Raw genomic sequence first — 115343 nt, forward strand, 5'->3', positions numbered from 1 at the left:
TCAAACCGAAAAACCTTTACAAAAAATAAAATTGAAAGCATTTCAAACTGTAATTTATGATAAACCAGATAGTTTAGCATTGGTAAAATTAACTTTAATTGAAGCACAGAATGTTAGCGTATTGGGTAACTTTGGCAATTATCATTTAATAAGTGATGGTAGCGAACAAGTTGGTTGGATAAAAAAATAAGATGAAGATTTTTCAGCAAGCATTAACATTAAGAGCAAGACAGCGTGGTTTTCACATCATAACTGATGAAGTGTTATCGGCTTTGCCACAAATCAGCCAAATAAATACTGGTATTTGTCAGGTTTTTATACAGCATACTTCGGCATCTTTAACCATAAATGAAAACGCCGACCCAACGGTTAGGATGGATTTTGAAATGTATTTTAATAAGGCCGTACCCGAAAACGACCCAAATTACAAACATGATTACGAAGGTTCGGATGATATGCCTGCGCATTTAAAAGCTGCACTTTTGAGCACTTCTTTAACCATCCCAATTCGTAACGGAAAACTAGCATTGGGTATTTGGCAAGGCATTTACCTTGGCGAACACCGAAATTATGGTGGCTCCAGAAATTTAATTATTACGGCTTGGGGCGAGTAATTGCTACTCCTTCGGAATCTCTTTCGTTAGCTCCGGATGATTATCCTGAATGGAATTACCTTCCGTTTCTACCTCAACCTCTTTAGTGGTTACCGCATAATGCGATGGATGAATTTCTGACCCATAGGCAATGGCATAAGCTTTTGTAAATTCTGCACCAAAGTATAAGATGATAGAGGAATAATAAGTCCACAAAAGTAAAATAACCAACGAGCCTGCCGCACCATAGGTACTGCCCACATTACTCTGACCAATGTAAATCGAGATGGCGAATTTACCAATCATAAATAAGATTGCGGTTACAACCGAGCCCAATATCACATCTCTCCATTTTATGATTGCATCAGGTAGCACTTTAAAAATTACGCCAAATATTAGAGAAATAACGGCAAGTGTAATCACCTGATTCAATATATAAAATACAATCACAGAAATATCTTCAAACCTGGCCTGCAAACGACTGCTAAAAGCATCCAAAACCGAAGTAACTGCTAATGAGACCAGCAATACAAAACCCAAACTAATAATTACTGAGAAGGATAAGAACCTGTTTTGAAGCATTTTCAACCACCTCTCTTAGGCTTTGGTTTTAAGCCCCAAATGGTATTTATAGAATCCTGAATATCTCCAAATACGGTTGTTGAACCAACAAGTAAAGTTGCTAAACCCACAATAAAAGCGACTGTACTTTTACCGTTTAAATAAGCCGTTTTTACAATTTGTTGCAATTGATAGGCGGTATCTTTTCCTAAAAATCCATCTAGCTGACGGTAGATTTGCCCTTCAGCAGCTTCTCTACCAAGAAAAATTCCACATAGTGATATAATAACAACTAATAGCGGAGCCATCGAAAATACAGTATAATAAGCTAATGAGCCACTTAATTTGGTTACTTTGTGGTTACCAAAACCTGTAAAGGCCGCCTTTAGTATTTCCCAAATTCCTTTTAGTGTTATCTTCTTCTTTTCCATGCTTGCTATCGGCTAATTATCATTTATAGAAAGAACCGAAGAAATTATGGTTTTGTTTGATTCAAATTAAAACACGTTTAAATTTCTGAACAATTGATACGGTTTATTAGAACAATTGATTTTAAGATTATGATGGAAGACAAAAAGCAAAAAGCCCAACCTGATAACAGATTGAGCTTTTTTGCTTTTGTTAATTCTTATATTATTTAATCTTTATCCAGGCTACAATATCATTAATCAGCGTTGCAGAAACACTTGTAAAAACCTGGTATTGCGCACCTGTTCCCTTTTCAAGTTGCTGACTTAACAAGTGATTTATCCCTGGATAAAACTTATATTCTATATTTTGTTTCCCGGTTAAACCAGTTTTCCATAAGTTAAAATCTTCTTCTGTAACCTGATAATCGTTACCACCCTGCAAAAATAAAATACGTTGCTTTGTGATGTTTTTAGTAGCCGCAACCTGATCGTAATTATTCAAATCAACCCAATAAGATACAGGTAAGCCCAGAATTACAGAATCTGGCTTCATCGTTCCGGCTTGTGTAATTCTACCTTTTGACAACTCATTTACTAGTAAATCGAATTGCTGTTTCGATTTTTGAGTGGTATCGTTCATTTTGCTAAATAAGTATTTATTCTGATCGATAATCATATCAGTAAGCTTACGTGCAGGTGCTGCAGCCATAATGATGCCGCTTAAATCTGGAAACGAAGCTGCAATTCTTGGTGCAAGCATTCCGCCTAAGCTATGACCGAATAAATAGATACCTTTTAAGTCGGCTCCCGGGATGGTTTTAGCCATTAGCAAAGCTTGGTTTGCATCATCCAAAACTTCTTCTTTTACGGTAAAAGCCTTTTGAAATTCATATGGATAAATTAATGTTCTTTTCACGTATCTGATTGACCCAATACCTTGCGCAGCCAAACCTGCCGCTAAATCTTTGAATGGTTTGTTCGGGCCAACTGTTTCATCCATATCATAAGGTCCGGAACCATGAACAAACACAACGACCGGGAAATTCTTGTTGTTTTTAGGCGTGGTTATAATTGCGGCAAGCTGATGGCCTGGCGTGGCGATATATGCAGTTTTTTCTGAATATAAGGTTGTATCAGCATAAGCTGGTGATAAGTATTTCGGGGAATTTACTTTTGGCGCCAGAAAAAAGCCTACAATTTTTTGTGCTTTGTTAAAGCCTAATATAAAATCTTGTGTGCCCCGTTCAAATTTACCCTCAACAGTTACGGCAAAAAGTTCTCCTTGAATTTTACTCTGAACAGCATCTATCGATTCTGTTTTGCCTAATGCGGCATGCATATCGGTCCAAAGCTTTTTAAGATTTTCTTCTGAAATTTTAGTTTTCACACTATCCTCAAAAAGACTATGAGCCTGGTTAAATTTTTGTTCTTCCATCAAGTCGAAGAAATTATTTGCATTGTTGAATAGCGTAACAACATTTTGTGAGAATGATGCAGTTGTAAACAACAAAGCAATTACTAGTAAAATACTTTTTTTCATGAATATTAGTAAGGTGTTCTGTTTGGTTAAAATTTTAACAGGCCTAAGATAATAATATTTAAATTGTATTATACCATTGCACAACTAAGTGATTAGTTTTTATTAGTCTTTTAGTCTCGCCAAACAAAGTACATCGTTTGTACCTTGATAAATTTCCAAGCAATAACCATTTGGATCTAAATCAGGATGCTTCAGCAATTCCTGAAATGTTGAGCCAATAACCGAAACATCATCCATAAAATTAGATACAAGCCTGGAGGTAAATTTCCCCTTTTTGATTAACATGGTGTCTAAACCTAAAATTTTTCCTTCGCCAGAATTAAGCTCTTCTGCCCCTGCCTTGTAAATTATTGCTCCATGCTTTGGTTGCGAATAACCGAAATACCTGCGGTTAACATCAAAGGCTACTAAACTGTGTAATTTTTTATGTGCTGCTTCTACACCATCAGGAAATGATGCTGCCTCAATATACATCAGCAATACATCCTCCTCAAGAAAATAATTTTCCATTGTATATATTTTTAAGATATCACAAACTTAAACATCCAACAATTAACAACGCGATACAAACACGACAAAATATATGGCTATATGCGACAATATTTTTTAAAAAAAAACACAGCTCACACAATAAATATTTATCTGAGCGTTTATATTACCGAGAGCGTTAATTTAGATGACGGGGATGCTGCTTAGGTGGTATCCCCGTTTCTTTTAATGATGATTTCGTTCTATCACCAATCCTGATAAACAGAAAAAGGAACACATTTAAATAAGTGTTCCTTTTTTGATATATGATGGAGTTAAGAATTTTAGTTTTTCATTTCATCCTGTTGGGCAGGATTTTGAAAATTGTTTAAAGGTTTATATTGTTTAGGCCTTAAAATAAACCACAAACCAAGTCCGATTAAAAGTAGTGCAACTGAGATTTTAGACATTTCGAAATCTAAGAAGGTAATGTCACGAAGTGTAAAAAATCCACCAATCAATGTAAATGCTAACCAGCCGCTTCCCTGAAAATTTTTACGGTATCCAATCCATAAACCTGCGCCAAGCATAATGGTGTGCCAACTTAAAACCCAATGTGGAATATCTATTCCGCTGTTTCTCAATAGCAGAACCGAACCAATTACAATGATTAAGATGCCCCAACCAATTTGTTTATCTGAGTGATTTTTTTTGATGTAATTTTCCATGACCTTTGTTTTTATATATCAAAAGTAGCCTAAAAATTAATGCTGATAAATGGTGTTTCTCCGAACAAATCCATTTTATCGGTGAGTGAAATAAAATTGTCGGTAAAAATATTTTAGTGTTTTGAGTCCAATCAAAAACCTCGGTGAATGGCTTGGTTTAGGCAGAAAATAAATTAAGCGAAAGTTATAATTTCATTACCTTTTGCCATAATAACTTTTTTGGTTAAACCGATAAATAAGCCATGTGCCAATAAACCATCAATTTGATTTAACTGTGCAGATAGTTGAGCAGGTTCTTTAATTAAGCCAAAATCCGCATCGATAATGTAATTTCTATTATCAGTGATAAATTTTTCAGCTTCTTTAAACCTGATTTTTGCTTTGCCCCCCAATTCTTCAATATTATTAAAAACATATTGAAAAGCTAAAGGAATAACTTCTATTGGAATCGTAAATGCACCTAGCAGATTTACTTTCTTAGATGAATCAGTGATGATGATGGCATTTTTACTCAACGATGCAATGATTTTCTCCCTAAACAAAGCACCACCACCGCCTTTTATTAAATCAAGTGATTCAGTAAATTCATCTGCGCCATCAATGCTGATGTCTATTGTGCTTAAATGTTCCAGAGGTAAGATTGGAATGCCAGCAGCAATGGCGAGCGCTTCGGTTTTGATGGAACTTGCGGCAGCTTGTATCTTTAAGCCTGTATTTATTCTTTTAGCTAATTCTTGAATGGCAAAGGTTGCTGTGGTTCCAGTACCTAAACCCACAACATCTCCATCTTTAATAAGCTTAACGGCTTCTACTGCCGCAGAAAGTTTTTCTGCGTTTTGCTGGTTTTTATCAAAGCTATCCATTTAGTAAAAATAATCAATTTAAGTCTGTGCAGCATTTAGATAAAGTAAAATATCTAAATAAAAAAATTACGGGTAACACAATAAATCCTATATATAGCGTTTATATATCTGAGAGCGTTAATTTAGATGATGGGGATTCTGCAAAAGCGGAATCTCCATTTCTTTTTTATGGATTATTTCTTTATGAGACGCTGAAATAATTTAGCATGACGATTTGATTAGTTATAGCGTTTGGTTAAACATGGCATTTTAGCTAAAACAAAAAAGACCAACATTTCTGTCGGTTTTTTCAATAATTATTATTCTTGAATTTTAAAACTTACCCGTTAAGGTTACACCATAAGTACGTGGATTACCTAAATGGGCTGCTCCAAAATCGTAAGCATAATCAATGTAGGTTTTATCGCCCAGGTTTCTTCCCCAAACAAATAAATCAAAATGCTTGCTGGTTACACCTAACTTTGCATTAAAAAGGTTGTATCCTTTTTGCTGAATTTGATTACCTAAATCATAGAACTGATTGCCTGTAAAAATCCATTCACCACGAGCAACAAGGTTTAAGTTTGCATTTTTATTTAATTCATAAGCATACTGCGGTGCAAACATCGAAGTTAATTCAGGTGTATATAATTGTCTGTTGCCATTTAAAGTTACGGTAGCCCCATCTTTTGGTAATTGCAATGAAGTGTATTTGGCATCTGTATAACCTAAATTATAATCAAAGCTTAAGCCTTTTACCGGCTTGGCAGATAATTCTAGTTCAACACCTTTACTGGTTAGCTTACCCGCATTTCGGGTAATGGTAACTGCATCAGGCAATACCAAAACTGGCACCTGTGCATCCGTTAGTTTAATATAAAAAGCGGAGAAGTTTACGCTTAACTTATTATCAAAAAATACATTCTTCGAACCAATTTCGATGTTATTGCTGTATTCAGGCTTGTAAGCTTCTAATGGTAAAACTGATGGATCAGAACCTAATTGCGTTAAACCGCCTGCACGATAACCTCTGTTGTAAGATGCATACACATTGTTTTTATCCGTTACCGCATAAGCTAAACTCACTTTTGGTGATAGTGCATTGAAGCTAGCTTTTGCAGAAATGTTTGGCTGGGTAATTACTGGCGCCTGTCCATCCATTAAAAGCTCACCTAAAGCGCTTTGCCTTTTATTTTCATAATCATATCTCAAACCCGCTGTTGCAGATAATTTTTCTGTTAGTGCATAAGTTATCTGACCATATGCAGCCAAACCATAGCTCTTACCTGTATTCGTATTTAAACTTGTGAAGAATGGAAACGGAGCGCCTACAAATGCTGCATCAGCACCAAAATATGTACCTTGCTTTACTGGATTTTTTTGGTAAAAACCATATAATCCTGCAACCCAATTAATTTTCGAGCTGTTTGTAGCCGGCGAACTTAACTTAAATTCTTGCGTATAAACCTGAACTTTGTTCCAATCTTTGCCATAATTATTTATAATGGCAACCCCATCAATCGGAGAAAAATCTCCATCAAGTGGTTGGTTGTAATATCTATAATTAGATTGATAAGCCGTTTGAGAACTGAAGTTTATCTCATCGCCAGAATAATTTGCAGATAATGATGTATTAAATAAATTATCAACCATTTGAGCCGTTGCATTCTGATTTAATATAAATGGGTTTGCTAGAGCATCATTAACTGAGCCAGCAAGTGGGAAAGTTCCGTTGTTGCGGTTCTCATTGTGTTTTACATTTAAGGTTAAGGCAAATTTATCACTTGCCAGAAACTTCAAATAATAATTTCCTAAAAAGCCATGAAGCTTATCGAATTTAGAATTGTTAAACTCATTTGTATAAAAACCATCGGCTTTATTGAATAATCCGGCTGCGCCGAAAAACAATTTGTCTTTTACCAAGGCTGAGCGAATGCCTGCGCTGTAACGTTGCTGACCGAAATTACCAAAATCGATACTTGCAAATCCGCTAGTGTTATTCGTTGGTTGTTTGGTAATGATGTTAATTACACCTCCCATTGCATTTCTACCATATAAAGTACCCTGCGGACCGCGTAAAACTTCTATTCTTTCTACATCAAATAATGATGCGATATAAGTATCCAAACCGAACTGATTTACGCCATCGATATAAGTTGCAACCGCCGGGTCGTAAGAGGTTGTTCCGATACCTCTGATTGAAGTTACGTTACGACCATCACCTGGGTTACTGCTGTAAAGATTTGGAATTATTGCCGATAAATCTCTAGTATTTAGTAAGCGATAATCTTGTACCTTTTGTGCAGAAAGAACTGAAATACTTAAAGGTAAATCTTTTACATTCTGCTCTGTTTTTTGCGCTGAAACCGTTACTTCATCTAATCGTTGATTCGTTTCATATAAAAACACACCAATGGTTTCACTTGCTCTAGCATAAACTACAACTGTAGCATAACCAACTGCACTAAATTTTAAAGCTACCTTTCCGGCAACCACATTATTGATTTCGAATTGTCCGTTCGCATTACTTACTGTACTCACATTTGAATTCAAAACCTGCACGGTAACCGCTGCAATTGGCGTATTTTTCGAGTCGGTAACCGTACCCAAAATTTTGTTATCTTGCTGTGCATTCACTGCAAAGCAAATTAAGAGGCATAAACCTATTAATGATAATATTCTTTTTACTTTCACTATATCCTTTTTTAACAACAAAACGGCCGGCATTTCTGCCAACCGTTTTTAACAACAAACTAACTATTTTTTATTTATCTAATGAATTAATATATGCCGCAATTTTTAACCCTTCGGCTTTGGTAACCTGAGGCATTGGCGGCATCTCTGTAGAATAACCCGGCCAGTTTTGTGGCTGTGGATTATGAATTAACTGAACAATCTTTTCGGGAGAATATTTACGCTTTGCGATTTCTATAAACGCAGGGCCAATTTGTCTTTTAGTTGGATTGTGGCAAGCTGTACAAGTTCTTCTTGTTAATAAACCTTCTACCTCTTTATAAGTTGGTGCTTTTGCCGCAACCGTTTTTTCGGTAGCTGTTGTTGCTTTAGCTTCAGGTTTTGCACCTGTACTTGTTTTAGGCTTAGCAGAACTTTTTACAGGCGTAGCCGATGCTTTTGGACCATTTTCAGAGTTTTTTGTGCTCACTTCACTCATTGATAGTTTATCACCATCAGCAATTTGATTTAAAGTGTAATAAGCTACCGGATGAATAAGTGAATAAAAACCTTCTTTATCGCGAACGCCATCCAAGGTTAAAGTATGAATATAATACTGACGAAGATTTGGAATGATTAATCTAACTTTCATACCATCTTCTGATACCTTAACACCATCGATTTTTAAAGTTTCGGTGTTTACCGGAGGAGAACCATAAACCGGGTGATATTTGTAAATAAAGCTTTCAGCTGCATAAGAAGCCAAATCTTCTGCCGATTTACGGTCTACAGGTTTAGTAAACTCAACTTCAAAACCATCAGGCATTGAACGTACCGCTTTCATCTCGAAAGGTATTTTTTCATTGTAAACCAAACGTTCTAAACCCTCATTTGCATCACCTGCTGAACCCCATCCACGATTGGTTTCACCAACAAATAACGAACCATCAGTTCCCCATGCTAATCTCAAAACACCCGAACGGAAACCTTTTCTAAATAAGAATGCAGCACCTTGTTCTTCGCCTTTAACTGTTTCCAGGAAAACCCTTGAAATGATGCTCATACCTTGGTCGCCAACTAAGATTTGTCCGGCGAAAGGGCCAAAAGTATTTTCAGGGATTTTTACAGGTTCTGCCGATGAAATACCCAAAATACCATAAGGTAACCATACCGAAGGTAATTTCAATTCAGAGAAAACCTTTTTCATATCGAAAAGTGTTTTAAATGTTTCGTTAACACGATTTTCAGGTTTGATGTATCGACCTTGCTCATTTTTTATTCTACGCTCATCAATACTTGAGTAGAAGAAATCAGAAGTTAATTTAACAGGAGAATCCGAACGGCCAGTCCATCTTAAACTTGCTGGATGCCCCATAAAATCGCCTTTGTTAACTTTCCATAGACCGCCTGAGCCCACCCAGTCGCCTTGGTTTTCGGTAAAATAGAATTGATTATCAATCATACCAATACCTGCAGGCGAACGGAAACCAGCTGCATAAGGTGTCATTTTACCATCTTCGGTAATGTTCATTGCCCAACCACGCATTGGTACTCGGCTTTCGCCTCTCCACCATTCTTCATCGCCAAAAGCAACGTTTGCAGTTACTAAAAATGTACCATCAGCAGCTATTTTTGGCCCGAAACTATATTCGTGGTAATGACCGCTTAAAGGCCATGCATAAACCGTTTCGTAAACATCGGCTTTGCCATCCATGTTTTTATCAACCAATTTTGTTAATTCGCCACGTTGTGCAACGTAAAGTGCGCCATTTTTATAAGCCAAACCTAATATTTCGTGTAAGCCGCTGGCAAATTTGCGGAAATATGGTTTTGTACTTGTTGGATTTTCAACAATATAAACTTCTCCCCTACGGGTAGAAATGCCTAAATCACCGTTGGGCAAAGTAACCAAACCACCAACTTCTAATATTGGTCCTTCAGGAACTCTAACTTTATTTATTCTGAAAAAATCTTCTTCCTTTGGTGTTTCCTGAGCAAAAAGCGTTGAGAAACTTAAGCTTAAGGCTAATGTTGCAAGTGTTTTAAATGTATATCTCATCGTTAGTCAGATTAAAATAAAATAGAATAATTTAATTTGCTTCCGATAGGAATAATCAGTTGTTTTTTGCCATTTGCATCTCTAACAATTGGTTTTTCGCCATTTGGAAATTGCAAATAATACGCTTTATCATCAACCAGATATAAACCTTTCGAAACTTCGTTAATATCTTTTACCTCACCTAAAAGGAGGTAAAGATCTTTTGCAGGCTGCTCTACAGTTACTTCACGGCTTAAACCTTGTCCGTTTTCCATAACTTTTACAGCATCTGTAACTTTAGTTCCGTATATGATATACTTAAATTCCGGGCGTTCCTGGTTATCCATTACATAACCTTTAGTGCGGAATCCAGTACCGGCTGTATCCGGTGTCCAGGCACTTTCTGGAGTTGCCAATTTAGAAATTGCTAAAACAGGTTTTGAAGTAAAACGGGTTACGCTACCTAAAGGGCGGGCTGTTCCATTTCCACGACCATCCCACATTGGAGTTGCATCTAAGAAACCACCATGCCATCCATGCAATAATGTTCCGTTATCCAAATCGTAGCTGTAAGCAGTTTGTTGAGGGCCGCCAACTGAAATGGCGTGTACCGATCGAACACCTGGTAAAACATCAACGAAACTACGAATCATTGTATTTGCTGGGGCATCAACATAAATTGGGTCGCCACCGCCACCACGACGATTATTTTGAGCCGTAGTTGCAGGAATATCGCTAATAGAAATATTACGGAAAGCCACAGAACCATGGTCGCCTTGTAAACGAATTGGCCCCATTGCTCTTTCAGTTCCGAAACCGCCTCTGGTTGCACCATTTAATTCTACATTTTCGTGTATGGTTACGCCGTTTAAATCAACACTTAGCAACCTTGCATTTTCGATTTTCTTTCCAGAAGCATCAAATTTAGGTGCCTGAAAAACAATTTTAATGTGCTGCCATAATCCTGGTGCTTTACTAGCATTTTGACGTGGCGCAATACCACCATAGCCTTTTTCGCCTTCGGGTTTATCATTATCCCAACGCTCATAAAGGCCTCCATTATTTGATGAAAGTGGGTTAGTAACAGCCCAGGAATCTTCTAACTGGATTTCATAATTATCTTGGAGATAAATACCTGAATTTGAACCTTTGGCCAATAAATAATCAAGTTCTAAAATGATGCTACCATATTCTTTAATGGTTTGCAAATCGAAGCCTGGTTTTTTTGGTAATGATGTGTTTAATAAAATGCCAGTACCTTTTGTTCCTTTTACGGCATTGGCAACATTCATGTCTACAGTTACATCGCCTACAAGAGACCAAGAATTGCCTGGTTCTTTAAAAGCTGAAAGATCTGTAAGCGGAATATTTGGCTGCTGACCAAATGCCAGACAAGTACCAACCAGCCAAACTAGGGCTGTTGAACCTGCTTTTAAGACGCTAATCTTCATAATGTGTGTTTGTTAGTTAGTTTATTTGGTTAAATCTTAATTAAAAATTAGGCTTGCCGCAGTTGAAATTTCTACGACAAGCTTAATTTTCGAATTTATTTTTCTGTTGATAATGAATAAGGGAAATCTACAGGATTTGAACCTCTGGTTTTGTTTGGCGTTGCAGACATACCGAAGTTTAATACTGCACCTTTTTGTAAGCCACTATGGCTAATCCAGTTTTTAGAGTATGGTTTTCCATTCATTTGTAGCGATTGCACATAACGATTATCTGCGTTGTTTGCAGGCGCATTAATAACAACCGTTTTACCATTTTCTAAAGTTAAGGTTACCTTTTTAAATAACGGAGCACCCAAAACATATTGGTCTGTTGCCGGAGTTACCGGATAGAAACCCATTGCCGAAAATACATACCAGGCAGAAGTTTGTCCGTTATCTTCATCACCGCAATAACCATCTGGCGTAGCTTTATACATTCTATCCATCGTTTCGCGAACCCAGTATTGCGTCTTATATGGCGCACCACCGTAGTTGTAAAGGTAAATCATGTGTTGAATTGGCTGATTTCCGTGAGCATATTGACCCATGTTAGCAATTTGCATTTCACGGATTTCGTGTATTACACCACCGTAAGCACTTTCGTCGAAAATTGGAGGCATAGAGAAAACTGAATCCAATTTAGTTACAAATTTATCATGTCCTCCCATCAATTTTGCCAAACCATCAACATCCTGGAAAACAGACCAGGTGTAGTGCCAGCTGTTACCTTCGGTAAATGCTCCACCCCATTTAAACGGACTAAAAGGACTTTGGAAAGTTCCATCCTGATTTTTTCCACGCATTAAGCCTGATGATGGATCGAAAAGATTTTTGTAATTCATCGCTCTTTTCTTGTAGATATCAATTTCAGAAGCTGGTTTGTTTAGCGCTCTTCCTAATTGATAAATGGTAAAATCATCATAAGAATATTCTAAAGTTTTTGCTGCGTTTTCATTCTTTTTGACATCGAAAGGCACATAACCCAATTCGTTATAATATTTCACACCATCGCGACCAACTGCAGCCATTGGGCCTTCATTGTTAGCACCATGTTTTACAGCTTCCCATAGCGTTTGGATATCGTAACCACGTAAACCTTTAATGTAGGCATCAGAAACTACAGAAGCAGAGTTGTTACCAACCATAATGTTTGCAAAACCTGGGCTGCTCCACTCAGGTAAGAAACCACCTTCTTTGTAATCATTGATTAATCCTTCTTGCATTTCTTTATTTATCGATGGATAAACAAGATTCAAGAAAGGATATAACGCTCTGAAAGTATCCCAAAAACCAGTTCCTGCGAACATATAACCCGGCTTAATATCGCCAGTGTAAGGACTCCAGTGTACAATTTTGTTCTGAGCATCTAATTCATACAATTTATTCGGGAAGAATAAAGTACGGTATAAACATGAATAAAAAGTACGCATTTGGTCGATGGTACCACCTTCAACAGCAATTTTGCTCAACGTTTTATTCCAGGTTGCCTTTGCCTTATTTTTAGTTGCATCAAAGTTATCGCTTGCCAACTCTCTCTTAAGGTTAAGTTCTGCTTGTTCAAAACTGATGAAAGAAGATGCAGTTCTAGCGTTAACTTTTTCGCCTTTGGCCGTTTTAAAACCAATCACGGCACCTGTATGGTCGCTGGTTAATTCTAAATCATCTTTTAAATCTTTACCGCTCCAGGTTTTAGCAATGCTGAAATCCTTATCGAAATAAATTACAAAGTAATTTTTGAAGTTTTTAGGAAGCGGACCACGAGCATATTTACTGGTGTAACCAATAATTTTGCGCTCTTTAGGGAAGATTTTGATGTAAGACCCTTTATTCTGCGCATCAACAACAACATAAGAACTATCCGTTTTAGGGAAAGTAAACCTGAATTGTGCTGCTCTTTCTGTTGGTGTAATCTCAGTTGTAACATCAGCATCAGCTAAATAAACGCTGTAATAATATGGTTTTGCAACCTCCGCTTTGTGGCTGAACCAACTTGCACGTTCATCATCTGTAAATTTTAGCTTACCTGTAACCGGCATAATTGCAAAAGCACCGTAATCGTTCATCCAGGGAGAAGGCTGGTGCGTTTGTTTGAAGCCGCGGATTTTGTCAGCATCGTATGTATATGCCCAACCATCGCCCATTTTACCGGTTTGTGGTGTCCACATGTTCATCCCCCAAGGTAAACCTATCGCAGGGTAGGTGTTACCATTTGATAAGCTCGGTTTAGATTGAGAACCCATTAAAGGGTTAATCCACTCAACCGGATCGCTAACTTTGCCCACTTGCTGTGCGAAACTTCCTGTTGCCGCAAAGCTTAATAAGGCGATAAATAGTTTTTTCATTTTTATTATTCAGTTTATGTGTTTACGCTTTTATCTGTTTTGTTTGTTGGAAAATTGCAATCTAAATTTGAGGATTTTTAACATAGTCTGCCCAAAGTGCATCTAAATCTTTACCTGTAAGTGTAGTCCAAATTGCATTTGTATAAGTATGGTCTCTTAGTGATGCATCAACAGCTTTAATTGTTCCTGCCTTTACGTTTTTCTCCATCCAGGCAAAAAATCTTGCGGTAATGCGGTAACTGTTTTTATAGCTGTGTTCTGGTTTCAAATCAGGCAAAGCCCATTTTGCACCTGCATTGTCTATTCCAAATTTATAACGTGCATAATCTGCAATACCCTCGGTTAACCAGCCCGGACCCACACTACGACCATAATCCTGAACGATGTGCATCACCTCATGGGTAACCACATCAATATCTTCAGGGTGTTTAACCATCCAAATTGAACTGTAGGTTACTTTTCCATTACTGGTTGCTGCAACGCCTTTGTAGTTGGTATCTACAGAAAATTTAACATCCTTTAAAGTATTTGGATTGTATTCTTTAGCCAGTTTTGGATAGACCACAAAAAATGTTTCGATTAAACGCTTTTTTAATTTTGGGTCTAGTTCAGCAAAGTTGCTTTCAAAAGTAAGTGTATAGCCTTTTTTCTTAATTACTTCTTGTGCCTGTAGTTTTGAAAAAGGTAAAATAGATAGTAAGAATAGGATGCTTAGTAATGTTAGTTTTTTCATATTAAGGATTATAATTTAATGCAGATTGTGGTAAGTTTTTAGTTCCCCAGGCTTTATTTGGTGAACTGCCCATAACCAAATTTAAAATGCCGCCTTCAGTAAGTTCTTTGTGCGTAAACCAAGAACGGTTTAGGGCTTTGCCATTTAACTCTGCACTTTGTATATATTTATTTTCTGCTGAATTATTCTTAGCATTTAAGGTAAAAGTTTTACCGTTTTCTAGTTTAATTGAAATATTATTGAAAACCGGACTTCCAATACTGTAAACCGGAATACCAGGTGTAACCGGAAAAAATCCCATCATAGAGAATACCACAAAAGCCGTCATACCACCGCCGTCTTCATCACCAGGAATACCGAATAAATTATCGGTGTACCAAGTATCCATTAACATACGAATTCGCTTTTGCGTCTTCCAGGGCGAACCAGTATAATTATAAATGTATGGTATGTGAAAGCTTGGTTCGTTACCCATTACAAACTGACCGACCAAACCCGTTGCATCAGGAAAGGTGTACCATAAATTATATTTACTGCGACCTAAACTTGTTCTGAAAAGCTCATCAAGTTTTTGCTCTGCTTTTTCAGTGCCGCCCATTAAGGTGAATAAACCACTTAAATCGTGTTTTACATCCCAGTTATAAGTATAAGCATTGTTCTCGGTAAAGAATTCTCTTCCGCCTTGCCCGCCAGAAAATTTTGGGTCAAAAGGTTCTATCCAATTTCCATCCACGTCTTTAGGCCAGACGAAACCCTTATCGGCTCTGAATACATTTTTATAATTCTCAGCTCTCTTCAAAAATAATTTGTGGTCGTCGGTTTTACCCATGTCTTTTGCAAACTGAGCGATACACCAATCGTCAAAACTATTCTCCAGGGTTACCGAAACACTTTGTCTTTTTTCGAAACCATGTACTTCTTTAACAAATTCCTTTTCACCAGTTTTAAGTGCAGGCATATATCCTTTTTGAGTATAAAAAGAATCTAAAGATGTTGCCGGACCATTTCTCCAAGGTAATAAAGTAGCTTCGAGTGAGTTTTTTCTAATACCTTCGTAAGCCTTTTTCAAATCGAAGTTTCGAACACCTTTATTATAAGAATCCAAAAACCAAGCAGCAGCATGGTTTCCAGTCATGCATGGATTATCGCCATAAACCAATGCAAAAGATGGCATCCAACCGCTTTGTTCGTACATTTGAACATAAGATTGTATTTTATCTCCTTCTGTTTTTGGATTTAAAATGGTTTGTAGTGGCTCTAATGCGATATAAGTATCCCAAAGCCAATTATCTACAAAGAAAGGTTTATCAGAAGTGTGGATTTTCTTGTCGTAAGCGCTGTAATATTTGCCATACTCATTAATATCAACCATACGCTCGTAGGACCGATATAAAGAAGTATAAAAAACACGCTTTTGTGCATCAGTACCACCATTAACATTAATTTGATTAAGCACTTTGTTCCATGCAACCGTAGCTTTTGACCGCAGTTTGGCAATATCCCAATCAGAAATCTCTTTCGTTAAGTTTTCTTTAGCTTGCTCTATGCTGATAAATGAAATTCCATATTTAAAAGAAACATTTTGAACGCCGTTTAAAACCTTTAGTAAACTTTTCTTTTTTGCCTGTCCATCTTGATAAATAATTTCTACAGGCGTATTGGTTTCAGCATAAAAATAAGCTTTCATGCCTTGGAATTCTTCAACACCGCTGATTTTTGTTTTACCATCAAGGTTGATTTCTCCCCTATTTAAAATATTTATACGGATGTAATTATCGTTCTTACCTGTGAAATTAAACTTGAAGAAACCTGCTTTTGCAGATGGTGCGAAGCTGATGCTTGTACCATTATCTTCCAAAACAGACGTATAAAAATCAGGTGTTATTTTTTCATTATCGTAGGTAAACTTCTGGCTCCAGCTTTGTTCTTCAACTTTACCTGTGAAAGGCATTAAACCGAACAACCAATTTTGGCGATGAGAAGAAATGGTTAAAGGGAAATAAGCAATCTGGTCGTCAATCTGGTCGGCACGAACAGGAAAGGTTCTAAGCATACTATTTGGTAAATGTACAGCTGGTCGGGTTGGTTCTAAAATTAACCCAACACTGCCAATTTTAACATCAACAAACTTTAAATAATTTACAGCTTGTTGCGCCTTAACATTTACCGCGGCAGATAAAACAGCAAAAGCCAATAAGCTGGTTTTTAGCTTACGGCGCAGCGTTAAGTTTTTAAGAGAAATGAATTGTTTTAAGTCTCTTTTTATCATTTTATTTTACTACTAAATGGTTTTACCAATGCTTATAAAAAAAAGCCTACGCTTTTTTTTAGTGAAACTTTTTATGTTCTACTTCTTCTGTATTCTCGTTCAAGAAATTAATATCACAGCAGCTTGCAGCACCAATTAACGCAGCGTTTTCTTTTAATTTGGTTACTTTAATGGTTGCATTTACATCGTTACCATTTAAAGTTGCAATTAATTCAGGAGAAAATGCACTGAAAGCTCTAGAGATATTGCCGCCAATAATGACCATATCAGACTTGTGTTTCTTAATTACTGGAATTAAAAACTGGGCTAAATTGTAACCAAACTCCATAAACACACGGGTTGCAGCATGATCGGTTGCTGCAATTGCAACTAATTCCTTTACCCCTGCAACAGTATTATTACTTAATTGATGATAACGTTTTACAAACCAACGGGTTGAGAGGTAATCTTCGGCAATACCATCAATAAATGGAGCATTCCATAAATCGGCATCTTTAGCAATACCACCAATCGAATAAGAAGAACCTAAACCCGTACCAAGCGTTAAACCAATTACATTTGCATTGCCCCTGGCTGCACCACCAAAAACTTCACCTTGTAAAAAACCCGCAGCATCATTTATGAAATGTATATTTTCTGTTTTGATGTTTAATCTGGTGGCTAATTCTTCTTTAATATTTATACCGTAAAGTGCCTTAAATTTATCCTGATCTTTAATTAATGAAATTCCATTTTCATAATCAAAGGGACCAGGCATTGCAATGCCAATAAGTTTAGTTTCTGTATTTGATTTTTTGAATGCTTTGTTAATCACATCACACCATGCTGCTAAAATAATTTCTTTGCTTTCTTGCGAATCGACTGCACTCCGCTTAACAGAATCCTGAATAATAGTTCTTGTCTCTAAATCTACTAAAGCCGCTGTAATGTGCGAACCGCCAATATCTACACCTAATGCAACAGGTTTTTCCATTCTATCTATATCTTTCTTAATAATTTACATCCTGTAAAAACGCCTCATCTTTAAAGCATTTTATTATTTACTTAACGAAAAAGGTTTATCTTCTTCTTTTAATCCTCTATTTAAATTCGGTTTGCTACCCATTTCGAGTTTAAATACACCGCCTTTTATAATATCACTATGTGATAAAAAATTACGTGTATAATTACGACCATTTAAGGTTGCAGATTGAATATAAATATTCTTATTATCGTTAGCCGGAGCCTCAATAATGAATTTTTTCGAGTCGCCTAAATTAATGGTTATTTTCTTAAACATTGGGCTTCCGACTACATATTCTCCACTTCCCGGTGTAACACTATAAATACCTAAAGCGCTTAAAACATACCAAGACGAAGTTTGACCTTGATCTTCATCGCCAGGATAACCATTTTCTGTCGCATCGTAAAGTTTGGTCATCACATTCCTGGCATGAAACTGTGCTTTCCAAGGTTCGTTAGCATAGTTATACAAGTAAACCATGTGCTGAATTGGTTGGTTGCCATGCGCATACTGGCCCAAATTTGCCATAACCATTTCGGTCATTTCGTGTATCATACCACCATAAGTACCCACCTTAACTTTATTGGGTTCTGAAAAAACCGAATCCAACTTAGCAACGAAGTTTTTATGACCGCCCATTAGGTTAATTAAGCCTTTGGTATCTTGAAAAGCCGACCATTGCCAATGCCAAGCGTTTCCTTCTGTAAAAGGTCCACCCCATTCAATTGGGTCGAAGTTTGGTGACCATTTACCATCAATATCCCTACCTCGCATAAATTTTGTTGAGGCATCGTAAACATTGCGGTAATTGTACATCTGGCGTTCGAAAATATCCATGTAAAACTTATTGCCTATCATTTTTGCAAGCTGATAAGCGCAATAATCATCGTATGCATATTCTAATGTTTTCGCTGTCGCTTCTCTGTATTTCGGATAGGGAACGTAGCCAAATTCATAATATTCTTTCCAACCATCGCGGCCATTCGCTGGTCCCCACGGACCTTTATTTGTTGCCTCATGCAAATATGCTTTTAAGGCTTCTTCTGGATTGAAGGTTCTGATTCCTTTTGCCCATGCATCAGCAAAGAGAGAAATTGCATGATTCCCAATCATACTTCCAGCTTCGCTTGGAAACGACCAGGAAGGTAGCCAACCACATTGTTTGTACGCATCAATCATAGCTTGCATATACTGACCATGCATTTCTGGCTGAACCAAAGTGTTTAATGGAAATTGCGCTCTAAATGTATCCCAAAAACCAGTGTCGGTAAACATATAACCCTCGTGGATTTTCCCATCGTAAGGACTAAAGTAATATGGTTTTCCGGCAGCATTTATTTCATAAAACTTCCTTGAAAATAAACTTGCTCTGAAGAAACAAGAGTAGAAAGTTTCCATATCGGCTTTAGAGCCGCCTTCTACTAAAATTTTGCTTAAAGATTTGTTCCAAACCGCTGATGCTTTTGCTTTAGTGGCTTCTAAATTTTTATCGGCCGATAATTCTCTTTTAAGATTAAGCTCGGCCTGGTCTAAACTTATGTAAGAAGATGCTGTTTTAACCTGAACTTTTGCTCCGGCTTCAAATTCAATAAATGCGCCTTTTCCCAATCCATTTGCTGTTAAGGAATCAGCATTTACAGTATTTGTTTTATTTTCCCAAGTACCAAAACTTTTAATTTTCTTATCAAACTGGATAACAAAATAGCTTTTCCAATCCTTATTAAAACCTTGCCCGTTACTTACGTATCCGGTTATTTTGTTTTCCTTCGGATAAATTTTAACCCCACTGGTGCGGATATAGCCATCTAGAACCAAGTAACTTTTTTTCCCTTTGGGATAAGCAAAACGAAGATGCGCACCACGTTCGGTTGGTGATATTTCGGTAGTAATTTGATTGTTGAATTTTACCTTGTAGTAATTCGGTTTTGCGATTTCGTTTTCGTGACTAAATTTTGCTTCACGCTTATTTTCATCGACAACCAGCTCATCAATCATTGGCATTAACGAAAAAACAGCATAATCTCTGGTCCACGAGCTGCATTGATGCGCTTGCTGAAAACCTCTGATTGCATCTTTAAAATGTTGATATTTCCAACCATCGCCATTTTTACCAGTTTGTGGTGTCCAAGTGTGCATCCCGAACGGTAAAGCGGTAGTTGGGTAGGTATTGCCTCGCGTTAATTCATGCTTAGAATTCGTGCCTTGAAGGGTATTTACATATTGTACCAAATCGGCTTGCTGTGCATATAACTGACCAGCCAAGCAGCATAAAACAAGAAGGATAGAAAGCCTAAATTTCATCTTGTTGATTAGTTTTTAATGCCCCATTTATCGGCAAGTAGTTTTATAAAATAACCACCTACAACACTTCTTGCCTGAAAGCCAACCTTATCACCGTTGGTTGTTTCGTGCCAATCGCTTAAAGGAACTTTCGTTTCGGTATCTGTAGCGTATTTATAAATTGGCTTAATGAATTTTTGAAAATCAGCCTGATTATCCGCCAAGGTCGCAGTCCACATTATCCAATCAGATTTGGTGTAAGTTTTACGACTATCCAACGGTAACCCAAAAGCGTTTTGTTTGGTTAAATAGAAATTGATTTCCTTTTTATATACAGATTCAGGAAATATATTCAAGCCCAATAATTTATCCCAAACCAAGTTATATTTCTGACTCCAGGTATTCTTATCGTTAAAAGTTAAGGCAAAATGATCGCCATCAGCAGCCATTTCCTGCCATTTTTTAGCCATATCAAAAGCAATTTTTTTATACTTAGTTGCTTCTTCGGTTTTACCCAGGGTTTGAGCCATTTGAGCATACGCACCTATTGCAACAATCGCTTTCACTGATAAATTTGCATTACGAGCTAAGTGACCCGCGAAATCATCTGTACAAAGTTGGTTAGCCGGGTCAAAACCTTCTTTTGAAAGGTAATCGGCCCAAATTGATAAAGTTGACCAATGTTTTTCAGCATATTTAGCATTGCCTTGAGCTTTCGCAATTGCTGCCGTAAGAATGACCATGTTTCCGGCTTCCTCTACCGGCATATCTTCGCCGTAAGTTTGTCCGTTAGCAAAAGGATATGTTCCTAAATCATGTGCGGGGTAAGGTTTCTTCCATTTTCCACTTTCAGAATAGTAAAAAATACCGTTTAACATTCCTGTTAGCAATTCAGGATTGTACAGTAAATATTGTGGTGCAGAAGGATAAGTTACATCAACCGTGTTAATAAAACCACCACTAAAATTTTCTTTTGATAAGAAAAGAATATCACCATTTGGTGCATAAACAATTTTATGTGCCGCTATACTTTGGCGATAGGCCAATTCGCACATTTTGGCATACTCTTTACCTCCAACTTTTTCAGCATCCGTATAAAGTTTTGTGTTAAAATCATTGCATTTAGCAATAATTGTTTTGTATTCAGATTCAGCCAAAGCTAATTGGTCTTCAAAATGAGCGCCTGGTTTTCTCCAGATTGGCAACAATTGCTCACCAAAATATTCTACCGATTTTAAATCATCATATCCAAGCATTAAATATCTTTCTGTTGAAGTATTGCCTACACTACCAAAAGAAATTACACTACTCAAGTTTAATTCTTTGGCATTTTTCACCTCCTTATTTGAAGGGTATTTGCCATTAATGAAACTGCTTAAACTTTCAGCTTGCTTATTGATGTATTGTGTGGCTTTAAATTTTTGAGGAAGAGCAACATACATACGCCCCCAATCAATTCGCAAATCATCGGCTTTTTTCTGTAAGATAGGCTGCTCTACCGTACCAGCGCTTAATATTGATAAATCTTTAACGATATTAGCAGAAGCATTAACAGGCTGATCTGGTGTATTGACCGCAATATTTGTTGATGCAGCAAAATACAAATCAACATTATGGGTTTTCCCGTCTGTTGCCTTTGCAGTGTAATTGATATAACTAACCGGACGTGCCGTTAGTGCAATATCGTTTAATAATAACGGAGAAATAAACTTAACTTCGAGATTTACTGCACCGCAAGTAAACGTATATCTCGTATCAGTTGCAGTAACGCGTACATCTGTTTGTTTAGCCAATTCTATAGCCGATTTCTGAGGGATTTCTTCAACTATCCCCGCATCAAGAAATCTTCCGCCAGCGGAGTTTTTAACATGAATCGCTAATAAGTTTTCACCTGCTTTGAGGATTCCGTCTTCAATTGGAATGTAGATATATTCGTGTACCCAACCATCCTTTTTATAGATTGTTTTACCGTTTAAGGTTACAGCTACATTATCATCGTGGTTTAATTTTAAGTATTTTTTTCCCGCCGTTAACTTGGCGATAGAGAATTTTCTTCTGTAGTATAAATCATCGGTAGTCCATTTGGTTTTAGCAACTTTATCATCTCCGAATGGTGCAGTGCCTTTTTGCCAGGATGAATCGTTAAAATTATTCGAGTTCCATCCACTTTGTTGTTGAGCGAATGAATAATTAGCTAGATAAGCTTTTTCATCTGCCGCAGGCAAAATTGCCTTGTATTCTTTAGATTCTGCACCTAAAAACCGGTAATATTTACCATCAACTTTTAAAACGCCTGATAGCGATTGGTTTTTACCTGTCCAGTGCTTAGTAACAGATTGGTTCAATTCACTTCCGAAAGACCATATGCTAAAGTAGGTATCATGTGTAATGAGTGGATAAGCTGGCGCTTTGTCCTGTGCATTAATTGATATAACACTAAAGAAATATAGTATTAAAAGGATAAATTTCTTCATAGTAGATTTGGTTAGGTTGTTTTTATAGGTAGATGCAGGGCCTTAATTTGAACGTATAGTTATTATAGTTTGGTTTGAATTATGTAGGTTAGATAGAAGCACAAGTAAAACGTTTTACCAGCATCAATATTAATGAAAAATTTGTCAATTATTTAGTGCTACTCTTGTAATATCTGAGTTACAAAATGTTTAGTAGAAATTTTTTGAACCAAAAAAAAGGTGCTCTTAGTTGAGCACCTTTTAGATTGATGGTTAATTAATAACCTGGGTTTTGTTTAATTGATGGGTTAATTGCAATTTGTGCATTAGGAATTGGGAATAGTGCTTTTGTAGCAGTGGTTGGTTTGTGATCCCACCATGTATTGGTTGTGAACTTTCCAAATCTCACCATATCTTCTCTTCGTTTTCCTTCGAATACAAATTCTCGACCTCTTTCGGCTAAAAATTCATCTGCAGTTAACGTTGTAATTGTATATCTATTTATCGCGTAATCAGCTGCTGAAAAACGTCTTATTATACATTTGTTAATTAAATCAACTGCATCTTGTGTTGCCACATTTCCATTCTTACGCATCAAGGCTTCTGCTTTATTATAATACATTTCAGTTACTCGATAAAGAACAAAATCATTTGCCCAATAATTTGCATCCGTTGGCAAACCAACCTGATACTTATTAAAACGTGCACCACTATTTTCTTCCCCTCTTGTCATTCCACCTTCTCCGGTTTCACCTTCACTGTTTCTTCTAATTTCTTTAACAAAAACAAGAGGTTTATTGTTATACTCTTCCGTACCTAACACCGGATCTGTTGTACTGCCGTATTTATATTGCGTACCTATTAAGAACCATTTCTGCTTTCTTAAATCGGTGTCTTTATAAGCATCAAATGCAGTTGGAACAACTACCACAGCATTATTACCATTTCTATCCGTTCCATTAATCTGTCTTTGATTATAGTGCCAGAATAAACCTTCAAAACCTAGTCTCCAATCAGCAGCTTTAAAATCATAAGCAATCTGAAATAAATTTTCTTTTGATTTATCATTGGAAACACCAAAAGGCGCATAAATATCAGGATCTAAATCTGCATTACCGTTCAAGCCACCAACCTGTCCACCAATAATTTTATCACTTGCAGCAATACAATCATCCCAACGAGGTGTACCTGTCCAAACTTCAGCATTAAGATAAAGCTCTGAAAGCATTGCATAACCCGCTGCTTTACTTACCCTACCTACCAAATTAGCTGATAGAGGTTTTAATAATTCAACATTATCTTTAATCTCCTTTTCGATAAATTCAAAAACTTCTTTTCTGGTTCTTGTTGGGGGATTTAAAGGCGTACCAACAGTTGTAACAATCGGAATATTTCCATAAATATCTATCAGTTTTAGATAGTGCCAAGCTCTTAGCACCTTAGTTTCTGCAATTATTGAAGTCTTTTCTTCTGCAGTCATCCCAATTTTAATGAAATCTACCTTTTCTAAATCTTGGATTGTATTGTTGCAAAATCCTATACCTTGCCAAATCAAATCCCAAGGGCCTTTAATAGTATTATCGGTTATAGTCCATTCATGATTGTGTAAGCGAATCCATTGTGCACCATCATAACCATGACGACCTTTTTGGGGCCAAGCAACTTGATCTGCAGTTAATTCATTAAGCCTCCAGTAATTATTGTTATCCACAAAACTTGCCCATGCATTGGCATGAGTGAAAGGTCTTAACACTGCCGCCATCACCTCTGTTCTATTATTGTAAAAATTATTTGAGATAATAGAATTGTATACATTTTCATCCAACTTAGTGCAAGATCCTAATGTAATCACACCTAATAAAGATGTATATAATATAAATTTTTTCATTTCTAAATTATTTAATGATTAGAATCCAACTTGTAATCCCAAAGTATAGGTTTTAGTTCTAGGATAGAAACCTCTGTTATCAATACCAACGGTTAAACCTGTATCTTGAAGTTCAGGATCTAAGCCAGAATAGTTTGTAAATGTTGCTATATTTCTACCCGAAGCATATACCCTTAAATTACGGATATAACTTGTTTTTAATTTAAAATTATAACCTAAAGTAATGTTATCTAATTTCACAAAATTCCCACTTTCTAAGTAATAATCCGAAAATTGAGGAGAATCTTTAAGTGAAGCATTTTTTTCGACAGCTGACCTTAGCACATTATTTGGTAACCAAGCCAAATTTCCGAAAAACATATCTTGTACGTTTAAAATATCGTAACCAAATTTACCTCTGAAAAATAAAGTTAAATCTAAATTTTTATATCTTAATGTATTCGACATTGATGCGTAATACTTTGGAATACCGTTACCGATTACTGTTAAATCCTCGTTGTTGATTCCAGCAGAATTTGTTACTGAACCATCCTTTTTGTAGAATTGCCACTTACCAGCTGCATCAATACCGGCGAATCTTCTACCATAGAAATTGCCCAATGGCTGACCTTCGACAGCTCTAATCGTATTACCCAAATTTCCTGGGGAAGGTAAACCTCCATACTCTAAGAAAGTTGCTTTGAAAACATCGTTAGATAGAGATGTTAAATTATTTTTGTTGGTACTAAATATAATGTCAGCACTCCATTGAAAATCTTTTGTTTGAACCGGAATTGCATTTATAGCTAATTCTAAACCTTTATTAGAAATACTTCCAACGTTAGTGAAAATTGTACTATTAACATATGACGGTACCTGTGCATTATAGTTTAAAAGTAAATCTGTAGTGTTACGTGTATAATAATCTACCGTACCACTTAAACGATTGTTTAGGAAACCAAATTCTAAACCAACGTTAAATTCTTTTTTTCTTTCCCATCTTAAGTCTGGATTAGGATTTCTCGAAGGCCCATAAGTTTGAACCCATCTTCCATCTTGTAAGTAAGGTCCACCGGTACTCAATGTGATTAGTGATTGATAATTTGGAATACCCTGATTACCTGTTACTCCGTATCCAGCTCTTACTTTTAAATTATTAACCCACTTAAATTGTTCCATGAAACTTTCTTTGGTAAGCACCCATCCAATCGACGCAGCAGGGAATGTTCCCCATTTATTATTCGCCCCGAATCTTGATGATCCCTCTCTTCTTGCAGAAACAGAAAGTAGATATTTACCTTGGTATGCATAATTTACACGACCTAATAACGAAATTAATGTATTATCTTCTTTAAAAGATCCAATTCCTGGTCTAGGTAAAGTTACGTTTGTAATGGCATTACCTGCACCAATATTCCAGTCTTTAAATGCATCGGTAATAAAACCTGAATTGTTTAAGTTAAAATCCTCCCTTGTAAAATACTGATAACTATAGCCTACCACTGCAGAAATTGAGTGGTCATTATTAATTACTTTATTATAATCTATCGTACTTTCAAAGGTATACGTTTTATCTTGTCGATTAGCCTTCGAAGCATAGCCAGTTCCTTGATAACTTTGAATTGATGAATAAGAAGCTCTTTCACGATAAGTTCTATCATTATATGTGTCTCTAATTAAAGCACCAAATGCAGAAATTTTTAAACCGTCAATAACTTCTAATGTTAGCTTTGTATCACCAGAAAAAGTTTGTTGGTCTCTTCTATTCAACTCTTGTGTAATTCTAGCAAGAGGGTTATAGTTATTGAAAGCAGTAGTCTGTGTAAATGAGCCATCTGCGTTATAAACCGGCGCAGTCGGATTTCTTTGTACCGACTGTTCAAAATCACCATCAGAACCACCTAAAAGATTTGCATTATTAAAATTAGCTGCCAAATTGGTTTGCATTGACAATCTATCTTTCAATCCTTTTTGATTGAAGTTTAATCTAGCACCATAATTTCTACGACCATTTTCTTTTGATATACCTTGTAAATCATTATAAAATAAACTAGCCCTGTAATTTGATTTTACAGTACCACCCGTTGCTGCAAAATTGTGATATTGCGTGATATTCTCCTTATTTAACAGCAAATCATACATATCTGTGTTTGCACCTAAATTGTTTGTAGGAGAACGCGATATAAACTCTTCAGCTGTTAAAAAGTCTGGCTTCTTTGCAACAAAATCTCTTGAGAAATACGTATTGTAATCATAAGTCGGATCGCCTCCCTTGCCTTTTTTGGTCGTAACTAAGATTACACCAGCATTAGCTCGAGTACCATAAATTGCAGCAGCAGAACCATCTTTTAAAACATCAAATGATTCGATATCATCTTGCTGAAGTAAATCTAGGTTACCACCTGGTATTCCATCTATTACAATTAATGGTGCTGCAGAACCTGAAATAGATACGATACCTCTTAACTGTACGGCAGCGCCCGCATTCGGATTATTACCCCCCGTACGTGTAATACTTAAACCAGCAACCTTACCCTGAATCAAATCTAATGGACTTCTAGAACCACCCTGATTAAAATCCTCGCTCTTAACTGTTGCAACTGAAGAGGTAATTTCCCCTCTCTTTTGTGTTCCATAACCAACAACTACAACTTCGTTTAATTTTGTTTCACTAGCTTCTTGTAATCTAATTCCGATTTGTTTTTGGTTACCTACAGTAACACTTTGACTTTGATAGCCAACATAAGAAAAAAGAAGCACCTCGGTAGCATTAGCCGCAATACTAAATTTTCCATTTGCATCTGTAACAGCAGTTTTGCCTGTAGTTTGATTCTTAACACCTACACCGGGGACAGGTTGTCCTTTTTCGTCTACTACCGTACCAGTGACAACATTTTGCTTTAGCACTGAACTGCTGAGCAAGTTCGTATTCAAGAATCCTCTCGCACCTCCCCACTCCGAATTCATTGAAAACGCAGGACTATTAAGCAATACTATTGCTGCAGATAACCCCGTAATTTTGAGTAAATTAATTTTCATTAGCGGTTTTGTTAAATTTAAAATTGATTAGTTATATTATTTTCCGGGTAGTTACTTATCTGAGGTAACTCCATTAATTATTTATGAGCAGCATATGTTCTACTTGCGCTCTGAATTATATTTTTTCTGAAATAAGATTAAAATTGAACGGCCAATCACAAATATTTACGAGAATGAAATAAGCAGTAAAAGCCGATAATCGACTGAAATAAAGCACTTTTGACGTACAGTTAGGGTTCTGTGAAAGTCTCATAAATACATTTGGTTATAGTAAATCGTTTTACTACATCAATTATAGAAATTTTTTTCAAGATAATAAAACGATTTAGTAGTAATATTTTAGTTACATTAAAACAAAATGAAATACTGTCTTAATTTCTAATGATTAGGTTAGCCGGAATAATAACTTGCTCGTCGGCTTGCTTATTTTTTGAAGATAATTGACTTAAAATCAATTTTATAACTGTTTCTGCAATTTCTTCTAATGGCTGTTGAACGGTAGAAATACCGGGTGTGTGTAATTCAAAAGCTTCGTGGTCATCGTAAGCGATAACTGAAAGACCTGTTCCTATTTTTTTGTTTAATTGTTTGAGTGCTTTTAAGCCACTTATTGCGAGATAGTTTGTTGCAAATAATACTGCATCTACATTTTGAGTTTCGAAAAGGTTCTTAATTTCCCCTAAAGTTGCCGCCTCATCTTGATTAAAATGAATTTTGACAACTAAATCATCGTTATACTTAAAACCATTATCCTCTAAGGCCTTTCTGTAACCATCAAACCGTTCAGTAATTTGTTGCACATCAATATCGGTAGTAACAAGGGCAATATTCTTTCTACCTTCCTGAATAAAATTTTCGATTGACTGATAAGAAGCACTAAAATGATCTGCGCCAACGTAATTTGTTTTCAAATCGGGCAAATTCCTATCAAAAAGTATTACGGGTTTATTCTCATTTACAAGCGCTTGAATATCTTCTTCCAAACCTTTAATTGGAGAAATAATATATGCATCAACCTTTCTAGATTTAAACATATTTATTAACTCCTGTGCTTTCTCTAAACTATTTTCTGTACTGGAGTAAATGATTTTATAACCTCGCTTATAAGCTTTATCTTCAATAAGCCTTGCAATTCTGGCAAAGAATGAATTCGAGATGTCTTCTACAATTAAACCTATGATGTTCGAATTACCGGTTCTTAAACTTCTGGCGATTTGATTAGGCTTGTAGCCGCTTTCTTCTATAATTTTTTCGACCTTTTCTATTACCGCTTCGCTGATTGATTTATCCTTTGCTTTTCCATTAATTATAAATGAAACAGTTGTAATTGATACGTTTGCTTTAACTGCGATATCTTTTATAGAAAGAGCTTTCATGGGCGAATAATAAGTTTATAGGTGGTTGTCCAAAACTAAATAAAAAACATGAGTTTTACTAAAACGATAAAGCAGGTTTAAAAATGCCTTATTTTGAAAATGAATCCGTTAAGGTTTAGCATATTTTACAATTAACATTGCTGTTTTCTCTGAAGCGCCCGGCGCTCCCATTAACTCGAGTAGTTTATCGTAATCATTCAACATTTCTGTTCTACCTGTACCAGAAATTATCAAACTCAATTCCTCGTTAACTTTTTGAGTATTGCAATCTTCCTGAATAAGCTCGGTAACTATTTTTTTATTTACGATTAAATTAACCAATGAGATAAATTTAATTTTCACCAACATGCGGGCAATGGCAATAGAAATTGTACCTCCTTTATAAACCACCACTTGCGGCACGTTGAATAAAGCGGTTTCTAAAGTTGCCGTACCCGATGCTACAATTGCAGCATGGGCATTATGTAGCAAATTATAAGTATTGTTAAAAATTAGTTTTACATTTTTATCGCCAATAAGCTGCTTATAATAATCTTCAGTAAAAGTTGGTGCGGCCGCAACGGCAAATTTATAGTCAGCAAATTGCTCTGTTATGCTTATCATTACAGGCAGCAAACGTTCAATTTCCTGTTTTCTACTGCCGGGCAACAACGCAATTATTTTATAGTCGCCTAAATCATAATCACTTCTAAAATCTGGATTGGGTTTAAATTGAGCCTTTTCATCTAAAAGTGGATTACCAACGTAATCTACTTTCATGCCCCATTCATTGTAAAAATCTACTTCGAAGGGTAAAATGCAAAACATATGGTCTACATCTCGTTTAATTTTTAGAACCCTCTTTTGGTTCCAGGCCCAAATTTTTGGCGAAATATAATAGCAAACCTTTATACCTTGCTTTTTAGCATATTCTGCAATTTTAAGATTGAAACCAGGAAAATCGATTAAAATTAAAACGTCAGGTTTCCAATCAATAATGTCTTTTTTGCAGGTTTTTAAGTTTTTAAAAATTGTACGCAGATTAAGCAGAACTTCTGTAAAACCCATAAAAGCCATATCTGAATAGTGTTTGACCAACTCGCCACCTTCAGCCTGCATTTTATCGCCACCGAAATATCTGAAAACTGAATCATCATCTTCAGCCTTTAAAGCCTTCATTAAATTTGCGCCATGTAAATCGCCCGATGCTTCGCCTGCAACTAAGTAGTATTTCATATGATTAAATATGTTCCATTTAAAGGGTAATTATTTTTTGAAAACGATTGGTTCGGCATTAATGGCTTATTCAGTCCCGCTATCACTAATAGTCCGTCCCCGATGAAACCTGTGAAACATGCAAGCACACCATTAAAAGCGACAATAATGTGTGCTTGAATCGGGATTGCGGGCTATTTTAGTTCTATCGGGTTTATTTTTGAATGTTGTGTACCCAGATAGCAAATTCGCTATTATTGACCACCCAAAACAAGCCTTTGTTTTTAAACCCGATTGCAGCGAAAATACTTTTTGTTTCTCTTTCATGCTTGAGTTAGATATCGTCCTTCGACAAGCTCAGGATGACAGCTATTAAAGGCGGTAACTAAAACAAAAAGATTGAAGCGTAAAGCGGGGCTGCAGCCTGCCAAAATTTACTGCCTTATATTTTCAAAAAACAATTTGCCCAATTCAGTTTTGTTAAAAAACTTTGTAGGCGAAAAATATAAATGCACACAAAAAAGTGGCTGCCAATATACCACGACCAATATTTTCTTTATTGTACTTAAAAAAGTATTGCATAAAATATGCATTTACCGCAATTGCCCCAATGTATAATAAATCTGCTTTTGAAAGGTAAACTACATGACTGATAATGTACCAGGCAAGGGCAGAAAGTATCGCGGGAATGAGCAAACCGATGCCCAAGCCAACCCAAACAGAATTATTTAAGTTTCTAATCCTATCGTTCATCCTAACCAAGGTTTAAGCCATCAGGGGCTGAAACTTTACTCGTTTTACCCTCGCTTTTTGATTGCTTTTCTGAATTGAAATTCCAGCTGTTAAGTGTTTGTATGGCGTGGTGTGCGGTTAAATCGAACTGCACAGGCACAACCGAAACATAACCATTTTCTAATGCCCAAACATCGGTATCCTCGCCTTTATCGAAGTTTTCGAAAACGCCGGTAAGCCAATAATATGGTCGGTTGTAAGGGTCTTTTCGCTCGTCGAACTCTTCCATCCATTTGGCATTTGCCTGACGGCAAACTTTAACTCCTTTTAAGGCATCGCCTTTTGGAAAATTAACATTAAGCAAAGTACCTTCTGGTAAACCGTTGGCTAAAACCTGCTCGCAAATGTTTTTAATGTATTTTTTGGTAAAACTGAAATCGGCATCAGCAGCGAAATCATCTAAAGAAAAACCAATTGAAGGAATTTTTTCAATTGCACCTTCTACTGCGGCCGACATCGTACCTGAGTACAACACATTAATGGAATTGTTTAAACCATGGTTAATTCCCGACACGCATAAATCTGGCTTTTTGCCTTTGAAAATTTTGTTCACACCTAATTTTACACAATCTACAGGTGTGCCGCTGCACTTGTACATTTCAACGCCTGGATACAAATCTACTTTGTCGAAACGAATGGGTTTGCCAATTGTAATGGCATGTCCCATTCCGCTTTGCGGACTATCTGGAGCAACCACAACTACATTTCCGATTTCCTGCATAACTTCCATCAGGTTTTTAATTCCTGTAGCTGTAATGCCATCATCATTTACAACTAAAATATTGGGTTTAGCGTTTTGCTTTGTCATGCGGTAAAAATACAGATTATAATTTTAAGCCGTAACAGCTCTTGCTGCTTTTGATTTATTATTTCAAAAGCATTTCATTCGGTGCTAGAAACCGATTATATTTGGTAGTAACTTATTAACCTACGATTTAGAAATTCTACTAACCTCAATTCGCTAAAAAAATTAATAAATCGTTATCATAAACCAAAATCAAATAAATGAAATTTAAACTATTTACGCTTGCTTGTTTTCTTGTAACAGGTTCGTTTGTAAAAGCACAAACCTATCAGTGGAAAACAGCAACGGCTGGCGGTTACACGTATAAATATGTAACAAACGACCCGTCGAACTCGAGATTTTACACGTTAAAAAATGGCTTAACTGTAATTTTATCTCCAAACAATAAAGAGCCTAATATACAATGGCGCATGAGCGTTAGAGCTGGTAGCAACACCGACCCTAAAAATGCAACGGGCCTGGCGCATTATCTTGAGCATCTTTTATTTAAAGGAACGGATAAATTTGGTACCAATAACTGGGCAAAAGAAAAACCACTTTTAGATAAAATAGACGCCCTTTACGAGAAATACAATAAAACTACTGACCCTGCTCAACGTAAAGAAATTTATAAGGAAATTGATAAAACTTCTGGTGAAGCCTCAAACTTTTCTATCGCAAATGAGTATGATAAAATGATGTCGGGTATTGGTGGAAATTCTTCAAATGCGCACACATGGTATGAAGAAACAGTTTATAACGAAGATTTCCCATCAAATGCAGTTGATAAATTTCTTGCGATTCAAAGCGAACGTTTCCGTAAGCCAATCTTCCGTATTTTCCATACGGAGCTTGAAGCGGTTTACGAAGAAAAAAACCGTGGTTTAGATAGCGACCCTAACAAATTGGATGAAGCGATGATGGAATTTCTTTTCCCTACGCACAATTACGGTCAACAAACCACTATAGGTACGATTGAGCATTTGAAAAACCCATCGCTGGTTGAAATCAGAAATTATTATAACAAATACTATGTTCCAAACAACATGGCGGCTGTTTTCACGGGTGATTTTAATCCTGATGAAATGATTAAGAAAGTGGATAAATCTTTCAGCTACATGGTTTCAAAACCGGTTACGCTTTATAATCCTGCTCCAGAAAAACCATTAACTAAAATTCAAAAAGTTGATGTTTATGGTCCAAGTGCAGAAATGGTAGAAATTTATTACCGTGGTTATGCAGAAAACACACAAAACAGCTTAATGCTTAACTTAATAAAAAGTATTTTATTTAATGGTAAAGCGGGTTTAATTGACATCAACTTAAACAAGCAACAAAAAACGCAAAGGTCAAGTGCAAGTTACCAGCAAATGAAAGATTATGGTGTGTTTAATTTATCGGCACAACCGCGTCAAGGGCAGACTTTAGAGCAAGCTTCGAAATTATTATTAGATCAGATTGAACTGTTAAAACAAGGCAAGTTTGATGATGATTTGATTAAGGCAATTGTTGCAAATCAAAAATTCAGTTTCTTACAGGCCTTTGATAGTAATAATAGTCGTGCTGAATATTTATCAAATGAATTTATCTTAAACAGAGGTACAAAATGGGATAAAAGTTTAGGCGATATTGAAGAAACTGCTAAAATTACCAAAGCTCAGGTTGTTGCTTTTGCCAACACTTACTTTAAAGATAATTATGTAATTGGCTTTAAACATAAAGGAGAAGACAAAAACACCATTAAGGTAGAAAAACCAACCATAACGCCAATTAATGCAAATGGTAATTTAACTTCTCCTTTTGTAAAAAGTGTTATCGATGCTCCGGTTAAACCTTTAGAGCCTAAATTCTTAGATTATAAAAAAGATATTATTGCCGGAAAAATTGGTATTGCTGAAGTATTAACCACCAAAAACAAAGACAATTCTATTTTTAGAATGACTTACAGATTTAACCACGGCACTAACAATTACAAGTTATTGCCTTATGCTGCAAGTTATTTACCCTTTTTAGGAACTGATAAATATACCGCTGAAGAAATTAGCAAAGCGTTTTACAACATCGCTTGTTCTTATAGTTTAAACGTTGGTACAGAAACCACAACGATTAACATTAGCGGTTTACAAGAAAATTTCGGCAAAGCTGTAAATCTTGTAGAACACATTTTGGCAAATGTAAAACCTGATGAAAAAGCATTGGCTGATTTGAAAAACACTATTCTAAAAAGCCGCGAAAACAATAAATTAAACAAAGGCCAGATAATGGTTGGCTTAACTTCTTACGCTCAATACGGAAGCGTTAACCCATATAACAACGTGCTATCTAACGAGGATGTTAAAAATATGAAAGCCGAAGACTTAATTTATTTATTGAAAAATTTAACCAACTATGAGCATGTAATTACATATTACGGTCCAAAAGATGTTGAGGCATTTTCTGCCGACATTAAAAAGGAACATGCTTTAGCTAAAGAATTTACACCAGCTGCACCTGCAAAGGTTTACAACTATACCGTTCAGGACAGCAATAAAGTATATTTCGCTAACTACGATATGGTTCAATCAGAAATTCGTTGGTTAAGAAACACAGGCTTATACAATAAAACAGACCGCCCGAACATCGAAGTGTTTAACAACTACTTTGGCGGCGGAATGGGATCAATTGTTTTCCAAACCATCAGAGAATCGAAAGCTTTGGCTTATTCTACTTACGCACTTTACCAAATGCCAGATAAAACTGACAGACAATACAGCATGATTGCTTATGTTGGTAGTCAGGCCGATAAAATGACGGATGCTGTAAATGGAATGAACGAGTTATTAAACGTTTTGCCACAAAGTGATAAATCATTTGAAGGCGCAAAATCGAACGTTTTATCTTCTCTTGAAACCAACCGAGTTACAAAAGATGGTATTTTCACGTACTATTTTGCAGATAAAAAATTAGGTTACGATTACGATTCGAGAATTGATTTGTACAAGGGTTTGAAGCCAATTACGTTTGCGGATATTAAAGGTTTCCACGACCAAAAAATTGCGAACAAGCCTTACAGTTATTTAATCGTCGCTTCTGATAAAAAAGTGAAATTAGAAGACATGCAAAAATTTGGAAATGTTACGACATTAACATTAGAGCAGATTTTTGGTTATTAAGCAATAAACGTTTTAACGTTGAAATTTACATAAAAAAGCGTTTCGGTTAAATTCGGAACGCTTTTTTTACTTAAAAATTTCGAGTTAGTTAATTATTGCTAATATTGTTTATTCACAATCATAATTAATATGTCCGTCATTGCGAGGCACGAAGCAAACTATTTAAGTATCGAAGATTGATTGTTAAATGATACTCTTAATTATCCAATTCAAGCAATTAATGATTTGGAAATTGACATTTAGTATTTCTTCGGAAACATCAGTCCCGCCATTCGCTATAGCCCTCGTGAAAAACTCGGGGCTACCGCTGCTGTCGGGTTTAGGAACAAAAATCCACCTTGTAAACAATAAAAAACAGACATGCTTTATAGCAACAATCTATTTCTTTTGATAATCGATTACGATACCATTCGCCAGTAATTTAGAATTTGAATTGGTTAATTTACTACCCGCAGGTACCTCAACTATTAATACTGAATTAACCTTATCGATTTCTAACTTTGCTGTTGCTGATACATTTTTGGCAATAAATTTTTGAGCAACTGCGTTGTACAAATCAACTTTGTTTTTAGCCTTAACTTTATAATTAATTGTTTTAGCTTGGTTGTAAGGATTGTAGATTAAATAAGTTGGATAAGCCTTGTCTTTGTAAAAATCGGTTGCCAAGACATCAAGTTTCAAAATACCTTCGATGTTGGTTTTTTCTACAATTGCACCGAAAATACCTACATGACCGCTTCCATAAACACTAAATTGAGAAACATCAGGGTTTTTACCAGGCACCCATTTTGGGCCATCACCTTGTGCAACTGGTCCTTTTTTATCCGTGTAAAGCGTATCAAAAGTAGAAACCTTTGCAAAACCCTCATAGGCAATTACCCCTTTGGTTACTGCAATTGCATCTGGAATGGTTTGCCTGTCAGCCGGCATATATTGCGGGTAAAAAAAGCGGGAAGCATTTACGGCATTTAACATCCATTTGCCAATTGCATTAGCGTAAGCAGTATTATAACGCACCGTCGGAACCAATGGCCAAGCAGCATCAAAAGTGTTCATTAAAAAGCCATAACCGCCATGGTCTACCGTACTGCCAACCACACCAGAAATATCGTAACCGTTCCATTTTCCTGTTAAAACACCCCAACCTTCACGGCAAACTGCCGTCCCGTCAAATGTCCAGCCCATAAGTTTATGCACATCGAACTTTGTTTCTTGTTCTACATTCATTCTAGCCGCCAGATAAGCGCCAAAAGGCATTAATAATTCGTATGTAGGATTTATCTTATTACTTTCGAGTGCAGTCATGGCGCTTATCGCACCTTCCAAATATCTTTTATCGCCAAATTTTTTATAGGCTGCATATAGCACCCATGCGTGTCCCGCAGCTGCATCGGCCTGTGCACAAATCTGGTTTTTCATTGGTTTCATTTGAGCATAATCGAAATACGAATAATTATAATCTCCTTTTAAAATCGAATCTGCTTTATAAAATTTTTCGGCTATACTTTTGGCAATCCAATCAAAATCTTTTTCATCAGGATATTGCTCGCAAATGGCATAAAACAAAACATTTGGGTAAACGTCATACCACCAATCTCTGCCATAACCACCACCCAATAAAGCAACTTCTGGGGCGGTGTTATTCATCATAATATTCCATTTAGTATCACGATTGAAATAATTTTTAAGCATCGCCACGTAGTTCTTTCCGTTCTGTTTGCTTTTATCAATGCCAATTAAGCCTGCGCCCATAACTGCACCCATGTTTGCTAAAGCTTCATGGAACATGCCTTTATTATTTTGTTGCCCCTGCCTTACATCGCCAACGGCGGTATAAATACCCATTACTGGCTGGTCGAAATTTTTGCGTGTATCATCCATCCAAACCATTGGCCAGTATTTGCCTTTTGCATTAAAATCGTAAATGGTTTTATCGAAGTTTTGCGCCATCAATTTCCAATCAATAATTTTTAATGGTTGAGGAATATCGGCCATCTCATTCACCCTGCTCAGCATCAATTGCTTGACTTGAGCTTTAACCTGGTTCCAACTTGATAAAAACAATAAAGCGATAAATATTTTTGTAATTCTCATATATATTTTAATCTATTAGTTAGTAATTACCGGAGCTACAAAATTAGGCGCTTCATTACTTATAATTGGAGCATCAACATTTTCAATTTTGCCTTGTTTAATAATCCCTTTGGCTACCCAATAAGATGCAAGTTGCAAAATAGCTACGATAACTATCGCGTAGCGCAAAGCTATTTCTACTGAAAAAACGTAAGCTAAAATTAAAAATGTGCCGGCACCAGTTAAGCGCCCGATGTATAAACCCGCTTCGTGATTTAAGATATAAGCAAATTCGCTGCGTTTTTCCTTTTTGGTTAAAATATCTATCACGCTAAATTGGATTGGAAAATAAGCCAAATCTAAAAGTGGTTTCGCGAGTAGTAAAAACAGCATAAATAAGATTACACCCAAACTGCTAAACAAAATACCATTGATAATAGCGGCAACAGCAAAGAGCACCAAACCTGCTCCAAAAACATACAAACGATGCTTTGGCGAAGTATTTCTGCCAATAATGTACATGGCTACCGCAGCGATTATTGCGCCAATTGATTGTGCAGTACCTAATGCGCCTTCCTTGCCAACCAAAAGCATAATTAACATAGCCGGAGCTGTTACCAAAAACCCTTGAACAAGTCCTTTTAAGGTAGCCAACCTTAATAATTTGTACCAATAGGGATCGAACTTAAAATAAACAAATTTTTTCTCTGTAGGATTTTGGAAATTGCCTCTAAAACACATTATCGAGGCTAGAATTGTAATCACGAAAACCATTCCGGTTACAATTTTGTAAGCTAAATTGGCATTTCCAGAACCGGCATTAAATTCGATAAACCAACCAATTAATACCGGAATAACTACGGCAATAATGGTATAAAAAAACGTTTCCAAACCATAGTAGTAATTCCTGTTTTCATCGTTGGTGATGGCTAGTGCAAGAAAATCTCTATTGGCCCAATAAAAACCAAACGACATGCCCATAATTAAACCTGCAATACCAATACCGGTATTATCCAATGTAGTCAGCGACATCATCACCATCATCGAAACGCCACTCAGCATCATGCCCAGAGAATATAGTGTTTTGATGGAAAATCTGCTCAAAAGAAATCCGTTAAGGAAAAAAGTAATTGGAATGCCAGTGTAAATAGTTAGCTGATAAATTACAACCTTAACCGGATCGTTAGAGCTGCGCATAACGTAAGCCGCAACAAAAATATCGATAACAGGCAATACAATGCTATATATTAAATTGGTTAGCGTAAGTACCCTAAAATTGTATGATTGATTTTTGAAATGCGTAATTTCTGATTTTAGTTTATTCAGCATGATTGTATTTCAGTTGAGATAAAATATCTTGAATAGAGAATTTAGCACCACAAACAAATTCGTCTGCTGCGCCGTAATAAATGGTTAGTTGGTCACCATTTATTATATGTCCATTTGTAAAAACCACCTGACCGAAAAAGCCACTTAACTCGTAATCGGCTATTGGTTTCATAATTGGCTCATCCGTTTGCGCCAAAACTTTCGATGGCTCGTTTAAATCCATTAAAAAAGCACCTAAACAATACTGATGTTCTGCATTGGCGCCGTGATAAATTTCAAGCCAACCTTTTTCAGTTTTAATTGGAGCTGCACCAGCACCTACACGTTTGCTATCCCAATTAGTTGCACGGGTTTTAATGATGCATTTATGATTTCCCCAATGCAAACCGTCTGGAGATTCGGCTAACCAAATGTAATTACCTCCTAGATCAACACTGCTCGGACGGTGAAGTGTATAGAATTTACCATTGATTTTTTCCTCAAAAATGGCGCAATCTTTATTATGCGGCGGAATAATTATACCATGTTTTTTAAAAGTTTTCCAGTCGGTTGTGGTCCTCATACCAACACTTACACCATGAGCAGAAACCGCAGTAAAGGTTAAATAGTAGGTACCATCAACCAATGCCACCCGACAATCTTCTATCCCAAATGCCTCATCTGGTCCTTCTCCTTGCAATAAAGGATAACCTTCCGGTTGATAAAAGTTAATGCCATCATCACTACAAACCAATCTTAAGTGCGATAAAGTGGTTAAGTAATCTGCGCCTTTGTAGTTTATAACCCGAGGATCTGTTGCAATTAATTCCGGATCATTTTCATTAATCTCAATGATTTCAATGCCACCATCTTTCAATACCGGGAAAGAAATTATACCAGGTTTTTGTTGGGGTCTTTCCGCTACGCGGATTAATAACCAGGTTTTGTTTTCGAAAGTAAAAACACCTGGATTAAGTAAACATGCTATTTCTAAACCCGGCCTACTTGGTTTTAAGTCTTTAGGAGATAATATCGGATTTTGAGTAAATCGCTTTGCACTGTCGCTCATAATTTTTTGAGAATAGTTTTCCAATACCACAAAAAATGGATAGAAAAATTGTTTAAGAAGTATTTAGTTAATGTATTGCTTGCGATAAGTAATACCGCAAGCAATATTATGTTAACAGCTAGTAACCAGGGTTTTGTTTCAACAATCCAGCAGAAGCATCAACTTCTCCCTGAGGAATTGGATATAAATAATGTTTATCCTGAAAGTTCTTACCTTTTGCAGTCATTACCGTTTTAGCCAATTTCCAGCGTTTTAAGTCTAACATCCTTTGAGATTCAAAACCTAATTCTACACGTCTTTCAGAAATTAACCAGTTTCTAATGGTTTCTTTATCTGTTGATGCAGTTCTATCAGGCAATGTTCCGGCTGGCGGCATTACACCTGTAGCACTTAAACTTGTTCTCGCTCTGTTCCTAATTTGGTTTATGATAGAAACGGCATCAGCAGGTTGCCCCAATTCATTTTGTGCCTCTGCTTTCCACAATAACACATCTGCATATCTAATGTAAATTTTATTGTTTGCGGCATCATCGTTTCCTTTATTCGAGCCATTTGTACTGCCTAATAATTTGTTTACATTTTGATTTGGAGCATCTACCGTATATAATTTTCTTGGGTCGTTTGCTTCAAAAGCATTTAAAAAATCGGTACTTGGCGCAAAAAAGCCCCAGCCTAACGGCGCACAAATTCCATTTCCCTTTAAAGGATTTTGATTGCTTTGATGGTCGTAGCAAAATATAACTTCGTTTTCTGCAAATTCTTTGGTTTGGTTAAAGCTATCGAAATAATTGGCGTTTAAACTGTAAAAACCAAGCGCTTGTAATTCATTCACATTAGTCACTACATCTGCCCACTTTTCGGTATAAAGTGCCGATTTTGCTAACAATGCGATAACCGCACCTTTGCTTACCCTCCATTTTTCTGTCGTAGAACTAAATTTTGCATTCGGCAACATACCTTTCGCCAGGTTCAAATCTGACTTAATTTTATCCCAAACCACATTTTTATCTGCCCTAACCGCAACTTCAAATGCTTCCTGATAAGTACTTACTGGTTTCAAAATTAATGGCACATCGCCAAAATTAGTTACCAGAGAGAAGTAATAGTAAGATCTTAAAAAGTAAGCTTCACCCAAAAGTTGGTTTTTACGAGCGGTTGTTATGCCTGTTAATGCCTCAATACCTGATTTAGTTAATAATTCAATAGCGATGTTTAAGCGTTTTATACCTTCGTAATCATATTTCCATAAACCATTTGGTCCACCATTGGTTGACGTAAACGTGAAATTATTTACATCGTCTATCCAAGGTTGGTCGCCGTCAGGATTCCACTTTTTCTCCATATCATCTGATGCGATATCCTGCATAATCAAATCGTTTTGGAAAACCAAACCACCGCCCCAATCCCATTGAGCCAAAATATTTAATCGGTTTGATAAAAGTTGATAAGCGGAAGTAACCGAACTTTCTACCGTACCTAAAGTTGGTTTAGAATTAACTTGCTCCAAGGTTGTTAAGCCAACAGCCTCTGTAGTGAGTTGTTTTTTACAACTTGCCAATGCTATTAAGCAAAGCATTAGGCATATATATGTTAATCGTTTCATAATGGTTATCAGAAAAAGATTATAAATTAAGTTTTAAGCCGATTATAAAGGCCTTCGATTGCGGATAAGTTCCCTTATCAATCAGCGATGTAGATTCCGGATCTAAACCTGTATAATCTGTAATCGTAAATAGGTTTTGTCCTGATGCATATAAACGGACATTTTTTACACCGATGTTTTTAATGTTGAAGGTATAACCAACCTCAATGTTTTTTAACCTTAGATATGAAGCATCCTCAACAAAAACGCTTGAGACATTACCACCACCATTATTGTTGAATGTTAGGCGAGGAAGTGTATTGCTCGTACCCGGGCCATTCCAGCTATCTAAAACCGATGTCATTGAGTTAAACGGACGACTATCGAAATTAATAATCTGTTTCAAATCATTGTATCTGTCAACTCCTTGTACACCTTGCAATAAGAATGAGAAATCGAAGTTTTTATATGATGAAGAAAAAGCCAAGCCATAGGTTAATTTTGGAACCGGATTACCGATAAATGTTCGGTCGTCTGCGTTAATCTGCCCATCGCCATTTAAATCTTTAAACTTGATATCGCCGGGCAAAGCGCCGTTTGCGTTAGAAAACAAATGACTTGTAACCTCTGCTGGTGTTTGATAAATGCCATCAAAAACTAAACCGAAATATGAGTTAATGGGTTGCCCTGCTTCAGTTCTGGTGTGGGTTTGGTCGTCATTAATGTTTTTAACAAACTCCTGTAATTTATTTACGCGATTGGTTAAAGTAGCAATATTTGTATTTACGTTATATTTAAAAGCACGGTCTCTGTTTTGAAAATTTACACCCAATTCGAAACCTTTATTGCTTACCTCACCAGCGTTAACATATGTTCTATCGATAACACCAACTGATACAGCGGGCAAACCAACAGTTAATAAAATATCGCTTGTTTTTTTCACAAAATAATCAGCAGTAAATGATAATCTATTTTTCAGGATGCCAAAATCTAAACCAAAATTGGTTTGGGTTGTGGTTTCCCATTTCACATCAGGATTACCATATCTAACCACATTTACGATGCCGCCAGCTTCTGAAACTAATGTTTGATAAGTATTATTTGGGATTTCCTGATTTCCGGCTTGTCCCCAACTTCCTCTTAATTTTAATTCAGAAATCCATTGAACATCTTTCATAAAATCTTCGTTAGAAATTAACCATCCGGCTGATGCCGAAGGAAAATAACCCCATTTATTGCTTGGACCAAAACGTGACGAACCATCTGCCCGCATCGTAGCAGTTGCAAAATATTTTCCGTTGAAATTATAATTTGCGCTAGCAAAGAAAGACGCTAAGTTAAATTCGCTGGCCGAACCAGAATTGTAAATATTGGTTAAGCTTCCATAATCTAAATATTGAAAACCTGAAGTGCTTTTATTAAAGTTTTGGCGACTACCACCAATTGCCGACGACTTACTCGATATATTCTCTGCACCTAAAAGGAAGTTTACATTATGTTTATCGGCAAAAGTTTTTTGATAATTTAAGGTATTTGTAAAAGTGAAATTCATTACCTCACCTCTATTTTCATCTAAATTATTTGGCTTATTATTTCTACCCTGTCCCGGAAATAGTTCATCCGGATTGTTATCATTATCATCGCCAAAGTTTTGAGCAAAATTTTTGTTGTGCGAGAAGCTAATATCCACACCAACACTGGTTCTAAAAGTTAAGGATTTATCTTTCAGAAATGCATATTCGGCATAAATATTTCCAAAGGTTTGAAATGTTTTTCTTTTATCATTGGTGAAATTTACAATGGCAATCGGGTTAGAACTAAATTCGAAGTTTTTATCCCAGCCATTATTATTTCCGGTGTAAAATGGTAAATCGGTGTAGGGATTTGAGGCAGAATATGTAGGGTCGTTAACGTTTTTGTACACACCTAAAACTGGTGGGCGTAATAAAGCATGACGAATTACACCCGGCACATCACCACTTGATGATAATTTATCTTGCTTAGCATAACTTAATTGAAGGTTTGTCCCAACTTTAAATCTATCGGTTACGTTTGCATTCACATTCGAACGGAAATTGAAACGCTCAAAACCATCGTGATTTTGAACCACAATTCCATCTTGTTTATAATATCCGGTAGAAATTAAATACTGAACTTTATCTGAACCCCCATTTACCGAAGCTTGTAAATTTTTAGATTTACCCGTTTCAAATAACTCATTTAACCAATCCGTATCGGCTAAATCGGTTCTGCTTCTTGCTGCCTGATAAGGGCTAACCGCATTTGCAGCATTGCCAAGCGTGTTGTGCCAGGCCCTGTCTTTTACCGTTAAATATTGGTCGGCATTTAACATTTTTGGCAAGTTGGTTGCCTGATGGAAACCTGCAAAATATTCGATATTTACATTTGCCTTACCTTGAGAACCATTAACAGTTGTAATAATTACTACCCCATTTGCAGCTCTGGAACCATAAATTGCACTTGCCGCAGCATCTTTTAAAACCGTCATGGATTTTACATCACTCTGGTTTAGAAAAGAAATATCTCTGGTTGGCACACCATCGATTACATAAAGAACATCGTTATTTCCTAAAGTACCTTCACCACGTATACGTAGTTTAATACCATCGCCGGGCGCACCTGTATTCGCAGCAACAAATACACCCGCAACCTGTCCTTGCAAAGCTTGGGCAACATCAACAATCCTTGTTTTTTGCAAGTCGTTCATATCAACCGTTGCCACAGAACCTGTAATTGAGGCTTTCTTTTGAGAGGTATAACCAACAACCACTACATCATCTAAAGATTGGTCTGATGGTTTTAGTGAAATATTTAAATTTCCACCTGTTGGATTTGAGGTGGTAGAATTATAACCGACATAACTAAAAGTTAATGTTTGTGCGGAACCTGCTTGTAAAGTTAAAACATATACTCCGTTGTTATCGGTTGTTGTTTTGTTTTGAGTGTTGGTTTGCATCACAATAACTCCGGGCAGCGGCTGATTAGCTTCATCAGTTACCTTACCGGTAATTTTTGTTTGTGCATAACTTGTAAAACCCGAGAGGGCCAATAACAAGAAAACCAACGATACATAGATACGTCTGTTTTTTTTCATTTGATTTATATTTGATTATTAGCAAAGATACTTGCAGCGGCAGGCAACAATAGTGTACTATAGTTACATTTTAGTTCACTATTGTTGCAAAAAAGAGGTTTTAGCCTACTTTAACTAAATAATTTCTTGACCTGGAGAAACCGTATGTTGTTTCTGGCGGTAATCATTTGGAGCTAAATGATAGATTTTTTTAAACTCCCTAAAGAAGTAAGATTTGTTATTAAAACCTGTTAAGTAGAAAATTTCTGATACATTGAGTTTAGAATTTAAGAGTAATACAGCAGCATGTTTTAACCTAATTCTTTTTATAAATTCAGACGGTGTCATTCCGGCCAGCGTTTTCAATTTCCGATACAACTGCATTTTACTGATGCATAAAATATCTTCAAGCTTAGCCGCATCTAAATCCGTTTCTGCTAAATTATCTTCCACAGCTTTTACCAGCGCATTTAAAAACTCTTTATCACTCTGTTCTAAATCAACATCATCAAAATGATTATTAATGTTTCTATCTTTAATTACATGATTCATGCGGTTGCGGTAATCCAATATTTTCCGTACCCGCATCTGCAAATAATTAATATGAAAAGGTTTAGGAATGTAAGCATCAGCTCCAGTTTCGTAACCCTCCGTTTTATGTTCTTCAGTGCCTTTAGCAGAGAGCATTATAAATGGAATGTGGCAAGTTGCAGGAGTAGTTTTAATGTGCCTGCAAAGTTCCAAACCATCCATATCCGGCATCATCACATCGCTAATAATTACATCAATATTGTTATGTTTCAAAAACGATAGTGCAGCAACACCATCACCAGCCTGGTAAACATTGTATTGGTCTTTTAATATATTTCTGAGTAGAAACCGTAGCGCTTCATCATCCTCAACGATTAAAATACTGGCTTGCGCATTGCCTTTCAGATCATCAATTAATGAAAGTTTATTATTGTCCTCTATTGTTTCTCCTCTGGTATCCTGATAAGGTTTTAGAATCGATTCGAATAAATAAGAAGGAGCAGAAGCCACTACCTCATTATCTTTGCCCTCAACATTTTGTTTAAGTTTCAGTTCAAATTTAAAGTATATCCATTCGTTTTTTAATGAAACGTGGATAGTTCCGTCCATAATTGAAATCAATTCTTTGGTAAAAGCCAAGCCGATACCTGTACTAAATTTTTCGTATTCGCTATCTTTACCCGACTGAAATTCGCTAAATAAATGCTCGAGGTCTGCCTCTTGCAGTTTACATCCAGAGTTTGCAACCACAACTTCCAGACTTTGATTTTGAGCATTGTAATCGACAGAAAAAACAATTTCTTGCTTTATGCCCGAATGTTTAAACGCATTTGAAAGCAGATTAAACAGCACCTTTTCAAATTTATCTTTATCGATAAATCCAGCAATTCCATCTGGGATTTCCCGTATAAAATTTTGTTCGTTTTTTTCTGCCGCCGGAATAAATAACTGTGTTAAACCATTTAAAAGCTTCGAGATATCAAAGTAATCATCATTTCTTTTTAGATAACCAGCTTCAGCTTTGCGAAACTCTAGAAGTTGCTGTACCAAATAAGTTAGGCGAGCCGTATGTTGATGCACAAGGGAAAGAAAGTAATTTCTGTCTACCGATTTATCGAGCACATTATGTTTTTGCATAAAATGTTCTACCGAACCCAATATTAAAGTTAAAGGCGTTTTAATTTCGTGGGCAATATTGGTAAAGAAATTTATCCTCTGGCGATGGGCATCTTCATCCTTTTGCCTGAATAAATATTCACGCTCCAATTTAAATTTCATTTCTATTTTGTTTTTACGATAGACATGAAAAGCATATCCTCCAATTGATAAAAGAAGAATATAAACGGCATAAGCCGGAATGGTTAGCCAAAAATATTGTTTCACATTTAGCTTCAAAGCAACCACATCTTTAGTCCAAATGCTTTCTCCGTTACTCCATCTAACCAATAATTCATATTTCCCTGGCGGAATATTGTAGTAGGAAATTTTACCTTCGGCACCAGAATATCGCCAGTTGTCATCTAATCCTTTTAACTTATAAGCGAATTCATTTTTTGCAGCATTAAAATAGTTTAGCGCATTTAAAGAAAATTGAAAAAAATTGCTTTTCCGCTCCAAATCGAAAGCCTCTGCATTTTGCTGTTCGGGTTTTACAATTAAGAATTGATTATTTTGGAATTCTTGACCACCTAATCTTAAATCAGATAACAATAAGTTTGGTTGCTTAGTGTTTTCAGGGCTATTTCGTGGCAAGAAATAATTAAATCCATAAATCCCCCCGAATAACAAATTATTGTTCGAAGCTTTAAATGTAGCGCCATCGCTAAACTCATTACTTTGTAAGCCATCGCTTTCCTGATAGTTCGCGATGCTGTTATTTAGCGGGTTTAGCTTAGCCAATCCCTTATTTGTGCTCAGCCAAATATTGCCCCAATTATCCTCTTGTATGGCATGAATGGTATTATTTGGCAAACCATTTTCTGTGGTTATTTTAACAAAGCTTGGTTTTTCTTTTAAAGATTCCTGATTAGTTAAATAGTTTAACCCATAACTGGTTCCTATCCAAAGGCAATCTTTTTTATCATAATAAAGTGAAAGAACATCGCTGTGCGATAAACTTCCATTGTAACCTGAAGCCTTATAGGTTTTAAATGAGCCGGATTTTTTATCAAAAACACTTAAACCGCCGTAACGGCAAGCAATCCATAAACGTCCATCTTTATCTTGTGCTAAAGCATAAATGATATCATTTGCTGGCCCATTTTTTTCAATTGTTGAAGAAGAATATTGCTTAAAATTAGTAACTGAAATTGAGCCATCGTTGTTTCGATTGAGTTTAAGGTGAACTAAACCAAAACCGCTCGTGCCCATCCAAACTGAACCATCATTATCTTCAATAATACTATAAACAGACTTAAATTCAGGAAGCTTTTCACTACCCTTTACATCTTTCCAAATAACTATTTTTTTTAATTTCTGGTCGTAAATAGATATCCCCTTACCATCTGTACCAATATAAATCAATTGATTGCTCAGTTTTTTGATTACAAAAACCGAATTATTTTCCAAACCGGTTATTGCGCTTGCACTTTTATTCTGACCAGCATTATTTTTCCAGAAATCGTTGAAAAGAAAAATCCCGTTGCCTTTTGTTCCAACCCACAAATTATTTCCATCCTCGGCAAAAGTTCTGATGGGTTTATTAATGGCTATACCATTAATTTTGGTAAGCACGCCAAAGTAATTCTGTTTAGGATAGATCTGAATTAAGCCATTTCCATCTGTCCCTAACCAAAGTACTTTATCTTGTGCGACATTTAAAACAGTAATTTTTAGGTTTTCAACTGCTTTTATTTCTGTCGATAAAAAATCACTAGGCGTAAAATCTTCATCATAAACATTAACACCTTGGTTTTCCCAGGCAATAACATAATGCGATTTATAATAAGCTACAGCCTTTATTTTTTTTGAAGGTAAACGTACTGGATTGGCGGTTAGATCATCCTCAACCAAAAGAAAATTACCATCAATTGTGCTACATATTATTTTGTTATTAACAACAAAGAAATCGATTATCTTTTTTGGAGTGTTAATTGTTCCATTTATATTCAGTTTTTTATCTTGAAATTCCAAAATAGATAGCACACCATCTTTAGATAGCGCACAAATATTTTGTTTAAAAACACATAGTTTAAGTGGTTTGCTCGCGTTAAACGAATGGTATAATTCAAATTTATCTGTAGCCTTATTATATTTACGCAGTATTCCACTTGATGCGAGACAGAAAACATCGCCATTTTGACTGATTACTAAATCATACTCGTTTTCGCTTACCTTTTGAGAAGCCGCATTTTTGTAAAAGTACCTGCTAAATTTTCCTGAAATTTTGTTGTAGCGAGAGATACCACCAACAGTATTAATCCAGATATTATGCTGATTATCCTCCTTAATGGATTGAATAACATTACTTCCAATACTGTTTTCCTTTTGTTCGATTAAATGATTGTAAACCGTAAATTTACTCCCATCGTATCGGTTTAAACCATCCCAGGTACCAATCCAAAGCAATTGGTCTTTATCCTGATAAACAGCATTTACCGAGCCATTAGAAAGACCATTTCTATTATCAAGCTGTTTGTAATAAAATGCCATTTCTGGCTTAATTTCTTGAGCAAAAAGGAATTGTAAAGAAGCAATCTGTATAAGAAAAATAAAAAAAGTATAGGCTCTAATCATAAAATGTTAACCGTAAAAAATCATAGCATATTATAAATTTTTAAGGACAACTAAATTTATAAAAAAACGGGCACATAATGCTTATAAACGAAAACAGGCAATCAAATTTGATTGCCTGTTTTCGTTTATTTTTGTTTCAATTACAAAGAATTGATCCACTTTACAAGTTCATCTCTTCCCTTGCCTGTTTTTTGCTGAAGCTTTCCTAATAATTCATCATCCTGACCTTCTTCATGCTTTAAATCATCATCTGTTAAATCTGCATATGCCTGTTTAACTTTACCTTTTATCTCGTTCCACTTTCCTTTTAATTCTAACTTATCCATTTTATTTCTTTTTAAGTTTTGTGATCAATTTTATAATTAACACTCAAAATGCTGTAGTTGTTTAAATATTTTGAGATAAATCACAAGGTGATTCAATATTCCTTACTGCTATGTCTAATAATTTTGTTACATTAGTTTAGTTATTACCTATCTAACAAACTTTTATAAACTAAAACTAACAATTTGATGAAAAAACTACTCTTAAGTTTCTTTTTATCCTTTTGCGTTATTGTTTCAGTTCTTGCACAAGACAGATCAATTAGCGGAAAGGTAACTTCGAGTACAGGTGATCCTCTACCCGGAGTAAGCGTGTATGTTAAAGGAACACCATCCAACGGTACACAAACCAACGCAACAGGCGAGTACAGACTAACTGTCGCTCAAGGTGCAAGTACACTTACTTTTACATTTGTGGGTTATAAATCCAAAGATGTTGCAATAAGAGGCACAGCTGTTAATGCAAGTTTAGAGGAAGATAATACTACCTTAACCGATGTAGTTGTGGTTGGTTACGGTACGCAATCAAAGCGAGATTTATTAGGTTCTCAAGCACGTGTTACAGCGGCAGAAATGAAAGATAGACCATTAGCAACTGTTGAGAGTGCATTACAAGGTAAGGCTCCCGGTGTTTTTATTAATTCCAGTAGCGGTAAACTTGGTCAGGCTTTGCAAATCCGCGTCAGGGGTATTTCTTCAATTTCGGCAAGTAATCAACCGCTGTTTGTTATTGATGGAGTGCCAATTGTTACCGAAGCATTGGGTACTTATACAGAAGCTGATAACCCCTTAGCTGCGATTAGCCCAGATGATATTGAATCGATGGAAGTTTTAAAAGATGCTGCAGCAGCCGCAATTTATGGCGCACGTGCTTCAAATGGCGTGGTATTAATTAGTACGAAAAAAGGTAAACAAGGTAGAACCAATATTGATTTTGGGTATTATGCAGGCTTTAGCGACCCGACTAAAAAAGGTGAGTTTTTAAACGCAGACCAATATCGTCAGTTATTAAACGAAGCATTTAAATATAATAACTATGATGACGGTGATTATGCTAACGCTGCCGAAATGTGGGAAGATTACACTGGTACAACGGATTGGACGAGTAATAATAATACAAACTGGGTAGATCAAGGTTTTAGAAAAGGCCATGTACAACAGTACAGCTTAAATATTAACGGTGGAAATGAAAAAACCAGGTTTATGCTATCCGGTAATTATAACAATAATGATGGTATTATTATTGGTAACAGATATGTTCGTACCGGAGGAAGACTGAGTTTAGACCATACCGTTTCAAAAATTTTAGATGTTGGTGGTTCGATAAACATATCAAAAGTTGATAATTATCGTATTTCTACTGACAATGCTTTTTCAAATCCACTGCAACTAAATGCCTTGCCTCCAATTCAGCCGGTTTATGATGAATTTGGAGAATTAAATCGTTCTACTGTTTATTATAATGGATTGATTGATGTTGCAAATGGTAAGAATCTATCGACTACTTATAGAACATTTGCTAATGCATTTGCCAGTTTAAAAATTACACCTGATTTGATTTTTAGAAGTGAATATGGATTCGATTTCAACAATTTAGAGGAAGAACAATTTTTGGGCTCAAAAACTCAGGATGGTGGAAGTACAGGCGGATATTCATCTGATTACATGGCGAAGTCAATAAATTTCAATACAAACAACACATTAAACTATACTAAAACTTTTAATGATCAACATAGTCTTAATGTATTGGCAGGTTTTGCCTTTCAGGATACAAAATTCAGATTTTCTTCGGTTGAAGGTACTACCCTCCCATCAGATAGTTTTACAAAAATTGCAAGTGCGGCTGTTATTTCGGCTGGTAGTTCTTCTGAAACGAGACACACATTTGTATCTTATTTAGCTAGAATAAATTATAAATTCCAAGATAAATACCTATTAAGTGCTTCAATAAGAACGGATGGTTCATCAAGATTTGGTATTAACAACAGGTACGGAACTTTCCCTGCGGTATCTGCCGGATGGATTATCAATGAGGAGAATTTTTTAAAAGATAGTAAGACGATAAGTCAATTAAAGCTTAGAGCAAGTTATGGTTTAACTGGTAATGCTGAGATTGGTGATTTTGCTTCTAGGAATCTATACAGAGGTGTTAATTATGCAGGTATTGGTGGTACGCGTCCATTTCAACTTGGCGACCCAAATTTAACTTGGGAAACAACTAATAACTTTAACATCGGTTTGGATTTTGGTTTCTTTAATGATAGAATTTCATCAACTGTTGAATACTACAAAAAGAAAACGACTGACTTATTGTTAAATGCTCCAATTGCTGCAACCAATGGTTTTTCATCAATAACACAGAACATTGGTGATATGCAAAATCAAGGTTTAGAATTCTCTCTAAATACGAGAAATTTCATCGGAGAATTTAAATGGAGTACCTCATTTAACATCTCATTAAACAGAAACAAAGTTCTACGTTTAGTAAATGACCAACCAATTTTTACAGGTGGTAGATTTTTAGGTAGAGTTGCTGTTGGAGAACCATTGGGCTACTTTTACGGAAAAGCTTACGCTGGTGTAGATCCGTCAAACGGAGATGCAATTTATTATGTTGATGCATCAAGAACGGCTACAACTAACGATTATAGTCTTGCTCAAAATCAAAAGTTAGGCGATCCAAACCCTAAGTTTTTTGGTGGTTTTGGAAATCATTTTTCTTACAAGAACTTCGATTTAGATATACAGACTCAATTTGTTTCTGGAAATGACATCTACAATATGGCAGGTGTTTTTCAATCAGCAAACGGAGATTATTTTGACAACCAAACAGTTGATCAGATGAACTATTGGACACCTACAAATAGAGTTACCATGATTCCTCAACCTAGATTTAATGAAGGTAATGGAACAAGCCCATCTTCTCGTTGGATTCAGGACGGTTCATATTTAAGGGTTAAAAGTGTTGTGCTAGGTTATAATATTCCAAAAGAAATTGCAAATAAATACAAATTGCAAAATTTGAGAGTTTTTGTTTCGGCCTTAAATCTATTTACGATTACAGGTTACAAAGGTTACGACCCCGAAGTTAATACACCTGGAGGAGCGTCAATTCAATCGGCAAATATTCAATTAGGACATGATTTTTATACCCCTCCACAAGCTAGAACAATTACATTTGGTATAAACCTTGGCTTATAATAAATACTTTGAATATGAAAAATTATAAAAATATACTAGCTTCATTTTTGCTTGTTTTAAGTTTATCCAGCTGTAAAAAACAATTAGAAATAGATCCGAAGCAGCAAATTGATGCAAGCGTTGCATTAAATACTACAGCAGATGTTGAAAATGCCTTAACCGGCGCTTACACCTTTTTAGCACTTGGCGATTTATATGGAACAAATCTTGTTTTCGTACCAGATATTTATGCCAGCGATAACTATTTAACTTGGAGAGGAAGCTTTACTTCGTACAGAAACATTTCCAGTAAGGCTATTGTGGCGAATAATGTTGAGGCAACCAGGACTTGGGTAACATCTTACGCAGCCATTAATACAGCAAATATTGTTTTATCATCACTTGGCGTAGTTTCGAATACTGATACAAGAAATGTTATTGAAGGTAAAGCATTATTTATCCGCGGAATTTTACATTTCGAATTGGTAAGATTATATGCTTTGCCATATGATGCAGCTGGAGCAAATACAAATTTAGGTGTACCAATAATTACTAAAGCGGTAAAATCGATTGATAACATTAGCAACAATGTTAAGAGAAATAGCGTTATCGAAGTGTATACAGCGGTAGAAAACGATTTAAGTAATGCAATTACCAAATTATCATCAGTAAATGACCAGTACGCCGCAAAGGCTTTTTTAGCCAGAGTTTATTTACAGGAAGGAAAATATGCTTTAGCCAGAGATTTAGCTAATGATATTATCACCAATAGTCCTTATCGTTTAATAACTAATTCACTTGAGGCTCCGTTTAGAACTAAAAATTCGAGTGAAGGAATTTTTGAAATTAAGCAAAATGAGCAAAGTAATGCGGGTACATCAAATGATGGATTGGCAACTTTTTACGCGAGCTATCAAAACAGTACAGGTGGTGATGTAGGCAGAGCTGATGCACTTGTAAATACTGCTTTCTACAACTCTTTTGAAGCTGGCGATAAAAGACAAACAGAGTTAATTTATGATGGTACAGGTGCTAGAACCGGTTTTTTCTCTAAGAAATGGTATAGCTACTTTGATAACATCCCAGTATGTAGAATTACAGAACAATATCTAATCAGAGCAGAATGTAACTTTAGATTGGGAACTTCAGTTGGCGCTACAGCTGCAAGTGATATCAATACTTTAAGAACTAGAGCTGGTTTAGGCACGATAACCCCAACTTTAGCAATAATCTTAAGCGAAAGAGAAAAAGAGTTAGCTTTCGAAGGATTCAGACTTCATGATTATAAACGTACAAAACGTTCTATTGGAACCTTTGCTTACAATGATCCAAAATTGGTATTCCCAATTCCTGATCGTGAAATAAATGCAAGTGGCAACACTTTAGTTCAAAATCCTGGATATTAAGAATATCTTCTCAAACAAAAAATGCCTCCTGAAATTTCGGGAGGCATTTTTTGTTATGAGAATATTGATGTTATTTCAAATTCTTCGAAGCTTCTATAATTTCCTCCACAACAGCAGGGTCTAACAATGTTGAAGTATCGCCCAAATTAGCGGTATCACCTTCGGCGATTTTGCGTAAAATTCGGCGCATAATTTTGCCAGAACGTGTTTTCGGTAAACCTGATACAAATAATATTTTATCGGGTTTTGCAATTGCACCAATAACTCTGGTTACCGTTTGCAAAATATCTTTTTTGGTTAATTCGGCCTCTCCATGCATTTCAGGATTGATAACAAAAGCATAAATCCCTTGTCCTTTTACATCGTGCGGATAGCCAACAACAGCGCTTTCTACAACACCTGCATGCATGTTTATTGCGTTTTCCACCTCTGCAGTGCCAATTCTATGTCCTGAAACGTTTAATACATCATCTACCCTACCTGTAATTCTGTAATAACCATCTTTATCACGCAAGCAACCATCACCAGTAAAATAAAGATTTTCGTAAGTAGAAAAATATGTTTGTTTACAACGCTCGTGGTCGCCATAAGTAGTTCTAAGCATACCCGGCCATGGGAATTTTATACAAAGGTTTCCACTTACATCATTTCCTTCAATTTCCTTTCCATTCTCATCTACCAAAATTGGTTGAATACCTGGCAAAGGCAATGTTGCGTAACTAGGTTTTGTCGGCGTTACGGTTGCAATTGGCGAAATCATAATTCCACCGGTTTCTGTTTGCCACCAGGTATCTACAATTGGCGCTTTACTTTTCCCTATCTTTTCATCGAACCAGTGCCATGCCTCTTCATTAATCGGTTCTCCAACCGAACCTAGAACGCGAATCGAGCTCAAATCTTTTCCATTTAGTGGATCTTCGCCAAAACTCATTAAAGAGCGTATCGCAGTTGGAGCGGTATATAAAGTATTCACTTTGTGTTTTTCTACAATATCCCAAAAACGAGACGGACTTGGATAAGTTGGAATGCCTTCGAACAAAACAGAAGTTGCGCCTTGAGAAAGCGGACCGTAAACAATGTATGAATGTCCGGTAATCCAACCAATATCGGCGGTACAGAAATAAACCTCGTTTGGCTGATAATTAAATACATTTGAGAAAGTATAACCGGCATAAACCATATATCCGCCACAAGTATGCACCACACCTTTTGGTTTGCCAGTAGAGCCTGAAGTGTAAAGAATAAACAGCATATCTTCTGCGTCCATTTCCTCAGCTTCGCAAACATCATTTACGTGTTTCACTTCATCTTCCCACCAAACATCTCTACCTTTCAACATCGAAACAGGCGTACGCACATGCGTTAAAACAATACATTTTTCAACAGTAGGGCAACCAATTAAAGCATCATCAATCACATCTTTAAGCGGAATTTGCTTATTTCCACGATAAGCGCCATCAGCCGTAATAACGAGTTTACATTGTGAATCGTTAATTCTATCGGCAATAGATTTCGCAGAAAAACCACCGAAAATTACAGAGTGAACTGCACCAATTCTGGCACAAGCTAAAACCGCAATAGCAAGCTCAGGAACCATTGGCATATAAATACAAATACGGTCGCCTTTTTTTGCCCCATTTCTTTTCAAAACATTAGCAAAACGACAAACGCGTTCGTGCAACATTTTATAAGTGTAAGTAACAGATTCTTCTTCCGGATTATTTGGTTCCCAGATAATGGCTGGTTTATCGCCATCTGTAGCTAAATGTCTATCTAAACAATTCTCCGTTATATTTAATTTTGCACCTTCAAACCATTTAATATTAGGTTCTTCAAAATTCCATGAAAGCACTTTAAACCAAGGTTTTCGCCATTGAAAGTTTTGTGCAACTTCTCCCCAAAATTGCTCAGGATTTTCTACACTCTTTTTATAATCTTCTTCGTATTGTTTAAAGGTTGTAATTTGCATTGCTCGTTTATATCTTTGTTAGTATCGGCTAATTTAATGAAATATTGATAACCTTAAATGGTGAAATTGTATCAAAATGGTGTACATAGGCTGATTAAAAAAATATATGAAAAATTTTAGCCACTCTCTTGCTGTTTTCATTTATTATTCAGATATTTGCACACTCTTAAAAAAATTAAGCGGACGATATTTAACAACTATATTTACAAGTCATGTCAAGAGTTTGTGATTTAACAGGAAAAAAGGCAATGGTAGGTAATAACGTTTCACACTCAAACGTTAAAACTAAACGCAAATTTTATCCTAATTTGAAACTTCAGAAATTTTATATCCCTGAAGAAGACCGTTGGATTACGTTGAAGGTTTCTACTTCAGCGATTAAAACCATCAACAAAGTGGGTATCAACGAAGCAATCAACCGTTTCGTAAAAAAAGGATTTTTGTAAAAAACATTAACTGTTGAGATTAACAGTTTACAATTTATATTAAAATGGCAAAAAAAGGTAACAGAGTTCAGGTTATTTTAGAATGTACTGAGCATAAAGAAAGTGGCATGCCAGGTATGTCTAGATATATTTCTACCAAAAACCGTAAAAACACTACTGAGCGTTTAGAATTGAAAAAATTCAACTCGGTATTGAGAAAAGTAACCGTACACAAAGAGATAAAATAATTGAATGATTGAATGACGCAATGACTGAATTTTTAATTCTATCATATAAACATTCTCTAATTCAATAATTAAAATTATAAGAACATGGCAAAGAAAGTAGTTGCAACCCTTAAAACAGGTACAGGTAAAGAATATTCGAAAGTGATTACAATGGTTAAATCACCAAAAACTGGTGCTTATTCATTCAAAGAGCTTATCGTACACAACGACCACGTAAAAGATGCTATTGCATCTAAATAAGGTTAATATTTTTTAATATTGATAAAAATATTAAAGGCCGTTCCGTTATAACCGGAAGGGCTTTTTTTGTTATATAAAATTTTAATATGGGTTTATTCGATTTTTTCAAAAAGAAAGAAACTGCACCTGAGGCTCAGGAAGCTTTAGATAAGGGTTTAGAAAAAACTAAAGATGGCTTTTTTAATAAAATAACTAAAGCTGTTGCAGGTAAATCTTCTGTTGATGATGAAGTACTCGATAATTTAGAAGAGGTTTTGGTAACTTCTGATGTTGGTGTAAAAACCACATTAAAAATTATCGGCAGAATTGAGGAACGCGTTGCCCGGGATAAATACCTTTCAACTTCAGAATTAAATTTTCTGCTTCGTGATGAAATCCAATTGTTATTATCAGAAAACAATAGTAACGATTTTCGTCAGTTTGAATACGGCGACCATAAACCCTATGTAATTATGGTTGTTGGCGTTAATGGCGTTGGTAAAACCACAACCATTGGTAAACTTGCGCATAAATTAAAAGAAGCAAATTTAAAAGTTGTTTTGGGCGCTGCTGATACTTTTCGTGCGGCTGCTGTAGACCAAATTAAACTTTGGGGCGAAAGAGTTGGTGTGCGCGTTGTAGCGCAGGCAATGGGCTCAGATCCTGCTTCTGTAGCTTTCGACACTTTACAATCGGCCGTTGCAAATAACGAAGATGTGGTAATTATTGATACCGCAGGTCGTTTACATAATAAAATTGGCTTGATGAATGAGCTTGGTAAGATTAAGCAGGTAATGCAGAAAGTTGTACCAAATGCACCACATGAGATTTTATTAGTATTAGATGCCTCTACAGGTCAGAATGCGTTTGAACAATGTAAACAATTTACCGAAGCCACCGATGTTAATGCTTTAGCCATTACAAAGTTAGATGGAACGGCTAAGGGCGGTGTAGTTATCGGTATTTCAGATCAATTTAAAATTCCGGTAAAATATATTGGTGTTGGCGAAAAAATAGGCGACTTACAGCTTTTTGATAAAAAGGAATTTGTAAATAGTTTGTTTAAATAAGGGCTGAATCCGTCATTACTTCGTGCCTCGCAATGATGACAAAATAAAATAAGTAAAAGATTAAGTGTAAAGATGAATACTAAAGTAGTAAGAAGTAAAACCGCTGTTAAACAACCTAAAATCAATGTGATTACATTAGGTTGCTCTAAAAATATATACGATTCGGAAGTGTTAATGGGGCAGTTACGTGGCAATAACTTAAACGTTATGCACGAATCTGACAAGATGGGTAAAGATGATATTGTGGTTATTAATACATGCGGTTTTATTGATAACGCCAAGCAAGAATCTATTGACACTATTTTACAATTCAGCGAACTTAAAGAAGCCGGTAAAATTGGAAAAGTTGTGGTTACCGGCTGCTTATCCGAACGCTACAAACCAGAATTAGAATCAGAAATTACGAACGTTGATGCATTTTTTGGCACCAACGATTTGCAAAATATTTTACACGAACTTGGTGCAAATTACAAACATGAGTTAATTGGTGAACGTTTATTAACCACCCCATCGCACTTTGCTTATTTCAAAATTGCTGAAGGTTGTAACCGCCCGTGCTCATTTTGTGCTATTCCGCTGATGCGTGGTAAACACATGAGTAAACCAATGGAAGAGTTGGTTAATGAAGCAAAAATTTTAGCCAAAAACGGCACCAAAGAACTTATTCTAATCGCTCAGGATTTAACTTATTACGGTTTGGATTTATACGGCGTTCGTAAGCTCGATGAGCTAATGCGTCGTTTATCTGATGTTCCAGGCATTGAATGGATTCGTTTACAGTATGCTTATCCTTCTGGTTTCCCGATGGAGATCTTAGATGCCATGAACGAGCGTGATAACATTTGCAAATATCTTGATATGCCATTGCAGCACATTACAGATAATATGCTAAAATCGATGCGCAGAGGAACAACCAAGCAAAAAACAATCGATTTAGTAAACCAGATTAGAGATAAAGTGCCAAATATCGCCATGCGTACCACCTTAATTTGCGGTTATCCCGGCGAAACTCAACAAGATTTTGAAGAAATGGCAGCTTGGGTTGAGGAAACTAAATTCGACCGTTTAGGCTGTTTCACTTATTCTCACGAAGAAAAAACGCATGCGCATACATTAGTAGATAATGTGCCCGATGAAGTTAAACAACAACGCGTTGATGACATCATGGAAATTCAACAAGGCATTTCATTTGATATTAACCAGGAAAAAGTTGGTAAAACTTTCAAAGTATTAATCGATAAAAAAGAAGGTGATTTCTTTGTCGGCAGAACTGAATTTGATTCGCCTGAAGTTGATAATGAAGTTCTAATTGATGCAAGCACTGGTTATGCCGCAAACGGAAGCTTTGTTAATGTTAAGATTGATAGAGCTGAGGATTTCGATTTATACGGAAAGATTGTTTAAAAGTATTTTAAATACACAAAGCCCGAAAGCAAAAACTTTCGGGCTTTTTTATGGATTATTTTTTATTTTAAAATACTGTAGCGTAATAAATAGCAAAATCGTTTAAAGCAATAAAACCTATCTATGAAAAAATTTACACTCCTTTTATTAGTGCTTTTTATTGCAAATTTAAGCTGTAAAAAAATTACTGGCGGCCAACCTTGTGCATGTTCTCCAGTTTCTGGCCCGGCATTCGCCTTAACTATAAAAAATAGTTTCGGTAATGATTTATTAAATCCCGAAACTTCTGGTTACTATGATAATAAACAACTACAAATCTATTCAAAAGATAATAATAACGTTATCAAACAAATTAGCTTTAACATTAATAGGCCATTTACCATCACAACAGATAATGCAGTAACCAACTATCAACTTATATCTTACGAACTGCCATTTCTAGCTAAAAGCCTAGAGAATACATTTTATCTCAAATTGGGAAATGATAAACTTTATGAACTAAACCTTAAGGTAAATGCAAGTGTTATTGAGAAATTATTAATAGATAAAAACGAAGCCATGAAAGAATTTCCAAATGCCACTAGCAGACCTATAAACGAAATTTATACCTTATTAGTTAAATAAACAGACGAAAATTTCATAAAAAAAAACCGATATAAAAATATCGGTTTTTTTTTATCTCTCTATTTTTTAGGTTCTGGTCTGTTTTTAATTTCACTGGCCTTTAACCAAATTTTAGCACCTTTTGCGTTAACGTAATATTTTTCGTTTTTGGCGTTAATGTAAACATTTGAGCCATCTGGCGCCATTTTACCTTTCCAGGTTTTATCGGCTACTTTCGATTCGCCTTTTACTGCAACTTCGGCAGTTTTATTTCCGACTGATTTAGCGCCTTTACCAATTGCTTTACCGGTTTTATCTAAAGCTTTACCAACATCGGTTTTCTTTTCTTGTGCTTGCGAACTAAGGCTTAAACCTCCAAATAATGCGAACGTTAATAATCCTATTGCTAATTTCTTTTTCATGGCGATTGATTTTATTTTCCACATATAACACCAACCTTAAGGTTTTTGTTTTGAAATAGCAGCACCGCCAAATGTTAAATAAACCTAATTGAAGCGTTATCCTATTTTGTTGCACAAATATTGGTTCAATGCTGACACTCACAAAATAGATATTAGCGAAAAGTAGGACTACCTGAACCGATGAAACACTAAATTGCTTTACAAAATTTTGAAGCGCAAAAGCAGTAATTACTTTTAAAGGAAGTTCCCGTGCTTTGCTGTATCCTTTCGCTGCGCTACAGGGGTGCCGCTTTGCCCGGGGCTAAAAACCAAATTATTGCAAATAAACTTATGGTGCTAATTTAGCTTTTCTGCTAAAAGTTTCATTTCAATCAATGGCGAACGGTTTTCGTACAAAATGCTGTGAACGGCCTTGCAAATTGGCATATCTACATTGTAATCGTTATTTTTTATGTGCATACATTTGGCCGCGTAATAACCTTCGGCAATCATATTCATTTCCAGCTGCGCAGATTTTACAGTGTAACCCTTACCAACCATATTGCCAAAGGTTCGGTTTCTGCTAAACTGAGAATAAGCCGTAACCAATAAATCGCCCAAATAAGCCGATTCTTTTATATCGCGGTTAATGGGATGTACGGCATCAACAAAACGTTTAATTTCTCGAATGGCGTTGCTAATTAATACCGCTTGAAAGTTATCGCCATAGCCAATTCCGTGACAAATGCCGCTTGCTACGGCATAAATATTTTTCAAAACCGCCGCGTATTCTGTGCCAAAAATATCATCAGATACATTGGTTTTGATGTAGCGGGTATTTAAAAACGAAGCAAAAGTTAAGGCATTTTCAATATTTGTGCAGGCAATGGTTAAATAGGAAAGTTTTTCGAAAGCAACTTCTTCTGCGTGGCACGGACCACTTACCACCAAAATGTCATCGTATTGAACGTTGTACTTCTGATGCAAAAACTCACCAATTATCAGGTTATCCTCTGGCACGATTCCTTTTATGGCAGAAACGATCTTCTTCCCTTTTAAATCATCGGCAGTAATGTTTTTTAGCGAATCTTTTAAAAACGCAGCAGGAACGTTTAAAATGATAAAATCAGCAGCTTTTACAATGCAATTTATATCTGATGAAATATTATCGGCTGGAAGTTTAATTTCTACCGAACTTATGTAATGAGGATTATGTTTAAATTTTTTTATGTGTTCAATAGCATCGTTATTACGCATCCACCAAAAAATTTCCTTTTCGGTTAAATTATCTGAAAGCATTTTAACGATGGCAGTAGCCCAGCTCCCGCCCCCAATCATGGCTATTTTTGGTAACATATTTATTAAATAAAAAAATCCCGGTTTGTGTTTTAAACCGGGACAATTTAATTATTAAATATCGTTATCTAAATCTTACTTTTTACCGTCTTTGCTAAACAGTTGGTCTTTAGATGTTTTTTCTACAATCATACCATCATTTAACTTGCCTTGAATAGCAGAATATGGTCCTGTAACAACTTCCTGACCTGCTTTAACTCCCGTCTTAACAATGATAAATTGGTCATTTTGGATACCCGTTGTTACTTCAGTTTGCTTAACTTTTTTACTTGTAGCATCGTAAACATATACGAATTGTTTTACGGTTTTATCAGATAATTTAGATTTCTGCTTATCGCTGTTTTCCTGGTTATTCGATTCTCCGCTATCACCAGATTTATTTTTACTATCGGTAAATACAGATTGAATTGGCAAAGATAAACCTTTCAAAGATTCACTTTCAATATCAACTGTAGCCGACATACCCGGGCGGAAAATAGATTGTTGTTTACCAGCTAATTCTTCAGTAATTCTGATTTTTACCGAGAAGTTTGTCACTTGATCTACCGAAGTTGAAGTTGTAGTTCCAACAGCGGTTGATGAACTTGCGATTTCAGTAACCTCACCTCTGAATTTTTTATCAGAGAATGCATCAACCTCAATTGAAGCTTTATCTCCAACTTTAACACGAGTAATATCGTTTTCATTCACATCAACATTTACTTCCATTGATGATAGATTAGAAATACGCATAATTTCTGTACCCGCCATTTGCGATGTACCTAAAATACGATCACCTAATTCGATGGAAAGTTTAGACACAACGCCATCAACAGGTGCATAAATGGTGGTTTTGGCAAGGTTTGCGCCAGCTTCTTTTACATTTGCCCCAGTTTGCTCAAGTGTAAATTTTGCACCGGTTACATTTTCTTTAGCACTTGCCAAAGTTGCTTTAGCAGTTAAATAAGCGGCTTTCGCTGCATCAAACTCCGAAGCAGAAATTACTTTCTTTTGAAACAATTCTACATTACGTTTATAAGTTGCTTCTGAGTTAACAAAGTTTGCCTGATTTTGAATCAACTGTTGTTGTGCTGCTGCTACACTAGCCTTTTGAGCGTTAAATGTCGCTACAGTTCTTTCATAACCCGATTGCAAAACATCTGGTCTAACCTTACAAAGTAATTGTCCGGCTTTAACAATATCGCCTTCCTTTACCTTTAACTCCACAACCTCACCCGAAACTTCAGAACTTAATTTAACTTCGGTTTCTGGCTGGATTTTACCACTTGCCGTTACAGTTTCTACAACCGTTCTTTCTGATGCCTTTTCAGTTGTAACTTTTTCTGTTTTATTGCCACCAATAACGCCAGCCAGCCTTAATCCAACAAGAATTGCCAGAATAACGCCTATGGTAATTAGAATGTGTTTAAGTTTCATAATATTGTATTTCGTTTGTTTGTATTAAGGTTGTAATGTTTATAAGTTGAAATGTTTGGCTTTAAGCTTTAGCCTTTCTGCTGTTAGCTTTCTGCTATATTAAAAAGTTATCTGCTTGCCCAAATAATAATCAATTACTTTAGCCCTGAAGATTAAATCATATTTAGCTAAAATAAAATCAATTTCTGCTCTGTTCCTGTTAGTTTGTGCCGTGCTGTAATCTAATGAATTTACTAAACCAACATTATATCTTTGGTCAATCACATAAAAAGCATCCTTTTGAGCCTGAAAAGCATTTTGCGTTGAACTGTAACGACTTTTAGCGGCATTCAAATCTACAACGGCCTGATTAATTACTTTTATTAAATTGTTTTTAGCTAACGCCTCATCAGTTTGGCGTTGCATAAATGTAATCTTCGCTCTGCGAACATTAGAACGGGTAGAAAATCCATTAAAAATTGGAATTTGAATACCCATACTTACAAACTGACCAAAGTTGTCAGTTAACTGGTCTGTAAATCCAGCATTCGGACGAAGCTGGCTTGCATTAAACTGATAGTAATAAGCAGACCCTAAACCTCCGCCTAAAGATATCTGAGGAAAAAACCCTCCTTTTGCCACGTTAATTGCTTTCCTGGCTGCTTCTGTATTATTCCAAGCCAATTTAATATCTGGAAAACTTTCCATCGCCTGCTTGTAAATATCATCAGGTACATAAGTAGTTTTTAAATTTTCAATTTCATTAACCAATGGCGGTTGAACCTTAAATGTCATTGGTGGTTGAATTTCCATTAACTGACCTAAAGTTAAGTAAGAAATTGCCAATTGGTTTTGTGCATCGGTTAAATTCAATTCAGCTGTTGCGGCCTGAGATTTTGCCTGAGAGATATCGGCCAAAGTTTTATTACCAACATCTAACAAAGCCTGCTCACGTTTTAAAGTAGCGTTTGCAACTTCCAGTTGTTGCTGGGTTGCTTTTACCTGATCCTGATTGTTTAAAACCTGCAAATAAGCCGTAACTACTTGTAAAATCAAATCGTTTTTAACTTTATCTACATTGGTTTTGCTGGCGCCTAATAAGAACTTATTTTGTTTAATTTGATTAAGTTTAGTTCCTCCACCAAAAAGCGCAACGTTTGCATTAATGTTTGGGTTTAAGTTATAGTTCTGAGTATTTTCAAACAAACCCGAAACCTGCTGACTTCTACCCCACTGCATGGATTGATTAATACTTCCGTTTAAAGTAGGTAATAACGCATTTTTCGCTTGCGTTAAATTTTCCTCGCTAACGGATGCGCTGAAAGCAGCCTGCTTGATATTCAGGTTATTTTTAAGTGTATTTTCAACAGCTTGTTCAATGGTAATAACATCCTGAGCTTTAACATTTTGATTAAAACTCAAAGCCAATAGTAACGCAGAACCGGCAATTAACTTATTTGTGGTAAACATCTTCATAATTAGTTTTTCAAATCTATATAAACAACTTTAATAATTTCAATCTATCAAGGCAATTATTACCTTTGAAGGCAATGTACCTTGTTAAATCGCCGCTTCTGCTTAAATGGTATTATCCATCACTTTTATGGAATAAATCCCGAAAGGAAAAAGTTATTTATTTAACCTTTGACGATGGACCTATACCCAATGTTACAGATTTTGTATTAAAAACTTTAAAAGCCTTTGATGCCAAAGCGACCTTCTTTTGTATTGGTGATAATATTTCAAAGCATCCCGAAGTTTTTCAACGAGTAAAAAACGATGGTCATGCCATCGGAAACCATACTTTTAATCACCTAAAAGGATGGATTACGGATGCCGAAACCTATATTCAAAATACCCTAAAATGCCAGGAGCTTACCAAAACTAATCTCTTTCGACCACCTTATGGGCGGATAAAAAAGTCTCAAATTTCAATCCTCAAATCTCAAATTCCAAATCTTGAAATTGTAATGTGGGATACTCTAAGCGGCGATTTCGACATCAATCTTTCTCCCGAAAAATGCTATCAAAACGTAATAAAGCATACCCGAAACGGTTCTATTATTGTTTTTCACGATAGTTTGAAAGCATTTGATAGATTAGAATATGCATTACCCCGCGTTTTAAGTTATTTTACTGACAAAGGTTTTATTTTTTCATCACTGTAGCTTTTAAGCGATTGTTGTGCCATTAAAAAAATCTTGCGCTACTTTATTATAATGCAACATTTCTTCAATAACTTCTATTTAGCTGTTCAGTATTGAACAGTAACGTTCGGAATTGAACAGCACTTAAATTTGAAATCAACTCACTCTAGGTGAAAATTTCACACTTACCATATAAGTTTTTATGACTTGAATTTTACAGCGATTTTTCGTAGTTTAGAATAATTCCAAATTGCTTAATCGCCTGCCTAAATTGCATTTAAAGGTTGTTTTTTGCTATTTTTGTTCAGAGACAAAAAACTTTGTTTTTTGATTAACCAATACAAATTAATACACAAAAACAGTATTCTTGAGCAGCGATTTGGGGTGTGTATAATTACATAACTGATAGCAGGAAGAATAAAATATCTAAGATGAGTATTTATAACGATTATATCCAGGAGATTGAAGAACGAAAAACCCAAGATCTTCACCCTAAACCTATTGATGGAGCTGAATTATTAAGCGAAATAATTGACCAAATCAAAAATATAAACACCTTTAACAGAGCAGAAGCTGTTAAGTTTTTTATATACAATACTTTGCCGGGCACAACTGCTGCTGCTGGCGTTAAAGCACAATTTTTAAAAGAAATTATTTCAGGTGAAGCAGTAGTTGCAGAAATTACACCTGATTTTGCTTTCGAACTATTATCACACATGAAGGGCGGACCTTCAATCAAAGTTTTATTAGATATCGCATTAGCTGATAATGGCGACAAAGCTAAAAAAGCTGCTGATGTACTTAAAACGCAGGTTTTCTTATATGATGCAGATACTGACCGGTTAAAGGACGCTTTCAATAACGGAAATGAAATCGCAAAAGAAATATTAGAAAGTTACGCAAAAGCTGAATTCTTTACCAAACTTCCTGAAGTAGCAGAAGAAATTAAGGTGGTAACTTTCATAGCCGGTATTGGTGATATTTCAACCGATTTATTATCTCCTGGAAATCAGGCGCACTCTCGTTCTGATCGTGAGTTACATGGAAAATGCATGATTACGCCAGAAGCACAAGCACAAATTAGAGCCTTGCAAGCACAACATCCTGATAAGAGTGTAATGTTGGTAGCCGAAAGAGGTACTATGGGCGTTGGCTCGTCGCGTATGTCGGGTGTAAATAACGTAGCACTTTGGACTGGTAAACAATCAAGCCCTTATATTCCTTTTGTAAACATCGCCCCTATTGTAGCTGGAACTAATGGTATTTCTCCAATTTTCTTAACAACAGTTGATGTTACCGGCGGTATCGGTATAGATCTTCAAAACTGGGTAAAGAAAACAGACGAGAATGGAAACGTTGCTCGTAATGAAAACGACGAACCAATATTGGAGGAAGTTTATTCTGTAGAAACAGGAACAGTTCTTACCATTAATACAAAAACTAAAAAATTATACAACGGCGACCAGGAGTTAATCAGCATTCCAAAATCGTTTACGCCACAAAAATTAGAGTTTATGAAAGCAGGTGGTTCTTATGCCATCGTTTTCGGTAAAAAAATCCAGACTTTTGCAGCTAAAACTTTAGGTATTGATGCACCTGTTGTTTTTGCGCCGGCTAAAGAAGTATCAATTGAAGGCCAAGGATTAACGGCTGTAGAAAAAATATTTAACAAAAACGCTGTAGGCGTAGCGCAAGGCAAAATTTTACATGCAGGTTCTGATGTTCGGGTAGAAGTAAACATTGTAGGTTCGCAAGATACTACAGGCTTAATGACTGCTCAGGAATTAGAAGCAATGGCTGCAACGGTGATTTCTCCAATTGTCGATGGCGCTTATCAATCTGGTTGTCATACTGCATCTGTTTGGGATAAAAAGGCACAAGCTAACATTCCTAAATTGATGAAATTTATGAATGAATTCGGTGTCATTACCGCACGCGACCCTAAAGGAATTTACCACTCGATGACTGATGTTATTCATAAGGTATTGAATGACATTACGATTGATGAATGGGCAATCATCATCGGTGGCGATTCACACACACGTATGTCGAAAGGTGTTGCTTTTGGTGCCGATTCTGGTACCGTAGCGCTTGCATTAGCAACCGGAGAAGCTTCCATGCCGATTCCTGAATCTGTAAAGGTTACTTTTAAAGGTGAAATGAAAGCACACATGGATTTCCGTGATGTGGTTCACGCTACGCAATTACAAATGTTGCAACAATTTGATGGCGAAAATGTATTCCAGGGTCGTATTATTGAGGTGCACATTGGTACTTTACTAGCCGATCAAGCTTTTACATTTACCGATTGGACTGCAGAAATGAAAGCGAAAGCTTCTATCTGTATTTCACAAGATGATACGTTAATTGCATCTTTAGAAATTGCTAAAAGCCGTATTCAAATCATGATTGACAAAGGTATGGATAACCATAACCAGGTTTTACAAGGTTTGATTAACAAAGCAAATAAACGCATCGAAGAAGTCAAAACTGGCATTAAACCAGCTTTAATGCCTGATGATAACGCAAAATATTATGCTGAAGTTGTTATCGATTTAGATATCATCAACGAGCCAATGATTGCCGATCCGGATGTGAACAATGCAGACGTTTCAAAACGCTATACTCACGATACCATCAGAGATTTAACTTTCTATGGCGGTGATAAAAAAGTAGATTTAGGTTTCGTTGGTTCTTGTATGGTGCATAAAGACGATTTAAAAATCGTTTCTCAAATGTTGAAAAACGTTGAAGCACAAACCGGTACAGTATCATTTAAAGCACCATTAGTGGTTGCGGCACCTACTTACAACATCATTGATGAGTTAAAAGCAGAGGGCGATTGGGAATATTTACAAAAATACTCAGGCTTTGAATTTAGCGATGCTTTACCAAAAAGCGCAGCACGTACCGAGTATGAAAACATCATGTATTTGGAACGTCCAGGTTGTAACTTATGCATGGGTAACCAGGAAAAAGCTGCTAAAGGCGATACCGTAATGGCTACATCGACCCGTTTATTCCAAGGTCGTGTGGTAGAAGATAGAGATGGTAAAAAAGGCGAATCTTTACTCGCATCAACACCAGTTGTAGTGCTTTCAGCAATCTTAGGCCGTATTCCAAATATCGAAGAATATAAAGTTGCTGTAGAAGGTATCAACCTAACCAAGTTTACACCAATTTCTACAAAACAATAAGAACAAAAAAGCAATTTATTTGTTAATAAACTTGAAAGCTATCCGATAATCGGGTAGCTTTTTTATTTACACAAACATTGCATAGAATGGTTTTAAATAACACATTTTGACAAATTTCAAAAATAAGTGTATTAAAAATTGTTTAATTTAGTTAGTGTAGTTACTGACAATAATTTTAAAAAATAGAATATGGCTTTTGACATAGACATGATTAAAAAGGTATATGCAAACTTCGGCAGCCGAGTAGATGCGGCCCGCAAGATTGTTGGCAGACCTTTAACATTATCCGAAAAAATATTATACGCTCACCTTTGGGATGGAGACCCTAAAAAAGTATTTTCTCGTGGAACGGATTATGTAGATTTTGCTCCAGATCGCGTTGCGATGCAGGATGCAACTGCTCAAATGGCACTATTGCAATTTATGCAGGCTGGACGTCCAAAAGTGGCCGTTCCTTCTACGGTTCATTGCGATCACTTAATAACAGCTAAAGAAGGTGCATCAATTGATTTGCCTCATGCAAAAACAGAAAGTGCAGAAGTTTTTGATTTCTTGTCTTCCGTATCCAATAAATATGGTATTGGCTTTTGGAATCCCGGAGCTGGTATTATACACCAGGTGGTTTTAGAAAATTATGCTTTCCCTGGCGGAATGATGATTGGAACCGACTCACATACCGTAAATGCAGGTGGTTTAGGTATGGTTGCCATCGGTGTTGGTGGTGCTGATGCCTGCGATGTTATGGCTGGATTACCTTGGGAGCTTAAATTCCCTAAATTAATTGGGGTTAAGCTAACCGGTAAATTAAACGGTTGGACAGCTGCCAAAGATGTTATCCTTAAGGTTGCAGGTATTTTAACCGTAAAAGGTGGTACAGGTGCAATTGTAGAATATTTTGGCGATGGCGCAACCTCTATGAGCTGTACCGGTAAAGGAACCATCTGTAATATGGGTGCCGAAATTGGTGCGACCACTTCAACTTTCGGTTACGACGAAAGTATGGAACGTTATTTACGTGCAACCAATAGAAATGAAGTTGCAGATGAAGCTAATAAAATTGCCGCATACTTAACTGGCGATGATGAGGTTTATGCAGACCCTGAGAACTATTTCGACCAGGTTATTGAAATTGATTTAGATACTTTAGAGCCATACTTAAACGGTCCTTTTACACCGGATTTAGCGACTCCAGTTTCTCAAATGAAAACCGAAGCAGAGAAAAATGGCTGGCCTTTAAAAGTAGAATGGGGACTAATCGGTTCTTGTACAAACTCATCTTACGAAGATTTATCAAGAGCAGCTTCAATTGCAAACCAGGCAATTTCTAAAGGTTTGGCAACAAAAGCCGAATTCGGTATAAATCCAGGTTCTGAGCAAGTACGTTACACTGCAGATCGTGATGGATATTTAAAAACTTTTGAAGATTTAAATGCTACAATTTTCACCAATGCCTGCGGACCATGCATTGGCATGTGGGATAGAACTGGTGCAGAGAAAGCAGAGAAAAATACAATCGTACATTCATTTAACAGAAACTTCGCTAAACGTGCCGATGGTAATCCAAATACCTTCGCTTTCGTAGCATCGCCAGAAATGGTAGCTGCAATTGCAATTTCAGGTAATTTAGGTTTCAATCCACTAACGGATACTTTAACAAATGATAAAGGCGAGCAAGTGAAACTCGACCCACCTACAGGTTACGAATTGCCAACAAAAGGTTTTGCTGTAGAAGATGCAGGTTTCCAGGCGCCAGCAGCTGATGGTTCAAACGTTCAGGTTTTGGTTTCTCCAACTTCACACAGATTACAATTGTTAGACCCGTTTACACCCTGGGAAGGTACAGATTTAAAAGGCTTAAAACTTTTAATCAAAGCAAAAGGCAAATGTACAACCGACCACATTTCGATGGCGGGCCCTTGGTTAAAATTTCGTGGTCACTTAGATAACATTTCAAATAACATGTTAATCGGCGCGGTAAATTACTTCAATGATAAAACAGATACCGTTAAAAACGATTTAACTGGCGAATACGGCCCAGTTCCGGCTACGCAACGCGATTATAAAGCAGCAGGCTTGGGTTCAATCGTGGTTGGCGACGAGAACTTCGGAGAAGGTTCATCGCGTGAACACGCCGCTATGGAACCTCGACACTTAGGCGTTCGTGCGGTATTGGTGAAATCCTTTGCCCGCATCCACGAAACAAACTTAAAAAAACAAGGCATGTTGGGCTTAACATTTGCCAACAAAGATGATTACGATAAAATCCTGGAAGGCGATACAATCGATATTTTAGGTTTAACTGAATTTACGCCTGATAAACCACTCACATTGGTTTTACACCATCTTGATGGAACAGAAGAACAATTCCCAGTTAATCATAGCTATAACGCGCAGCAAATAGATTGGTTTAAAGCAGGAGGAGCGCTAAATATTATTAGAGCAGAGGCTGCAGCAAAAGCCGAACAATAAAAAATAATGAGTAAAGAGTAAGGAACAAAGATAAGTAGCTTATCATTACGCTTTTCTTTCTCCTTAATTGCATAAAATCCCGTTTTGAGTGAATCAAAATGGGATTTTTATTAGAAAAGCAATTTCAATGATGCTTCTGTTCCGAAAGTCCCGTTATCCGCTTAAATCTTTTTGCGATTGTTAACCAGGACTTGTTGAAAACCTGCAGCAAAAAGTATTTCCGCTCCTACCGGGTTTAGCAAAATCAGGTAAACCTAAGAAAACTAACTATTCAAACTCGTAACCGCAATCATAACAGTGGTAACATTTATTGGCAATCACGGGCAAATAAAACAAAAGAAAGGAAACTATCTTTAGCCAACTTCTGCGTTTGGGTTGTGTGGCCAAACCATAGCCAACATTAATAGAATTACACTTTTCGCAGTGCACTCCAATAGTTTCTTCAGGTGTGTATGCTGCAAAATTCTCAGCGCTATCTAATGATAAATCCTGCGCTAACAAATCTTTTATGGCTTCAACATCGCGTTCAAAAACAATTAATTTAATGCCACCCACCGCTTGGTTATACAATGGATTCAGTGTTGAAATATTTTCATCAGCCAAAAAGCACGAGAAGCCACTATCTTCTAATCTGCCTTTAATTATATTAGCCTCAAGTGGATTGTAATAAGTGGCATAAACAATTGTTTTATCATTCATAGACAGTAAATATACTTATCAATTATGATAAACTAAGAATTAAGTTTTCAATTAACTATGCACCAATTTATAAATGCTTTGCATATAGTTTGCTTCCTCAATCGTTTCAAAAAACTCTTGCCATTCAGCTCTGGTAAAAACCAGGCTTATATCAGGGAATGGTGTAGATAAAATCACAACCTCTTTCCCATCGGGGCGATTTTCCAGGTAATCATCAAAATCAAGGTTTCGGGTTGACTGGTGAAAAACTTTAAATTGTTCAAAAGAAAAATTCATTAAAACTCCAGAACGCCAAATATTTAAAATTTTGCAGTTATGACATTGGGCAATGGTAATGTTTTGATTTTGAGCGAGAACTATGGTTTTGCACATAAGAATGTATTTAAAATTGTTCATCTGCTTAGCTTCTTATAGTGCCTGATTTACCTGTTCCAAAATCAGAACAGGTAAACAGGGCTTACAAAAACTAACCAAATGATAATATTGATTACTCAAATCAACATTCAAATATACACTATTTAGATTAAGTCTAAATAAATATGTGAAAATAATTATTAAAAATTTAACTTAGGTTTACCATTCTCGCAAGTAATTGATTTAGGGCCAACAATTACGGCACAATCAGAACTCATTCCCCATTTTACATTGAATGCTTTCTGCTTATTATTGTACACTTCAACCTTTTTTAAGAATTCTACAGCATCAATATTTATAGAATAAGCAATAAAACTACTTGCACCACCACAAGGTTTTGCGCCAATTGGTACAATGCGCCAATCTGATGCATTGGTACAAGCAACCTGATCCGAAATTTTTTGTAGTTCATTTCTTAAATTAGAAAGTTCTTGCTCATCATTACTTTTTGAGCCTTTGAAATCTTCCTCAGTACAAGAAATTAGAGATAATAAAAAGAAAAATAATAGTATGATTGGGTATTTAGCAAGGAATGCGTTTTTCATATAAGCTTAAATTTAAACAAAAAACGATTTGCTTAAATCAAACGCTACAATTAATCCAGTAAAAACTTCTGCCACCAATAGCCAGATTCTTTGATTGTTCGTTCCTGAGTTTTAAAATCATTATAGACCAAACCAAACCTTGCATTAAAACCTTCGGCCCATTCAAAATTATCCATCAATGTCCAGGCCATGTAACCAGAAACCGGTGCACCGTCTCGCTTAGCCCTTAGTAAAGCCTCCAGGTATAATTTAAAATATTCGATACGGTCAGCGTCCTCGATTTTACCATCTACAATTTTATCGTGATAAGCGGCACCATTTTCTGTAATCATAATATTTTTAACGCCAGAATAATTAGTAAACTTCATCACGATATTATAAAAGCTATCTGCATTAATTTCCCAACCCATCGCAGTATGTGGTTTTTTTCTGCTTTTGGCCTTCACTTCCCAAGCCTGAATAACCGGAATAAAGGCATTGTATTTTACCGTTAAAGGAAAATAATTCTGTAGCCCGATAAAATCAAAATCGAATTTGTACCTATCCATGTGTCGCCATGTCCCATACTCAATTTGGAACTTCTCCAGAACATCCCAATTTGCTGTAGGAAAGCCCAAACCAAGAGTCGGTTCTATAAATAGTCTATTCATTAGACAATCCACCCTGTTTGCAGCCAGAATATCATTATCACTTTGTGTGTAAGGTAAAATTTCTGAGCAAGAAAAAGTTGTACCAATATTTACCCGATTAATTTCTGCACGAAGAATCTTCCCGCCATCGGCTTGCGCCAAAGCAGTATGATGAACAGCAGAAAAGAAATTGCTTAAACCTGTTTTCCCCGGAGCGTGTACACCAAGCATATAACCAAGCGAGGTAAAACCAAAAGGCTCGTTAATGATGAGCCAGTTTTTAACCTTATCACCATATTCAATTGCACAGATACTTACAAAAGTGTTAAAAGCTGCATTGATGCTAAAACTTGTCCAACCACCTTCATCTTCTAAAGCCTGCGGTAAATCCCAATGGTATAAGGTAATGTAAGGGGTAATTCCATTTTCTAAACATTCATCAATTACATGATGATAAAAGCGGATACCTTCCTGATTAATTTCTCCTCTACCCAGGGGCAAAATTCTGGTCCACGCTATTGAAAACCTGAAAATTTTAAACCCTAAAACTTTAACAAGAGCAATGTCTTCTCTAAAACGATGATAGAAATCGCAGGTTACATTTATTTTGTGACCCTTTTTAATTTTACCGTTTTTAGCCGCGAAAGTATCCCAAATGGATGGACCTTTGCCATACATATCAGATGTACCTTCTATTTGGGCAGCAGCAGTTGCAACGCCCCATAAAAAGTTGTTCCCGAAATCAGAAGCTTTTATCATTTATGTAAATTAACAGGCTAAATATGAGAAGTTAATATTAATAAACCGTTAAGCTTTAACTTGTTAATTCAGCGCTAAACCAATTTCTTTTAATAAAATAGCCGCATTAAAAGTAGAACATGCTCCATGTTTCAGCTTGTAATCAAATTTCATTTCACCATCATTAATCTGAATATCGAAATGGAAATTTCTAACCGTTTCCTCGTGTTCTGCGCTCAAATCGGCTAATTGCAAATCATGTGTAGCAAATAATGCTGGTGTTTTTTCAGCAATAAGTTTCTCAATAAAAACTTTCGAACCTAAGTATTTATCCCTGCTATTGGTACCACGCAGCATTTCATCTATCAAAACAAAGGTATCTTTATCTTTAACAACATTATCCAATATCATTTTCAAGCGGTTTAACTCTGCTTTAAATGTAGATGTACTTTCATTTAGCGAATCTTTTATCCGCATGTACGTGTTTAGCTTAAAAACGGAAAGTTGCATCTGCTTTGCACAAACAGGCGCACCGGTGTAAGCCAAAATCGCATTAATTCCAATCGTTCTTAAAAAGGTACTTTTCCCGGCCATGTTCGAACCGGTAATGATATCAACCGTTGCAGCATTTTCTACCTTAAAATTATTACTTATTCTAATGTTAACCGGAATCAAAGGATGACCAATTTCAGCAACTTCTAATTTGAAATCAGCCTTAATTTCTGGAAAAACCCAGTCCTGATGATTATATGCCAGGGTACTTAGGGAGATAATTTCTTCGAAATCGCCTAATTGGTCGAGCGCAGCAACAACATCTTTTGACGAGCTTTCATACCATTGCTCAAGATTAACGCAACATTTCAAATCCCAAAGTAAAAAAGCATTTAAAACTGTTGCTACAACAATGTTTAACCGCGCATCAAAATTTTGGATAATCTTTGCAAGCATCTTTATATCATCGCTTACAGGTTTTGAGAAAGAAAATAATGTAAGAATGTACTCACTTTTCCATTTGTATCGTTCGGTCCAACGAATGGTTTCAGCATAACCATTTAACAGATTTGAACCACCGCTAAAGCTGTAATACACTTTATTAACCTTCGAGCCCTTCGCTATAACCCAAGTGGTGTTAATTAATAAGTAAAGTGTTAAGATATTCCATAAAATACCGTTAAAAATTATGGCAGCTAGGAGTAATCCTACAGAAATAAAAGGTACTAGCTTCACGTAAATCCTTAGCGCCGGATTCTTTACGAAAGCCAATTGTGTACCTAATTGATTGTTTAATTGTTCTTTTATCCGCTCAATTTTATCAACATCAGAACCATGTAAATTTGCCCTGAAATCAAAAGTATCATCAATATAATTTAAAACTTCCTTAACAGCTTCTTGTCTTGATAAAATGTTCTGGCGGTTAGTCGTTTCTGATAAACTTTTAGCCAACAGCGATTTACCTTTTTTGGTGAAACATCTGTTAATTAAGGCATAAAGTGAAGCATTTCCGAAGATATCCAGGTCGGAACTGTATGGATGATTCGCTAACTCGAATAAACCTCCATCCTCATAACCATTATTTAATCCGTTTAGTTGATTCCATTCATTTTGATAAACCCATAATAGTTGCTTCTGGTAGTCGATTTCCTTATCTAATTTACTTTGTTTTTTCACTACAAAAGCAAATACAACCACAGGTATGATTAAGCATATTTGCACAAATGTTCGCCAAAAATTATCTGCAGAATTTAACAGCAAAACGAATAAAGTAATTTCTGCCAGGAACAAACCGATCCTTAAAAAAGAAAAGTTCTCTACCTGTTTATTTGTTCGGTCAATTGTTGCTGTTACACTTTCTATATTCTGGCTATAACTAAAAATTATCTCCTCTTGCGTTTTTAACATTATATTTGAATCTCAAAAATTCTAAAGATAGAAAATTATTAAATGAAGATTACGCTTTTAGCCATTGGTAAAACAGAAGATAAATATTTAATCGAGGGCATTGAGAAATACATCAACCGCCTTAAACATTATATAAACTTTACTTTTGTTGCCATACCCGATGTTAAAAACGTTAAGAACCTTTCAGAGGCACAACAAAAAACAAAGGAAGCCGAACTGTTGCACAAACAAATTAATAATGGCGATGTTGTTATTTTATTAGATGAGAAAGGAAAAAAATATTCATCAGTTGAGTTTTCCAATTACTTAAACAAACAAATGGTTGGCAGTGTGCAGCACTTGATATTTATTATCGGCGGCCCATACGGTTTTGATGATACCATTTACAAACGGGCAAATGGATTAATTTCCTTGTCAGACATGACCTTTTCTCACCAAATGATTCGTTTATTTTTTGTTGAGCAATTGTACAGAGGTTTTAGTATTTTAAAGGGCGAACCATATCATCACGCATAAACAATGGCTAACATTGTGGAATTAGCATTATAAAAACATCATTAAATAAAAAAATTATGTTACTAGATAAATATAAAAGACAATACAAATTTAAAAGCAGGCAATCAGGAAGTGATAAAGTTTTGTGGATTAGCCTGGCCATTTCAGCAGTGGTTATTGCTGTTTTATGGTACTTTTTTTAAGAAACGCTTTTAAACAAGAAAGGCGTTGCAAATTGCAACGCCTTTCTTGTTTAATATCAGGTAAGAAGGTTTATACTCCTTTTTTACTGGTCATGTTGGCTTTTTTAGCTGGCGCTGATGTTTTAGTAGTAGCCTTAGCATTTGCAGGTTTTGCACTTGCTTTAGGTTTTTTATCAACTTTTTCTTCAGCTAATTTAGCTTCAGCTTCTGTAGCTGGTGCTTCAGGAGCATCTTCAGTAAACAAAGGCATATCTTTTAATAAGTTATACCAACCGATGATTTTTTTCATGTCCGAAGCATACACTTTTTCTTCGTCATGTCCTGGCGCAACCTCGTTAAAGTAAGCACGCAAAACTTTAGTATCTGCTTTAGTATCAGGCGCTGTACCTTTCTCACTTATTTTAGCAAATACATCAACAAGTTTAATTTCTTGCTCCTCACCATAAACGGTAATATCTTCAAGCGATGCAAGTTTTGTATTTGTAATGTTCGCTACAATTTTAACTTTTTGAGCATCAAGGCTTTCTAAAATATAACCAACTTTATTTTGTCCAACAAGTTTAAACAAACCTGGTCTGCCAGAAACGGCAACTATTCCTCTTAAGTTCATATTTCTTTTGCTTAGAGCTTTGAGCATAGAGCATAGAGTAAACTCTATGCACCAAGCACTCTGCTATTAATCTTCAATTATTTCTACAGTTAAAATCTTGTCTCCCTGACGGATATCATCAACAAGATCAACATTTTCAACTGCTTTACCAAATACAGTGTGGTTACGGTCTAAGTGAGCAGTATTTGTTCTGCTGTGGCAAATGAAAAATTGCGAACCGCCTGTATTTCTACCAGCATGCGCCATTGATAATACACCACGATCGTGAAACTGATTTTCGCCATCTAATTCACAATCAATTTTGTAACCCGGACCACCAGTACCTGGCATGCCAGTTGCACCATCTTTAGAATTTGGACAACCAGTTTGCACCATAAAATTAGGAATCACACGGTGAAAAGTTACACCATCGTAAAAACCTTCTTTAGCTAATTTCTTAAAGTTCTCTACTGCTTTCGGAGCATCTTTCTCAAAGAACTCAACAGTCATATCACCTTTTTCGGTTTTGATTATTGCTTTACTCATATCAATTTTATTTATTAAAAAATTCCAACAAGTATTAAAACTTAATCGGGAAGCGCAAAAATAGCAAAATTTATAAATAGAACATCTTTAAATATAAAACGTTATCGCCCTGAGCGGAGTCGAAGGAAAAATGTTCCTATGTTTTTAACCAATAGATATAATTTTTAAATCGTCTGTATGTATAAATTCATATTTTAAAAAATAATTTGAAAATGAACGGCCGGGTAATTCTTGGGGATATACAGCCCTGCCATTCGCTTTAGCCCTCGTAGAAAAACTCGGGGCTGCCGCTGCTGTCAGGTTTAGAAACGAAGTTTTAAACCATAACTTCTTCCAAAAATTTAGCTGGAGAGCAGGTAGAAAGTCATTTGATTTTAAAGCTTAGCAATTGATTCTGTGCGGTAAACCCAAAGTATAAGGTTGTAGTTTATTATCGTACTGTCCAACTCCCTTCCTTATTTTCAATGCGGCTAAACTTACGAAGTCTAATAGGCAACTTCAAGTCAAGACTTCGTAAGTTTACATGGCCATTTGTCACGCTGGCAGCGTAATAAAAAGCTTGCGCCTACATCTAGGCCATATAACCACTAAATTAATTTCCGTTAACAGACTAAATGAGGTATTTTAGTGTTTTAAGTTATTATGGCCGTTAAAAAGAAACATTACCTCTTATTAATTTTCTTGCTCTTAAGTTTTGGTGCTAAAGCATCATCTATATTAATTTATATGGATGAAGACCAAAAAAATCATCTTAAAGCCTACGGCATAGCCTACTGGACCATAAGTAAACAAGTTGAAGTAGATTGGCTTTTAAATTATCGGGGAGGCAGTTTCCTTATCAAATACAACAAAACTATTGAGGACGAATTAAAAGTTAGAGGCGTTTCTTACGAAGTTGTTGCCGATAGCAAGGTGGTAAACCTGCTCAACGAAATCAGCGACCCATCCGTAAACATGGAAATGGTTAAACTGGAGAAAACACCTAAAATTGCCGTGTACTCCCCAAAAAGCAAATTACCCTGGGATGATGCCGTAACGCTTGTGCTTACCTATGCGGAAATCCCTTACGATGTAATTTACGATGATGATATTTTACAAGATAAACTGAGCAAATACGATTGGTTGCATTTACACCATGAAGATTTTACTGGTCAGTACGGTAGGTTCTGGTCGTCTTTCCGCTTTGCTAACTGGTACCAGGAAGATGTAAAAAACCAGGAAGCGCTCGCCAAAAGATTGGGCTTTAAGAAAGTGTCGCAAATGAAACTTGCCGTTGCCAAACAGATTAAAGAGTACTGTGTTGGTGGTGGTTTTATGTTTGCCATGTGCTCGGGTACTGATAGCTTTGATATTGCCTTAGCCGCCGAAGGTGTAGACATTTGCGCCGCCATGTTTGATGGAGATGCCGCCGACCCAAATGCACAAGCTAAATTAGATTTCTCTAAAACGCTAGCCTTTCAAAATTTTAAACTGGATAATAACCCAATGAATTACGAGTTTTCGGATATTGATGCCACCAATGGCAGAGGTTTAAACGAAAGTAATGACTTCTTCACCCTTTTTGATTTTTCAGCAAAATGGGATTTGGTACCAACCATGCTTACGCAAAACCACGATAAGGTAATTAAAGGTTTCATGGGGCAAACTACAGCATTCAAAAAAGGACTAATTAAAACAAGTGTAACCGTTTTAGGTGAGAATAAAGGCGCAGCCGAAGTACGTTATCTGCACGGAGAAGTAGGTAAAGGCCAATTTACCTTTTATGGCGGTCACGACCCCGAAGATTACCAACACGCCGTGGGCGACCCACCAACCGATTTAAATCTTCATCCAAACTCTGCTGGTTATCGCTTAATTTTAAACAATGTACTTTTCCCAGCTGCGAAGAAAAAACCCCAAAAAACTTAAATTTAATTTAGGTGATAGCTAAAAAATATTCTTTATCAGACTAAAATTCCTTTTAACTATACACTCTAAATATTCCTGTATAAAGTGTAGCACTGTAGCCTTATACAGAAATATCACAATCAAAACCTACTGTAAACCAATAATTTAATCAACAATTACGTAACATAAATAATACTTTGGCATAGCTTTTGGAATGATGGCGGTAATTAACAACCGATTTTAATTAATCGGAAACATTTAAAAACAAGATTCTTTACCTAAAGAAAAATATTATGAAAAAGTTATTATTAAGCGCAGGGGTTTTATTATTAGCAACGGGCGCATTTGCACAAACAACAATGAGTGGAAGTACGGCAAGATTTGGCTTAAAAGCTGGGGTTAACTTATCAAGTTACAGCGGTACTGGCGCATTAGACCGCGATTACAAAAGTAATGTTGGTTACAACGTTACAGCCTTTGGAGACTTTGGAGTTGGAAATAACTTCTTTATCCAACCTGGTGTTTCATTACAAAACAAGGGTGCAAAATTAGAAAGCTCTGCAACTGTTGGAGGTTCTGCAGTTACAGGTACATTTAAGCAAGACGTTATGGCTATTGAAGTACCAGTTAATGCTGTGGTTAGAATACCAACTGGCGATGCAGGGGCATTTCAAATCAGTGCAGGACCATATGTTGGCTTTAACATATCAGGTAAAAATAAATATACCGGAAGCTATACATCTGGTGCTGCTGCCGGATCTACATTTACAGATAGAGATATAGAATTTGGTAGTACTACTAGTGATGATTTAAGCAGCATTGATTTTGGTGCAAACTTTGGCTTAGCTTACAGATTAAACAATGGGGTATCAATAGGTGCGAACTATGGTTTAGGTTTATCTAATCTTGTACCGAAAGATTTAAGATCAAACGATGATAAATTAAGAAACCGCATCATTGGTTTTACAATTGGTTACTCTTTGTAAAAAAATCAAAATTTAACAGAAAAGCCCCGAAATTTCGGGGCTTTTCTGTTTTAATCATAGAAATTCCAGGTTACGCCAAACTTCAATAAAGCATCAGGCATTGGATACCTATTCACAGTATAATATCCCTTAGATAATAAACCCTGATTGGCATAATCATACTTTATAAAAATATTTGCCCGTTTCAAATTCGCTTTTAAGTAAACATCAACAACGGGAACAGATTTTAAAACCGTTGCATCGCCAACAAAAAACTGACCAATAGCAGGCGAATAAGAGTAATTTGCATAAGCCGTGTTATACCTTACATCAAAACCAATGTTTGTTTTAAGTACCTTAAACAAATCCAAATCGAAAGAAAAGCTATTGCAAGTATAAAATTCTGGCGTTCTTAAAACATCGTTATTATCTGTTTTTTGATAAGCCAGATAATTCTCAATTAAGAACTTACCGAAACGCCATCTTTTTGCAACATCCAGCCTGATTAAACTAATATCCGCTGTTTCTTGCAATGGTTTAATATCAATATCATTTATTCCTGAGATTGTTCTACCAGTTCCAAAATATAGATAATTACTGGTTAAAAAATATTTAGCGCCAGCCTCTAAACCCAACCTATCATTTATATAACCAAAAGATAAATTGGCAACTTTGGTATTCTTTAAATTGGTATTTGTCCATTCAAAGTGGTTACCATTGTATCGGTTAAAAATCTCTGAAGGAGATTGATTTTGGAGATAAGCACCAAGTTCGATTCTACCAATCGCTTTGCTCAATGCAATTCTACTTTTAGCCTCGTAGAAAAAATCACCTGCATTTCTACCCTGAAAAATCTGGTTTACATCTAAATTTAAATCGATATTACTGGTAAAACGATAACCCAAAGCCCCAACAACAGTTAAATTTTGAAAAGCGAAACTACTGTTTTCATATAGGTTACCATTCCGTCTTATCCCCTGCGAAGCATAATTATAATAGTCGTGTCTTAATCCGGCATCGAGTTTTAACTCATTTTTTATAACTGTTGAATTCTTTGCCCTCAGAAAGAAACTATAGATAAATTCATTTTTGACATGCTGAATATGAGTCGTGTCATTAGTAAAAGTGGGGTCTAAAGCTAAATCATTCGCATCATTTGGATTAAGCGTCATTCTACTTGCCTTATTTAAGGCTCTTGGAATAACTGTATTATCATCCTGTTCATCTTTAAAGAAACCATAGCTATCATTATTATATTCAAAAGTATGGGTAACCTTGTTGGTTGGTAAAACCGATGTATTGGCAGATCCTGTACTGTCTATCCGCCCAACATAATAGGTTTGCTTTAAGAAAATAGTATTCTTTCTATATAAATTACGTGCAGTAGATAAATTGGTCGCTTCTGCTTTTCTATCAATCTTTACATAGTTATCATTAAAAATCGTATCCGCCAGAATAGAACCATTTTCATAAGCCCTTAAAGTGTTAAAAATTGCCGAGGCCCACATGTTATAACGCTTGTTGGGCGATTGATACCAATTGAAGATGGCAATATTCAAATTGTCTCCTCTTTGCCTGCTGTAAAATCCCCGCGCATCCATACGGTTAAAATTAAAGCCAACATTCCAGTTTTTCTTTATATTCTGGCTATGCGTTGCCTTAAAATACTGCTCCTTTTGTCCGGCACTTACCAGATATAAACTGGTATAAGGTGCTCTGGCCTGGTAATAAATAATATCTTCAGGACTTAGCGAATAGTAATCCAAAGCGTGGAAACCGACATCAAAACCAATTCTTCTAGACGGTTCGTACAATAACGGTCGGGCAACTTGCCCCACGCTACCCGTTGTGATGGACGGGTGTTTAGGCTGTAAAAGCGGACTATAATTTTGAATGTTGTAGGTAGAAGTATCCAGGGGCAAAAGCACAATACTGTCTCTGCTCATGGCCATTTTAGTAAACTTAATAAACTTGGCCGTAAAAATAACAGAATCCTTCTCGCCTTCTTCCCGCTTACGCAAAGAATCGAGCTCCTTATTCGTACCTACACTTGTTTTTAAATCTTGCGCACTTGCATCATTTTTAATGATGAAAAGCAAAATTGCCAAACACAATAGAATCGCCTTACGCATCTTACAATTCAGCAATTAGTTGGGTTAAAATCTCTGTCATTTTAGGTTCTGCTTTGGCAGCAGCTTCTAAAATTTCATCTAAACTGAATGGTTGTAAATCTTCAGGAAATCCTTCATCCGTTAAAACAGAAATCGCAAAAACTGGTAAGCCTGCGTGGTTTGCAACAATAACCTCCGGAACGGTACTCATACCAACCGCATCCGCACCAATTAACCTTAGGTATTTGTATTCGGCTTTGGTTTCTAAATTCGGACCAGAAACCGCAACGTAAACACCCTTATGACATTTTACCTCCACTTCTTTCGCAATTTCTAACGCTTTTGCAATGATAGAACGCTTATAAGGCTGACTCATATCCGGAAAACGCGGACCAAGCGAACTCTCTATTAAACCTCTTAATGGATTATCTGGCTGAAGGTTAATGTGATCTTCAATAATCATTAAATCACCTTTCTTAAACTCAGGATTTAAAGAACCTGCAGCATTTGAAACGATTAAGTTTTCAATACCCAAACCCTTCATCACTCTAATTGGGAAAGTAATTTGTTGCATGCTGTAACCTTCATAATAATGCAAACGACCTTGCATGGCTACAATTTTTTTCCCGTTTAGGGTTCCAAAAATCAATTTACCGCTATAAAATTCTAAGGTAGATATCGGGAAATTTGGAATATTCGAGTACATCAACTGATGCTCAACTTCTATTTCTTTAACTAAACCGCCTAAACCAGTACCCAAAACGATACCAATTTCTGGAGTAAAATTTTCTGTTTTACGTTTTATATACTCAACGGTTTCTTCTATTACTCTTAACATAGTTTAAAATAAGTTCATCAAAGGTAATCTTATCTTCTTCAAATAATTCAACCTCGATGGGTAAAAAATATACGGGTAAATTTACCAGTAAATCTTTAAATCCCGCAGCTTTTAAACGTTTGCTATCCTTTTCTGTTGTGATGATGATTTTTTCTTTTTTCACACCCGCATCAAATGCCGATTTAAACTTTTTAATATCATCAGTTTTAAAGGCATAATGGTCTGGAAAATCTTCGTGTTTAATATCCTTCGAATACTTTTGCAGCTCTTCAATTAAAGGATCAGGATTGGCAATCCCCGTGAGCAAGAAAATTTCATGTTCTTTAATTGATTCCAGTGAACGCGATTCATCTGTATATAAATGCTTTAAATCGCCGTATTTTAAATAGGAATGCAAAACCTTTTGGTTATTATTGGGCTGCAATTCATTTATCGAAGCCTGTTGCGCAACATGCAATAAGGGAACTGGAGATTTCGTAACCAGCAAAACATCTGCCCTTTTTCTTGAAGAAAAAACATCCCTTAAATTCCCTGCCGGAAGTAAGAATTGTAAAGTGCCTAACTTTCTAAACTCAAAAAGTAAAATATTCAAACCAGCCTTTACCGGACGATGTTGAAACGCATCATCCAGGATAATCAAATCATGGTTTTCTTTAAGTTTTTCGATACCCTTAACTCGTTCTTCGCAAACCGCAACAGTTACATTTTCAAACTTCTGATAATATTGTAAAGGCTCATCGCCAATAGTTTCAGCTGTAGCACTGGCATCAGCCAAAACAAAACCCTTCGTTTTACGCCCATAACCCCTGCTCAAAATCGCAATCTTATAATCAGCCAGTAAACGCACCAGATATTCAGTTGTTGGGGTTTTCCCCGAGCCACCTACCGTAAGGTTACCGACACAAATTACAGGCAAATCAAACTTTACCGAAGGCATTAAACCCCAATCATATAGCTTTTTCCTCAGCGTAATCGCTAAACCATAAATTAGTGAAAATGGGAGCAGTAATAAACGTAGGTAGTTAAGTAGCATAATTATATTTTCAAAATTACTTATTATTTAAAAAAGAACGGCATCACATTCGCCGATGCCCATTAAAGCAACCTTTGTATCCTAAAAATGTTTGTCGCTTTTTTATAAGTTTATGTAAAGCAATTGTAGTAACCAAGATTATTATCAGCCGGGCTTTAGGCTATTTTCCCAATGAAAAATTGGGAGATACCGCTACAATTCCGTTTATAAACAAAGGTTTTTATAAAACAAAAGGGCTAAAAACCGCAACCCAAAAAATGGAACTGATTTAATTTCACATTGATTTTTTTTAGTATAATTGTTGATTAACAAACTCTACCTCAATGTCTCAAAGAAAACGATTAGTAGTTGGCGAAGGCCAGATTAGCGGTTATATTTCCATCTTTTTAGCGGTTTTAGCCTTACTCGGAATTTTATGTTTCCATTATCCAGAAAAATTAACCACACCCGAATTTAGGGAGGTTTATACAAAAGACAGCATGGAAGTGCTTATGCTTGGCGGTGTAATCGCCTCTTTTTTCTTCGCGGCACTAAGTGTTGTTTTGAGCAAAAAACTAAAGTGGGGCTGGCCGGGTTTTCTTCTGGCTGCATTGGCCGTAATTTTAGGCGCTTTAAGTGTTGAGGGTAGAGATGTAGCCAAATCAAGCTGGCATTTTGGTTTAGATTGGATGATTCTGGATTTACTATTAATGGTAGCCATCTTTGTCCCATTAGAACTATTTTTCCCTAAAAACGATAAGCAAACCAAATTCCACGAAGAGTGGCGAACCGATTTAACTTACTTCGTTATCAGCCACCTATTCATCCAGTTTTTCGGTATTGTAACACAAAAACCTGCTGTGCTATTTTTCGGCTGGATGGGTTTAGATAAACTACACACCTGGGTACAAGGATTACCGTTTATTGTAGCTTTATCTTTGGCTTTCTTCACCACGGATTTATTTCAGTATTGGGCGCATCGCTTTTTCCATACGAGGGTTTCGCTTTGGCGTTTTCATTCCATCCATCACTCTACACAAAATATGGACTGGCTGGCCGGAAGCAGAACCCACTTTATCGATATATTCTTTACCCGGGCAATGACTTTCATTCCATTGTATATTTTAGGTTTCTCATCAACCGTATTTAATGTTTACATCATATTCATTGCCATTCATGCGGTACTCATCCATGCCAATACCCGAATTAACTTCGGACCAATAAAATACATTTTTACCACCCCACAATACCACCATTGGCACCATTGTGAAGACCCTAAATATTACGGACATAACTTTGCATCTATTTTTCCTTTTATCGACATGATATTTGGCACCTACTATTTGCCTAAAAACGAATGGCCCGCCGGCACTGGCGTACACGAAGCCGAATATCCTAAAGGTTTTGTAAAGCAAACCATTTATCCGTTTACGAAAAGCCCATTTGATACAGATCTGAAAATGGAAGAGCGAAGCGATAGGTAATTTGATTCATTAGTTCAATGGTTTATTTGTCATTTGTTTATTGGTTAATTTCGGTCTGTGGAGGGATAGACCGGACAAGAAAGATGTTTATTTTGTCTTAGCCAGACAAGCTTTTTCTTTTGACAACAAAAGAAACAAAATTGCCGGCTGAAAATTTTTGTATTAAAGTCAGTGATTAGGCTTTGATTGTAAAACCCCAAAAATTTGTTAGGCCGGTTTATAGTAAAACGGAGCTGTACTGCGAAGGCTTAGTTATGAGCAAACCAACCTAAATTCACATTAATAAAAATAAGAATTTTATCTCTAAAAAAAACTGAATTTCTTGTAGTTAAGATCGTTATCTAAACCCGGTTGACGCGGAAATACTTTTTAATAGTAACAACGTTGAACATGCTGTTATGCTGAGGTACGAAGCATCTGCAACCGATGAAGCATGTGCTTCGTACCTCAGCAACACAGAACCTGTTTAAAAAGATTGCAGCAAAAAACGGGGCTGACATTCCAATGAAATACCAGCCCTTGCTTTTCTAATAATAATTAAACGTTTCCAAATAAAGACTTGCACAGTTCCTTTCGATTTAAACTTCGTGAGTCTACACAGCTTAAACTTCTTCTCTCCCTACAACGTCAACTTTTGGTGGCATTAATTTATATACCACAGGTGTTACAATTCTGGATAACAAGGTCGAACTGATTAAACCACCAATCATAACAATTGCGAGCGGCGAAATAAGCGGATTACTTGATAATGCGATGGGCAATAATCCACCAATTGCGGTAAACGTGGTTAAAATAATCGGTAAAAACCTCACTTCTCCCGCTTCTTCAATCGCCTGGTTCAGCGGCATCCCTTCTGCACGTAAATGGTTGGTAAAATCGACCAGTAAGATGGTGTTTTTCACTTCAATACCAGCCAAGGCCACGATGCCGATTGTAGCGACAAAAGAAAGCGAATTTCCGGTAACCATTAAGGCTAAAACCGCACCAACAATACCTAACGGAATAACCGAAAGCACAATCAACGTACTTTTAAAAGTCTTAAATTCGAGTACTAAAACCGCGATAAATAGAAATAAGGTAACCAATAAAACACTGCCAAAACCACCGAAAGATTGGTTACGGCTTTCTACCTCACCACCCATCTCAAAGCTGTATCCGGCAGGCAGTTTAACTTCTTTCATTTTCGCTTCAACATCTTGTATTACTTTATCATTCAGAAAACCTTTTTGCACAAAGGCGTTTACGGAAATAGTTCTGATTTTATTATGGTGATTAATGCTTAAAGGCGATGTTTCGAGCTTTAAATTTGCAACCTGCAAAAGCGGTATAGATGTACCCTGACTGTTATTAATGTACAAATTATCGAAAATGGATAAATCCGGGTACGAGGGGCGATTAGTGGTAAGCAAAATACTGTAATCATCACCTCTTGATTTTGGGTTTAAAAACTTCCCAACTTCCAATCCGGCAACCGCCATCCTAACCGTCCTATCGATGTTCACGGTCGCAATTCCTAAAGCTTGTGCCTTATCTTTATCAATATCCACCTTGATATCAGATTTTAAATTTTTCAAAGGGTTATTCACATACATAGTGCCCTGCGTTTTCAGCAGTAAGTTTTCAACACGACCAGCAAGATTCCTTAAGGTATCGAGGTTATCACCAAGCAAACGTACTTCTACAGGAGAAATAATTGGCTGACCTTGCTCAAAATCTTTCACCTCTACTTTTGCGCCTGCATAGGGTGTCCATTTTTTACGGAGCATTTCAATAATTTCGAGCTTTCGGTCTGAACGAATATCGGGATGCAGCATCACAAACAATTCTGAAAAGTCAGTTCGCTCGTTCTGCGGTAAAACATTATAATAAATCCGCGGATTTCCCTTCCCAACATTCGAAGCGAAATATTTTACTTCCGGGATGGCCTTTAATTCCTTTTCAATCTGACGGGTAATTGAATCGGTATATTTTAAGTTCGATTGAAGTGGCGTAGAAATATTAATTAAGAACTGTGGTTTTTCTGAAGCCGGAAATAAGCTAAAACCGATAACCGGAATCAACATAATTGAGCCAACGAAAATACCTAAAGCAATAACGATTGTTAAAATCGGCTTTGCCAATGCCCTGTCTAATAATTTTGAATAAGAACCGTGGATGATTTTTTGCAGCGTACGTAAGAAAACGTTTCCATTAACATCACTGTGTGGTTTTAATAATTTGCTTGATAAAAAGGGAACAACCGTTAGCGCAACCAACATAGAGGCAATAACTGAACAAATTACCGCTACGGGTAAACTTCTGATGAATTCGCCCGATGCTTCGGGTAAAAACATTAGCGGCATAAAAGCAATAACCAAAGTTGCCGTACAACCCATTACCGCCATGCCAATTTGCTTGGTGGCTTTTAAGGTGGCATCCAATCGGCTATGCCCTTCCCGCATCCAGCGTTCAATATTCTCCACCACAACAATACTATCATCAACCAATAAACCTAAGGAAACCACCAAACCAACAATGCTGAGCTGGTTTAAACTGAAACCTAAAACGCTTAATAATATAACGCCTATTGCCAGCGATAATGGAATGGAAACCATCACCACGATTGATGCTCGCGTACCCAATGGCAACAGCGTAACCAGAACCAAAAGAATCGCTATTAAAAAATCAGTTCCTAAACCACCCAAACGGCTATTTACATTATCGGCCTGGTCGAACATTAATTGTTGGTCGATATTGGCAGGCAAGGTTTTCTTAAAGTTTTCGATAACCGGCAGATAGGCCTTTTGTGCATTGGTAATGTTCATGCCTGATTTCTGTGCGGCCACCACAAATACACAACGATAACCATTTAAACGGGTAATGTCTTTTTCTTGCGAATAATCGAAATAAACATTTGCCACATCCTTTAATGCCGTATTTTTACCATTACCGCTGAACACAATGGTGTTTTTTATTTCATCAATATCCTGATAGTTGCCACTGGTTTTAATGTTGAAGGATTTTGTGCCTGCGTTTACACTGCCACCCGGAATATTTGCCACTTCGCTTTGAATGGCATTGGCGATAAAGGTAATCGGCAAATGTAGTTGAGCGAGTTTCTCTAAATTTAAATCCACACGAACCAGTTGGTCAGGCAAACCAACAATTTCTACATTTTTGAGGTAGGAGATTTTCTCTAATTCATCCTGCAAAGCTTCGGCTTTTTCCTTGAGTTTATCTCTCGATGCATTTTCAGAAATTAAGGCAATCTGCAATACATTTACGTCAGACGGTTGTACCTTTTGCACTTCCATACTGTAAATCTCTTGCGGAAGATTTGTCCGCTCGCTATTCACCTCACGTACCAGTTCCTGATATTTATCATCTACATTTACCGCATATTTATATTCGACGAATACAACAGCTAAACCATCACGAATAGTGGTTTTAATGGATTTGATATCATCCAGACTATAGATTTTCTTTTCTAGAGGTTTTACAACCAGTTCCTCCATATCCTTCGGGCTAGCCCCCGGATAAACCACCACAACCGGATAGTTTGGCGCATTCATGTCCGGGTCTTCCGAACGTGGCATGTTAAATATGGTGGTAATGCCCAGCGCCAAAACCATGAGCACCATGATTAGTGTAAACTGGTAATTTTTTACAGCGTATTCTGATATTTTCATCTTATTGATGTTTTTTCCTCACGGAATGATTACACAGATTTTGTGATTTCACTGATTAATTATTTATATGCTTGTTGTAAGCGCAGTTGAAGAAATAAATTTGTCCTTCGACTTAGTTTATATATTGAGCGAAGTCGAAATATTCAGTATGACAAATCGAAGGCTTTCAGCTTTCGTCTTTTTTCTTTCAGCTTTAACCTTGCCCCCTCTACTTTATAACCCTAATCTTCGAGCCATCTGTTAAATAAGCACTTCCGGATATGATTAGTGAGCTTGCATTTTCCAAACCACCACTGATATTGATTCTATCATTCTGGATTGCGCCAAGCTGAACCTTAACCTTTTGTGCCGTTTTATTGTCATTGGTGATGAAAACATAGCCCTCATTCTCGCCACCATCCAATAAAGCATCATATGGGATGGTAAAACTACTTGTACTCTTTGTTGGAATGATATTCGCTTTGCCAAATAAACCAGCCGCTAAACCTTGCACCTTATTTTCGTTAAGCGTAAGCTCAACCCCAAAAGTTCCGCTTTGCGGGTCGATACCCTCTGCTTTTCTGCTTACTTTAGCTTGGAAAGATTTACTTGGCAAAGCATCAGTTGTTATCGTTGCATTATCCCCAATCTTTAAGCTCGACCATTGTGCATCACTCAGGCCTACTTTTAAAATCCACTTGCTTTGGTTGGCACCGTTTATTTGTAGAATCGGTGTACCCGGACCAACAACTTGTCCATCATTAGCCAATTTTTTCAAAACATAACCATTACTGGTTGCCCTTATTTCTGAATAGTTTTGATTAAACTTAACAGCATCCAATTGTTGCTTAGCCACTTGCAAAGCTGTTTTTGCGTTTTGCATTTGCTCTAAAGTGGCTACGCTATCCTTGTACAACTTACTGGCACGGGCAAAATCACGCTCTGCCTTTTGGTAGGATAGATTCACTTGCTGTACTTGAGCCGAGATTTCAGTTTGATTTACAGTTCCAAGCAACTGACCTTTACGAACTGCATCGCCCTCTTTAACCAGAATCTTATTAATAATACCACCATTTTTGAAGGATAGAAAGGTTTCATCGTTTGTGGTAAATTGTCCTGACGCTGCAATCGCATGACTAGAATCTTCAATTTTCAAAGTCATTAGTTTTACCGGAATTGTATCCTGGTTACCGATTGTAGTTTCCTCGGTTTTAGAACCACCGCAAGCACTTAACCCAAATGCTGCAGCAATTAAAGTTGAATAAATAATTATCTTCTTCATAAATTAATTTATTGAATAGGTTGCGGTTTCGCGTTCTACATCGGCCATTGCCGATAAAACTTTATACCTGTTAATGTTAACTAAAAGTTGTGCTGATGTATATTGATTTCGGGCATCAACGGTTTCAATGAAGTTGTTTGTTCCTGCCTTAAAACCCTTTTCTATTAAGCGCTGGTAACTTGATGCTGCCTCATTTTGTTTAAGCGATGACTGATAAGTCTGGTAGGCCGAACGGAGGTTATTTTGAGCTGTTTTTACCGTTAAATTAAGCTGTTGTGTAACCAGATTTGCATTCAATTCTGCATTCTTAATATCTAGATTGCTCTGTTTAATCTTGAAATTATTTCGGTTTCCGTTGAAGATTGGAATATCCAGCTGCAAGCCCACCATATAATACCGGGTTTGATTATTAAAATGGAAACCTTCTGATTGCGAACCCAAATCGATAAATGCACCAAGCTTTGGAACCGCAAATTGCCTGTTCATTTTGAGTGCGGTTTTGTTGATATTGATAACCTGGTCTAATGCTTTTAATTCTTCCCTGGCGGAAAATGCAGTTAAGTCGGCAATTAAACCTTCAACTTTCATCAGATTGGCGCTATCATCAAAACTGGCTTCTATTTGTTCATCGGCATTACGGTTTAACAAAAAGTTGAAATACATCCTGGCATTAACCACTTGCTGCTCGGCGGTCACCACTTGCGCATGCACATTTTCGACCTCACTTTTTGAACGCAATACATAAGCAGGTAAGCCTTTACCACCTTCCAGTAACTTTTCATTTACCCTTAAACCTTCATTAGCCAATTGCAATCCCGATTTATAAACATCAACCGCTTGTAGCGCATTAAGATAGTTGTAATAAGCTGTCTTGATGTTTTTTACTAAATCGCGTTTATAAATCTGCACCTCAAACTCCTGCAAAACAACCTGTTGTTCAGAAATCTTTTTGTTGAAACCCAAATCTGTATTCAGGATAGACACGGTTGTTCTTACCCTGGCATCGTAATAATTCTTGGGTAGAAAATTGATGCTTTGATTTTCCATTAAAGGGAAATTATTCGTTGCTGTAAGTTGATTTAAGGTAGAATAAACTGGGTTTAGCAAATCGCCCAAGGGCAGCGGAATATTACGACCGCCATCCGCAGTAGACCAACTCGTTGAAAAAGCAACCGTAGGTAAGAATAAACTTTTCGCTGTTTTTAAAGCATATTGGGCTTTTTCTAGCGAGATGGTCTTTTGTTGCAGTACGATGTTGTTTTTGAAACCCTCGGCAACATACGCATCCAAAGTTTGCTGAGCCTTTGCGCTTGAACTCACAAACGCAAGCAGCGTAAAGACAGACAAAGTTCTAAATAAAAAAATCTTCATAATTAACAGTGTTAATTTATTACTACTTCATACTATTTAACATGGCGATGAAACCGTTAAAGGTTTGCTCCAGCCAATCTACATTATCATCCATACCAATTTTAGTGGAGGCCATATGATCTAAGTGACCCTGCAGTTTTAAACTGCATAAACCATGCATTAAAGACCAGATATTAAGTGCAAATGTTGTGGTATCGAACTGGGTGAAATAACCTGCTTCCTTGCATTGATTAACCGTCAGGATTAATGCTCCAAAAGCTTGCTCACCTTCCTCCCATTCTTCGTCGAGGCAATGTGCTTTTACAAATTCTATAGGTTCTTTCATGATGAACATCAGCTCATAAAAGTCAGGATTATTTAGTGCAAAACTCATATAAACACGCCCCATAGCCTTTAAACGTTCAAATGGCTCGTGTACATGTTGCAAAACTGCGAACTGCGTCCCCAATAATATAAAGCCTTCCTGGTGCAAAGCATACATGATATCGGCCTTGTCTTTATAGTACAAATAAATTGTCGTCGGACTGAATTCTATCTTCTCAGCAATCTTTCTGATGGAGGTTGCATCGTAGCCATCCTTTAAAAAAAGTTCCTTTGCAGCATCCAAAATACGTTGCCTTAAATCTTCCTTATGCTTTTCCTTACGCTCTTTAATTCCCATGATAAATATTTACACCGCAAATATAGTTAACAGTGTTAATATTTATAATTTATTTTAAAATATTTTTACATCATGCAGAAACAAGCCTTTGTTTAATAAGCCCGATGGCAGCGAACACGAAGTGCAACGGAGTAAAGCGAACAGCGGGGCTGCATTCCGCCAAAATGAAGCTGGCTTCCACTTTCAGAAAAACATGTACGCTAAAACTATAATTTTAGATAGTGTATTTAGATTACCTTTTTTGAACTTGATTTGCCTTATTTTCTTTACAGTATTATAGAATGGCGTACCTCAAAAAGCCTTATCTTTGCGCAACTCATAAAAAATACACTATGCTTAAAGGATTTTTTAACGTACCTACTCCGGTAAACGAACCTATATTAAATTATGGCCCAGGCAGTAAAGAACGCGTTCTTTTAAAAGAAGCGCTGGCTGAAGCCCGTTCACATCAACAAGACATCCCGATGTACATTGGCGGCAAACAAGTGCATACCACTAAAAAGGGCAAGGTTGTTCCTCCACACGATCATCAACATATTTTAGCACAATACAGCATTGGCGATAAAACGCATGTTTCGCAAGCGATTGATGCCGCTTTAGCAGCCAAAGAAGATTGGGAAAACCTTTCTTGGGAGCACAGAGCAGCAATATTTTTAAAAGCAGCAGAACTAATTGCCGGCAAATACCGCTATAAATTAAATGCAGCAACCATGCTTGGCCAAAGTAAAAATGCTTACCAGGCAGAAATTGACGCCGCTTGCGAATTGATTGATTTCTTGCGTTTCAACGTAAGTTATATGAGTGATATTTACAAGCAACAACCTCCTGTTTCGCCTCGTGGAAACTGGAACAGAGTGGAACAACGCCCATTAGAAGGTTTCGTGTTCGCTTTAACGCCTTTTAACTTTACGGCAATTGCAGCCAACTTACCCGCTTCGGCAGCGATGATGGGTAACGTTGTGGTTTGGAAAGCAGCAGATACACAAGTTTATGCAGCCAACCTTTTAATGGAAATTTTCCGTGAAGCAGGCTTACCTGATGGCGTAATCAACTTAGTTTATGCAGACGGACCAGAAACCGGAGATGTAATTTTCAACCACCCTGATTTTGCGGGCATTCACTTCACGGGTTCTACAAAAGTATTCCAGGAAATCTGGAAAACAATTGGCACAAACATCCATAAATACAAATCTTACCCTCGTATTGTAGGTGAAACTGGTGGTAAAGATTTTATCCTTGTTCACCCATCTGCACAGGTTGATATTGCAAATACGGCGATTGTTCGTGGTGCATTTGAGTACCAAGGACAAAAATGTTCGGCTGCTAGTCGTGTTTACATTGCTGAAAGCCTTTGGCCAGAGATAAAAAAACAGATGTTACGCGATTTGGCTACATTTAAAATGGGCGGAACTGAAGATTTTGGCAACTTTATTAATGCCGTTATCGATGAGCGTTCTTTTGATAAATTAGCGAAATATATAGACCAGGCGAAGAAAGATAAAGGTGTAGAAATTATTGCTGGCGGAAACTACGATAAGAGCAAAGGTTACTTTGTTGAGCCAACTGTTTTAGTGGTTCAAGACCCGAAATACACAACCATGTGCGAAGAATTATTCGGTCCGGTTTTAACGGTTTACGTTTACGCCGACAAGGATTTTGATTCAATTTTAAAAGTTATTGATACCACATCTCCATACGCTTTAACGGGTGCTTTAATTGCGCAAGACCGTTACGCAATTGATAAAGCTAGCCATGCGCTACGCAACTCGGCTGGTAACTTTTACATCAATGATAAATGTACAGGGGCTGTTGTTGGTCAGCAACCTTTTGGTGGTGCCAGAGGTTCGGGTACGAATGATAAAGCTGGTTCGATGATTAACTTGTTGCGTTGGGTTTCTCCACGTACCATAAAAGAAGTTTTCGAATCGCCAACGGATTACCGTTATCCATTTTTGGCAGAAGATTAATTGTCTTTTCGATACCATACTTAAAAACCTCTTGATTTATCAAGGGGTTTTTATTTTTAAAAAGGATTTGGAAAGCAATTGCAGTAAAAAGATTTAAGTTAGTCGGGCTTTCCGCTTTACTCCGTTACACTTCGTGCTCGCTGCAATCCCGTTTATACACAAAAGTCTTTGCTACTATTTAAGTTTAATTTCTGCTTCAAGTACAAAAGCTAAAGTTAATAAACCCGGTAGTAGCGAGCATCGGGATAAAGCGAATAACGGGACTGAAGCCCTCAAGAATTGCTGTACATCCATTTCCAAAACCTTATCAATTTTAAAACTATAGTTGTTTCCTGATGTTCTATTTACAAAATTAAATGTCATGGAAAATCAAAAGGACAATAACGCTGATAAAACAAATTTGCCGGAACAACTAGTCCCTAAACACCGCAGCAATGAAAACAGCGACCAGAATAAGGTAAAATCAGAAGCTGGGAATTTAGCGAAAGACTTTGGCAAAGGTGATTTTGGCTCGGAAGAAGCCAGGGAAGATGCAGAAAAAGGCAATAAGGGACATGCCGGAAATATGCCAAATACGGCGCAAAAATAAAGCCCCGAAATTTCAGGGCTTTGCAATTTAAAAGTTTAATGACATTAGTTAATACTGTTAATGTCATCAACAATGTTATTATTTAGTTTTGGAACGCTGTAATGTTTTTTAACATTTTCCAGCGTTACAATGATGCCTTTTGTGTAGGCGTTATGTTTGTAGTTAAAAATCGTTTCCAAAACATCGGGGTCGATATATCGGGCATTTGTACCATCAATAATTACATTTGTTTCCTTTGGTATATTATTTAAAACCACCTGAATTGCGGCCTTATTTAAAAACGAAACCTCTTCCGCCAGTTTTATTCTGATATGCTTTTTATCGCCCTCGTTGGTTATTCTGTAGAAGAATGGGTTACGCATATTTGTACGCAAAAGGTAGAAAATTGAAACCAACATACCAACAGCAACGCCCTTTAATAAATCGGTAAATAGTACAGCCAGAATAGTAACTACAAAAGGTACGAACTGATCCCAACCTTTGTGGTACATGTGTTTAAATAAGCCAATTCTGGTAAGTTTATAGCCCGTAACCAATAAAATTGCCGCCAAACAAGATAATGGAATCATATTTATCACCTGCGGAATAAAAAGCAACGACAACAATAGCCAACTTCCATGAAATATTGCCGACATTTTTGTTCGTCCGCCAGCATTAACATTAGCCGAGCTTCGAACGATTACCGATGTCATTGGCAAGCCACCAACCATGCCACTTGTAATGTTTCCGATGCCTTGCGCAATTAACTCTCTATTGGTTGGAGTTACACGTTTTATAGGGTCGATTTTATCAACGGCTTCGATGCTCAAAAGTGTTTCTAAACTGGCTACGATAGCGATTGTTAAAGCCACAACATAAACATTCTTATTGGCTAATTGAGAAAAATCTGGTGTAGTAAAAAGCCCTAAAAATTCATCAAAACCACTAAACGTTGGTATTTTAACCATTTGGTCGGCACGTAGCGGGGTGCTTGTGCCTGCAAAAATTAGTGTACCTACAATACCAATGATTACCACAATAAGCGGAGCAGGCACAATGGCTAATTGTCTGAATTTTGGCCATAAAATCAGGATGATTATGGATAACACACTAATTACAACCGCAGCTAAACTGAAGTGACCAATTGCTGCTGATATTGCAGAAAAGGTATTTTCGTGATCTTGCTGAAAAAAGCCTTCATCGCCACTAAAATCTGTATCAACACCTAAGGCATGTGGTAACTGTTTTAAAATTAAGATTAATCCAATTGCAGCCAACATGCCCTCTATTACACTTGAAGGAAAATAATTGCCTATTGTTCCGGCTTTTATCAAACCTAAAATCAACTGAAAAACGCCAGCAAGCACTACAGCCAGCAAAAACGTTGGATAACTGCCCAATGAAGTAATTGCACCTAAAACAATAACGGTTAAACCTGCTGCTGGCCCGCTTACGCTGAGTTGAGAACCGCTACAAGATGCTACAACGATACCACCTATAATACCAGTAATTAAACCAGCAAATAATGGCGCACCTGACGCCAATGCAATACCTAAACAAAGCGGCAAAGCCACCAAAAAAACTACAATACTCGACGGAAGGTCCTTCTTTAAATTCTTTGCAAGAAAATATTTCTTTACATCCGAACCTGAAAAGGCCGGGTTAAACTTTTGCATAACGATATGATTATCTAATAAATTTTAACGAATAAATCGCGGTAGTCCAATTAATGCATCAGTAAATTTTAGCAGATATTTAACTACTAATCGTGGTGCTTAAATTTAATTCTACCCTGAAAAATGTATTAAATAAAATTCGGTGGCGGTGTTGGAACCGTAGGGTGAAAGGGCTCTACATAGCGTTTGAAATGCTCTATAAAACTACTTTTTAAAAAGAAATGGCATGAAGAAAATTCGTAAGCGAAGATTGGATGGTTAAGCTCAATCAGTTTAAAGTCGGTAAATTTGGCGGTTTCTTTAGAAGTATCTTTCCCGCCAGAGTGCTCTAACTCAATTTGCATGATTACCGCCTTCATAATTTCACGGTCAATACAAGTATAAAACACCGGCGCACCCGAAATCCCCATCTTCGCTACGAAGATGAGCATAAAAGCGGTTACAATGATATATTTATACTTCCTTAAAAACATCGGACTAAATTCTAATCTTATTTTAATCTTGCTGTTTGCAAAAGTAATCGGTTTATCGAATTTTCAATATAATTGGCAGTAAAAAACCACAGCAGAAATAAAACTTACATTCAACAAACACTAAATCAACACATTACTACATACTTAAATATACACATTATCGGTTAAAGTTGGTTTATCAATTTTAATATTAATTTAATGTTTGCTTTTTAGATGATGATTTAGGAATTATCAAAAGCTAAATCTTGTTTTCCCGATGTTAATTTTTAATTTTAAAATCTATTGAACCAGATATGGATAAGAAAATTGCTTTACTTCAGGATAAGATAAAAAAGGCCAACCTTGGCGGCGGACAAGATAGAATTGATGCACAACATAAAAAGGGCAAGTTAACCGCTCGTGAGCGCATTCACTTTTTAATGGATGAGGGTAGTTTTGAAGAAATCGGCATGATGGTTACCCATCGAAGCACCGATTTCGGTATGGAACGTGAAAAATATCTTGGCGATGGCGTAGTAACTGGCTACGGCACGGTTAATGGTCGTTTAACCTATGTTTTCTCACAGGATTTTACCGTCTTTGGTGGTTCATTATCCGAAACACATGCTGAAAAAATATGTAAGTTAATGGACATGGCGATGAAAAATGGTGCCCCATTAATTGGCTTGAATGATAGTGGTGGTGCAAGAATTCAAGAGGGTGTTGTTTCTTTAGGCGGTTATGCAGATATCTTTTATAAAAACGTTCAGGCATCTGGCGTAATTCCACAGTTATCTGCGATTATGGGCCCTTGTGCAGGTGGTGCGGTTTATTCGCCTGCCATAACCGATTTTATTTTAATGGTTGAGCAAACTTCTTATATGTTTGTAACCGGTCCAAATGTGGTTAAAACGGTAACACATGAAGTGGTTACATCGGAAGAATTGGGTGGCGCAAATACACATGCTACAAAATCTGGCGTAACACATTTTGCTTGTGCAAATGAAATTGAGGCCATAAATCATGTAAAAAAATTATTGGCTTTTATGCCACAAAATTGTGAGGAAACGCCAGAGCATTTGCCTTATGAGCAAGAGGATGAAAGTCGTATGGCTTTAAATACCTTTATGCCACAAAATGCTTCGCAGCCGTATGATATTCGGGAGATTATTACCACTGTGGCTGATGCAGATAGTTTTTTAGAAGTTCATAAAGATTTTGCCGAGAATATTGTGGTGGGCTTTGCCCGTTTAGCGGGTAGAAGCATTGGTATTGTGGCCAATCAACCGGCTTATTTAGCAGGTGTTTTAGATAGCAACTCATCAACCAAAGCGGCTCGTTTTGTTAGGTTTTGCGATTGTTTTAATATTCCATTGTTGGTTTTTGAAGACGTTCCGGGTTTTCTTCCGGGTACGGATCAGGAATGGAACGGCATCATCACCAATGGTGCAAAATTACTTTATGCCTTTAGCGAGGCCACTGTTCCACGCATTACGGTCATTACCCGAAAAGCTTACGGTGGCGCTTATGATGTAATGAACAGTAAACATATTGGTGCTGATATGAATTATGCCTGGCCGAGTGCCGAAATTGCGGTTATGGGCGCAAAAGGTGCAGCCGAAATCATCTTTAAAAAGGAAATATCTTCAGCCGAAAACCCAGAAGAAAAATGGCTTGAGAAAGAAAAATTATATTCAGATATTTTTGCCAATCCATACAGAGCCGCTGAAAGAGGTTTTATTGATGAGGTTATCGAGCCCTCACAAACCCGTATTAAGTTGATAAAAGCTTTTAAAATGTTAGAAAACAAAGTGGTCAATAACCCGAGAAAAAAGCACGGAAATATACCTTTGTAGGGATGTAAGATGGATGAGATAAGATGGAAGATTTTGGATGGAGCAGATGCATTTTCCATCATACATTATCCATATTCCATTCTACATCCCACATTTTCCATCTTCCATTTCACATTTTACATCCTAAATTATATGTTAAAACGTATAGATATTCTTTTAATGGCCTTTTGCACAGGCTTAATTGTTGCAAATATTTACTATTGCCAACCGTTAGTTATTTTAATTGCGAAAGATTTTAACTTAACCGAAACTTACGCCGGAAGGATTACATATTTAACACAAATTGGCTACGCTTTAGGCTTGTTTCTTTTGGTGCCACTGGGCGATATGTTTGAGCGTAAAAGGCAAATTCTAATCATAACCGGAATGGCAATTGTAGCACTTTTATCAGCTGCCTTAGCTAAAAGCTTTTTATTATTAGAGATTGCCAGTGTTCTTATCGGCACATGCTCTATTGTACCGCAATTGATTTTACCACTTGCAGCAAATTTAAGTACGGATGAAAACCGTGGCGCCAATATTGGCTCGATAATGAGTGGTTTGCTTGTAGGTATTTTAGCGTCAAGGGCAGTAAGCGGAAGTATTGGTTTTTGGCTTGGTTGGCGGGCAATGTACTATATTGCCGCAGCCATTTGTGCCCTTTTAATCATTTTGATGGCGAAAAGATTTCCACAGAGTATCCCATCATTTAATGGAAATTATAAACAGTTGATGGGTTCGATGTTTAGTTACATTAAACATCAACCTGCTCTTCGCGAAACCTCTATTATCAACTTTCTCGCCTTTGCAATCATCAGTGCATTTTGGACAACTATGGTTTTATTTCTCGCTAATCCGCCTTTTAATTTTCAAACCTTACAAATAGGTTTATTCGGGATTGCAGGTGCGGCAGGGGCATTAGCGGCTCCCTTAGTTGGTAAGTTAAGCGATGGCAATAATCCCCGGAAAAACTTAATGATTGGCTTTATTTTACAAATTATAAGTATCGCACTATTTTATTTCACAGGCAGTCATTTATATCTCTTTGTTATTGGTATTGTATTGATAGATATTGGTCAACAGGCGATACACGTAACCAACCAAACCAGAATTTACACTTTAATTCCGGAAGCAAGAAACAGGCTGAATACGATTTTTATGTCGGTAAGTTTTATAGGCGCAAGTTGTGGTTCGGCCTTAGGCTTATATCTTTGGGATAAGGGCGGCTGGAATTTATTTTGTTATGGCATGGCCGCAATCATTTTACTAAATGTTTTAATTTACCGATTTTACGGAAGCAGGAAATTTGCGTAAAAATGCTAATTCAGATAGAACAAATTTTCCCTTCATTAACCTGGCGAATCAGACACGAAAGTATGTATCCTGATGCCCCGTTTGATTTGGTTAAACTGGCAGATGATTTTGATGGCATCCATTTTGGATTGTATGCAGAACATAAACTGACGGGTGTGGTTTCATTGTTTAATGAAGATGATGTATATCAATTCCGCAAATTGGCAATACTCCCAAATGATCAGAAAAAAGGTTATGGTACAATTCTTTTAAACTATTTGATAGATTTTTGTAAAATTCAGAAAGCTTCCAAGCTCTGGTGTAATGCCCGTGTAAATGCTACCGAATTTTATTCTAAATTTGGATTTATTGAAACAGATAATCGATTTTCAAAAAATGGAAATGATTATGTGGTGATGGAAATGAAACTGTAGATTTACGAGATACGATTTAAAAAATTAGAGTAAAATAAATAAAATTAGGTTTAGGAATTAGTTTGGTACATGCTAATCTAAAATCGTAAATCTAAAATCATAAATAAATATGGCTAAGAAAAAAGAAGACGACAAAAAAAAGCATGTTGCTGTTGTAACTAAAAAATCGTTACAATTTTTAGAAGAATATATTAATAATCCTGCACCGACTGGCTACGAATGGGAAGGACAAAAATTATGGTTAAATTATTTAAAGCCATATATCGACGAGCATTTTATTGATAATTATGGAACTGCGGTTGGCGTAATTAATCCAAAGGCTGATTATAAAGTTGTTATAGAAGCTCATGCTGATGAAATTTCATGGTATGTAAATTACATTACAAACGATGGTTTAATCTACGTGATTCGTAATGGTGGTTCAGATCATCAGATTGCGCCATCAAAACGCGTAAATATTCACACAGAAAAAGGATTGGTAAAAGCTGTTTTTGGCTGGCCGGCAATTCACACCCGTCATGGCGAAAAAGAACAAGCTCCAGAACTTAAAAATATCTTTTTAGATTGCGGTTGCACCTCAAAGGAAGAAGTAGAGAAATTAGGTATTCATGTGGGTTGCGTAATCACTTACGAAGATGAATTTATGATTTTGAACGACCGTTATTATGTTGGTCGTGCTTTAGATAACCGTGTTGGTGGTTTCATGATTGCTGAAGTGGCTCGTTTGTTAAAAGAAAACAAGAAAAAACTTCCTTTCGGCTTATACATTGTGAACTCTGTACAAGAAGAAATTGGCTTACGCGGTGCCGAAATGATTGCACAACGCATCAAGCCAAATGTTGCCATTGTAACCGATGTTACACATGACACCACTACGCCAATGATTAACAAAAATACGCAAGGCGATTTATCATCGGGTAAAGGTCCGGTGGTTTCTTATGCGCCTGCGGTTCAAACCAACTTAAATAAATTATTGATTAAAACTGCCGAGAAAAACGAAATCCCTTTCCAACGTCAGGCTTCATCACGTTCTACAGGAACAGATACCGATGCTTTTGCTTATTCAAACGGTGGTGTTCCATCGGCATTAATTTCTTTGCCATTGCGTTATATGCACACTACGGTAGAAATGGTTCATAAAGAAGATGTAGATAATGTAATCAGCTTAATTTACGAAAGCTTGCTTAACATTAAAGACGGACAAGATTTTAGAGAATTTAAATAGATTTTATCAACGCTATAAATTTACGGGGCTTGAAGTTAATTCTTCAAGCCTTTTTTTATAACTTGTTTTATCAAACAGATATAATTATGGCTCAAAATAAAACAACAGAAAACAATGATAGCGTCCCTAATTTTCTGAATATAATCGAAGATGAAACTAAACGTGATGATGCCTTCGAACTGGTTAAAATATTTGAAGAATTATCATCCTTTAAAGCAAAAATGTGGGGCACAGCAATTATTGGTTTTGGCACTTATCATTACAAATATGAAAGTGGCAGAGAAGGAGATGCGCCAATCGTGGGCTTTTCGCCTAGAAAAGATGCTTTTGCACTTTATCTTTCATCAGAATTTCCTAACCGGGCAGAATTATTAGGTCAATTTGGTAAGCATAAAACTGGAAAATCTTGTATCTACGTTAAAAAACTTAGCGATATCAATGTTGACATCCTTAAAAAGATGATTTCCAATTCTTTAATTGATACCGGAGACCGACGTTGCTAAGCATTTATGCGGTAATAACACATGTAAATTAGCGGTTACGGTTTATTAACGTATTTTATTAATTCGCATATTTGATGCTCAATCGAGATAAAACTAACCCTGATTATGATAAAAAAACTACACCTCTATTTTTTAATAGCAGGCACCTGTGTTTCGTTAAATGCTGCTGCGCAGGATGCAGTGAGCTACCAAACACCGCCTAAAGAAATTGCCGATTTATTACTTGCAAAACCAACACCAGGTGTAAGCATTGATGATAAAGCAGAATGGATTTTATTTAGCGAGAGAAATTCTTATCCATCGGTAGAAGAATTGGCAATGCCCGAATATCGCATTGCGGGTATGCGCCTAAATCCAAACAATTATGCGCCTAGCCGCCAGAATTTTATCAATAACTTCTCTGTTAAAAACATTAAAACGGATAAAACTTTCCCGATTACAGGTTTGCCAACACCATTATATGCTGGTAATATTAGTTGGAATCCTTCGCAAAACAAAATTGCCTTTACCAATACTACTCAAAAAGGTGTTGATTTATACATCATTGATTTAGCAACAAAAAAAGCAACGAAAACCAATAAAGCATTCTTAAATACAGTTTTAGGGAGCGGATTAACCTGGTTAAACGACAATACAATCGTTTACAGAGCCGTTACTAAACCTGCAAGCGCAGCTCCGGTAAAACCATTAATGCCAAAAGGTCCAACTGTTCAGCAAAATTTAGGTAAAGCGGCACCAAGTCCAACTTACCAGGATTTAATTAAATCTCCTTTTGATGAGCAACTTTTTGAATTTTATGGCACTTCGCAATTGGTTAAAAATACAGCTGGTGTAGAAACCCCAATTGGCAAACCAGCCATTTATAGTACAGTTAGTTTATCACCAGATAAAACTTATATGTTGGTTGAAACCATCCGCAAGCCATTTTCTTATCTGGTTACGGCTGGGGGTTTTCCATCAACCATGACAATTACAGATTTAAGCGGAAAAGCTGTTAAAGTTCTGGCAGAACTTCCATCTTCAGAAGGTACGCCATCGGGTTACGACAATACACAAAACGTAGCTCGTGGTTTTAGCTGGAGAGACGATGAACCCGCAACCATTATCTGGGCAAAACCATTGGATAGCGGTCTAATAAAGAAAAATGTGCCTTTCCATGATGCAGTTTACGCTTTAAGTGCACCATTTTCGGGTGCAGAAAAAGAGCTGTTCAAAACGGAAACACGTTACCGTGGTATACAATGGGGTAATGCTAATTTAGCTTTAGTTATGGAAGGTTTACGCAGTAAGCAAACCAATAAGGTAAGCATTTACAATCCATCAACAGGAAAAATTGAAGAGCTTTACACGCGGAACCAAACTGATGCTTATGGCAACCCTGGCTCGCCTGTTACTACTAAAAACAAATACGGTCGTTCGGTTATCCATTTAGTTGATAACGGCACCAAATTATTAATGAACAATGTTGTGGGTTCATCAGAAAAAGGAGATTTACCTTTCCTTGCCAAATTTGATTTAGCTACAAAAAAGAATGAAATTATTTGGCGCAGTGCAGAAGGCACTTATGAATTTGTAAGTGATGTGATTGATGCAGATAAACTTGTTTTATTGACCCGTAAGGAAAGTCAGAAGTTAGTACCGAACTATTTCATTAAAAATTTAATATTACGCATAGCGGATAGACCAGTTACCTCTTTTGGAAATCCTTATCCTTCATTAGATGGGATTACAAAGGAAAAAATATCTTACAAACGTGCTGATGGTGTAGATTTAACTGGTGATTTATATTTACCAAAAGGCTATAATAAGGAAAAAGACGGACCATTACCTGCAGTTATCTGGGCTTATCCTCGCGAGTTTAACTCGGCAACTGATGCGGCTCAAATCCGTGGCTCAAAAGATAGATTTACAACTATTGCGTGGGGTTCGCCAATTTACTGGGTAACTCGTGGTTATGCAGTATTAGATAATGCAGAAATGCCGATTGTTGCAAAGGATGGCAAAAAACCAAATGATACTTTTGTTGACCAGTTAAGCTTAAACGCTGAAGCAGCAATTAACAAACTTTCTGATTTGGGCGTTGGCGATAGAAAACGTATGGCCGTGGGTGGACACAGCTATGGTGCGTTTATGACGGCAAATTTATTGGCACACACCAATTTGTTTGCTGCAGGAATTGCAAGAAGTGGTGCTTATAACCGTACATTAACGCCATTTGGATTCCAAAATGAGGATAGAACTTATTGGCAAGCACCTCAAATGTATTACGAAATGAGCCCGTTTAGCTATGCAGATAAAATCAAAACTCCCCTACTTTTAATTCATGGCGATTCGGATGATAACACCGGAACTTATCCAATCAATAGTGAGCGTTTATTTGCAGCCATTAAAGGTTTAGGCGGAACGGTTCGATTTGTTTTCATGCCATTTGAAGCACACGGATATCGTGGTAAAGAAAATATTCTTCACGTACTTTGGGAGCAAGACCAGTGGCTTGAAAAATATGTAAAAAACAAGAAATAAGATACTATACTTAAAAAATAAAAGCTCCGAATTAATTCGGGGCTTTTATTTTTTGTGTGGCAACCATCTTTTAATTGTAATCCTTATTTTTACATTCCGAATTAAAACCATTCAATAACATTATCGCTTCCCTAAACTATGGCTTATATAGATTACTATAAAGTTCTCGAGATTAATAAAACTGCTTCAGCCGATGAAATCAAAAAAGCTTATCGGAAATTGGCTCGAAAATATCATCCCGATGTTAATGCAGATAATGAAGAAGCGAAAAAGAAATTTCAACAAATTAATGAAGCAAATGAGGTTTTAAGCGACCCTGAGAAACGCAAAAAATACGACCAATACGGACAAAACTGGCAACATGCCGATGCTTTTGGCGGACAACAACGCCAGCAATCTCAAAGTCGTGGCAGAGGTGGTTTTTCGGGCTTCGGTGGCGAAGATTTTTCTGATTTCTTTTCATCCATGTTTGGTGGTGCAGGCTCCAGAAGTAGTTCGGGTTCTCCGTTTAAGGGTCAGGATTATACGTCAGAACTGAATTTAAATTTACTTGATGCCTATACTACGCATAAGCAAACCTTAACTGTAAACGGAAAACAAGTTCGTATTACCATCCCGGCGGGCGTAGAAAACGGGCAAAAAATTAAATTGCCCGGTTACGGTGCACCAGGGCCAAATCATGGTCCGGCAGGAGATTTATTTATATCATTTCACATCACCGAACATCCAAAATTTAAGCGCAAAGGCAATGATATTTACATTGACGAACAAGTAGATTTATACACGGCAATTTTAGGCGGCGAGAAAATTGTAGAAACCTTAAGTGGTAAAGTAAAGCTTAATATCCCGGCCGGAACGCAGCCCGATACAAATTTGCGATTAAAGGGCAAAGGCTTTCCTATCTACAAAAAAGAAAACCATTATGGCGATTTATACATCAAATGGCAAATAAAAATTCCAAAAAACTTAAATGCAGAACAGCGGGAATTGTTTGAGCGGCTATCAAAGCTGTAGTTGGTTAAGCACCTAAACTTCAAGGCGATTGTGGTTTAGCGATGCGGAAATGATTTTATATTTAGTGCTAATAAAAAACATTATTTTAATATTAGTTTACTAAATTGGTGCTTTATAAAATTATTAAAATGAGTGAATCCTCTTCGAAATTTATCGAAAAAATAAAAGCATCCTACGCTCCTCAAGGTTCTTACATTTATCTTGGTGCTGGTATTTTAGATGGACAGGTTTATGGCGAGGCCGAAGTTAATTTATCATTAAAAATGATGAACCGACACGGTTTAATTGCAGGTGCAACCGGAACAGGTAAAACCAGAACCTTACAGTTATTAGCCGAACAACTTTCTGATGCCGGAGTTCCGGTTTTTATGCTTGATGTTAAAGGCGATTTATCAGGTTTAAATCAAGCAGGCAGTGTAAACCCAAAAATTGAGGAAAGAGCAAAACAGTTAAACAAAACATTTACACCAACAGGTTTTCCGATAGAAGTTTACTCTCTATCAGGCAAATTAGGTGCACAAATGCGGGCTACAGTTTTAGAATTTGGCCCAACGCTGTTATCGAAAGTACTCGATTTAAATGATACGCAAAGTGGCGTAATGGCTGTAATCTTTAAATACGCCGACGACAACAAAATGCCCGTTATCGATTTAAATGATTTAAAAAAATTACTTTCTTATTTATCAGAAGGAGCAGGCGCTAAAGAAATAAAAGAAAGTTACGGTAGCATTTCTACAGCAACATCGGGAACAATTCTTAGAAAAATTGTTGCAATCGAACAGCAAGGTTTAGCCGGAATGTTTGGCGAAAAATCTTTCGATGCAGATGATTTATTTGAGCGTGTTGATGGAAAAGGCACAATTAGTCTTTTAAATATTGCGGATGTTCAAAATCAACCTGTTTTATACTCCACCTTCCTGTTAAGTTTACTAGCTGAATTATTTAACACCTTACCAGAAGTTGGCGATTTGGATAAACCTAAATTGGTTTTCTTTTTTGATGAAGCACATTTACTTTTCAACAACTCTTCAAAAACATTCTTAGAGCAAATTGAAACGATTATCCGCTTAATCCGCTCAAAAGGTGTTGGCGTATTTTTCTGTACTCAATCTCCAACTGATATTCCGGAAAGCGTATTAGGACAATTGGGTAACCGCGTTCAGCATGCGTTGAGAGCATTTACACCTAATGATGTTGATGCGCTTAAAAAAACGGTGAATACCTATCCTAAATCAGATTTTTATCAAATTGATAAAGTGCTTACTTCATTAGGAACCGGACAAGCTTTAGTTACTGTTTTAAATGAAAAAGGTATTCCGACAGAGGTTTCTGCAACCATGCTCACACCACCAAGGGCAGTAATGGGGCCACTAACCTCTGCTGATTTTGATAAATTGGTAACGTCAAGCCCAATGTATGGTAAGTATAAAGAAACTATCGACCCTGAAAGTGCATATGAGATTTTAACCAAAAGAATAAACGACCAAATTGCAATTGATGAACAGGTAAAACAAGAGGCTGAAGTAAAGAAACAAGAAGAAATAGAAAACAAACCAAAGCCAGGCGAAAAAAGCATAATTGAACAGGTTATGGGCGCTACAATTACCCGCCAGATTGGTAAAGAAATTGTTCGTGGTTTATTTGGTATGTTAACCGGTAAAAAAACACGCACCAAAAGTGGTGGCGGTTTATTTGGATTTTAAATCTGCACTATGAAAAACCTGCTTTTTCTACTTTTATTTCTATCATTCGGGGCCAAAGCACAGTCTGAGGTGCTACCATTTGGTGATGTCATCAGAACTCCCGTAAGAGAAAAGAAATACACTGACGTAGATGGCAGTCCATACTTGATAGAAAAATGGTCAAAAGGAAAAGTTACGCTAAAAAACGGAAAGCATTATCAGTACGACTCATTACGCTATGATTTAATGGATGACAAGCTGATTTTTGTAGATAATGGAAAGATGATGCATTTCGCTGAACCAGTAAGTAGATTTGACTTAAAAGATGCCAAAAATGAAAAACTTTTAAGCTATAAAAACGGTTTTCCACCAGTAGATGCACTCAACAGCGACTCTTACTTTCAAATCATTAGCAACGATAAAATTGGATTGTATAAAAGAGTAAATAAATCAATCACTGAATCCAAACAATATGGCTCAGCTGTAGTTAATAAAACATTTAATACAACAAGCAGCTATTATTCACTTAAAAACGGAATTTTTAGTAAAATTGCATTAAATAAGAAATCAATTTTTAGCTTTATTTGATGATAAAGAAGATAAGCTTAATGAATACTCAAAAAATCATAAGATTGATTTTAAAAATGACATGGAATTAGAACAAATTTTTAATTACTTAAATAAATAAAACGCCCTAGCTAATTATAGAACGATTAGCAAAATTATTAAGAATATGAAACCTACCTTATTAATATTGGCTGCCGGGATGGCTAGCCGTTACGGAAGCATGAAGCAAATTGATGGTTTTGGTCCGAATGGAGAAACCATTATTGATTATTCTATTTATGATGCAATTAATGCCGGATTTGGCAAAGTTGTTTTCATCATCAAAGAAGAATTTGTAGAAAACTTTAAATCGATATTTGAGCCAAAGCTTAATGGAAAAATTGAAACGGATTATGTTTTTCAAAATTTCGACTTAAAGCAATTTGGCATTGAAGAAGAAATTTACAGAGAAAAACCTTGGGGAACAGCTCATGCAATTTTATCTGGCAGAAAAGTAGTTAAAGAACCTTTTTGTGTTATCAATGCTGATGATTATTACGGTTTTGATGCCTTTAAAAAAATGGTTGATTTCTTAAACGATGAAGCTACTGACAGTAATTTCTCAATTATCGGTTATGAAATTGGCAAGACACTTTCTGAGTTTGGCGCGGTTTCTCGTGGCGTTTGTAAAGTAGATGCTTCTGGCAATTTAGAAGAAATTATTGAGCGTACTAAAGTATATCCAAAGGATGGTAAAATTTATTACGAAGAAGATGGCGAAGAATTTCCATTAGAATTTGAAACGCCTGTATCGATGAATTTCTGGGGCTTTACTCCTGCCGTTTTCAGCATTACTGAAAAGTTATTTGTAGAATTTGCAGAAGCAAATAAAGATAAGCCAAAAGCTGAGTTTTTTATTCCATTAATTGGCGAAAACTTAGTTAAAAGCGGCGAAGCTACCTTTAAAGTTGTTCCAACATCAAACAAGTGGTTTGGCGTAACTTATAAAGAAGATAAGCCTTATGTTCAGGATAGTATCGACCAATTGGTTAAAAACGGAACATATCCGGAAAAACTTTGGAATTAATATTTCCCGATTTATACAAAAAGGTTCAGTTAAATTAGCTGAACCTTTTTTATGCGTTGTGATTTCCCCGAAGAATACAGTTTGTTAATCATAAACCCGACAGCAGTGGAAATACTTTTTATTGTAGCAACCTTGAATATCATGTCATGCTGAGGCACGAAGCATCTGCAACCGATGAAACAGATGCTTCGTGCCTCAGCATAACAGAAGTTAAAAAAAGATTGCAGCGAATGGCGGGGCTGCTGTTACCGAAATGCGTAGAACCATTCGTTTCCAAGAAATTAAAATATCGTCATTGCGAGGCACGAAGCAATCTTCAGGTGATTATTCTAAACTTTTAGCTATGAGATTACTTCGTACCTCGCAATGACGAGTGTATAAAACAAAAAAGCGTTCCTGAACCTAATCAGAAACGCTTTTTTATATACCCAAGACTCTCGACTCAGGACTGAAGACTTATTTCTCTTCTTTTACTTCTTCAAAATCAACATCAGTAACGTTATCGCCGCCACCTTGAGGCTGACCATCAGCTTGTGGTTGTTCACCACCGCCTTGAGGTTGCTCACCAGCTTTGTACATTTCTTCTGATGCTGCGTTCCATGCATTTTGCAATTCAGCTTGTGCTGCATCGATATCTGCGAAGTTACGAGCTGCGTGTGCTGCTTTCAATTTCTCTAAACCAGCTTCGATTGGTGCTTTTTTATCAGCAGATAATTTCTCACCAAACTCTTTTAACTGTTTCTCAGTTGAGAAGATTAAAGCATCAGCACCGTTGATTTTCTCGATTTCTTCTTTAGCTTTTGCATCAGCTTCTGCGTTAGCTTCAGCTTCTTGTTTCATTTTCTGAATTTCAGCATCAGTTAAACCAGAAGATGCTTCGATACGGATTTTTTGCTCTTTACCAGTTGCTTTATCTTTTGCGCTTACGTGTAAGATACCGTTAGCATCAATATCGAAAGATACTTCTACCTGAGGTACACCACGAGGTGCTGGTGGAATACCATCTAAAATGAAACGACCAATTGTACGGTTTTGACCAGCCATTGGGCGCTCACCTTGTAAAATGTGAATTTCAACAGATGGTTGGTTATCAGCAGCAGTTGAGAAAGTCTCAGATTTTTTAGTTGGGATAGTTGTGTTCGACTCGATTAATTTAGTCATTACACCACCCATAGTTTCGATACCTAATGATAAAGGTGTAACGTCTAATAACAATACATCTTTTACATCACCAGTTAACACACCACCTTGAATAGCAGCACCAATTGCTACAACTTCATCAGGGTTAACACCTTTACTTGGCTCTTTACCGAAGAAAGCTTTAACTGCATCCTGGATTGCAGGAATACGAGTTGAACCACCAACTAAGATAATTTCGTCGATATCGCTTGTGCTTAAACCAGCATTTTTTAATGCAGATTTACAAGGATCAATCGTACGTTTGATTAAGCTATCAGCCAATTGCTCAAATTTAGCACGAGTTAAAGTACGTACTAAGTGTTTAGGGCCGCTAGCATCAGCAGTAATATATGGTAAGTTAATTTCAGTAGAAGTAGTGCTTGATAATTCGATTTTAGCTTTCTCAGCAGCTTCTTTTAAACGTTGTAAAGCCATTGGGTCTTTAGAAAGATCCATGCTGTTTTCGCTTTTAAACTCATCTGTTAACCAATCGATAATTACGTGGTCAAAGTCATCACCACCTAAGTGAGTATCACCATCAGTAGATTTTACTTCGAAAACGCCATCACCTAATTCTAAAACAGAAACGTCATGTGTACCACCACCGCAGTCAAACACAACAATTTTCATGTCTTTGTGTGCTTTATCCAAACCATAAGCTAAAGCTGCAGCAGTTGGCTCGTTAATGATACGTTTTACTTGTAAACCAGCAATTTCACCAGCTTCTTTAGTCGCCTGACGTTGCGCATCGTTAAAATAAGCAGGTACAGTAATTACCGCTTCAGTAACTTCTTGTCCTAAGAAATCTTCAGCAGTTTTTTTCATTTTCTGCAAAATCATTGCAGAGATTTCTTGTGGAGTATATTTTCTGTCGTCGATTTCAACACGTGGTGTGTTGTTGTCGCCTTTAATCACTTTATAAGGTACACGTCCAGCTTCTTTAGCACTTTCGTCGTAGCTGTTACCCATAAAGCGTTTTACAGAATAAATCGTTTTTGTTGGGTTAGTTATAGCCTGACGTTTAGCCGGCTCGCCAACCTTACGTTCACCGTTTTCTGCAAAAGCAACAATAGACGGTGTAGTACGTTTACCCTCACTGTTTGCAATAACTACAGGCTCGTTGCCCTCCATTACCGAAACACATGAGTTTGTTGTTCCTAAGTCTATTCCAATAATTTTTCCCATTGTATTTTGTATTTTCTCTTTTTTATTTAATAATTCTACAGCTGTTAAACAATGCTTGTGCCAATTGGGTTTTGGCAGAAAATAACCCTAAAAGACTGATAAAATGTAAAAATTATTCTCGTTTAATACTGACAGCATGACAGAAAGAAGATAAAAGTTGAAAGACTAAAGCCAATTTTTTAAAGGATTTGAAAATGAAAGTTCGAATCTCGTCGGGAGCACCCGCCCCGCTGTCCGCTTTACTCCGTTGCACTCCGTGTTCGCTGCCATCGGGTTTAGAAACACAGTTTGTGGGTTTTGGGCTTTCAATTGCCGTCATTGCGAGGCACGAAGCAATCTCATAGGATAAACAGCTCTAATACTTAATAGATTGCTTCGTGCCTCGCAATGACGATGTGGTAAATCATCATTACATAAAACCAACAGCGATGAATAACCCAAATTAATCGTATCTTCAAACATAAATCCAAACAAAATGCAATTAGCAGCACAAATCATAATCGGCTTAATCGCTGTTATCCACATCTACATTTTATGGCTCGAAATGTTCGCATGGACAACCAAAGCGCCTAAAGTTTTTAAAACAATTCCGAAAGAATTATTTGCACCAACCAAAACACTTGCCGCAAACCAAGGCTTATATAATGGTTTTTTAGCCGCAGGCTTAATCTGGTCGCTCTGCATCGAAAACCACCAATGGAAATTTTATGTGGCGATTTTCTTTTTAACCTGTGTAATTATTGCTGGTATTTACGGTGCAGCAACCGCAAGTAAAAGGATTCTTTATGTGCAATCCATTCCGGCATTAGTTGCTTTGATATTATTACATCTTAAATAAGATTAATTCATACCCGTAATTTCATCAATTTCAAAAAAATGAAGTTGAACAGGAATCGTATTGACTTAAAAATATTTTATCTTTCGCTTTTATTCCATTGCATGAAAACAAAAATTCTTTTTGCCCTACTTTTAGCTGGCTTAGGCGGCTTCGCTCAAAATACTTCAACCAATTTTAACCTTACCAGAAAAGGTTTCAATGAAAAAAATGCCTACGAAACAACTGCATTTGTAGAAAAATATTTTAGAGTTCCGGGCAATACTGGCTTCAACGCAAGTATTAAATATGTAGAAGACATTTTAAAAAAAGCTGGTTTTGTTGAGCAAACGCAAAATGAAGCAGAATCGCCTCTAACTTATCGGATTGAAAAAAGGGCGATGAAAAATAAAACCTGGGAGCCCGTTAATGCTAATATTAATATTATTGGCGAAGCTCAACCGTTAATTACCTTCAGTACAAATCGGAATATGATTCCGATAAACTGCGTCTCTACTCCGGCAGAAGGGGTTACAGCTGATGTCATTTTTATCAGCAACACCAACCCAGCTGAAATAGAAAAATTAGATTTAAAGGGAAAAATTGTTTTTGCAGAAACACATCCTTCCAGATTATTAGCGATTGCAACAAAAGCTGGCGCTATTGGTGTTTTGGGTTATTCTATGCCGGCTTATACAAAGCCAGAAATTCACCAAACTTCTATCCAATTTGGAAGCATGAAAGCAAATAGCGAAGTATGGACCTTGTTATTATCTTACAAAGCAAAAGAAAAGCTTAAGGCAAACTGCTTAAAAGGAGCGACAAAGCTTAAAGTAAATATCGAAACTAAAATTTATCAATCGGAAGAATTAACCATCGTTGCAAATGTTATTGGCAGCGAAAAACCTACAGAAAGGTTTGTTTTTAGTGCTCACGTTCAGGAACCGGGCGCAAATGATAATGCTAGTGGAGTGGGTACATTAGCAGAAATGGCTCGTTTAACCGCAGAACTTTATAAAGCCAAAAAAATTGCACCAAAACGTACTTTAACTTTTTTGTGGGGTGATGAAATTACATCAACCAGAAGATATATTGTTGAGGATACAACCCGTGCAAAAGGCATTCTTTGGGGAATGAGTTTGGATATGGTTGGCGAAGACACTAAGAAAACTGGAGGCTCATTTTTAATTGAAAAAATGCCAGACCCATCTGCAATCTGGACAAGAGGAAACGACAAACACACCGAATGGGGCGCTGGAGATGTAAAGGAAAAAGATCTCTTTCCACATTATTTTAACGACTTTATTCTTAACATCTGCAAAGAACAAGGCAAATTTGCCAACTGGACAGTAAACTACAATCCTTTTGAAGGCGGTAGCGACCATACACCATTTCTGCAAAATAAAATTCCTGGTTTATTAATGTGGCACTTTACAGATGTATTTTACCATACCGATAACGATAGAATTGACAAAGTTTCGGCAATGGAAATGAAAAATATTGGCATTAGTGGATTAACCGCAGCTTACACCTTAATATCGGCCGATGAAAATACTGCAAGCCAAACTGTTAATCAAATTAAAAATGATGGCTTAATTCGCTTGAAAACGGAGTTCGATTTAAGCAAAAAAGCAATCGCAGAAGGCAAATCTGCAGCAGATGAAAAACACATTATCGAAACCTGGAGCAAATGGTACATTGATGCATTAGCTACGGTAAATAAAATGCCTGTAAAATCAGAAACAACCAGAGTGGGTTCTGCAATTAAAGTGGCCACATTGGAAATTGAAAAGCAAACCAATCTTTATTTAAACGATTTGAAATAGTTTAAGATTAAATGCCAAAAGCAATTATTATTGGTGCCGGGGTTGCAGGAATAGCAAGTGCAATTCGTTTAGCAGTGAAAGGTTACGCGGTTCAGGTTTTTGAAGCCAACGCATATCCTGGAGGAAAACTAAAAGAAATTAATGCTGATGGTTTTAGGTTTGATGCTGGACCAAGTTTGTTTACCATGCCGCAGTATGTTGATGAGCTTTTTATCCTAGCAGGCAAAAAACCGCAAGATTATTTTGAGTACCAAAAACTTGATGAAATTTGCAGGTATTTCTACGAAGATGGATTAAGATTAAGTGCATCGTCTGATACAGAAAAATTTGCGAAAGAAATTGAGCAAAAAACACAATCCAAAGCTTCAGAAATTAAATCTTTCCTTGAAAAAAGCAACACGATATATACCGTAACCCATAAGGTTTTTTTGGAGCGAAGCTTACACAAGCTTAAAAGCTATCTCCATTGGGATACCGTTAAAAGTATTTTTCGCTTTGGACAAATTGATGCTTTTAGAACACAACACAAGGCAAACCAAAACGCTTTTAGCGATGAGCGAATTACTCAGCTATTTAATCGTTATGCCACTTATAATGGCTCAAATCCTTATCAGGCACCTGCTACTTTAAACATCATTCCACATTTCGAATATCACTTTGGTGCTTTTCTTCCGAAAAATGGTATGTACAGTATTATATTAGCAATTGTAAAACTGGCAAAAGATTTAGGTGTAGAATTTCAATATAATCAAAAAGTTAGCGAGGTTGTTTATAAGGTTGATGGTAGAAGGCGAAAGGTTGTGGGTATAAAACTTAAAGATGTAATTCAAAAAGCTGATGTTGTAATATCCAACCTGGACATTTGGTTTACCTATAAAAATCTACTAAAAAATATTCCTCAACCTAAGAAATTATTAAACCAACAAAGAAGCAGTTCGGCATTGATTTTTTATTGGGGAATCAGGAATATTTATCCTGAACTGGGGTTACACAATATCTTCTTCGCTAAAGATTATCAGTCGGAATTTGATTCAATCTGGACGGAGAACTCAATTAGTAAAGACCCAACGATTTACATCAACATTACTTCAAAACATATCGCAACAGATGCACCTAAAGATTGCGAAAACTGGTTTGTAATGATAAATGTACCTGCGAATAATGGTCAGGATTGGAATAGATTAATTGCTGATGCAAAACAAAACATTCTATCAAAACTTAGTCGCATTTTAAAAACAGATGTGTCAAAGGATATCGTCACCGAAAGCATTCTCGACCCACGAAGCATAGAAAGCAAAACAGGCTCCTACCAAGGTTCTTTATATGGCAACAGCTCAAATAACCAGTTTGCAGCTTTTTTACGCCACTCTAATTTTAGTTCGCAGATTAAAAATCTTTATTTCTGTGGCGGTAGCGTACATCCGGGTGGTGGTATTCCACTGGCATTGTTATCTGCTAAAATTATTGACGATAATCTGAAACTTGCCAAATCTTAAAAGAATATATTTGCTTAAAGGGCATTTCAGATGCCTGATTTCTTAAAAAATCATTATATGAATTTTCACACACGTAAATGGATAAAACCAGAAGACTTAAACCCCAATGGAGGATTATTCGGCGGAAGTCTTTTAAAATGGATTGATGAAGAGGCTGCAATTTATGCCATTGTTCAGCTCGAAAACCCAAAG

84 protein-coding genes (2 of these 84 only partly in view) are annotated in these 115343 nt (G+C 36.5%); 34 read left to right on the forward strand and 50 right to left on the reverse strand.

All coding sequences use genetic code 11. The features are described from left to right. Nucleotides 1-190, forward strand: partial view of a M23 family metallopeptidase gene (locus R2Q16_RS01375; protein ID WP_316734716.1) — the 3' end only. Its footprint begins 1133 nt before the window's first position; 190 of the gene's 1323 nt are visible here — the last part of the coding sequence; the start codon falls outside the window, past its left edge; it ends in the stop codon at nucleotides 188-190. A gap of 1 nt (nucleotide 191) precedes the next feature. Further along, nucleotides 192-614 carry a secondary thiamine-phosphate synthase enzyme YjbQ gene (locus R2Q16_RS01380; protein WP_316734718.1) on the forward strand — a complete coding sequence of 141 codons (423 nt, stop codon included), beginning with the start codon at nucleotides 192-194 and terminating at the stop codon, nucleotides 612-614. Nucleotides 615-617: 3 nt separating this feature from the next. On the opposite strand, the gene R2Q16_RS01385 is transcribed toward R2Q16_RS01380, so the two are convergent. The 21 genes from R2Q16_RS01385 to surE all read right to left on the reverse strand — a co-directional run bounded on the left by R2Q16_RS01385 (nucleotide 618) and on the right by surE (nucleotide 31499). Next, nucleotides 618-1175, reverse strand: a complete 558-nt coding sequence (locus R2Q16_RS01385) for a YihY/virulence factor BrkB family protein (RefSeq protein WP_316734719.1) — start codon at nucleotides 1173-1175, stop codon at nucleotides 618-620. A gap of 2 nt (nucleotides 1176-1177) precedes the next feature. After that, entirely contained in the window at nucleotides 1178-1585 is a 408-nt protein-coding gene (locus tag R2Q16_RS01390; RefSeq protein ID WP_316734720.1) for a YihY/virulence factor BrkB family protein, read from the reverse strand. Between the two features lie 202 nt (nucleotides 1586-1787). Continuing rightward, nucleotides 1788-3104: a DUF3887 domain-containing protein gene (locus tag R2Q16_RS01395; RefSeq protein WP_316734721.1), complete on the reverse strand. Its 1317-nt coding sequence runs from the start codon at nucleotides 3102-3104 to the stop codon at nucleotides 1788-1790. Nucleotides 3105-3206: 102 nt separating this feature from the next. Continuing rightward, nucleotides 3207-3614 carry a transcriptional regulator gene (locus R2Q16_RS01400; RefSeq protein WP_316734722.1) on the reverse strand — a complete coding sequence of 136 codons (408 nt, stop codon included), beginning with the start codon at nucleotides 3612-3614 and terminating at the stop codon, nucleotides 3207-3209. Between the two features lie 302 nt (nucleotides 3615-3916). Then, nucleotides 3917-4300 carry a LiaF transmembrane domain-containing protein gene (locus R2Q16_RS01405; RefSeq protein WP_316734724.1) on the reverse strand — a complete coding sequence of 128 codons (384 nt, stop codon included), beginning with the start codon at nucleotides 4298-4300 and terminating at the stop codon, nucleotides 3917-3919. Between the two features lie 173 nt (nucleotides 4301-4473). After that, a complete protein-coding gene (rpiA, locus tag R2Q16_RS01410) occupies nucleotides 4474-5163 on the reverse strand; it encodes a ribose-5-phosphate isomerase RpiA (protein WP_316734726.1) in 690 nt (229 codons plus the stop codon). A 312-nt stretch (nucleotides 5164-5475) separates the two neighbouring features. Then, nucleotides 5476-7836 carry a TonB-dependent receptor gene (locus tag R2Q16_RS01415; RefSeq protein ID WP_316734728.1) on the reverse strand — a complete coding sequence of 787 codons (2361 nt, stop codon included), beginning with the start codon at nucleotides 7834-7836 and terminating at the stop codon, nucleotides 5476-5478. Nucleotides 7837-7906: 70 nt separating this feature from the next. After that, the gene (locus R2Q16_RS01420; RefSeq protein ID WP_316734729.1) at nucleotides 7907-9874 is read right to left on the reverse strand and encodes a hypothetical protein; all 1968 of its coding nucleotides are present in this window, start codon (nucleotides 9872-9874) and stop codon (nucleotides 7907-7909) included. Between the two features lie 11 nt (nucleotides 9875-9885). Next, on the reverse strand, nucleotides 9886-11304 hold the full coding sequence (locus R2Q16_RS01425) for a DUF1080 domain-containing protein (RefSeq protein WP_316734730.1): 1419 nt from the start codon (nucleotides 11302-11304) through the stop codon (nucleotides 9886-9888). Nucleotides 11305-11399: 95 nt separating this feature from the next. Further along, on the reverse strand, nucleotides 11400-13685 hold the full coding sequence (locus tag R2Q16_RS01430; RefSeq protein ID WP_316734732.1) for a GH92 family glycosyl hydrolase: 2286 nt from the start codon (nucleotides 13683-13685) through the stop codon (nucleotides 11400-11402). A gap of 61 nt (nucleotides 13686-13746) precedes the next feature. Then, entirely contained in the window at nucleotides 13747-14418 is a 672-nt protein-coding gene (locus tag R2Q16_RS01435) for a basic secretory protein-like protein (RefSeq protein ID WP_316734734.1), read from the reverse strand. Between the two features lies 1 nt (nucleotide 14419). Continuing rightward, nucleotides 14420-16687 (reverse strand): GH92 family glycosyl hydrolase, encoded by a 2268-nt coding sequence (locus R2Q16_RS01440; protein ID WP_316734735.1) that lies wholly within the window; start codon nucleotides 16685-16687, stop codon nucleotides 14420-14422. 58 nt (nucleotides 16688-16745) lie between these two features. Continuing rightward, entirely contained in the window at nucleotides 16746-17660 is a 915-nt protein-coding gene (locus R2Q16_RS01445) for an ROK family protein (RefSeq protein ID WP_316734736.1), read from the reverse strand. Between the two features lie 63 nt (nucleotides 17661-17723). Further along, complete coding sequence (locus R2Q16_RS01450; protein WP_316734737.1) at nucleotides 17724-19991, reverse strand: GH92 family glycosyl hydrolase; 2268 nt, start codon at nucleotides 19989-19991, stop codon at nucleotides 17724-17726. Between the two features lie 8 nt (nucleotides 19992-19999). Continuing rightward, nucleotides 20000-22444: a glutaminase family protein gene (locus R2Q16_RS01455; protein ID WP_316734738.1), complete on the reverse strand. Its 2445-nt coding sequence runs from the start codon at nucleotides 22442-22444 to the stop codon at nucleotides 20000-20002. A 256-nt stretch (nucleotides 22445-22700) separates the two neighbouring features. Continuing rightward, nucleotides 22701-24311, reverse strand: a complete 1611-nt coding sequence (locus tag R2Q16_RS01460; protein WP_316734739.1) for a RagB/SusD family nutrient uptake outer membrane protein — start codon at nucleotides 24309-24311, stop codon at nucleotides 22701-22703. Nucleotides 24312-24329: 18 nt separating this feature from the next. Then, on the reverse strand, nucleotides 24330-27329 hold the full coding sequence (locus tag R2Q16_RS01465; protein ID WP_316734741.1) for a TonB-dependent receptor: 3000 nt from the start codon (nucleotides 27327-27329) through the stop codon (nucleotides 24330-24332). A gap of 371 nt (nucleotides 27330-27700) precedes the next feature. Continuing rightward, nucleotides 27701-28705 (reverse strand): LacI family DNA-binding transcriptional regulator, encoded by a 1005-nt coding sequence (locus R2Q16_RS01470; RefSeq protein ID WP_316734742.1) that lies wholly within the window; start codon nucleotides 28703-28705, stop codon nucleotides 27701-27703. 108 nt (nucleotides 28706-28813) lie between these two features. Next, entirely contained in the window at nucleotides 28814-29920 is a 1107-nt protein-coding gene (lpxB, locus tag R2Q16_RS01475; RefSeq protein WP_316734743.1) for a lipid-A-disaccharide synthase, read from the reverse strand. Between the two features lie 459 nt (nucleotides 29921-30379). Then, entirely contained in the window at nucleotides 30380-30652 is a 273-nt protein-coding gene (locus R2Q16_RS01480; RefSeq protein ID WP_316734744.1) for a stationary phase survival protein SurE, read from the reverse strand. Between the two features lies 1 nt (nucleotide 30653). Then, entirely contained in the window at nucleotides 30654-31499 is an 846-nt protein-coding gene (gene surE, locus R2Q16_RS01485; RefSeq protein WP_316734745.1) for a 5'/3'-nucleotidase SurE, read from the reverse strand. Nucleotides 31500-31696: 197 nt separating this feature from the next. On the opposite strand from surE, the gene R2Q16_RS01490 reads away from it, so the two are divergent. Next, on the forward strand, nucleotides 31697-34627 hold the full coding sequence (locus R2Q16_RS01490) for a M16 family metallopeptidase (protein ID WP_316734746.1): 2931 nt from the start codon (nucleotides 31697-31699) through the stop codon (nucleotides 34625-34627). Between the two features lie 378 nt (nucleotides 34628-35005). Here the strand turns inward: R2Q16_RS01490 and R2Q16_RS01495 are convergent, their stop codons facing one another. The 7 genes from R2Q16_RS01495 to R2Q16_RS01525 form a co-directional block, all read right to left on the reverse strand. After that, the gene (locus R2Q16_RS01495) at nucleotides 35006-36721 is read right to left on the reverse strand and encodes a hypothetical protein (RefSeq protein WP_316734747.1); all 1716 of its coding nucleotides are present in this window, start codon (nucleotides 36719-36721) and stop codon (nucleotides 35006-35008) included. 15 nt (nucleotides 36722-36736) lie between these two features. After that, the gene (locus tag R2Q16_RS01500) at nucleotides 36737-38029 is read right to left on the reverse strand and encodes an MFS transporter (RefSeq protein WP_316734748.1); all 1293 of its coding nucleotides are present in this window, start codon (nucleotides 38027-38029) and stop codon (nucleotides 36737-36739) included. After that, nucleotides 38019-39077: a glycoside hydrolase family 130 protein gene (locus R2Q16_RS01505; RefSeq protein WP_316734750.1), complete on the reverse strand. Its 1059-nt coding sequence runs from the start codon at nucleotides 39075-39077 to the stop codon at nucleotides 38019-38021. The genes R2Q16_RS01500 and R2Q16_RS01505 overlap by 11 nt, the downstream gene beginning before the upstream one ends. Nucleotides 39078-39195: 118 nt before the next feature. Then, nucleotides 39196-40653 carry a RagB/SusD family nutrient uptake outer membrane protein gene (locus tag R2Q16_RS01510; protein WP_316734751.1) on the reverse strand — a complete coding sequence of 486 codons (1458 nt, stop codon included), beginning with the start codon at nucleotides 40651-40653 and terminating at the stop codon, nucleotides 39196-39198. 46 nt (nucleotides 40654-40699) lie between these two features. Further along, complete coding sequence (locus R2Q16_RS01515) at nucleotides 40700-43774, reverse strand: TonB-dependent receptor (RefSeq protein ID WP_316734752.1); 3075 nt, start codon at nucleotides 43772-43774, stop codon at nucleotides 40700-40702. 114 nt (nucleotides 43775-43888) lie between these two features. Continuing rightward, nucleotides 43889-48019: a two-component regulator propeller domain-containing protein gene (locus R2Q16_RS01520; protein WP_316734754.1), complete on the reverse strand. Its 4131-nt coding sequence runs from the start codon at nucleotides 48017-48019 to the stop codon at nucleotides 43889-43891. Between the two features lie 140 nt (nucleotides 48020-48159). Beyond that, nucleotides 48160-48345, reverse strand: a complete 186-nt coding sequence (locus R2Q16_RS01525) for a CsbD family protein (RefSeq protein WP_029276197.1) — start codon at nucleotides 48343-48345, stop codon at nucleotides 48160-48162. Between the two features lie 186 nt (nucleotides 48346-48531). On the opposite strand from R2Q16_RS01525, the gene R2Q16_RS01530 reads away from it, so the two are divergent. Both R2Q16_RS01530 and R2Q16_RS01535 read left to right on the forward strand, forming a co-directional pair. Beyond that, the gene (locus tag R2Q16_RS01530; RefSeq protein ID WP_316734758.1) at nucleotides 48532-51543 is read left to right on the forward strand and encodes a TonB-dependent receptor; all 3012 of its coding nucleotides are present in this window, start codon (nucleotides 48532-48534) and stop codon (nucleotides 51541-51543) included. Between the two features lie 14 nt (nucleotides 51544-51557). Beyond that, nucleotides 51558-52928, forward strand: coding sequence for a RagB/SusD family nutrient uptake outer membrane protein (locus R2Q16_RS01535; protein WP_316734759.1), 1371 nt, complete (start codon nucleotides 51558-51560; stop codon nucleotides 52926-52928). A gap of 70 nt (nucleotides 52929-52998) precedes the next feature. Here the strand turns inward: R2Q16_RS01535 and acs are convergent, their stop codons facing one another. Continuing rightward, the gene (acs, locus tag R2Q16_RS01540; protein ID WP_316734760.1) at nucleotides 52999-54897 is read right to left on the reverse strand and encodes an acetate--CoA ligase; all 1899 of its coding nucleotides are present in this window, start codon (nucleotides 54895-54897) and stop codon (nucleotides 52999-53001) included. A gap of 212 nt (nucleotides 54898-55109) precedes the next feature. Here acs and rpmB point away from each other — a divergent pair, with 212 nt between their 5' ends. The 6 genes from rpmB to R2Q16_RS01570 all read left to right on the forward strand — a co-directional run bounded on the left by rpmB (nucleotide 55110) and on the right by R2Q16_RS01570 (nucleotide 58887). Then, nucleotides 55110-55343: a 50S ribosomal protein L28 gene (gene rpmB / locus R2Q16_RS01545; RefSeq protein WP_231464193.1), complete on the forward strand. Its 234-nt coding sequence runs from the start codon at nucleotides 55110-55112 to the stop codon at nucleotides 55341-55343. Nucleotides 55344-55387: 44 nt separating this feature from the next. Further along, on the forward strand, nucleotides 55388-55570 hold the full coding sequence (gene rpmG, locus R2Q16_RS01550) for a 50S ribosomal protein L33 (RefSeq protein ID WP_316734762.1): 183 nt from the start codon (nucleotides 55388-55390) through the stop codon (nucleotides 55568-55570). A gap of 84 nt (nucleotides 55571-55654) precedes the next feature. Continuing rightward, nucleotides 55655-55810 carry a DUF4295 domain-containing protein gene (locus R2Q16_RS01555; protein WP_010599808.1) on the forward strand — a complete coding sequence of 52 codons (156 nt, stop codon included), beginning with the start codon at nucleotides 55655-55657 and terminating at the stop codon, nucleotides 55808-55810. Nucleotides 55811-55896: 86 nt separating this feature from the next. Beyond that, nucleotides 55897-56859, forward strand: coding sequence for a signal recognition particle-docking protein FtsY (gene ftsY / locus R2Q16_RS01560; protein WP_290241867.1), 963 nt, complete (start codon nucleotides 55897-55899; stop codon nucleotides 56857-56859). A 72-nt stretch (nucleotides 56860-56931) separates the two neighbouring features. Beyond that, nucleotides 56932-58263, forward strand: a complete 1332-nt coding sequence (rimO, locus tag R2Q16_RS01565; RefSeq protein WP_316734768.1) for a 30S ribosomal protein S12 methylthiotransferase RimO — start codon at nucleotides 56932-56934, stop codon at nucleotides 58261-58263. Nucleotides 58264-58386: 123 nt separating this feature from the next. Then, the gene (locus R2Q16_RS01570) at nucleotides 58387-58887 is read left to right on the forward strand and encodes a hypothetical protein (protein WP_316734769.1); all 501 of its coding nucleotides are present in this window, start codon (nucleotides 58387-58389) and stop codon (nucleotides 58885-58887) included. A gap of 59 nt (nucleotides 58888-58946) precedes the next feature. On the opposite strand, the gene R2Q16_RS01575 is transcribed toward R2Q16_RS01570, so the two are convergent. The 4 genes from R2Q16_RS01575 to R2Q16_RS01590 all read right to left on the reverse strand — a co-directional run bounded on the left by R2Q16_RS01575 (nucleotide 58947) and on the right by R2Q16_RS01590 (nucleotide 63494). Continuing rightward, nucleotides 58947-59288: a hypothetical protein gene (locus R2Q16_RS01575; RefSeq protein ID WP_316734770.1), complete on the reverse strand. Its 342-nt coding sequence runs from the start codon at nucleotides 59286-59288 to the stop codon at nucleotides 58947-58949. Between the two features lie 336 nt (nucleotides 59289-59624). Next, complete coding sequence (locus tag R2Q16_RS01580) at nucleotides 59625-60623, reverse strand: NAD(P)H-dependent glycerol-3-phosphate dehydrogenase (protein ID WP_316734771.1); 999 nt, start codon at nucleotides 60621-60623, stop codon at nucleotides 59625-59627. Between the two features lie 75 nt (nucleotides 60624-60698). Beyond that, nucleotides 60699-62039, reverse strand: a complete 1341-nt coding sequence (locus R2Q16_RS01585) for an efflux RND transporter periplasmic adaptor subunit (protein ID WP_316734772.1) — start codon at nucleotides 62037-62039, stop codon at nucleotides 60699-60701. A gap of 99 nt (nucleotides 62040-62138) precedes the next feature. Continuing rightward, nucleotides 62139-63494 (reverse strand): TolC family protein, encoded by a 1356-nt coding sequence (locus tag R2Q16_RS01590; protein ID WP_316734773.1) that lies wholly within the window; start codon nucleotides 63492-63494, stop codon nucleotides 62139-62141. Nucleotides 63495-63568: 74 nt separating this feature from the next. Between R2Q16_RS01590 and R2Q16_RS01595 the strand changes: the two genes are divergently transcribed. The 3 genes from R2Q16_RS01595 to R2Q16_RS01605 all read left to right on the forward strand — a co-directional run bounded on the left by R2Q16_RS01595 (nucleotide 63569) and on the right by R2Q16_RS01605 (nucleotide 69831). Continuing rightward, nucleotides 63569-64186 carry a polysaccharide deacetylase family protein gene (locus R2Q16_RS01595; RefSeq protein WP_316734774.1) on the forward strand — a complete coding sequence of 206 codons (618 nt, stop codon included), beginning with the start codon at nucleotides 63569-63571 and terminating at the stop codon, nucleotides 64184-64186. Nucleotides 64187-64596: 410 nt separating this feature from the next. Then, nucleotides 64597-67362: a bifunctional aconitate hydratase 2/2-methylisocitrate dehydratase gene (locus R2Q16_RS01600; RefSeq protein ID WP_316734775.1), complete on the forward strand. Its 2766-nt coding sequence runs from the start codon at nucleotides 64597-64599 to the stop codon at nucleotides 67360-67362. A 189-nt stretch (nucleotides 67363-67551) separates the two neighbouring features. Next, nucleotides 67552-69831 (forward strand): aconitate hydratase, encoded by a 2280-nt coding sequence (locus tag R2Q16_RS01605; RefSeq protein WP_316734776.1) that lies wholly within the window; start codon nucleotides 67552-67554, stop codon nucleotides 69829-69831. A gap of 267 nt (nucleotides 69832-70098) precedes the next feature. On the opposite strand, the gene R2Q16_RS01610 is transcribed toward R2Q16_RS01605, so the two are convergent. The 5 genes from R2Q16_RS01610 to R2Q16_RS01630 all read right to left on the reverse strand — a co-directional run bounded on the left by R2Q16_RS01610 (nucleotide 70099) and on the right by R2Q16_RS01630 (nucleotide 74755). Continuing rightward, nucleotides 70099-70530 carry a putative signal transducing protein gene (locus tag R2Q16_RS01610; RefSeq protein WP_316734777.1) on the reverse strand — a complete coding sequence of 144 codons (432 nt, stop codon included), beginning with the start codon at nucleotides 70528-70530 and terminating at the stop codon, nucleotides 70099-70101. Nucleotides 70531-70581: 51 nt separating this feature from the next. Beyond that, a complete protein-coding gene (locus R2Q16_RS01615; protein WP_316734778.1) occupies nucleotides 70582-70902 on the reverse strand; it encodes a hypothetical protein in 321 nt (106 codons plus the stop codon). Between the two features lie 182 nt (nucleotides 70903-71084). Further along, on the reverse strand, nucleotides 71085-71489 hold the full coding sequence (locus tag R2Q16_RS01620) for a hypothetical protein (RefSeq protein WP_316734779.1): 405 nt from the start codon (nucleotides 71487-71489) through the stop codon (nucleotides 71085-71087). Between the two features lie 50 nt (nucleotides 71490-71539). After that, entirely contained in the window at nucleotides 71540-72877 is a 1338-nt protein-coding gene (locus R2Q16_RS01625) for a GH1 family beta-glucosidase (protein ID WP_316734780.1), read from the reverse strand. 63 nt (nucleotides 72878-72940) lie between these two features. Beyond that, nucleotides 72941-74755 (reverse strand): MutS-related protein, encoded by a 1815-nt coding sequence (locus R2Q16_RS01630; RefSeq protein ID WP_316734781.1) that lies wholly within the window; start codon nucleotides 74753-74755, stop codon nucleotides 72941-72943. Between the two features lie 42 nt (nucleotides 74756-74797). On the opposite strand from R2Q16_RS01630, the gene rlmH reads away from it, so the two are divergent. Then, nucleotides 74798-75271 (forward strand): 23S rRNA (pseudouridine(1915)-N(3))-methyltransferase RlmH, encoded by a 474-nt coding sequence (gene rlmH, locus R2Q16_RS01635; RefSeq protein WP_316734782.1) that lies wholly within the window; start codon nucleotides 74798-74800, stop codon nucleotides 75269-75271. Nucleotides 75272-75523: 252 nt separating this feature from the next. Here rlmH and R2Q16_RS01640 read toward each other — a convergent pair whose 3' ends face one another. Together R2Q16_RS01640 and R2Q16_RS01645 are read right to left on the reverse strand one after the other, a co-directional pair. Next, on the reverse strand, nucleotides 75524-76063 hold the full coding sequence (locus R2Q16_RS01640; RefSeq protein ID WP_316734783.1) for a DUF5606 domain-containing protein: 540 nt from the start codon (nucleotides 76061-76063) through the stop codon (nucleotides 75524-75526). Nucleotides 76064-76129: 66 nt separating this feature from the next. Beyond that, nucleotides 76130-76588 (reverse strand): peptidylprolyl isomerase, encoded by a 459-nt coding sequence (locus tag R2Q16_RS01645; protein WP_290241904.1) that lies wholly within the window; start codon nucleotides 76586-76588, stop codon nucleotides 76130-76132. A 726-nt stretch (nucleotides 76589-77314) separates the two neighbouring features. On the opposite strand from R2Q16_RS01645, the gene R2Q16_RS01650 reads away from it, so the two are divergent. Together R2Q16_RS01650 and R2Q16_RS01655 are read left to right on the forward strand one after the other, a co-directional pair. Then, nucleotides 77315-78496, forward strand: a complete 1182-nt coding sequence (locus R2Q16_RS01650) for an asparagine synthetase B (protein WP_410478151.1) — start codon at nucleotides 77315-77317, stop codon at nucleotides 78494-78496. A 272-nt stretch (nucleotides 78497-78768) separates the two neighbouring features. Continuing rightward, nucleotides 78769-79461: a porin family protein gene (locus R2Q16_RS01655; RefSeq protein ID WP_316734785.1), complete on the forward strand. Its 693-nt coding sequence runs from the start codon at nucleotides 78769-78771 to the stop codon at nucleotides 79459-79461. A gap of 50 nt (nucleotides 79462-79511) precedes the next feature. Here R2Q16_RS01655 and R2Q16_RS01660 read toward each other — a convergent pair whose 3' ends face one another. Genes R2Q16_RS01660 through lpxK form a run of 3 tightly spaced genes read right to left on the reverse strand, consistent with a single transcriptional unit; the run spans nucleotide 79512 to nucleotide 83422 of the window. Beyond that, nucleotides 79512-81572: a putative porin gene (locus R2Q16_RS01660; protein ID WP_316734786.1), complete on the reverse strand. Its 2061-nt coding sequence runs from the start codon at nucleotides 81570-81572 to the stop codon at nucleotides 79512-79514. A gap of 1 nt (nucleotide 81573) precedes the next feature. Continuing rightward, the gene (locus R2Q16_RS01665) at nucleotides 81574-82389 is read right to left on the reverse strand and encodes a purine-nucleoside phosphorylase (RefSeq protein WP_316734787.1); all 816 of its coding nucleotides are present in this window, start codon (nucleotides 82387-82389) and stop codon (nucleotides 81574-81576) included. Beyond that, on the reverse strand, nucleotides 82361-83422 hold the full coding sequence (gene lpxK, locus R2Q16_RS01670) for a tetraacyldisaccharide 4'-kinase (RefSeq protein ID WP_316734788.1): 1062 nt from the start codon (nucleotides 83420-83422) through the stop codon (nucleotides 82361-82363). The genes R2Q16_RS01665 and lpxK overlap by 29 nt, the downstream gene beginning before the upstream one ends. A gap of 323 nt (nucleotides 83423-83745) precedes the next feature. Between lpxK and R2Q16_RS01675 the strand changes: the two genes are divergently transcribed. Beyond that, nucleotides 83746-84885 carry a sterol desaturase family protein gene (locus tag R2Q16_RS01675; RefSeq protein ID WP_316734789.1) on the forward strand — a complete coding sequence of 380 codons (1140 nt, stop codon included), beginning with the start codon at nucleotides 83746-83748 and terminating at the stop codon, nucleotides 84883-84885. Between the two features lie 602 nt (nucleotides 84886-85487). Here the strand turns inward: R2Q16_RS01675 and R2Q16_RS01680 are convergent. The 4 genes from R2Q16_RS01680 to R2Q16_RS01695 all read right to left on the reverse strand — a co-directional run bounded on the left by R2Q16_RS01680 (nucleotide 85488) and on the right by R2Q16_RS01695 (nucleotide 91846). Then, entirely contained in the window at nucleotides 85488-88553 is a 3066-nt protein-coding gene (locus R2Q16_RS01680) for an efflux RND transporter permease subunit (RefSeq protein ID WP_316734791.1), read from the reverse strand. 208 nt (nucleotides 88554-88761) lie between these two features. Beyond that, on the reverse strand, nucleotides 88762-89814 hold the full coding sequence (locus R2Q16_RS01685) for an efflux RND transporter periplasmic adaptor subunit (RefSeq protein WP_316734792.1): 1053 nt from the start codon (nucleotides 89812-89814) through the stop codon (nucleotides 88762-88764). Between the two features lie 3 nt (nucleotides 89815-89817). After that, complete coding sequence (locus R2Q16_RS01690; RefSeq protein WP_316734793.1) at nucleotides 89818-91185, reverse strand: TolC family protein; 1368 nt, start codon at nucleotides 91183-91185, stop codon at nucleotides 89818-89820. 22 nt (nucleotides 91186-91207) lie between these two features. Beyond that, a complete protein-coding gene (locus tag R2Q16_RS01695; RefSeq protein WP_316734794.1) occupies nucleotides 91208-91846 on the reverse strand; it encodes a TetR/AcrR family transcriptional regulator in 639 nt (212 codons plus the stop codon). 332 nt (nucleotides 91847-92178) lie between these two features. On the opposite strand from R2Q16_RS01695, the gene pruA reads away from it, so the two are divergent. Then, complete coding sequence (gene pruA, locus R2Q16_RS01700) at nucleotides 92179-93813, forward strand: L-glutamate gamma-semialdehyde dehydrogenase (RefSeq protein WP_316734795.1); 1635 nt, start codon at nucleotides 92179-92181, stop codon at nucleotides 93811-93813. Nucleotides 93814-94174: 361 nt separating this feature from the next. Next, the gene (locus R2Q16_RS01705; protein WP_316734796.1) at nucleotides 94175-94402 is read left to right on the forward strand and encodes a hypothetical protein; all 228 of its coding nucleotides are present in this window, start codon (nucleotides 94175-94177) and stop codon (nucleotides 94400-94402) included. A gap of 44 nt (nucleotides 94403-94446) precedes the next feature. Here the strand turns inward: R2Q16_RS01705 and R2Q16_RS01710 are convergent, their stop codons facing one another. Continuing rightward, entirely contained in the window at nucleotides 94447-96057 is a 1611-nt protein-coding gene (locus tag R2Q16_RS01710; protein WP_316734797.1) for a SulP family inorganic anion transporter, read from the reverse strand. Nucleotides 96058-96185: 128 nt separating this feature from the next. Further along, nucleotides 96186-96530 (reverse strand): hypothetical protein, encoded by a 345-nt coding sequence (locus R2Q16_RS01715; RefSeq protein WP_316734798.1) that lies wholly within the window; start codon nucleotides 96528-96530, stop codon nucleotides 96186-96188. Nucleotides 96531-96823: 293 nt separating this feature from the next. Here R2Q16_RS01715 and R2Q16_RS01720 point away from each other — a divergent pair, with 293 nt between their 5' ends. From R2Q16_RS01720 to R2Q16_RS01765, 10 genes are all read left to right on the forward strand, one after another. Beyond that, on the forward strand, nucleotides 96824-98365 hold the full coding sequence (locus tag R2Q16_RS01720) for an acyl-CoA carboxylase subunit beta (protein WP_316734799.1): 1542 nt from the start codon (nucleotides 96824-96826) through the stop codon (nucleotides 98363-98365). 9 nt (nucleotides 98366-98374) lie between these two features. After that, nucleotides 98375-99658 carry an MFS transporter gene (locus R2Q16_RS01725; RefSeq protein WP_316734800.1) on the forward strand — a complete coding sequence of 428 codons (1284 nt, stop codon included), beginning with the start codon at nucleotides 98375-98377 and terminating at the stop codon, nucleotides 99656-99658. A gap of 2 nt (nucleotides 99659-99660) precedes the next feature. Continuing rightward, the gene (locus tag R2Q16_RS01730; RefSeq protein ID WP_316734801.1) at nucleotides 99661-100071 is read left to right on the forward strand and encodes a GNAT family N-acetyltransferase; all 411 of its coding nucleotides are present in this window, start codon (nucleotides 99661-99663) and stop codon (nucleotides 100069-100071) included. A gap of 109 nt (nucleotides 100072-100180) precedes the next feature. Further along, a complete protein-coding gene (locus R2Q16_RS01735; protein WP_316734802.1) occupies nucleotides 100181-101296 on the forward strand; it encodes a M42 family metallopeptidase in 1116 nt (371 codons plus the stop codon). A gap of 86 nt (nucleotides 101297-101382) precedes the next feature. After that, nucleotides 101383-101799, forward strand: a complete 417-nt coding sequence (locus R2Q16_RS01740; RefSeq protein WP_316734803.1) for a DUF1801 domain-containing protein — start codon at nucleotides 101383-101385, stop codon at nucleotides 101797-101799. 105 nt (nucleotides 101800-101904) lie between these two features. Then, the gene (locus R2Q16_RS01745; RefSeq protein ID WP_316734804.1) at nucleotides 101905-104322 is read left to right on the forward strand and encodes an alpha/beta hydrolase family protein; all 2418 of its coding nucleotides are present in this window, start codon (nucleotides 101905-101907) and stop codon (nucleotides 104320-104322) included. 138 nt (nucleotides 104323-104460) lie between these two features. After that, nucleotides 104461-105336: a J domain-containing protein gene (locus tag R2Q16_RS01750; RefSeq protein ID WP_316734805.1), complete on the forward strand. Its 876-nt coding sequence runs from the start codon at nucleotides 104461-104463 to the stop codon at nucleotides 105334-105336. A gap of 128 nt (nucleotides 105337-105464) precedes the next feature. Continuing rightward, entirely contained in the window at nucleotides 105465-107039 is a 1575-nt protein-coding gene (locus R2Q16_RS01755) for a helicase HerA-like domain-containing protein (protein ID WP_316734806.1), read from the forward strand. Between the two features lie 9 nt (nucleotides 107040-107048). Beyond that, on the forward strand, nucleotides 107049-107606 hold the full coding sequence (locus R2Q16_RS01760; protein WP_316734807.1) for a hypothetical protein: 558 nt from the start codon (nucleotides 107049-107051) through the stop codon (nucleotides 107604-107606). Nucleotides 107607-107751: 145 nt separating this feature from the next. Next, entirely contained in the window at nucleotides 107752-108651 is a 900-nt protein-coding gene (locus tag R2Q16_RS01765) for an NDP-sugar synthase (protein WP_316734808.1), read from the forward strand. Between the two features lie 456 nt (nucleotides 108652-109107). Here R2Q16_RS01765 and dnaK read toward each other — a convergent pair whose 3' ends face one another. Next, the gene (gene dnaK / locus R2Q16_RS01770) at nucleotides 109108-111015 is read right to left on the reverse strand and encodes a molecular chaperone DnaK (protein ID WP_316734810.1); all 1908 of its coding nucleotides are present in this window, start codon (nucleotides 111013-111015) and stop codon (nucleotides 109108-109110) included. Nucleotides 111016-111490: 475 nt separating this feature from the next. Here dnaK and R2Q16_RS01775 point away from each other — a divergent pair, with 475 nt between their 5' ends. From R2Q16_RS01775 to R2Q16_RS01790, 4 genes are all read left to right on the forward strand, one after another. Next, nucleotides 111491-111853: a DUF1304 domain-containing protein gene (locus tag R2Q16_RS01775; RefSeq protein WP_316734811.1), complete on the forward strand. Its 363-nt coding sequence runs from the start codon at nucleotides 111491-111493 to the stop codon at nucleotides 111851-111853. A 101-nt stretch (nucleotides 111854-111954) separates the two neighbouring features. Further along, nucleotides 111955-113655: a M28 family peptidase gene (locus R2Q16_RS01780; protein ID WP_316734812.1), complete on the forward strand. Its 1701-nt coding sequence runs from the start codon at nucleotides 111955-111957 to the stop codon at nucleotides 113653-113655. Between the two features lie 11 nt (nucleotides 113656-113666). Further along, on the forward strand, nucleotides 113667-115151 hold the full coding sequence (crtD, locus tag R2Q16_RS01785; protein WP_316734813.1) for a 1-hydroxycarotenoid 3,4-desaturase CrtD: 1485 nt from the start codon (nucleotides 113667-113669) through the stop codon (nucleotides 115149-115151). A 57-nt stretch (nucleotides 115152-115208) separates the two neighbouring features. After that, nucleotides 115209-115343 carry the 5' portion of an acyl-CoA thioesterase gene (locus R2Q16_RS01790; RefSeq protein ID WP_316734814.1) on the forward strand. Its footprint extends 273 nt past the window's final position, so the window shows 135 of its 408 coding nt (coding positions 1-135); the start codon lies at nucleotides 115209-115211; its stop codon lies off the right edge, out of view.

It is taken from the genome of Pedobacter aquatilis (genome assembly GCF_032678425.1).
Lineage (GTDB): Bacteria > Bacteroidota > Bacteroidia > Sphingobacteriales > Sphingobacteriaceae > Pedobacter > Pedobacter aquatilis_B.

Bases quoted from the DNA above. Each gene is read 5' to 3' on its own strand.
- R2Q16_RS01585 (WP_316734772.1), bottom strand. From the start codon at position 62,039: ATGAAACTTAAACACATTCTAATTACCATAGGCGTTATTCTGGCAATT.
- R2Q16_RS01525 (WP_029276197.1), bottom strand. From the start codon at position 48,345: ATGGATAAGTTAGAATTAAAAGGAAAGTGGAACGAGATAAAAGGTAAA.
- R2Q16_RS01695 (WP_316734794.1), bottom strand. From the start codon at position 91,846: ATGGGAATTAAAGAGCGTAAGGAAAAGCATAAGGAAGATTTAAGGCAA.
- crtD (WP_316734813.1), top strand. From the start codon at position 113,667: ATGCCAAAAGCAATTATTATTGGTGCCGGGGTTGCAGGAATAGCAAGT.
- R2Q16_RS01535 (WP_316734759.1), top strand. From the start codon at position 51,558: ATGAAAAATTATAAAAATATACTAGCTTCATTTTTGCTTGTTTTAAGT.
- R2Q16_RS01760 (WP_316734807.1), top strand. From the start codon at position 107,049: ATGAAAAACCTGCTTTTTCTACTTTTATTTCTATCATTCGGGGCCAAA.
- R2Q16_RS01530 (WP_316734758.1), top strand. From the start codon at position 48,532: ATGAAAAAACTACTCTTAAGTTTCTTTTTATCCTTTTGCGTTATTGTT.
- R2Q16_RS01685 (WP_316734792.1), bottom strand. From the start codon at position 89,814: ATGAAGAAGATAATTATTTATTCAACTTTAATTGCTGCAGCATTTGGG.
- R2Q16_RS01595 (WP_316734774.1), top strand. From the start codon at position 63,569: ATGTACCTTGTTAAATCGCCGCTTCTGCTTAAATGGTATTATCCATCA.
- R2Q16_RS01435 (WP_316734734.1), bottom strand. From the start codon at position 14,418: ATGAAAAAACTAACATTACTAAGCATCCTATTCTTACTATCTATTTTA.
- R2Q16_RS01750 (WP_316734805.1), top strand. From the start codon at position 104,461: ATGGCTTATATAGATTACTATAAAGTTCTCGAGATTAATAAAACTGCT.
- lpxB (WP_316734743.1), bottom strand. From the start codon at position 29,920: ATGAAATACTACTTAGTTGCAGGCGAAGCATCGGGCGATTTACATGGC.
- R2Q16_RS01420 (WP_316734729.1), bottom strand. From the start codon at position 9,874: ATGAGATATACATTTAAAACACTTGCAACATTAGCCTTAAGCTTAAGT.
- R2Q16_RS01455 (WP_316734738.1), bottom strand. From the start codon at position 22,444: ATGAAGAAATTTATCCTTTTAATACTATATTTCTTTAGTGTTATATCA.
- R2Q16_RS01690 (WP_316734793.1), bottom strand. From the start codon at position 91,185: ATGAAGATTTTTTTATTTAGAACTTTGTCTGTCTTTACGCTGCTTGCG.
- R2Q16_RS01705 (WP_316734796.1), top strand. From the start codon at position 94,175: ATGGAAAATCAAAAGGACAATAACGCTGATAAAACAAATTTGCCGGAA.
- R2Q16_RS01710 (WP_316734797.1), bottom strand. From the start codon at position 96,057: ATGCAAAAGTTTAACCCGGCCTTTTCAGGTTCGGATGTAAAGAAATAT.
- R2Q16_RS01715 (WP_316734798.1), bottom strand. From the start codon at position 96,530: ATGTTTTTAAGGAAGTATAAATATATCATTGTAACCGCTTTTATGCTC.
- R2Q16_RS01610 (WP_316734777.1), bottom strand. From the start codon at position 70,530: ATGAATGATAAAACAATTGTTTATGCCACTTATTACAATCCACTTGAG.
- R2Q16_RS01425 (WP_316734730.1), bottom strand. From the start codon at position 11,304: ATGAAGATTAGCGTCTTAAAAGCAGGTTCAACAGCCCTAGTTTGGCTG.
- R2Q16_RS01445 (WP_316734736.1), bottom strand. From the start codon at position 17,660: ATGGAAAAACCTGTTGCATTAGGTGTAGATATTGGCGGTTCGCACATT.
- R2Q16_RS01720 (WP_316734799.1), top strand. From the start codon at position 96,824: ATGGATAAGAAAATTGCTTTACTTCAGGATAAGATAAAAAAGGCCAAC.
- R2Q16_RS01380 (WP_316734718.1), top strand. From the start codon at position 192: ATGAAGATTTTTCAGCAAGCATTAACATTAAGAGCAAGACAGCGTGGT.
- R2Q16_RS01460 (WP_316734739.1), bottom strand. From the start codon at position 24,311: ATGAAAAAATTTATATTATATACATCTTTATTAGGTGTGATTACATTA.
- R2Q16_RS01590 (WP_316734773.1), bottom strand. From the start codon at position 63,494: ATGAAGATGTTTACCACAAATAAGTTAATTGCCGGTTCTGCGTTACTA.
- R2Q16_RS01570 (WP_316734769.1), top strand. From the start codon at position 58,387: ATGAAAAAATTTACACTCCTTTTATTAGTGCTTTTTATTGCAAATTTA.
- surE (WP_316734745.1), bottom strand. From the start codon at position 31,499: ATGACAAAGCAAAACGCTAAACCCAATATTTTAGTTGTAAATGATGAT.
- R2Q16_RS01600 (WP_316734775.1), top strand. From the start codon at position 64,597: ATGAGTATTTATAACGATTATATCCAGGAGATTGAAGAACGAAAAACC.
- R2Q16_RS01680 (WP_316734791.1), bottom strand. From the start codon at position 88,553: ATGAAAATATCAGAATACGCTGTAAAAAATTACCAGTTTACACTAATC.
- R2Q16_RS01440 (WP_316734735.1), bottom strand. From the start codon at position 16,687: ATGATAAAAAGAGACTTAAAACAATTCATTTCTCTTAAAAACTTAACG.
- pruA (WP_316734795.1), top strand. From the start codon at position 92,179: ATGCTTAAAGGATTTTTTAACGTACCTACTCCGGTAAACGAACCTATA.
- R2Q16_RS01620 (WP_316734779.1), bottom strand. From the start codon at position 71,489: ATGAAAAACGCATTCCTTGCTAAATACCCAATCATACTATTATTTTTC.
- R2Q16_RS01630 (WP_316734781.1), bottom strand. From the start codon at position 74,755: ATGTTAAAAACGCAAGAGGAGATAATTTTTAGTTATAGCCAGAATATA.
- R2Q16_RS01655 (WP_316734785.1), top strand. From the start codon at position 78,769: ATGAAAAAGTTATTATTAAGCGCAGGGGTTTTATTATTAGCAACGGGC.
- R2Q16_RS01505 (WP_316734750.1), bottom strand. From the start codon at position 39,077: ATGAGCGACAGTGCAAAGCGATTTACTCAAAATCCGATATTATCTCCT.
- R2Q16_RS01665 (WP_316734787.1), bottom strand. From the start codon at position 82,389: ATGTTAAGAGTAATAGAAGAAACCGTTGAGTATATAAAACGTAAAACA.
- R2Q16_RS01405 (WP_316734724.1), bottom strand. From the start codon at position 4,300: ATGGAAAATTACATCAAAAAAAATCACTCAGATAAACAAATTGGTTGG.
- R2Q16_RS01520 (WP_316734754.1), bottom strand. From the start codon at position 48,019: ATGATTAGAGCCTATACTTTTTTTATTTTTCTTATACAGATTGCTTCT.
- R2Q16_RS01755 (WP_316734806.1), top strand. From the start codon at position 105,465: ATGAGTGAATCCTCTTCGAAATTTATCGAAAAAATAAAAGCATCCTAC.
- dnaK (WP_316734810.1), bottom strand. From the start codon at position 111,015: ATGGGAAAAATTATTGGAATAGACTTAGGAACAACAAACTCATGTGTT.
- R2Q16_RS01580 (WP_316734771.1), bottom strand. From the start codon at position 60,623: ATGTTACCAAAAATAGCCATGATTGGGGGCGGGAGCTGGGCTACTGCC.
- R2Q16_RS01765 (WP_316734808.1), top strand. From the start codon at position 107,752: ATGAAACCTACCTTATTAATATTGGCTGCCGGGATGGCTAGCCGTTAC.
- R2Q16_RS01510 (WP_316734751.1), bottom strand. From the start codon at position 40,653: ATGCTTTGCTTAATAGCATTGGCAAGTTGTAAAAAACAACTCACTACA.
- R2Q16_RS01640 (WP_316734783.1), bottom strand. From the start codon at position 76,063: ATGAACTTAAGAGGAATAGTTGCCGTTTCTGGCAGACCAGGTTTGTTT.
- R2Q16_RS01675 (WP_316734789.1), top strand. From the start codon at position 83,746: ATGTCTCAAAGAAAACGATTAGTAGTTGGCGAAGGCCAGATTAGCGGT.
- R2Q16_RS01450 (WP_316734737.1), bottom strand. From the start codon at position 19,991: ATGAAATTTAGGCTTTCTATCCTTCTTGTTTTATGCTGCTTGGCTGGT.
- lpxK (WP_316734788.1), bottom strand. From the start codon at position 83,422: ATGCTACTTAACTACCTACGTTTATTACTGCTCCCATTTTCACTAATT.
- R2Q16_RS01390 (WP_316734720.1), bottom strand. From the start codon at position 1,585: ATGGAAAAGAAGAAGATAACACTAAAAGGAATTTGGGAAATACTAAAG.
- R2Q16_RS01740 (WP_316734803.1), top strand. From the start codon at position 101,383: ATGGCTCAAAATAAAACAACAGAAAACAATGATAGCGTCCCTAATTTT.
- R2Q16_RS01780 (WP_316734812.1), top strand. From the start codon at position 111,955: ATGAAAACAAAAATTCTTTTTGCCCTACTTTTAGCTGGCTTAGGCGGC.
- rpmB (WP_231464193.1), top strand. From the start codon at position 55,110: ATGTCAAGAGTTTGTGATTTAACAGGAAAAAAGGCAATGGTAGGTAAT.
- R2Q16_RS01470 (WP_316734742.1), bottom strand. From the start codon at position 28,705: ATGAAAGCTCTTTCTATAAAAGATATCGCAGTTAAAGCAAACGTATCA.
- rimO (WP_316734768.1), top strand. From the start codon at position 56,932: ATGAATACTAAAGTAGTAAGAAGTAAAACCGCTGTTAAACAACCTAAA.
- R2Q16_RS01575 (WP_316734770.1), bottom strand. From the start codon at position 59,288: ATGAAAAAGAAATTAGCAATAGGATTATTAACGTTCGCATTATTTGGA.
- R2Q16_RS01490 (WP_316734746.1), top strand. From the start codon at position 31,697: ATGAAATTTAAACTATTTACGCTTGCTTGTTTTCTTGTAACAGGTTCG.
- acs (WP_316734760.1), bottom strand. From the start codon at position 54,897: ATGCAAATTACAACCTTTAAACAATACGAAGAAGATTATAAAAAGAGT.
- rlmH (WP_316734782.1), top strand. From the start codon at position 74,798: ATGAAGATTACGCTTTTAGCCATTGGTAAAACAGAAGATAAATATTTA.
- R2Q16_RS01730 (WP_316734801.1), top strand. From the start codon at position 99,661: ATGCTAATTCAGATAGAACAAATTTTCCCTTCATTAACCTGGCGAATC.
- R2Q16_RS01515 (WP_316734752.1), bottom strand. From the start codon at position 43,774: ATGAAAAAAAACAGACGTATCTATGTATCGTTGGTTTTCTTGTTATTG.
- R2Q16_RS01775 (WP_316734811.1), top strand. From the start codon at position 111,491: ATGCAATTAGCAGCACAAATCATAATCGGCTTAATCGCTGTTATCCAC.
- R2Q16_RS01385 (WP_316734719.1), bottom strand. From the start codon at position 1,175: ATGCTTCAAAACAGGTTCTTATCCTTCTCAGTAATTATTAGTTTGGGT.
- ftsY (WP_290241867.1), top strand. From the start codon at position 55,897: ATGGGTTTATTCGATTTTTTCAAAAAGAAAGAAACTGCACCTGAGGCT.
- R2Q16_RS01465 (WP_316734741.1), bottom strand. From the start codon at position 27,329: ATGAAAATTAATTTACTCAAAATTACGGGGTTATCTGCAGCAATAGTA.
- R2Q16_RS01500 (WP_316734748.1), bottom strand. From the start codon at position 38,029: ATGCTGAATAAACTAAAATCAGAAATTACGCATTTCAAAAATCAATCA.
- rpiA (WP_316734726.1), bottom strand. From the start codon at position 5,163: ATGGATAGCTTTGATAAAAACCAGCAAAACGCAGAAAAACTTTCTGCG.
- R2Q16_RS01625 (WP_316734780.1), bottom strand. From the start codon at position 72,877: ATGATAAAAGCTTCTGATTTCGGGAACAACTTTTTATGGGGCGTTGCA.
- R2Q16_RS01480 (WP_316734744.1), bottom strand. From the start codon at position 30,652: ATGAACGATAGGATTAGAAACTTAAATAATTCTGTTTGGGTTGGCTTG.
- R2Q16_RS01395 (WP_316734721.1), bottom strand. From the start codon at position 3,104: ATGAAAAAAAGTATTTTACTAGTAATTGCTTTGTTGTTTACAACTGCA.
- R2Q16_RS01555 (WP_010599808.1), top strand. From the start codon at position 55,655: ATGGCAAAGAAAGTAGTTGCAACCCTTAAAACAGGTACAGGTAAAGAA.
- R2Q16_RS01745 (WP_316734804.1), top strand. From the start codon at position 101,905: ATGATAAAAAAACTACACCTCTATTTTTTAATAGCAGGCACCTGTGTT.
- R2Q16_RS01650 (WP_410478151.1), top strand. From the start codon at position 77,315: ATGGATGAAGACCAAAAAAATCATCTTAAAGCCTACGGCATAGCCTAC.
- R2Q16_RS01605 (WP_316734776.1), top strand. From the start codon at position 67,552: ATGGCTTTTGACATAGACATGATTAAAAAGGTATATGCAAACTTCGGC.
- R2Q16_RS01645 (WP_290241904.1), bottom strand. From the start codon at position 76,588: ATGAGTAAAGCAATAATCAAAACCGAAAAAGGTGATATGACTGTTGAG.
- R2Q16_RS01725 (WP_316734800.1), top strand. From the start codon at position 98,375: ATGGATGAGATAAGATGGAAGATTTTGGATGGAGCAGATGCATTTTCC.
- R2Q16_RS01660 (WP_316734786.1), bottom strand. From the start codon at position 81,572: ATGCGTAAGGCGATTCTATTGTGTTTGGCAATTTTGCTTTTCATCATT.
- R2Q16_RS01495 (WP_316734747.1), bottom strand. From the start codon at position 36,721: ATGAGAATTACAAAAATATTTATCGCTTTATTGTTTTTATCAAGTTGG.
- R2Q16_RS01735 (WP_316734802.1), top strand. From the start codon at position 100,181: ATGGCTAAGAAAAAAGAAGACGACAAAAAAAAGCATGTTGCTGTTGTA.
- R2Q16_RS01400 (WP_316734722.1), bottom strand. From the start codon at position 3,614: ATGGAAAATTATTTTCTTGAGGAGGATGTATTGCTGATGTATATTGAG.
- R2Q16_RS01615 (WP_316734778.1), bottom strand. From the start codon at position 70,902: ATGTGCAAAACCATAGTTCTCGCTCAAAATCAAAACATTACCATTGCC.
- R2Q16_RS01430 (WP_316734732.1), bottom strand. From the start codon at position 13,685: ATGAAAAAACTATTTATCGCCTTATTAAGCTTTGCGGCAACAGGAAGT.
- rpmG (WP_316734762.1), top strand. From the start codon at position 55,388: ATGGCAAAAAAAGGTAACAGAGTTCAGGTTATTTTAGAATGTACTGAG.